The sequence below is a fragment of the Blautia massiliensis (ex Durand et al. 2017) genome, assembly GCF_001487165.1.
Lineage (GTDB): Bacteria > Bacillota > Clostridia > Lachnospirales > Lachnospiraceae > Blautia_A > Blautia_A fusiformis.
Map to the genome: position 1 here is coordinate 115,343 of NZ_LN913005.1, position 85,269 is coordinate 200,611.

75 protein-coding genes, 4 tRNA genes, 1 other RNA gene and 1 CRISPR repeat array (1 of these 81 running past the window's edge) are annotated in these 85,269 nt (G+C 43.5%); of the genes, 8 read left to right on the plus strand and 72 right to left on the minus strand.

All coding sequences use genetic code 11. From position 1 onward, the window contains the following. Nucleotides 1-354 carry the 5' portion of a Type II secretory pathway, pullulanase PulA and related glycosidase gene (locus tag BN3261_RS00560; RefSeq protein ID WP_059085211.1) on the minus strand. The gene continues 1,572 nt to the left of window position 1, outside the view, so 354 of the gene's 1,926 nt are visible here — the first part of the coding sequence; the start codon lies at nucleotides 352-354; its stop codon lies off the left edge, out of view. Between the two features lie 62 nt (nucleotides 355-416). Further along, complete coding sequence (locus BN3261_RS00565; protein ID WP_015525806.1) at nucleotides 417-1,172, minus strand: exodeoxyribonuclease III; 756 nt, start codon at nucleotides 1,170-1,172, stop codon at nucleotides 417-419. Nucleotides 1,173-1,372: 200 nt separating this feature from the next. Between BN3261_RS00565 and BN3261_RS00570 the strand changes: the two genes are divergently transcribed. Further along, complete coding sequence (locus BN3261_RS00570; protein ID WP_015525805.1) at nucleotides 1,373-1,747, plus strand: DUF1292 domain-containing protein; 375 nt, start codon at nucleotides 1,373-1,375, stop codon at nucleotides 1,745-1,747. A 94-nt stretch (nucleotides 1,748-1,841) separates the two neighbouring features. Here BN3261_RS00570 and BN3261_RS00575 read toward each other — a convergent pair whose 3' ends face one another. The 22 genes from BN3261_RS00575 to BN3261_RS00680 all read right to left on the minus strand — a co-directional run bounded on the left by BN3261_RS00575 (nucleotide 1,842) and on the right by BN3261_RS00680 (nucleotide 26,240). Further along, the gene (locus BN3261_RS00575) at nucleotides 1,842-2,354 is read right to left on the minus strand and encodes a dCTP deaminase/dUTPase family protein (RefSeq protein ID WP_015525804.1); all 513 of its coding nucleotides are present in this window, start codon (nucleotides 2,352-2,354) and stop codon (nucleotides 1,842-1,844) included. A gap of 42 nt (nucleotides 2,355-2,396) precedes the next feature. Next, a complete protein-coding gene (gene nrdG / locus BN3261_RS00580; protein ID WP_044961222.1) occupies nucleotides 2,397-2,888 on the minus strand; it encodes an anaerobic ribonucleoside-triphosphate reductase activating protein in 492 nt (163 codons plus the stop codon). A 3-nt stretch (nucleotides 2,889-2,891) separates the two neighbouring features. Then, the gene (locus BN3261_RS00585; RefSeq protein ID WP_015525802.1) at nucleotides 2,892-4,985 is read right to left on the minus strand and encodes a polyribonucleotide nucleotidyltransferase; all 2,094 of its coding nucleotides are present in this window, start codon (nucleotides 4,983-4,985) and stop codon (nucleotides 2,892-2,894) included. 197 nt (nucleotides 4,986-5,182) lie between these two features. Then, nucleotides 5,183-5,449, minus strand: a complete 267-nt coding sequence (gene rpsO, locus BN3261_RS00590; RefSeq protein ID WP_015525801.1) for a 30S ribosomal protein S15 — start codon at nucleotides 5,447-5,449, stop codon at nucleotides 5,183-5,185. A 155-nt stretch (nucleotides 5,450-5,604) separates the two neighbouring features. Next, nucleotides 5,605-6,504, minus strand: coding sequence for a bifunctional riboflavin kinase/FAD synthetase (locus BN3261_RS00595; RefSeq protein ID WP_015525800.1), 900 nt, complete (start codon nucleotides 6,502-6,504; stop codon nucleotides 5,605-5,607). A 34-nt stretch (nucleotides 6,505-6,538) separates the two neighbouring features. Next, on the minus strand, nucleotides 6,539-7,429 hold the full coding sequence (truB, locus tag BN3261_RS00600) for a tRNA pseudouridine(55) synthase TruB (RefSeq protein WP_059085251.1): 891 nt from the start codon (nucleotides 7,427-7,429) through the stop codon (nucleotides 6,539-6,541). Between the two features lie 7 nt (nucleotides 7,430-7,436). After that, nucleotides 7,437-8,393 (minus strand): DHH family phosphoesterase, encoded by a 957-nt coding sequence (locus BN3261_RS00605; RefSeq protein ID WP_022426620.1) that lies wholly within the window; start codon nucleotides 8,391-8,393, stop codon nucleotides 7,437-7,439. A 9-nt stretch (nucleotides 8,394-8,402) separates the two neighbouring features. Further along, entirely contained in the window at nucleotides 8,403-8,771 is a 369-nt protein-coding gene (gene rbfA, locus BN3261_RS00610; protein WP_015525797.1) for a 30S ribosome-binding factor RbfA, read from the minus strand. Between the two features lie 12 nt (nucleotides 8,772-8,783). After that, entirely contained in the window at nucleotides 8,784-11,477 is a 2,694-nt protein-coding gene (gene infB / locus BN3261_RS00615) for a translation initiation factor IF-2 (RefSeq protein ID WP_015525796.1), read from the minus strand. A gap of 42 nt (nucleotides 11,478-11,519) precedes the next feature. Further along, the gene (locus BN3261_RS00620) at nucleotides 11,520-11,837 is read right to left on the minus strand and encodes a L7Ae/L30e/S12e/Gadd45 family ribosomal protein (RefSeq protein ID WP_021650310.1); all 318 of its coding nucleotides are present in this window, start codon (nucleotides 11,835-11,837) and stop codon (nucleotides 11,520-11,522) included. Continuing rightward, on the minus strand, nucleotides 11,824-12,102 hold the full coding sequence (gene rnpM / locus BN3261_RS00625; protein WP_015525795.1) for an RNase P modulator RnpM: 279 nt from the start codon (nucleotides 12,100-12,102) through the stop codon (nucleotides 11,824-11,826). The genes BN3261_RS00620 and rnpM overlap by 14 nt, the downstream gene beginning before the upstream one ends. Continuing rightward, nucleotides 12,102-13,295, minus strand: coding sequence for a transcription termination factor NusA (gene nusA, locus BN3261_RS00630; protein ID WP_059085213.1), 1,194 nt, complete (start codon nucleotides 13,293-13,295; stop codon nucleotides 12,102-12,104). Before nusA ends, rnpM begins: the two co-directional genes overlap by 1 nt. A 41-nt stretch (nucleotides 13,296-13,336) precedes the next feature. After that, the gene (gene rimP, locus BN3261_RS00635) at nucleotides 13,337-13,801 is read right to left on the minus strand and encodes a ribosome maturation factor RimP (protein ID WP_021650312.1); all 465 of its coding nucleotides are present in this window, start codon (nucleotides 13,799-13,801) and stop codon (nucleotides 13,337-13,339) included. Nucleotides 13,802-14,082: 281 nt separating this feature from the next. Beyond that, nucleotides 14,083-17,405: a CRISPR direct-repeat array (repeat unit 32 nt; unit sequence ATTTCAATCCACGTTCCCTCGTGGGGAACGAC). 160 nt (nucleotides 17,406-17,565) lie between these two features. After that, a complete protein-coding gene (cas2, locus tag BN3261_RS00640; RefSeq protein ID WP_059085214.1) occupies nucleotides 17,566-17,856 on the minus strand; it encodes a CRISPR-associated endonuclease Cas2 in 291 nt (96 codons plus the stop codon). A gap of 9 nt (nucleotides 17,857-17,865) precedes the next feature. Then, entirely contained in the window at nucleotides 17,866-18,897 is a 1,032-nt protein-coding gene (gene cas1c, locus BN3261_RS00645; RefSeq protein ID WP_015525792.1) for a type I-C CRISPR-associated endonuclease Cas1c, read from the minus strand. Further along, nucleotides 18,894-19,559 (minus strand): CRISPR-associated protein Cas4, encoded by a 666-nt coding sequence (gene cas4 / locus BN3261_RS00650; RefSeq protein WP_059085215.1) that lies wholly within the window; start codon nucleotides 19,557-19,559, stop codon nucleotides 18,894-18,896. Before cas4 ends, cas1c begins: the two co-directional genes overlap by 4 nt. After that, nucleotides 19,559-20,470, minus strand: coding sequence for a type I-C CRISPR-associated protein Cas7/Csd2 (cas7c, locus tag BN3261_RS00655; RefSeq protein WP_059085216.1), 912 nt, complete (start codon nucleotides 20,468-20,470; stop codon nucleotides 19,559-19,561). The genes cas4 and cas7c overlap by 1 nt, the downstream gene beginning before the upstream one ends. Beyond that, nucleotides 20,467-22,203 carry a type I-C CRISPR-associated protein Cas8c/Csd1 gene (gene cas8c, locus BN3261_RS00660; RefSeq protein ID WP_059085217.1) on the minus strand — a complete coding sequence of 579 codons (1,737 nt, stop codon included), beginning with the start codon at nucleotides 22,201-22,203 and terminating at the stop codon, nucleotides 20,467-20,469. The genes cas7c and cas8c overlap by 4 nt, the downstream gene beginning before the upstream one ends. Next, nucleotides 22,200-22,862: a type I-C CRISPR-associated protein Cas5c gene (gene cas5c, locus BN3261_RS00665; RefSeq protein ID WP_015525785.1), complete on the minus strand. Its 663-nt coding sequence runs from the start codon at nucleotides 22,860-22,862 to the stop codon at nucleotides 22,200-22,202. Before cas5c ends, cas8c begins: the two co-directional genes overlap by 4 nt. Nucleotides 22,863-22,881: 19 nt before the next feature. After that, nucleotides 22,882-23,322 carry a hypothetical protein gene (locus tag BN3261_RS00670; protein WP_059085218.1) on the minus strand — a complete coding sequence of 147 codons (441 nt, stop codon included), beginning with the start codon at nucleotides 23,320-23,322 and terminating at the stop codon, nucleotides 22,882-22,884. Further along, entirely contained in the window at nucleotides 23,306-23,773 is a 468-nt protein-coding gene (locus BN3261_RS00675; RefSeq protein ID WP_015525783.1) for a DUF3990 domain-containing protein, read from the minus strand. The genes BN3261_RS00670 and BN3261_RS00675 overlap by 17 nt, the downstream gene beginning before the upstream one ends. Nucleotides 23,774-24,104: 331 nt before the next feature. Then, nucleotides 24,105-26,240, minus strand: coding sequence for a CRISPR-associated helicase/endonuclease Cas3 (locus tag BN3261_RS00680; protein WP_059085252.1), 2,136 nt, complete (start codon nucleotides 26,238-26,240; stop codon nucleotides 24,105-24,107). A 150-nt stretch (nucleotides 26,241-26,390) separates the two neighbouring features. Between BN3261_RS00680 and BN3261_RS17590 the strand changes: the two genes are divergently transcribed. Then, a complete protein-coding gene (locus tag BN3261_RS17590; RefSeq protein WP_173733046.1) occupies nucleotides 26,391-26,531 on the plus strand; it encodes a hypothetical protein in 141 nt (46 codons plus the stop codon). A gap of 70 nt (nucleotides 26,532-26,601) precedes the next feature. On the opposite strand, the gene BN3261_RS00685 is transcribed toward BN3261_RS17590, so the two are convergent. The 4 genes from BN3261_RS00685 to BN3261_RS00700 form a co-directional block, all read right to left on the minus strand. Next, complete coding sequence (locus tag BN3261_RS00685) at nucleotides 26,602-28,848, minus strand: DNA gyrase/topoisomerase IV subunit A (protein ID WP_059085219.1); 2,247 nt, start codon at nucleotides 28,846-28,848, stop codon at nucleotides 26,602-26,604. A 15-nt stretch (nucleotides 28,849-28,863) separates the two neighbouring features. Next, nucleotides 28,864-30,789, minus strand: coding sequence for a DNA gyrase/topoisomerase IV subunit B (locus BN3261_RS00690; RefSeq protein ID WP_059085220.1), 1,926 nt, complete (start codon nucleotides 30,787-30,789; stop codon nucleotides 28,864-28,866). Nucleotides 30,790-31,075: 286 nt separating this feature from the next. Continuing rightward, nucleotides 31,076-32,980 (minus strand): GGDEF domain-containing phosphodiesterase, encoded by a 1,905-nt coding sequence (locus BN3261_RS00695; RefSeq protein WP_235812324.1) that lies wholly within the window; start codon nucleotides 32,978-32,980, stop codon nucleotides 31,076-31,078. Further along, nucleotides 32,967-34,646: a GGDEF domain-containing protein gene (locus tag BN3261_RS00700; RefSeq protein ID WP_059085221.1), complete on the minus strand. Its 1,680-nt coding sequence runs from the start codon at nucleotides 34,644-34,646 to the stop codon at nucleotides 32,967-32,969. The genes BN3261_RS00695 and BN3261_RS00700 overlap by 14 nt, the downstream gene beginning before the upstream one ends. 213 nt (nucleotides 34,647-34,859) lie before the next feature. Here BN3261_RS00700 and BN3261_RS00705 point away from each other — a divergent pair. Together BN3261_RS00705 and BN3261_RS00710 are read left to right on the plus strand one after the other, a co-directional pair. Continuing rightward, a tRNA-Glu gene (locus tag BN3261_RS00705) sits at nucleotides 34,860-34,931 on the plus strand. A gap of 224 nt (nucleotides 34,932-35,155) precedes the next feature. Continuing rightward, nucleotides 35,156-36,319: a ComEC/Rec2 family competence protein gene (locus tag BN3261_RS00710; RefSeq protein WP_059085222.1), complete on the plus strand. Its 1,164-nt coding sequence runs from the start codon at nucleotides 35,156-35,158 to the stop codon at nucleotides 36,317-36,319. 127 nt (nucleotides 36,320-36,446) lie between these two features. Here BN3261_RS00710 and BN3261_RS00715 read toward each other — a convergent pair whose 3' ends face one another. From BN3261_RS00715 to BN3261_RS00735, 5 genes are read right to left on the minus strand one after another with little or no spacing between them, the layout of a single operon-like run. Next, entirely contained in the window at nucleotides 36,447-38,600 is a 2,154-nt protein-coding gene (locus tag BN3261_RS00715) for an RNA degradosome polyphosphate kinase (protein WP_059085223.1), read from the minus strand. 16 nt (nucleotides 38,601-38,616) lie between these two features. Beyond that, a complete protein-coding gene (locus BN3261_RS00720; protein ID WP_059085224.1) occupies nucleotides 38,617-40,152 on the minus strand; it encodes a Ppx/GppA phosphatase family protein in 1,536 nt (511 codons plus the stop codon). A 34-nt stretch (nucleotides 40,153-40,186) separates the two neighbouring features. Continuing rightward, nucleotides 40,187-41,503 carry an ATP-binding protein gene (locus BN3261_RS00725; protein ID WP_059085254.1) on the minus strand — a complete coding sequence of 439 codons (1,317 nt, stop codon included), beginning with the start codon at nucleotides 41,501-41,503 and terminating at the stop codon, nucleotides 40,187-40,189. 25 nt (nucleotides 41,504-41,528) lie between these two features. Then, nucleotides 41,529-42,659, minus strand: a complete 1,131-nt coding sequence (gene pheA / locus BN3261_RS00730; RefSeq protein ID WP_021650329.1) for a prephenate dehydratase — start codon at nucleotides 42,657-42,659, stop codon at nucleotides 41,529-41,531. Beyond that, a complete protein-coding gene (locus BN3261_RS00735) occupies nucleotides 42,656-43,954 on the minus strand; it encodes a bifunctional folylpolyglutamate synthase/dihydrofolate synthase (protein ID WP_015525769.1) in 1,299 nt (432 codons plus the stop codon). Before BN3261_RS00735 ends, pheA begins: the two co-directional genes overlap by 4 nt. A gap of 253 nt (nucleotides 43,955-44,207) precedes the next feature. Here BN3261_RS00735 and BN3261_RS00740 point away from each other — a divergent pair, with 253 nt between their 5' ends. From BN3261_RS00740 to BN3261_RS00755, 4 genes are all read left to right on the plus strand, one after another. Beyond that, nucleotides 44,208-44,609 carry a putative ABC transporter permease gene (locus BN3261_RS00740; RefSeq protein WP_044960605.1) on the plus strand — a complete coding sequence of 134 codons (402 nt, stop codon included), beginning with the start codon at nucleotides 44,208-44,210 and terminating at the stop codon, nucleotides 44,607-44,609. A gap of 69 nt (nucleotides 44,610-44,678) precedes the next feature. Then, nucleotides 44,679-45,602, plus strand: a complete 924-nt coding sequence (gene pyrB / locus BN3261_RS00745) for an aspartate carbamoyltransferase (protein ID WP_022426605.1) — start codon at nucleotides 44,679-44,681, stop codon at nucleotides 45,600-45,602. Then, on the plus strand, nucleotides 45,596-46,033 hold the full coding sequence (locus BN3261_RS00750) for an aspartate carbamoyltransferase regulatory subunit (protein WP_015525765.1): 438 nt from the start codon (nucleotides 45,596-45,598) through the stop codon (nucleotides 46,031-46,033). Before pyrB ends, BN3261_RS00750 begins: the two co-directional genes overlap by 7 nt. 555 nt (nucleotides 46,034-46,588) lie before the next feature. Continuing rightward, the gene (locus BN3261_RS00755; protein ID WP_059085225.1) at nucleotides 46,589-47,473 is read left to right on the plus strand and encodes a hypothetical protein; all 885 of its coding nucleotides are present in this window, start codon (nucleotides 46,589-46,591) and stop codon (nucleotides 47,471-47,473) included. An 89-nt stretch (nucleotides 47,474-47,562) separates the two neighbouring features. On the opposite strand, the gene rnpB is transcribed toward BN3261_RS00755, so the two are convergent. The 39 genes from rnpB to BN3261_RS00945 form a co-directional block, all read right to left on the minus strand. Beyond that, an RNA gene (gene rnpB, locus BN3261_RS00950) (RNase P RNA component class A) lies at nucleotides 47,563-47,913 on the minus strand. A 68-nt stretch (nucleotides 47,914-47,981) separates the two neighbouring features. Then, complete coding sequence (locus tag BN3261_RS00760; RefSeq protein WP_059085226.1) at nucleotides 47,982-49,355, minus strand: sodium-dependent transporter; 1,374 nt, start codon at nucleotides 49,353-49,355, stop codon at nucleotides 47,982-47,984. Nucleotides 49,356-50,032: 677 nt separating this feature from the next. Then, complete coding sequence (gene selD, locus BN3261_RS00765; RefSeq protein WP_330383223.1) at nucleotides 50,033-51,067, minus strand: selenide, water dikinase SelD; 1,035 nt, start codon at nucleotides 51,065-51,067, stop codon at nucleotides 50,033-50,035. 214 nt (nucleotides 51,068-51,281) lie between these two features. Continuing rightward, nucleotides 51,282-52,949, minus strand: coding sequence for a nucleoside kinase (locus BN3261_RS00770; RefSeq protein ID WP_199874092.1), 1,668 nt, complete (start codon nucleotides 52,947-52,949; stop codon nucleotides 51,282-51,284). A gap of 148 nt (nucleotides 52,950-53,097) precedes the next feature. Next, nucleotides 53,098-53,880 carry a Nif3-like dinuclear metal center hexameric protein gene (locus tag BN3261_RS00775; RefSeq protein WP_021651148.1) on the minus strand — a complete coding sequence of 261 codons (783 nt, stop codon included), beginning with the start codon at nucleotides 53,878-53,880 and terminating at the stop codon, nucleotides 53,098-53,100. Further along, entirely contained in the window at nucleotides 53,867-54,595 is a 729-nt protein-coding gene (locus BN3261_RS00780) for a tRNA (adenine(22)-N(1))-methyltransferase (protein ID WP_235812325.1), read from the minus strand. Before BN3261_RS00780 ends, BN3261_RS00775 begins: the two co-directional genes overlap by 14 nt. Next, the gene (gene rpoD / locus BN3261_RS00785; protein ID WP_021651146.1) at nucleotides 54,588-55,715 is read right to left on the minus strand and encodes an RNA polymerase sigma factor RpoD; all 1,128 of its coding nucleotides are present in this window, start codon (nucleotides 55,713-55,715) and stop codon (nucleotides 54,588-54,590) included. The genes BN3261_RS00780 and rpoD overlap by 8 nt, the downstream gene beginning before the upstream one ends. A gap of 39 nt (nucleotides 55,716-55,754) precedes the next feature. After that, nucleotides 55,755-57,548: a DNA primase gene (gene dnaG, locus BN3261_RS00790; RefSeq protein ID WP_022426755.1), complete on the minus strand. Its 1,794-nt coding sequence runs from the start codon at nucleotides 57,546-57,548 to the stop codon at nucleotides 55,755-55,757. Nucleotides 57,549-57,567: 19 nt separating this feature from the next. Beyond that, nucleotides 57,568-58,578, minus strand: coding sequence for a deoxyguanosinetriphosphate triphosphohydrolase (locus BN3261_RS00795; protein WP_022426754.1), 1,011 nt, complete (start codon nucleotides 58,576-58,578; stop codon nucleotides 57,568-57,570). Between the two features lie 289 nt (nucleotides 58,579-58,867). Then, a tRNA-Leu gene (locus tag BN3261_RS00800) sits at nucleotides 58,868-58,952 on the minus strand. A 27-nt stretch (nucleotides 58,953-58,979) separates the two neighbouring features. Next, nucleotides 58,980-59,064: transfer RNA gene (locus BN3261_RS00805), tRNA-Leu, on the minus strand. 119 nt (nucleotides 59,065-59,183) lie between these two features. Beyond that, nucleotides 59,184-61,439, minus strand: a complete 2,256-nt coding sequence (locus BN3261_RS00810) for a leucine-rich repeat protein (protein ID WP_059085228.1) — start codon at nucleotides 61,437-61,439, stop codon at nucleotides 59,184-59,186. A 158-nt stretch (nucleotides 61,440-61,597) separates the two neighbouring features. Then, nucleotides 61,598-62,854 (minus strand): nucleotide sugar dehydrogenase, encoded by a 1,257-nt coding sequence (locus BN3261_RS00815; protein WP_059085229.1) that lies wholly within the window; start codon nucleotides 62,852-62,854, stop codon nucleotides 61,598-61,600. Between the two features lie 139 nt (nucleotides 62,855-62,993). Beyond that, nucleotides 62,994-63,905, minus strand: a complete 912-nt coding sequence (locus BN3261_RS00820) for a radical SAM protein (RefSeq protein WP_059085230.1) — start codon at nucleotides 63,903-63,905, stop codon at nucleotides 62,994-62,996. Beyond that, nucleotides 63,902-64,984, minus strand: coding sequence for a Gfo/Idh/MocA family protein (locus tag BN3261_RS00825; protein ID WP_059085231.1), 1,083 nt, complete (start codon nucleotides 64,982-64,984; stop codon nucleotides 63,902-63,904). The genes BN3261_RS00820 and BN3261_RS00825 overlap by 4 nt, the downstream gene beginning before the upstream one ends. Nucleotides 64,985-65,008: 24 nt before the next feature. Further along, a complete protein-coding gene (locus BN3261_RS00830; protein WP_059085232.1) occupies nucleotides 65,009-65,860 on the minus strand; it encodes a protein kinase domain-containing protein in 852 nt (283 codons plus the stop codon). Between the two features lie 18 nt (nucleotides 65,861-65,878). After that, on the minus strand, nucleotides 65,879-67,150 hold the full coding sequence (locus BN3261_RS00835; protein WP_059085233.1) for a radical SAM protein: 1,272 nt from the start codon (nucleotides 67,148-67,150) through the stop codon (nucleotides 65,879-65,881). Between the two features lies 1 nt (nucleotide 67,151). Next, nucleotides 67,152-68,828 (minus strand): carbamoyltransferase family protein, encoded by a 1,677-nt coding sequence (locus tag BN3261_RS00840; protein ID WP_059085234.1) that lies wholly within the window; start codon nucleotides 68,826-68,828, stop codon nucleotides 67,152-67,154. Next, nucleotides 68,825-69,889: a hypothetical protein gene (locus BN3261_RS00845; protein ID WP_059085235.1), complete on the minus strand. Its 1,065-nt coding sequence runs from the start codon at nucleotides 69,887-69,889 to the stop codon at nucleotides 68,825-68,827. Before BN3261_RS00845 ends, BN3261_RS00840 begins: the two co-directional genes overlap by 4 nt. 9 nt (nucleotides 69,890-69,898) lie before the next feature. Continuing rightward, nucleotides 69,899-70,822, minus strand: a complete 924-nt coding sequence (locus BN3261_RS00850) for a radical SAM protein (protein ID WP_059085236.1) — start codon at nucleotides 70,820-70,822, stop codon at nucleotides 69,899-69,901. Between the two features lies 1 nt (nucleotide 70,823). Beyond that, nucleotides 70,824-71,279, minus strand: coding sequence for a nucleoside 2-deoxyribosyltransferase (locus BN3261_RS00855; protein WP_059085237.1), 456 nt, complete (start codon nucleotides 71,277-71,279; stop codon nucleotides 70,824-70,826). A gap of 4 nt (nucleotides 71,280-71,283) precedes the next feature. After that, nucleotides 71,284-71,733, minus strand: a complete 450-nt coding sequence (locus BN3261_RS00860; RefSeq protein WP_059085238.1) for a nucleoside 2-deoxyribosyltransferase — start codon at nucleotides 71,731-71,733, stop codon at nucleotides 71,284-71,286. A 2-nt stretch (nucleotides 71,734-71,735) separates the two neighbouring features. Then, a complete protein-coding gene (locus BN3261_RS00865; RefSeq protein ID WP_059085239.1) occupies nucleotides 71,736-72,716 on the minus strand; it encodes a Gfo/Idh/MocA family oxidoreductase in 981 nt (326 codons plus the stop codon). Further along, a complete protein-coding gene (locus tag BN3261_RS00870; RefSeq protein WP_059085240.1) occupies nucleotides 72,694-73,230 on the minus strand; it encodes a flavodoxin family protein in 537 nt (178 codons plus the stop codon). The genes BN3261_RS00865 and BN3261_RS00870 overlap by 23 nt, the downstream gene beginning before the upstream one ends. 5 nt (nucleotides 73,231-73,235) lie before the next feature. Further along, nucleotides 73,236-73,553 carry a VOC family protein gene (locus BN3261_RS00875; protein ID WP_059085241.1) on the minus strand — a complete coding sequence of 106 codons (318 nt, stop codon included), beginning with the start codon at nucleotides 73,551-73,553 and terminating at the stop codon, nucleotides 73,236-73,238. Nucleotides 73,554-73,637: 84 nt separating this feature from the next. Further along, nucleotides 73,638-73,970 (minus strand): helix-turn-helix transcriptional regulator, encoded by a 333-nt coding sequence (locus tag BN3261_RS00880; protein WP_059085242.1) that lies wholly within the window; start codon nucleotides 73,968-73,970, stop codon nucleotides 73,638-73,640. 267 nt (nucleotides 73,971-74,237) lie between these two features. Next, nucleotides 74,238-74,393, minus strand: a complete 156-nt coding sequence (locus tag BN3261_RS00885) for an integrase (protein ID WP_110925726.1) — start codon at nucleotides 74,391-74,393, stop codon at nucleotides 74,238-74,240. Next, nucleotides 74,390-74,644, minus strand: a complete 255-nt coding sequence (locus BN3261_RS00890) for a hypothetical protein (protein ID WP_059085243.1) — start codon at nucleotides 74,642-74,644, stop codon at nucleotides 74,390-74,392. The genes BN3261_RS00885 and BN3261_RS00890 overlap by 4 nt, the downstream gene beginning before the upstream one ends. 39 nt (nucleotides 74,645-74,683) lie before the next feature. Then, nucleotides 74,684-75,382, minus strand: a complete 699-nt coding sequence (locus BN3261_RS00895) for a hypothetical protein (RefSeq protein ID WP_059085244.1) — start codon at nucleotides 75,380-75,382, stop codon at nucleotides 74,684-74,686. Nucleotides 75,383-75,565: 183 nt separating this feature from the next. Then, nucleotides 75,566-75,650, minus strand: a tRNA-Leu gene (locus BN3261_RS00900). A gap of 271 nt (nucleotides 75,651-75,921) precedes the next feature. Then, nucleotides 75,922-76,248: a cupin domain-containing protein gene (locus tag BN3261_RS00905; protein WP_015525755.1), complete on the minus strand. Its 327-nt coding sequence runs from the start codon at nucleotides 76,246-76,248 to the stop codon at nucleotides 75,922-75,924. A gap of 286 nt (nucleotides 76,249-76,534) precedes the next feature. Continuing rightward, complete coding sequence (locus BN3261_RS00910) at nucleotides 76,535-77,758, minus strand: LL-diaminopimelate aminotransferase (protein WP_015525754.1); 1,224 nt, start codon at nucleotides 77,756-77,758, stop codon at nucleotides 76,535-76,537. Nucleotides 77,759-77,764: 6 nt separating this feature from the next. After that, nucleotides 77,765-79,204, minus strand: a complete 1,440-nt coding sequence (gene gatB / locus BN3261_RS00915) for an Asp-tRNA(Asn)/Glu-tRNA(Gln) amidotransferase subunit GatB (RefSeq protein WP_015525753.1) — start codon at nucleotides 79,202-79,204, stop codon at nucleotides 77,765-77,767. Then, nucleotides 79,201-80,673, minus strand: a complete 1,473-nt coding sequence (gatA, locus tag BN3261_RS00920) for an Asp-tRNA(Asn)/Glu-tRNA(Gln) amidotransferase subunit GatA (RefSeq protein ID WP_059085245.1) — start codon at nucleotides 80,671-80,673, stop codon at nucleotides 79,201-79,203. The genes gatB and gatA overlap by 4 nt, the downstream gene beginning before the upstream one ends. 15 nt (nucleotides 80,674-80,688) lie before the next feature. Beyond that, nucleotides 80,689-80,982 (minus strand): Asp-tRNA(Asn)/Glu-tRNA(Gln) amidotransferase subunit GatC, encoded by a 294-nt coding sequence (gene gatC, locus BN3261_RS00925; RefSeq protein ID WP_015525751.1) that lies wholly within the window; start codon nucleotides 80,980-80,982, stop codon nucleotides 80,689-80,691. Between the two features lie 14 nt (nucleotides 80,983-80,996). Then, nucleotides 80,997-82,328: an aspartate--tRNA(Asn) ligase gene (gene aspS / locus BN3261_RS00930; protein WP_059085246.1), complete on the minus strand. Its 1,332-nt coding sequence runs from the start codon at nucleotides 82,326-82,328 to the stop codon at nucleotides 80,997-80,999. A gap of 130 nt (nucleotides 82,329-82,458) precedes the next feature. Continuing rightward, nucleotides 82,459-83,013, minus strand: a complete 555-nt coding sequence (locus tag BN3261_RS00935; protein WP_015525749.1) for an ANTAR domain-containing response regulator — start codon at nucleotides 83,011-83,013, stop codon at nucleotides 82,459-82,461. Nucleotides 83,014-83,051: 38 nt separating this feature from the next. After that, the gene (locus BN3261_RS00940) at nucleotides 83,052-84,374 is read right to left on the minus strand and encodes a glutamine synthetase family protein (protein WP_059085247.1); all 1,323 of its coding nucleotides are present in this window, start codon (nucleotides 84,372-84,374) and stop codon (nucleotides 83,052-83,054) included. Nucleotides 84,375-84,574: 200 nt separating this feature from the next. Then, on the minus strand, nucleotides 84,575-85,269 hold a 695-nt coding region (locus BN3261_RS00945), incomplete at its 5' end, for an FAD-dependent oxidoreductase (protein WP_199874093.1).

The window sequence follows — 85,269 nt, forward strand, 5'->3', positions numbered from 1 at the left end:
AAGGAAGCGACAGCGGACCTCCTTTTCCGGATCGTAAGGTACTCCGAAATGCTCTCTCCCGTGAAGTCCGTATGCATACGGATCCTGCACGATCTCACCGTCTATTTTATAATTATATTCAAACTCCTTCAGAGAAGCACTGCACAGCTTCAGTGCCCACACACGTCCTGTATGGAAATCCTTTGGAAAAACGATCTCCACCGGTGCGGCAGCTCCTCTTTTTTTATATAAAAGCAGGGACACTTCGGAATCCTCCGATGCCTCCACTGCAAAATTATAACCGCCCTCCATTTTGTTGGCGCCAAGTATCAGCGGCTGACCTTTTTCCACTCGACCTAATCTGCGGCTTGCCAAGGCAACTCCTCCTTTTCTCTTTTTATTATTCAAATCCATAGAAATCCTTTTCGCCGGATCCGTCACAGATCAATATCCAGCTCAACCGGGCAATGATCGGATCCCATGATCTCTCCGTGGATCTTCGCATCCTGAAGCTTTTCTTTCAGGGAAGGGGAAACAAGGAAATAGTCGATACGCCAGCCGGCGTTCTTCTCTCGTGCACGGAAACGGTAGGACCACCAGGAGTAAACGCCCTCTTTATCCGGATAAAAATAGCGGAATGTATCAATAAAGCCACTCTCAAGGGCTCTGGTAAAGCAGGCTCTCTCTTCATCAGTAAAGCCTGCATTTTTGCGGTTGGTCTTCGGGTTCTTGAGATCGATCTCCTGATGTGCCACATTAAGGTCGCCACAGCAGATCACCGGTTTCTTCTCCTGCAGTTTCAGGAGATAAGCCAGGAAATCCTCTTCCCATTTCATACGATATTCCAGACGGCGGAGCTCACTCTGGGAGTTGGGAGTATATACAGTCACAAAATAATACTCATCGAATTCCAGCGTGATGACACGTCCTTCTTTATCATGCTCCTCTATCCCGATCCCGTAAGCCGCAGACAATGGCTCCCTCTTCGTAAAAATGGCTGTACCTGAATAGCCTCTGCGGTTTGCGTAGTTCCAGTACTGATGATATCCGGGAAGTTCCAGCTTTACCTGTCCCTGCTGGCATTTCGTCTCCTGCAGACAGAAAATATCCGCATCCAGCTCATGAAAGCGTTCCTCAAAGCCCTTGGTGATACAGGCCCGGATCCCATTTACATTCCAGGAAATAAATTTCATATTTTTATATTTTCTCCTCATTTTTTCGTCATATTTTTATTATATCTCACATTGTCGGATTAAGCAAAAAATATTTTGAAAGTTTTCTCAGGCTCTCAAATATTTTGTTGCTGTTCTACGTCATATCTGTTAAAATGTTCTCTATATCATGCAGAGCTGCCCCCTTATTTACAGGCAGCAGCAGAACGGAGGATTTTTTTATGAGTGATGAATTTAACAAAAGCGGATGTGCACCAAGCGACTGCGCTTCCTGTACAGCCAACTGCGAAAGCAAGGTAGATGAGGCACATCATACCATTACCCTGACTATGGATGACGATACTGAGGTAGAATGTGCCATCCTTACTATTTTCCCTGTAGAGAACAAAGAATATATCGCACTTCTCCCACTGGATGAGAACGGCCAGAATGAGACCGGTGAGGTTTATCTCTACAGCTTCTCCCGCACAGCAGACGGCGATCCGATGCTGGCAAACATTGAAGATGATGAAGAGTACGACGCTGCCGCAAATGCCTTTAACGCAGTCGTGGAAAAAGCACGTGCAGACGAGGAGGCAGACGCACCTCTCAGCTAAACAGTGCATTTATCGGAAAGCAGTAACTACACAAAACAAGCCCGGAAAATCGGATGTATGTGGTCTTCACACCTCCGCCTTCCGGGCTTTTGTTTTATTTTGTGGTACTTCCGAAGCCACCGTTTCTTACTGCATCTGCATCGTCATCCACAGTGATTCCGTATTCCACAAAGATCCCCTGCATAAAACCGGTTCCTGCCGGGATCTGGATCGTTTTATCTTCTCTTGTATCGTTAGTCAGCTTGGCAAAGATATGACCTTCGTTGTCGGAAAAGAAATAATCGCTGTCAATGATTCCCACTGTGTTATTCAACTGCAGCCGGAATTTAAATCCCAGTCCGCTTCTCGGATAACATTTCAGAACCCAGCCCTCTTCCATCTCTACACGGATACCAGTCGGTATCTTTACGATCTCACCTGGCTTCATGGTCACATCCACAGGTGCATAAAAATCATATCCTGCACTTCCGGTCGTAGCTCTCTTCGGAAGCTTCAGACTGTCGTAGATATTCCGGATCTCCTCTTCTGAATACTGTTCAAAGGTATCCTTCCAGTCCTTTGCAAACTGTTCAAAACTTACCTTGTGAAATTTCGCAATTCTTTTCATTTTTCGTTCCACTCCCAATAGGTAATTTCAAAAAACCTCTGATCACTCCGTGTACAGAACCACACGGTTCTCACGAAGTGACGCCTGTACATCGATCACCCTCTGATTTGAGGAGCCTTTCCATTTCAGACGAACCTCTTTCTTGTCCACCTGAAATTCCCCGTCCACGCATACATCCAGATAATGGATGATCTCGTACTGCTGGATTTCTTCCCAGAGAGAACCCGTATACAGCCAGATCGTCTTATCCGGATACTTCTCTCTGATCTCTCTTGCAAGAGCTGTTACCTCAGCGATATTGGAAGGATGCAGAGGATCGCCTCCTGAAAAGGTGATCCCGCTGATATAATCCTTGTCCAGCTCTGCAAATATCTCAGCTCGCTCGCTGTCCGTAAAGGGCAGACCTCCATTCGGATCCCAGGTAATGGGATTCTGGCACTCCCGGCAGCCGTGTGAACAGCCAGCTACCCAGAGCACTACACGAAGTCCGTCTCCGTTTAACATATCGTCCTTGGTAATATTGTGGTATCTCATCATTTATGCTTCTTCCGGTACATCCTTCATGCTGAAGCTGATTCTTCCCATCTTGTCCTTGCCAAGGCAGATAACCTTAACTTTGTCGCCAAGTGTGAGAACATCCTCAACACGGTTGATCCTCTGTTTGGAGATCTTGGAAATGTGTACCATTCCCTCCTTGCCCGGTGCAAACTCAAGGAATGCGCCAAACTCTTTGATGCTGACTACGCGTCCTGTAAAGATCTGTCCTGCCTCAAACTCGGTAGTGATGATCTCGATCATACGTTTTGCTTCATCCATACCCTTCTGGTCTGTTCCGCAAATAGAAACTGCGCCGTCGTCTGTGATGTCGATCTTCACACCTGTACGCTCGATGATCGTGTTGATAGTCTTTCCTCTCTGTCCGACTACATCACCGATCTTCTGCGGGTCGATCTGGATCTGGATGATCTTCGGAGCAAACTCCCCAACAGTTGTACGAGGCTTGTCGATACATTTCTCCATAACTTCTGTCAGGATATATTCTCTTGCCTCTTTTGTTCTGCGGATCGCTTCCTCAACGATCGGTCTTGTAAGACCATGGATCTTAATATCCATCTGGATCGCTGTGATTCCGTCATGTGTTCCGGCTACCTTGAAGTCCATATCTCCGAAGAAGTCCTCAAGGCCCTGGATATCTGTAAGAACGATGTAATCATCGTCTGTTTCACCTGTAACAAGTCCGCAGGAAATACCTGCAACCGGTTTTCTGATCGGTACACCGGCAGCCATCAGTGACATGGTAGATGCACAGATACTTGCCTGGGATGTGGAGCCGTTGGACTCAAATGTCTCAGATACGGTACGGATTGCATATGGGAATTCTTCCTCTGTAGGAAGTACCGGTACCAGTGCTCTCTCAGCAAGTGCTCCGTGACCGATCTCACGACGTCCCGGTCCTCTGGAAGGCTTGGTCTCACCTACAGAGTAGGACGGGAAGTTGTAGTGGTGCATATATCTCTTGGATGTCTCAAACTCATCCAGTCCGTCAAGACGCTGTGCCTCTGTAAGAGGAGCAAGTGTAGTAACGGTACAGATCTGAGTCTGTCCTCTTGTGAACATGGCAGAACCATGAACTCTCGGGATGATATCTGTCTCTGCAGCCAGCGGACGGATCTGTCTGATCTCACGTCCATCCGGACGTTTATGATCTTTGAGGATCATCTTGCGGACAGTCTTCTTCTGGTACTGATATACAGCCTCACCGAGAACGGCAAGCCATTCCTCATTGTCTGCAAAAGCTTCTTTCAGCTTATCAGTGATCTCGCTGATGTTATTCTCACGTGTCTGCTTGTCATCAGAGAATACGGCAACCTCCATCTCTTCCGGAGGAACGATCTTCTTGATCTCATCAAAAAGCTCCTGAGGTACTGCACAGGACTCGTAGGAATGTTTCTCTTTTCCGCACTCTGCTACGATCTGGTCGATGAATTTGATGATCTCCTGGTTCACTTCATGAGCCTTGTAGATAGCCTCGATCATCTTATCTTCCGGGATCTCATTAGCTCCGGCCTCAATCATGATAACCTTCTCTCTTGTAGAAGCAACCGTAAGCTGAAGATCAGAAACTGCCTTCTGTGCAAGTGTCGGGTTGATGATAAACTCGCCGTCGATCATACCAACCTGTGTGGTTGCGCATGGACCGTCAAATGGGATATCAGAAATACAGGTTGCAATGGAAGAACCAAGCATAGCCGGGATCTCCGGATTGCATTCCGGATCAACAGACATAACCATATCTACCAGAGTTACGTCATTTCTGTAATCCTTTGGAAACAGCGGACGCATCGGACGGTCGATAACACGGGATGTAAGGATTGCATGCTCGCTTGCCTTACCCTCTCTCTTGTTGAATCCTCCCGGGATCTTTCCTACTGCATACATCTTCTCCTCATACTCAACACTTAACGGGAAGAAATCGATTCCTTCTCTTGGCTCTTTGGATGCGGTAGCAGTAGCAAGGACTGTAGTATCACCATAGTGCATAAGAGCAGCACCATTGGCCTGTTTCGCTACACGTCCGATATCTACAGTCAGTGTTCTTCCTGCAAGTTCCATGGAATAACTTTTGTACATATTCGTTCTCCTTTTCTTATTATATTAATATCTGACAGGAGCCCGAAACAACTGAAAAGACCACTTCCTTTGAAAAAGATCTCGACCGGAAATGGGCTTTTCAGTAGTCTCGGAAATCACTCCTGCGGTAATTCCGTCTGTGTTTATCACACATGTTAAAATGGGGCGGATGGAATCATCCGCCCCTCCCGTAGCAATTATTTTCTTAAACCTAATTTCTCAATCAGTGCACGGTATCTTTCGATGTCTGTTTTCTTAAGATAAGCAAGAAGGCCACGTCTCTGACCTACCATTTTCAGAAGACCTCTTCTGGAATGATGATCTTTGTGGTGTGTTTTAAGATGCTCTGTGAGCTCCTGGATTCTTGCTGTAAGAACTGCAACCTGAACCTCCGGTGAACCTGTGTCACCCTCTGTTCTTGCATACTCTTTCATGATCGCTGTTTTCTTTTCTTTAGAAATCATTATTGTTTCCTCCTTGAAATTTTAATTAAACGCCGGGTATTAAGAAGTGGTCGGAGTCTCCGGCTTCTGAATACTGGCTTTTTTCACCTCGAACAGTATAGCACACGGTTTCTGACCTGTAAACTGTTTTTTCGAAAAGTTTTTCCCGAAAGTTTTTATTTTTCGAGGCTGCGGAAATAAGCCTTTCCCTTTTCTGCATCCTTCAGGAGCTGCTGCTTCAGTGCTTCTATGGACGAAAAGCGCTTCTCCGGTCTGGAATAATGAAAGAATTCCACTCTGCAGGGCTCTCCGTACAGATCCTCTTCACAGTCAAAAAGATAGGTCTCAACACCCAGGAATTTCTCTCCTATGGTTGGTTTATATCCTACGTTTGTGATCCCGCAAAGGGTTCTGTCCTTAAAATGGGACACTGTATCATAAACGCCATTTGGCGGCATCAGCTTTTCTTTTGCAGGAACGATATTAGTAGTGGGAAGAAGGACCTTATGTCCCATTCCTCTTCCATGTTCGATCACACCGTCCACAAAAAAGGGGATTCCCAGCAGATCATTAACCTTTTCCATATTTCCCTTTTTCAGTTCCTCACGGATAAATGTACTGCTGATCTTTCTGCGGCCTTCCATTTCTTTCGGAACAACATCCACAGTAAAGCCAAGCTTCCTTCCCATAGTCTCCAGAAGCTGTGGTGTTCCCTTGCGTTCATACCCGAACCTGAAATCTTCTCCCACTGCAACATGCTCCGCCTGAAGATCTCCCACCAGGATCTCTTTAACAAAGGTTTCTGCCTTCATATGACGGATCCGGTTATCCAGCGGACATTCGATCAGCACATCCACGCCTGCTTTCTCAAGAAGCTGACATCGTTCCTCTTTTGTAAAGATCATCTGACTGCCGATGCCAAGAGAAAAAAGGACTGTCTGCAGACCTTTTTCTTTCTGTTCCAGGATCTTCTCCACCAGTTTCTGGTGTCCACGGTGTATGCCGTCAAATTTTCCAAGTGTCACCGCACTCTTTGAAAGGCGCGGAAATTCTCCGTCGATCTTCAAGTATTCCATATCTTCTGCTGCTCCTGCAAGTTTTTATAAAATGTCATACAAAAAACATGCGGATGGGTACGTATTTCTGTTTTCTTTCATCCCAGCCGTATATTCCTGTGAAATTTCCGCTGCTTTTATACATCCGGACTTTTTCTTCCCTGCTGCCTCCCTGTACCAGTTCTTCCGGAAGCGGGTTTCCGTTATTGAGAAGTCTGTCTCCCTCCGGTGTACAGGTAAGGACCGGATACATGGAAAGTACATCCTCGATGGAAACAAGCTTTTCCCCGATGGTCCCATCGGCAACCGCCTCCTCCACCTGGGAAAGTGTCATGCTCTCTTCCAGAGTGAAATTTCCGGACCTGGTCCGAAGCAGCTCTTCCATGGCTCCGCCGCAGCCTAATTTTTCTCCGATGTCATTGCAAAGTGTACGGATATAGGTGCCCTTGCTACAGGTAACGCTTATGCGTACCAGCGGAAGCTCCATATCCAGTATCCTTATCTCATAAAAAACCACAGGGCGCGGCTTACGCTCTATGGTTTTTCCTTCTCTGGCCAGTTCGTAAAGCTTCTTTCCGTTTACCTTCAGAGCCGAATACATAGGAGGGATCTGCAGCTGTTCTCCCACAAAGGATCCCACTGCCTCACGGACTTCCTCTTCCGTGACGGTCACAGGTTTCTCAGAAAGAACAGCTCCGGTCATGTCCTGGGTATCTGTGGAAACTCCCAGCCTTAAAACCGCCTCATATGTTTTTTCTTTTTCTGTAAGAAGCTCCACCAGCCGGGTCCCCTTGCCCAGTGCAACAGGAAGTACTCCCTCTGCTGCCGGATCCAGAGTCCCGGTATGGCCGATCTTTTTCATGTGGAGAATCCCACGCAGCTTTGCAACAACATCATGAGAGGTATAACCTTTTTCCTTTCGGATCACAAGTATTCCGTCCATGATCTTATCTTTACTCCTCTGCAAGCTGTTTTTCAATTTCAGCGGTAAGGTTGTTGATCACATCGTACATGGAGCCCTGCATATCACAGCCGGCTGCACGCACATGTCCGCCGCCTCCGAAAAATACGGCAATCTTGCTTACATCCACCTTACCATTGGAACGGAGAGATACTTTAAAGAGTTGCGTCTGCATCTCATAGATAAAGATCGCAACCTCCACACCAGCAGTCAGACGGAGCTGGCTCACGATTCCCTCCAGATCCTTTCCTTCCACACTGTAGAAATCCATCTCCCGTTTTTTCAGATATCCGACCACACACTTACCGCCCTGAAGGAGAATACTCTCTGCCAGGACACGTCCCATGACCTGATTCTGAAGATATGTTTTCTGGTAAAAGGACTCATCGATGATCCTGCTGAAATCAAATCCTGTTTTCATCAGTTCTCCGGCGATCCTCATGGTTTCCGGTGTTGTGGAAGAATACTGGAACACGCCGGTATCATGTGCCATTCCGGTATAAATAGGAACCGCAATGGAACGATCGATCTTGTCTGAATCCAGAAGTCCGTAAAGAACTTCGCTGGCAGAGCTGATCTCGCCTCTTACATGATTGACATCCGCAAATCCGTTATTGCTCACATGATGATCAATGCAGGCTGTCTTTTTTGCTGCATCGAAATATTTCCGAGCAACAGCGAGCCTGTCCAGTGCGCTGACATCACAGGTGATAAAAAGATCATACACCTTATCTTCTTCTGCTTCTGTCTTAACCTCATCCATTCTGTCAATGTAATCAAATACAGGTTTCCGGTCTTCCAGATAAACATCTGCTTCTATATCAGGAAAATATTTCCGGATATAGAGATACAGAGCCATACAGGAACCAATGCAGTCCCCATCCGGACGGATGTGACCGCCAATGCCAACGGTTTTTACATTTTCCAGTATTTCTGAAATGTTTTTCATTTTTTCCACCTATTCCTCTGTTTCCATCCCACTCATTACGTCATTGATCTTCTTTGACATATTTACACCATATTCAATAGACTCATCCAGAACAAAACGGATCTCCGGTGTATTGCGGAGATTCAGTCTTCTGGCCAGTTCTCTCCGAACATAGCCCTCTGCATTCTTTAAGCCCCGGAGGGTGGAATCCTTGGCCTGTTTCTCGCCCAGCACACTGATGTAAGCTTTGCAGGTCTTAAGATCCGGTGCCACCTCAACAGCTGTCACAGAAGTCATCGGATGAATTCTGGGGTCCTTGATCTCGCTGTGTATGATGGTGCTGAGTTCTTTTTGAACTGCACCATTCACACGTGTATTTTTAATGCTGTTTTTTCTCATTACGAATCACTCCTATCTTGGTACCTCTACCATGATATATGCTTCGACTTTATCTTCTTCTTTGACATCATTAAAGTCATTAAATACAAGACCGCACTCATATCCGGCACGAACTTCCTTGACATCATCCTTAAATCTCTTCAGAGATGCAAGCTCACCCTCGAAGATCTGGTCCTCACCTCGTGTGATACGAACCTTACAGTTACGCTGGAATGTACCATCCAGCACATAGCTTCCTGCGATGGTTCCGACACCGGAGGCCTTGAACAGCTGACGAACCTCTGCGTGACCGATAACCTTCTCCTCGAATACAGGATCCAGCATACCCTTCATAGCTGCCTCTACATCCTCGATCGCCTGATAAATGACTTTATAAAGTCGAAGGTCAACGCCCTCCTGCTCAGCAAGCTGTTTTGCTGTAGTATCCGGACGTACATTAAAGCCGATGATGATCGCATTGGATGTTGCAGCAAGGCTGACATCAGACTCATTGATGGCACCTACACCACCATGGATCACCTTAACGATAACTTCCTCGTTGGAAAGCTTGGTAAGACTCTGTTTTACAGCCTCAACAGATCCCTGTACATCGGCCTTGACGATGATCGGAAGCTCCTTAAGATCGCTGGCCTGGATCTGGTCAAACAGGTTATCCAGAGAAAGCTTGCCTTTGGTCTCCTCGAGAAGACGGCTCTTGTTCTCTGTAACGAATGCGCCTGCAAAGTTCTTGGCTTCTTTATCGCTCTCAAAGGACATCAAGATCTCACCTGCATTAGGAACATCACCAAGTCCGAGGATCTCAACCGGAGTAGACGGACCTGCCTCTTTTACACGACGTCCCTTATCATCCATCATTGCACGTACCTTACCATTGCATGCACCTGCGGCAATAAAGTCTCCCACATGAAGAGTACCCTTCTGAACAAGGATGGTAGCAACCGGTCCTTTACCTTTATCAAGCTGAGCCTCAATAACAAGACCTCTTGCCTCACGGTTCGGATTGGCTTTGAGCTCGGAAACCTCAGCAGTAAGAAGAATCATCTCAAGAAGATTCTCAATTCCTTCTCCTGTATGTGCGGATACCGGAACAAAGATGGTGCTTCCGCCCCAGTCCTCAGGAATCAGTTCATACTCGGAAAGCTCCTGTTTTACACGCTCTACATTTGCACTTGGTTTATCGATCTTATTGATGGCAACGATGATCTCAACACCGGCTGCCTTTGCATGGCTGATCGCCTCTACTGTCTGCGGCATTACACCATCGTCTGCGGCAACGACCAGAACTGCGATATCTGTAGCGTTGGCACCACGCATACGCATAGCTGTGAACGCCTCATGTCCCGGTGTATCCAGGAATGTGATCTTCTGACCTTTGATATTTACCACGTAAGCACCGATGTGCTGTGTGATTCCGCCGGCCTCGCCTCTGGTTACGTTTGTATTACGGATGGCATCCAGAAGAGATGTTTTACCATGGTCAACGTGACCCATAACACAGACTACCGGAGGTCTCGGAACCATATCATCCTCATCCTCTTCGTCCTCTTTGAGGAGCTCTGCGATCACATCCACCTTTTCTTCCTTCTCAGCAATGATATCAAAGCCAAGTGCGATCTCCTCTGCCTTTTCAAAGTCGATCTCCTGGTTTACGGTTACCATGACACCTTCCATGAAAAGCTTCTTAACGATCACTGACGGCTGCATCTTCATTGCGTCCGCAAGCTCACGGATAGTAAGCTTCTCCGGAATGGTGATCTCCTTGATCTCCGGTTTCTTCTCTTCCTGCTTCGGCTGTGGATTCGGTTTCTGAAGTGCTTTCGGGATTCTGGAATTCGGTCTGCGTCCGCCCTGATTTGGTCTGCGTCCGCCCTGGGTACCTTTCTCGAATTCTTTCTTCTTGTTCTTATTCTCTCTGTCACGCTCACGCTTGCTGTCCTTGGATGTCTTGGTCAGCTCCGGAGTGAATACAGCATCTGAAGAGCCACCGCTTCTTCTCTGTCCCGGACGCTGTCCGCCGCCCTGGCCACCACGGTTTGCTCCGCTGAAACGGTTGTCTCCGCCTCTTCCGCCTTCGGAACGTCCGCCCTGGCCTCCCTGGCCACGGTTTGCTCCACCGCCGAAACGGTTTCCTCCGTCTCTTCTTCCTTCAAAGCTTCCGCCCTGACCTCCCTGGCCACGGTTTGCTCCACCGCCGAAACGGCTTCCGCCTCTTCCGTCATTCTGACGTGGGCCTCTGTTTCCCTCGCCCTGTCTTGCCGGACGTCCCTCACCATTCTGGGAACGGTTTCCGCCAAAACGATTTCCGCCGTCTCTTCTTCCCTCGAAGGTTCTTCCGTCACGATTTCCGTCTCTTCTTCCTTCCGGACGGTTGCCCTGCGGTCTTCCGCCCTGAGTACGATTCTGGCCACTCTGACCGTTTCTCTGCTCACCGGACTCACCGTTTCGTGTGTTTGCTCCTGCGCTTCTCTGACCGCCGTTCTGTGGACGTGCCGGTCCCTTTCTCTCGCCTGCTGCCGGTTTTCTTCTTCCTTTACCGCCATCGCTGGCATTCTGTGCATGAAATACACGGATGATATTTTTTTTCTTTTTCGGTGCTTCAGATTTGTTACCCTCTGTATTCACCGTTGTTGTCTTTTCTTCTGTTTTTGGAGTATCCAATTGTCTATATTGCTCCTTTCCCGATCTGTTGAATTTATCTTTTATCATTTCTATCGTCAAACCTCCTTACAGACGCCTGTATCATGCAGGTTATCTGCCGGATTCTTTTTCCAGCGCCTTCATGATCGCCTTTGCAAAATTTTCGTCCTGCACGGCAAGGCTGGCACGGAATTCTTTGCCCATTGCTCTGCCCAGGCTCTCTTTGTCTGAAAGGAAATATAACGGAACTTCATAATAGGTACACATATTCCGAAATTTCTTTTTTGTGTTTTCGGAGGCATCATCTGCCACCAGTGCCAGGAAACCTTTTCCTGTTTTTACGGATTTCTCTGTGGAAAATTCTCCGCTCACTGTTTTTCCTGCTTTTGTCGCAAGTCCGATGAGTGATAAAACCTTATTGTTTTTCAATTGATCCAAACTCCTTTTTGAGGTTCTGATACACTTCATCCGGAACTGCCATTTTCAAGGAACGCTCCAGGCCATGGTTTTTGATAGCCTTTTCCAGGCATTCCTCTGAGAAACAAAGGTATGCGCCGCGTCCGTTTTTCTTACCTGTAGCGTCCAGGATGATCTCATTCTCTGATGTCCTGAGAACTCGTATCATTTCCTTTTTGCTTTTCATTTCCCTGCAGCCGGTACACTGACGCATGGGAATCTTGGTTCTCGTTTTCATTATTCTTCGGCATCTCCATCTGCTGTTTCTTCAGCTTCTGTTTCTGTCTCTTCTGTATCTTCCTCTGCTTCTTCAAGCTCTTCGGAAACAGCCTCTTCTGTCATTTCTTCCTCTGCTTCCTCGTGTTCCTCATCGTAATCATCGTAGAAGTCACCGGACTCTCTTGCCTGTGTCTCGCTCTTGATGTCGATCTTGAAGCCTGTAAGTCTTGCAGCAAGACGTGCGTTCTGTCCTTCCTTACCGATAGCAAGGGAAAGCTGGTAATCCGGAACTACGACCAGTGCGGTCTTCTCATCCGGGTCAGCCATAACTGCGATAACCTTTGCAGGGCTTAATGCATTCTCGATAAGGATCGCCGGGTTCTCATCCCAGTTGATGATATCGATCTTCTCACCGTGAAGCTCGTTAACAACTGCACCTACACGTGCACCGTTCATACCAACGCATGCTCCCACAGCATCTACATCCGGATCGTTGCTCCATACAGCGATCTTGGTACGGGAGCCTGCCTCACGGGCAATGCTCTTGATCTCAACGGTACCGTCTCTTACCTCTGCAACCTCGGACTCGAAAAGTCTCTTTACAAGACCGGGATGTGTTCTGGAAACCAGGATACGCGGTCCCTTCGGTGTATCCTTAACTTCAAGAATGTAAACTTTTACTCTCTCAGTTGGCTGGAAGGTCTCACCCTTTACCTGTTCGTTCTCTGTAAGTACTGCGTCTGCCTTACCAAGGTTGATGCTGACATTTTTGCCCATTACTCTCTGAACAATACCGGTTACCACTTCTTTTTCGATTCCATAGTACTGATCGTAAAGAACTTTACGCTCTTCCTCACGGATTTTCTGAAGAATGACATTCTTTGCATTCTGGGTTGCGATACGTCCGAATTCCTTGGACTGGATCTCAACCTTCATAACATCACCGATCTCTGCGTTCGTGTTTGTTTTCTGTGCATCCACCAGAGAAATCTCCAGCGCCGGATCCTCCACATGCTCTACAACAGTTCTGTCAGCGTAAACACTGAAGTCACAGGTCTCCGGATCGATCATAACGTGAACGTTATCTGCCTTTCCGAAATGGTTCTTACATGCCTGGATCAGTGACTGCTCAATTGCCTCCAGCAGTGTATCCTTACTGATGTTTTTCTCTTTTTCGAGAACGTCCAGCGCATCTCTTAAATCTCTGCTCATTTTTCTTTTTTCCTCCTGAATTTTACAGATTCGATTCTCTTTTAGAATTCGATTGCGAGACGAATCAGGGCAATATCTTTTTTATCAAAGGTACGTTCTGTGCCGTCTTCATCGATTGTCACACTGTTACTATCATATGCATTTAAAATACCGCAGAATTCTTTCTGTTTCTCGATGGGCCGGTAGGTACGGATCTCCACCAGCTTGCCAAGGCTTCTCTTAAAGTCTTTTTCTTTTTTAAGAGGCCGGTCAAGTCCCGGAGAACTGATCTCCATAATGTAGCTGTCCTCGATGAAATCCTGCTCATCCAGTATATCGCTGAATGCACGGCTTACGTCCTCGCAGTCATTGACTGTGATTCCGCCCGGCTTGTCGATATAGCCTCTGAGATACCAGGTTCCGGCTTCCTTGACATACTCCACGTCTACCAGCTCAAAGCCCCTGGACTCCACGATTGGTGTAAGGATCGCCTCTGTCTTCTGTTCATATTCTTCCCGTCTGCTCATGCTTCCCACCTGCCTTTCCTATTTCTGCCTATTTCTGAACAAATTCCTTCTCAGCAAATAGGAGCGGGCTCTCGCCCACTCCTATGCCAACAAGTTCTTAGTTTCGTTCATTGTAACACCAATGTCTGTTAAATGCAAGTATTAATTGCGATTTCCGGTTTTTGTCCCCGCATAGGGAATGTCCCATGTACCACACCGTTTGATTTCCTCTTTGTTATTTCAATTCACGTTCCCACGTGGGGAACGACCCTTTCAATCTCCACGAATCTCTTTGCGTTGATATTTCAATCCACGTTCCCTCGTGGGGAACGACATCATCAACCAGGCTATCACTATCTTCTACACTCATTTCAATCCACGTTCCTGTGTGGGGAACGACGGCATATTACCAGAATGCAGCTAACTACTTTGCATTTCAATCCACGTTCCCGCGTAGGGAACGACGGCTGGAGCTACAGTGATCGCATATGTGATCGGGATTTCAATCCACATTCCTGCGTAGGGAACGACACGAAATGCGAAAAAAAATTAAGGTCATATCCAGATTTCAATCCACTTTCCCTCGTGGGGAACGACGATAGCAAGCATCCCAGACATTGCTTCTTTTCCATTTCAATCCACGTTCCCTCGTGGGGAACGACTTCCGGATCCGCACGAGATCACCGCAAAGACAGAATTTCAATCCACTTTCCCTCGTGGGGAACGACGGTGTTAGCCCTATTACAAATACCATTTACTATGATCTCAATCCACGTTCCCTCGTGGGGAACGACACATGTACCACAACTTTTCTGCTGACCTGTGATAATTTCAATCCACGTTCCCTCGTGGGGAACGACGGTGGCAGTATACTGTAACTCGTGGAGTAAGCGATTTCAATCCACGTTCCCTCGTGGGGAACGACTATACACCGACATGCAGAAGTTGATTATGTTCAATTTCAATCCACGTTCCCTCGTGGGGAACGACCCGGGATCACGATGACATTCACCAGAGCATTGCCATTTCAATCCACGTTCCCTCGTGGGGAACGACGGTAAAGATAGTGGCCAGGAAAAAGGCGGATATATTTCAATCCACGTTCCCTCGTGGGGAACGACCATGGAGAAACCTCTAAGTTATCCCAATCAGCAGATTTCAATCCACGTTCCCTCGTGGGGAACGACGAGGTCCTTATTTGATCTTCCTTTCCCCTTGCCGATTTCAATCCACGTTCCCTCGTGGGGAACGACCACGGGCAGTATGGATAGATCTCTCTGTCTTTTCTATTTCAATCCACGTTCCCTCGTGGGGAACGACGGCCAGGTGGATTCCTGGCAGCAGTTCTCTGATATTTCAATCCACGTTCCCTCGTGGGGAACGACTGGAAGCACCGCAAATCCGGCATCTGTAACAGAATTTCAATCCACGTTCCCTCGTGGGGAACGACAATGGAACCGTAGGAGTTACCGTAAATATTTCCATTTCAATCCACGTTCCCTCGTGGGGAACGACTGGGATGACCTGGACGGCCCGCGGCCGACAGTTATTTCAATCCACGTTCCCTCGTGGGGAACGACGATGGCGATCTTATACTTGAGCGAATCATTCTGATTTCAATCCACGTTCCCTCGTGGGGAACGACAGCATAGCGGACAGGTTCTTCAATCGCCTTGGAATTTCAATCCACGTTCCCTCGTGGGGAACGACGGCGTTCAAAGATCAGACTACGGTTTTATTTGAATTTCAATCCACGTTCCCTCGTGGGGAACGACAATTCAACCTGAGCCACGGCGAGTACATATTCCTTATTTCAATCCACGTTCCCTCGTGGGGAACGACAGATGTTGAGCTTCCGGATTTTGAGGCCATCACAATTTCAATCCACGTTCCCTCGTGGGGAACGACGTTCCGGCCACGATTCCCATCGCGGATCCGTTGATTTCAATCCACGTTCCCTCGTGGGGAACGACCATGTCTTTTTTTGTTTATCTTCTGATAATACTCAATTTCAATCCACGTTCCCTCGTGGGGAACGACAGCGGACCTCCGGTCATCTTCATCTCATCCAGGAATTTCAATCCACGTTCCCTCGTGGGGAACGACGATCGTTCCGATTCATCCGTCCATATATGAGTTTGCATTTCAATCCACGTTCCCTCGTGGGGAACGACCGCCATTCGCGGCCTATTTTTACCAAGGGGTAAGATTTCAATCCACGTTCCCTCGTGGGGAACGACTAAATATGTCAAGGCTCTCACCGTTCGGTTTGATATTTCAATCCACGTTCCCTCGTGGGGAACGACCAAGAGTGTACTCTCCAACGTACTCAGCGCCTTTATTTCAATCCACGTTCCCTCGTGGGGAACGACGATCGTTCCGATTCATCCGTCCATATATGAGTTTGCATTTCAATCCACGTTCCCTCGTGGGGAACGACGGATGTCTTCCGCGTATACGTCATACCAGCGATTATTTCAATCCACGTTCCCTCGTGGGGAACGACGAGGATTGCCGGGAAGGATGCCTCTGGATTGTAATTTCAATCCACGTTCCCTCGTGGGGAACGACAGCGGGCCTCCGGTCATCTTCATCTCATCCAGGAATTTCAATCCACGTTCCCTCGTGGGGAACGACGATTGCCGGAGCGACACCGCTCACAGAGGTAACCATTTCAATCCACGTTCCCTCGTGGGGAACGACCCAATATCCTCAACAAAACGCCTTGTTTTATTAATTTCAATCCACGTTCCCTCGTGGGGAACGACAGCAAGCTCAATCTGATACATTAATTCAGTCAATATTTCAATCCACGTTCCCTCGTGGGGAACGACTGATCTTGCCGATCACTTCGTCGCGGTCATGGTTATTTCAATCCACGTTCCCTCGTGGGGAACGACTTCCCCATGCTATCTGTTCATAAACGGATCCTCATTTCAATCCACGTTCCCTCGTGGGGAACGACCAGGAGGATTGTGTCCTGGCTTCGATCATCGATATTTCAATCCACGTTCCCTCGTGGGGAACGACGCTCAGGTCATCCCCGGATGGGAACTTCAAATTCTATTTCAATCCACGTTCCCTCGTGGGGAACGACATTGTTGCCCCAGCCATTGTTTCCCCATCCGAAATTTCAATCCACGTTCCCTCGTGGGGAACGACGGCCAACTACAGCCGTATCCCGGACAGCTTAAAAATTTCAATCCACGTTCCCTCGTGGGGAACGACATAACGCACATAGACGTATAATAAAGACAGTTAAAATTTCAATCCACGTTCCCTCGTGGGGAACGACTTTTCAGGAAAGGCTGATACTGTGCAAATATTGTCATTTCAATCCACGTTCCCTCGTGGGGAACGACAACATGATATTCAAAAAACAAGCCGAAGAGGATTATTTCAATCCACGTTCCCTCGTGGGGAACGACATCATTCCGGTTCAAAGTCCGATCATAAGCCGGAATTTCAATCCACGTTCCCTCGTGGGGAACGACGAAGCTGGAAAAGGAATTCATCATCGGTCATCTATTTCAATCCACGTTCCCTCGTGGGGAACGACAGCAAGCAAGGGATATTTCAAATATCTCTGGTTCATTTCAATCCACGTTCCCTCGTGGGGAACGACGGCAAATTTTCACAAATATTCTTTGTTTTTTTATGCAATAAATATAATTTTTCTACTTTTTATTATCCCTTCTCTCTTTTCTTTAGTGTTATTCATGTTACTTTTCTGATTTTTGTAGTGCGAATCCTGCCGGCATTTTATGTGTACTTCTGATTCGCACCTACATAATTAAAGGTTGATCTACTGGAATTCCACGTTCTATACCTACATGTTCTATTTTAGTCTGATAATTATTTCCGAGGTAATAAAAACGTAAGCTATCTTTATTTTTGTCAATAATATCAGACAATATCCCCTTCAAAGCAACACTTTGAGCGCTATCCAAAATACACTCAAATACAGAATTTTGCACCCTTCTTCCATAATTTGTACATTGCTTCGCCACTTTACGCAAACGAGTTCTTCCTGCAGTTGTCTCTGTATTTACATCATAAGTAATCACTACCAACACTTTGTCACCTCATTTCCACAAAAACACTGGATAACTGTCCAAATCTCCTCTTAAATATCTTGCCAACAACATTGCCTGTACATAAGGAACCATTCCCCATTCCACCTTTTCTTTCAAGAACGGATGTGTGATGGTTTCCTTCTTTTTCTTCTGCCATTCTACCAACAGCTTTTTTCGCAGCTCATCATCCATCAGAACAGCTCCATTTTCTTTTTTGGTAAAATTCTTTCCATTTACAATCTTTTTGTTAACAAGCGATAATACAAAACGATCTGCCAATACAGCTCTTAATTCCTCTATCATATCCAAAGCCAGTGATACTCTACCTGGTCTTTCGGTATGAAGATATCCCACATAAGGATCCAGCCCCACACACTCCAGGGAAGAAGCAATCGTATTTGTCAACAACGTATATACAAAAGACAACATTGCATTCATATTATCTAACGGTGGTCTTTTATTTCTTCCTTGAAATGAAAAATCCTTTTTCTGTTGCAAAATCATTTCATCAAAAACTCCAAAATACACGCTGGCCGCTTCCCCTTCAAAACCTCTTAATTGTGCTTTTGATTCACATGTTTGAATTAATCCCAACGTATGTTTCAGCTTTTCTGATGCTATTTTTATTTTGTCCGCATCTACCTGCATACTATGATCTCTAACACAGCGTTCCAACACCCATCTTGCATTATACACCTTTCCAAGTATACAGTTTTTTGCAATTTCCAGGCTGATTGCTGAATCCAAACTGCTTGCATACTGCTGTTCTCGCAAAAGCACATTTCCTCTTGTCTTTCCGGTTATCCTCGCAAGAAATTTTCCCTGGGGCGTCATAAAACAAAGAGAGATATTTTTTTCTGCACAAGATCCCATCAATGCCGGACTGACGCCCCTGTATCCAAAGGAAACTATCCCTTCCAGATTATGTAATGGAAGTCTTCCTTTTTCTTTATCCTCTTCAAAAACAACTATATTTTCTCCATCTAAACCCAAATAGCTGTTTTCAGAAGTTACATACAACGTATTCAAAAGTTTTTTCATGTCTCTTCCTCCTTCAGCATCTGGTCTATATAATGTTTCACAGAAACTTGTTTGTTTAATTTGGGCAGACAAAGTTCCTTTAATGAACAGGAATTACACATTTTACCTGTTTTTACCTTCGGAGTATAACCTCTATTGTAATACTGATGCATCTCTTCAAATATATCTTTGACTGCATTTCTCAGATCCTCTGTAATTTCCACAACTTCTCTTCGTCTTGTTTCTCCATAAAAAAGAGCTGCTTCAGGTATTGTTGCAGAAAACATTTCTTCGAGACATAAAACCTGTGCCACAAGCTGCAATCTATCGGCATCTGTTGATTTTTCTTTTCCTTTTTTGTATTCTACCGGATAAACAGAATACATTCCCCGATGTCCATGAAGCCGTATTCCATCTTCACATTTATGAAATTCTACAAGATCACACTCTCCACTCACTCCCATAATTCTTGAAGAAACCGGCAAAGCTCTTACCAAAATAGTATCTTTTCTTTTTTCCGTCAAATATGGATCATGTACCTTCTGGTGCATCAGTTTTCCAACAGCTGTATGAACATTTTCTGCCCACTGCTGCTCAACATGGATCAATGCCCACTGTCTTCTGCAAAATTTAAAATGCTGTATACCTGATATCATCAAATAATCATCTTCTGTATACTCCATCAAATCATCCTTTTTACTTCAACAGATTCCGGTATTTTATCATTATGAATTTCAACTGTATAATCCTGATATCTTCTCGGATATTCTACATTTTCTTTTCGTGTTACTTCAACTGCATCAAACAATTTATATGCCGGACAATCTCCCAATTCTTTACTGTGCTTAAACACGATCAGTTCACGTACTGACATTTTTCCACGGGCTGCTGAATGGTCATTTTCAAACATATTTATGATCGCATCCCACAGAAGTTCCAGATCTTCTTCTGTAAATCCTGTTGTTTTTCGTGCAAGATTTGCAGATATAAAGCCCTCTGCGCGATACAATGCATATGGCACAATACTCTTTCTTCCCATTTCGGTACTTTTATTTTCGGCATCTTTTTCTGTTGTGATTGCCACACGGGTAATGGTAACTTCCTGACTGATCACTGGGTCGATACTTCTGGCAAATCCAAGCTGAACTGGGCCACGCACCTGTCCGCAGTTTAAAGAAGCTTTTACAAAAGTAGTCATTACTGCCCCAAAAGTTCTGATATCATAATAATTTTCACACATGTAATCCCGCAATTTTGAATCCACACCCGGATCACTTTTTTTCAGTTTTTTTAATGCTTCCGTTACTTTCTTATCATCTGTTTCTTTGATTCCAACATTTTCACATGCCGTTCGGTCACTTCGATTCAACGGAACATCTTCTTTAATATAAATTTTGTAACCCTGTGCATCCTCTTTTACTGTTTCCACATAATTTCTTATTTTTCTTTTCAGGCAGACATCCGTAACAAGCCCTAAGCCGCTTTCCGGATCTATTCTTGGCATATTTCCTGCATCCGGATCTCCATTTGGATTACCATTTTCCACATCAAATAAAACTACAAACTCATATCTGTTTTTAATAACTTCGCTCATCTATTTTCCCTCCCGTTTTCCCAAATACTTTCCTGTTTCTGGTGGTAATACCCCAAAATAAATTTTCCTTGTTCCTCCAATGGCAAACGTTTTGGATAAGCTTCTAGCTTACTCACCAATTCGCCCAAAAGATCTTCATATTTTCTTTTCAAATACCCTTTATCTCTTTCTATTTTTTTTATATGACTATTCTTTAATTTAAACAATACTGGAAATACTGATGCCGGTGTTGCACATGCTGAATTAAAATACCGATCTCGAATTGTTGATTTTATTCCAGGATTTGCCTCTGTCTGAATCGACTCCAACACAGAAAATAATCTTCCCAATACATATGCTACATCATTAGATTCTTCATTTAATCCCATACAGATCTCTCCTTCCGTATTTTTATAATTTTTTATCAGAAATGCCTTAACAATAGAAACTCTTCCCCATGTTACACATCCCTGCTCAGCCCGTATTCTTATTAATGTATCTGTATACAAACTTGCCGGATACCTGGAATTTTGTAAAATAGCTGAAAACGCCATAGCGGCCATATTGGAGATTGTTTTTTTATCCCGTGAATTCATATTCACTGTTTCTTTTAACATATCTTCAATTCCAAGATATTCCCGCTCTTCCCATTTAGGTTTTATCATCTGCATTCGTTCATAATGACATGCCAGATTTTTCGTAATATTTCCAAATGAACTCTGATAAAAAAATCTTACAGATAACCTGGCAGCATTTGGTGCCAGACATAAAATATAAAACTTCTGAGATGGATTTAATTCAATGTCATCAATTATGATCTGTTCATCTTTTCTGAGTTTTTCAAAAAATCCATGTACCTCACTTTGATTATCTTTTACCGGATTTAACAATGCTAAAAGCGCATCCTGATATTCCGTCTTTGCCTCCTCTGCCCAATATACAATAATAGAATCTCCCAGCGGAAACGTATATTTCTTTTGTGCCAGCAAATAATTCAACGCACTTGTGTAAGCAAACTCTGCATATTTTCCGACCGGTGCATTATAGCTCTGTTCTTTTCCATAAGATTCAAATGATGGTGCATTAAAAGAAACCAAAGCTGCACCACTGGACTGTGCTCCCGGCACCCCTTTTATATTCCTGTGAATTCTTGAAATTTCAGTTTTTTCTCCTGTTACCAGACAAATTCCACTTATATCTGTTTCCGACTGTTTACTTTCTACATTCCATATTTGCTCTATTTCCTTGTCATCCTGGGCATATTTTTTATCCATACAGAATATAAGATTTCCACCATCCGTGATCTCCTCCCAGTTTTCTAAAACAGCAGCATTTTCTTTTGCTTTTTCCGGATTCCATTTATAAAAAAAAGCACATATAGCCTGTGCCATTTCTCCGGAAGTATTTTTCAACAACTTCAGATGCTTCTCCTTTGCCGCTTCAAAGCATTCTGTAATTCTTTTTCCTGTACCACTCTTATCAATTCCAAGCATATATTTCGAATTATCACATAAAAAATTCGCCGCAACTCCGGATGATCGCGTGAGCATTGCCGGAACTTTCATTGTTTGTGAAATCCAAATCTGTTTCTTCCCTGCCTGTCTCTCCTCCTTCAGCCATAAGATATTCTTTATATCCCCGTCTGTAGACAAATTGATTCCATAAGAAACTTTTGCCTGACACCACCCCTGTTTGGGTAATTTTTCTTGTCTTTCCAAATCTTCATAATATTTCACCAATGCCTGCAGTATCATCGAACCACCTCGCAGTTTCGCACATCTATTACTCCCTGTTTCATGATTGCTCTAAAAAACATGGGGCTAAGATTCTCTTCATCCGAATAATCAATATCATATAGCATAAATCCAAAATCTTTTTCCTCTACATCGTCATATGCAGTATGAATTTCCTCTTCATTACACAACTCAAAATTTGCAGGAAATTCCCGACACCCAAAATAAGGCATACTGTAACATGCGCCTCTTTTCAATCTCCTCATAATAATATCCTTGAATTTCCCTGGATTATCCGTTTCATTTGCTTTCTCCGTCATTTCAAAATGAGCTTCAATAACATACTCTACATCACTTAACAACAAAGACGCTCTCTGTACAATTTCCTCTTTACTGCTTAAATATAGGGGTTTCATTCCTCCATTATAGGCTTCAAGCACTTTACTTGCAGATACCTTACTCTTCACTTCATTTCTTCTTACACTGGTAAATTTAACCGGTTTCTTCACATAAATCTTATCTATACACCATTTCATGCCCGGATGCCAGTAAATTGCTTCCAAAATTCCTCTGGCAGCCGACGGTGTTATTACATCATAAGAACACCGTTCTACTTTCATCTCTGGTCTTGAAAATAATGCATAATCCCCCCACACTCTGACCTTTACTCCCATTCCCATAGGCACTTTCCCTCTTTTCTCATATTATTTCACCAGCTTTATAACATGCTGCTATATAATCTCGTGATTGATAATAAAAATCTGTATTATAGTCCGAAATATGTGCATCAATCCAGGAATGATAAATTTCCCATATTCCCTTTTCAAGTTCTGTATCATCGTATATGTCTTCTATTAATCTCTCATATACTTCTCCAATATCCCAGTAATCCGGAATTGCATACCTGCATATTGATACATTGTCAAATTCGCCCTCCGGAATATCACATTGCTCTGTAAATTCTGCCGCAACTTTTTCTATTGGCTCACAGTGAAAGACATCCGCATAGTTATATATTCGCTTTATATTTTCCATTCCAAGATAATCCGTAACTTTCCACCGACGTTGTTTTTGAGTTCGTCCTATGTACTCGATCAAACTACAGGTAAAAAACAAAGCATTATTATTTTTTCTCGCCATAAACAACCTCACTTCCTACAAATTTCAATGTATCCAGTGCTGAAATTGTATGAAAACTGATTTGATGCGTTGGATACTTGAATTTTACCAATTCCCAGAAAGCAGCTCTTGAAATCTTTCCATCCAGATAATTTTGCAGATAATTGTAGATTGTATCATCTGCCATTGGTCCTTCCACAATATCATACTGATGTGCCTGTCCCTTTCGACAGGAAATAATAAAATCCAGCCATTCTTCCGTCATTTTATCGAATTTAAGAATATTTAATCTCTGATTTTCTGTATACTCATACTTGTTAATATATCCTTTTTTACCATATCTTATAGCCCATCGTTCTGCCTGCTTTTCAATATTTGTACAATAAAAACCAAAATAAAAATCTTTGTTAAATCTGGCTTTTCTGATTTCCGGATATTCCACTACCTCTTTGCTCCCATGATATAGAATCATATGCAGCTCCTTTTTTCTGTAAATTCTTTTTATTTTTAATAATTTTCTTTTATTTTTTCTCGTCATCTTAAATATACTACACTCATCCAAAATATACAATACTTGCCCCTAAATTATTTACATTTAAATTTATTGAATTCTTTTTATTTATATATTATATTTATAGTATGTCAGAAAACATTTTAATGCCTATGAAGGCAGGCGACTTGCTTGATTCGATTAAAATGGTTCCTGTGGATTGAAATAATAATTTTAAATGTAACCGTGTAGAATTAGAACAGGGAGATTAAGGTTTTTCCACCTTAATCTCCCTGCTCTAATCTACATATTTTCACAACCAAACTGCCATGCCACAGTCAACCTCAAGATTCAGTCCTGTCTCCTCTGAATATTGTTCTAAATCTGTCAGTTCATAGAAATCCTTTATATCTTCCGAAACCAGCTTCAGCATCCCCGCATCATTATATTTCTCAAATTCCTGTTTATACAAATTCACACAATATTGTACAGCCCGTCTCATTCCGGATTTTGTAAAACCTTTATTTTTCAGATCCTGTATCACTTCCTGAGCATCTTCTTCCTGATTTACAAAAACGGTTACCGTGTTTTCATCTATCAGTTTAAACTCTCTTTCCACTGTAGCAAAATGATGCCATCCCCCATTAAACTCTTCGCAGATTTTCTTTTTATCCAAACTTTCACCTCGCATATGATAAAGCATTTCAAAGTATCTTGTTACAGTCTGCATATCTTCAATTTTACATTCATTCGCAAGCAGCGCTTTCGAAACATCCATCTGCTGTCTCTGCCCTGGAACTTTTTCAGCATCATCAAACTGAAAAATCACCACTTTGCTTTCTTCTATCGTCCGTTTTCCCTCACGATTACACCTTCCTGCCGCCTGAATGATAGAATCTATTCCTGAAAGCTGTCTGTATACTGTATAAAAATCAAGATCTACTCCTGCCTCTACCAGACTTGTTGAAATTACAATGCACTTTTTCCCTTCTCTCAATCGTTCTTTTATCTGCTTTAACATACGCTTTCTATGTTTTGGATACATGCTCGTAGATAAATGATAAACGCCATCTTCTCTCATAGCATTATAAATTTTTTGAGCTTTCTTTTTTGTATTCACAATGCATAATGCCTGTGTTTCTCTTAACAGACATTCTTCCACGTCTTCTTCTGACAATTTTCCATCGTTTTCAAAGTGAACTCTTTTAAAAAACTCAAACTGTTCCTCTGTCCTTGGACAAAGCTCAGTAATCTGCTTTATATTGCAAAAAAAAGCATCCAATGCCGGTTGTGTAGCTGTACATAATACTGCACTCACCTTATAATTTATCACCAGTTCTTCAATTGCTGTCAGACAGGGTTTCAAATAGTCATTTGGCAACATCTGTGCTTCATCAAATATGATCACACTATTTGCCATATTATGTAATTTTCTGCATTTTGAAGATTTATTTGAAAACAAGGATTCAAAAAATTGTACATTCGTTGTAACTACTACTGGTTTATCCCAGTTTTCAGAAGCAAGCTGCATAGGTTTCAGTTCTTCTGCTTCCTCATAATCTATGTTGCAATGATTTTCCAGAACATTTTCATCTCCTAATATCCTTCGAAAAACTGCTGCATTTTGTTCGATAATACTGGTATAAGGTATCACATAAATAATACGTTTCATGTGATGCTTAACTGCATGCCTTAATGCAAATGCAAGCGATGCAACCGTTTTACCTCCACCAGTCGGAACCGTCAGCCGAAAAAGGCCTTTTTCTCTCTCTCCGTTTTCCAGGCAAGCTTTTAAAATCTCTGTTCTTCTGCCATTTACACTTTCTGTTTCTGTATTTTTCAGCCACTCTGTTATATATTTTTCCAATTTATCCAGAAGCACCTGTATCTCTTGCCCCTGCTGTCGTCCCGATCTTTCTTCTGTCATAAATTCTTCTGTATCAAGAAAATCGGCATCGACAAGACAAGAATACATCATTCTCGTAAACATACTTAAAGAAAAATTTAAATCCTTCGTTTTCTCTACATTAACTGGTGATGTTTTTAACTCTGGAATCTTCACTTCTTTTTTGTATGCATAAAAATCTTCTATTTTCTTCTTTCTTCTTCCAAGTGTAGTAGATGAATTTCCTGTATCTGTGCTGACGCCATAATCGGATAAGCCAGCATGATGTCCCGCAATACACATCTCCAAAAACGGATACATCCCACCCAATTCCATGCAAACTCTTGCTCCTGCTGTTGCATGATCCACTTTTATTTCTTCTCCACGAATCCGACGTTGAAATTTATCGCTATATTTTCCGATATCATGCAGCATTCCACAGCAATATCCCCAATCTCCTTTTTCAAAAACTTCTGCAAAATCTTTTGCTTTTTCTGCCGTTCCCTGCAAATGCTCTAATATACTTTGTTCACGTTCACCATCACAATGTGCAATATAATTCATCTTCTTCTCTTCCATTTACAACACCGTACCCTCACTACAAGTTATATATTATACTGCTTTAGTTCATCTATATCAATGTATCCAAAGCGCCATCTCTTATGATAATCTCCCATTCTCCATCTCATACACCACATTCATAGTGGAGACTCTGTGGGATACCAGGACTACAGTGCGGCGGGTGGTGTCTTCTTTCAGGGACTTGAGGATGGTGGCTTCGTAGAGCTGACCTTTGTCTACGTATTTCAGGGAGGAGAGCCTTCCCCTCATATCTGCCCGTCAAACCGGGAATGAGCGTGCATCTCACGAATGGTCAGTTCCAGCCAGATCACCGTAGGCTGTGAGATGGATGGCGGGGTGGTGATCAGATTCTCGGCTTCACACCTTTGGTGTCTCGCTTGGCGAGTTTGACTTTGTTAAGTACATATGTTTTGTCGTGGTAGGTAATGGCATACTCCTGCCTGCTTTCCAAAAGATAGGCGTGGTGAATGCGGTCTTCGCCGGTAAGCTTCATGCCGCGGACACCCATAGCGTTTTTCTTAATGACGGAGATCTCGGTTTTCATGATACGGAGAAAGTAACCCTTTTCAGACTGGAACACAACCTGATCCATCTCATCGGCTGCTCCTACGAATACAAGGCGGTCATCCTCTGCAAGCTTGGTGGAAACAATGGTACGCTTGGAAGCACGGAACTCTTCTCCTTTTACCAGCTTGCACATGCCATTCTCTGTAACAAAGAGCACTGTGGAGGCTGCTACCTGACTCAGCGGTGCCACATAAAGGATCTGCTCGGAAGTACTGTCATAATTACCCAGATTATCTGCCGGAACACCTTTATCACGGAAACGTACCAGCGGGATATCCTCTGCCTTCACTGTGTGGAGCTTGCCGGTATCTGTAAAGATACAGATCTTGTCCGTATTCATGCAGGTAAAGACATAGCGGCTCTCTGCATGAGCGGCATCCTTATTACGCTCGTAGGCATTCTTGTCAATGAGACGCATATATCCGAAACGATCCATCAGGAAGCAGACTTCGGTCTCTTCCATCTTCTTCTCCTCATAAACAGCTTCCTCTGCGTTTTCAATGGAAGTCTTACGCTTACTGCCGTATTCCTTCTTGATCTGATCCAGTTCACCCATGATCACTGCTGCCATGGAGTCATAATTATTCAGGATATCCTCATAAGCAGCAATGTTCTTCATGGTTTCCTCATGCTCCTTCATCAGAGCATCGATCTCCAGACCGATCAGCTTGTAAAGACGCATGTCCAGGATAGCTGCGGCCTGTTTTTCTGTGAATTTCAAGGATTTTGCCGCTTTTTCGGATGTCTTGGTCTTGAATTTAATCCCTTCTGTGATACCGTCGGTCAGACATTTCTTTACCTGGTCACGGCTCTTGCTGCCACGGAGGATCTCGATGATCAGATCAATGACATCGCAGGCTTTGATAAGGCCTTCCTGGATCTCCCGTTTCTCCTGTTCCTTGGCAAGAAGGGTTGTATATTTTCTGGAATTTACTTCAAATACAAAGTCCACATGGTGAGCAATGATCTGCTTCAGTCCCAGTGTTTCCGGTCTTCCGTCTGCAACTGCCAGCATGTTGACACCGAAGGTATCCTCCAGTCGGGTCTTCTTATAGAGCATGTTGGTAAGGTTCTCCACGTCTGCATCGCGCTTCAGTTCCAGAACGATACGGATCCCCTCTTTGGAGGACTGGTTGGAAATATCCACGATATCTGTGGTCTTCTTGGTCTCTACCAGGGTTGCGATATCATTAAGGAATTTTCCGATGTTTGCACCAATCATGGTGTAAGGAATCTCTGTGATCACCAGCTGCTGGCGACCGCCCTTCAGCTTCTCTATTTCCACCCGTCCACGGATACGGAGCTTACCTGTTCCAGATTCATAGATCTTTACAAGGTCGTCCTTATTTACTACGATACCACCTGTCGGAAAATCCGGGCCCTTGAGATAACGCATCAGCCCACGGGTGCTGATATCATTATTCTTCATGTATGCCTTCACAGCATCCACCACTTCGCCCAAGTTATGCGGCGGGATGCTGGTAGCCATACCAACGGCGATTCCATCTGCTCCGTTTACAAGGAGGTTTGGAATACGCACCGGAAGTACTACCGGCTCCTTCTCTGTTTCATCAAAGTTCGGCATAAAGTCCACAACGTTCTTATCCAGATCTTCCAGAAAAACCTCCTGGGTCAGCTTCTCCAGACGGGCCTCTGTGTATCGCATGGCTGCGGCTCCGTCTCCCTCGATGGAACCAAAGTTTCCATGTCCGTCCACCAGTGTACGGCCCTTCTTAAATTCCTGCGCCATGACTACAAGCGCATCATAAATGGAGCTGTCACCGTGGGGATGATATTTACCCATGGTATCTCCTACGATACGGGCACATTTACGGTACGGGCGGTCGTAGCGGATGCCAAGCTCATACATATCGTAAAGGGTACGGCGCTGTACCGGCTTCAGTCCGTCACGTACATCCGGCAGTGCTCTGGAAATGATAACGCTCATGGCGTAATCGATATATGATTTCTGCATGATCTCCGCATAATCGGTGCGGATGATATTGTCCTGTTTCGTATTCATAGTTTATTCTCCCAATCAAATATCCAGCTCTGCATCTGTTGCATGCTCATAGATAAAGGCCTTACGTGGCGGAACATCGCTTCCCATCAGGATCTCTGTCACATCGGAGGCCATGCGGGCATCTTCGATCTCCACACGCTTCATCATTCTTGTCTCAGGGTTCAGGGTAGTCTCCCAGAGCTGCTGGGCGTCCATCTCACCGAGACCTTTGTATCTCTGGAGTGTGAAGCTTCCCGGTTTATGGCTCTTACGGTATTTCTCAAGAGCCTTGTCATCGTAGAGATATTCCTCCTGCCCCTTCTTCGGCATTACCTTATAAAGAGGTGGCATGGCAATATACACATGTCCCTCATAGATAAGCTCCGGCATAAAACGGTAAAACAAAGTCAGAAGCAGAGTAGAGATATGAGCACCATCCACATCCGCATCGGCCATGATCACGATCTTGTCATAACGAAGCTTTGTGATATCAAAATCATTTCCGTAGCCTTCGGAAAAGCCGCAGCCAAAGGCATTGATCATAGTCTTGATCTCTGCGTTGGCCAGCACCTTGTCGATGGTAGCCTTCTCTACGTTGAGGATCTTACCGCGGATCGGAAGGATCGCCTGATAGTTACGGTCTCTGGCTGTCTTGGCCGAACCGCCGGCGGAATCTCCCTCTACGATAAAGATCTCACACAGTGACGGATCCTTCTTCTCACAGTTGGCCAGCTTGCCGTTGGAATCAAAAGAATATTTCTGTTTGGTAAGAAGGTTTGTCTTGGCACGCTCCTCGGTCTTACGGATCTTGGCCGCCTTTTCCGCACAGGAAAGGACGATCTTCAGTGTTTCCAGATTTCGGTCAAAAAACAGTACCAGCTGTTCTCCTGCTACCTTGCCGGTGGCTCTGGATGCGTCCTGGTTGTCCAGCTTGGTCTTGGTCTGTCCCTCAAAGCGGGGTGCCGGATGCTTGATGGAGACTACAGCAGTCATTCCGTTTCGGATATCTGCACCTGTAAAGTTGGGGTCTTTATCCTTCAGTACACCGATCTCACGTGCGTAGGTGTTCATTACCGTTGTGAAGGTAGTCTTAAATCCGGTCAGATGAGTTCCTCCCTCTGCATTGTAGATATTATTGCAGAATCCTAGAACGTTCTCACGGAACTCATTGGTAAACTGAAAAGCAACCTCCACCTGGATCCCGTCTGCCTCTCCTTTAAAATAAACCGGATCATGGAGAGGCTGTGCATTCTTGTTAAGGTCACGGATAAAGCCTACGATTCCCTCCGGCTCATGATACTCAATATCCTCGGGAGCGTCCCCTCTTCGATCCTCAAAATGGATGGTAAGCTCCGGATTCAGATAGGCAGTCTCATGGAGACGGCTCTTTACATCCGCTGCTCCGAATCTTGTTTTCTCAAAAATCTCCGAATCCGGAAGGAAATTCACACAGGTTCCGGTACCTCTGGTCTTCCCTAATTTGGGGAGCAATCCTGCTTCCAGTTCAATGGTAGGGATTCCTCTCTCATAGTGGTCATGATGTATATAGCCATCACGGCTGATCTTAATATCCAGATACGTAGATAATGCGTTCACTACGGAAGAACCTACACCATGAAGTCCGCCGCTTGTCTTATATGCGGAATTGTCAAACTTACCACCTGCATGAAGGGTTGTAAAAACAAGACGCTCCGCAGATATTCCCTTGGCATGCATATCCACCGGGATTCCTCGTCCATTATCCTCTACTGTACAGGAACCGTCCTTCTCAAGAACTACATGGATACGGCTGCAGTACCCTGCAAGGTGCTCATCCACCGCATTGTCTACGATCTCATATATCAGATGGTTCAGTCCCTTTCTGGATACGCTTCCGATGTACATACCGGGGCGCTTTCGCACGGCCTCGAGGCCCTCCAGGACAGAGATACTGCCCGCATCATAAGTGTCTTTTTTTGCCATTCCACTGATTCCTTTCTTTTTATACTCGAACGTTTGTTTGTATTATACTCAAAATATATGTACTTGTAAAGTCCACATGATCATCTTTTCTCTGCAATTTTTCCAAAAGATACGCGTGGCAGTTCAAGGAACCGATCTTCCGAAAAATCGCTTTCTTCAGCCGCCACAGCCTATCTATTCTATCAAAAGTATCTGTAAACTTCAAGCAATTTGTGTCTGCCAGAATACAATAGGCGGAAAACCCTGCTTTTTATAAAAGCATGTTTTCCGCCTGTTTCTGATCATTTCAGGAAATTTTTTCCAGAAGCTTCTCCTCGCACAGGGGCCTGGAAAAATAATATCCCTGTATCATATCCACACCCCATTTTTCCAGAAGCTTTACCTCCTTTTCGGTCTCAGCGCCTTCTGCGATCACCTTATATCCCATATGCTGCAGGATCATGACAATGCTGCGATAAAAGGTAGCCGTCTGAGGATCGCTGCTGACCCCGGACAAAAGAGAACGGTCCATTTTTACTGCTGAAAACGGAATTCGAAGAACTGCGTTCAGATTTGCATAACCGGAACCAAAATCATCTAGGCACATGTGGATTCCCACTTCTGCAAAATCATCAATGGCTGTGCAGAAGCTTTCGCTGTATTCGGTTGCCACGTTTTCCGTGATCTCAAACTGAAAATATCCCGGATCTAATCCATACCCCTGTATGATCCCGATAAGCACATGGCTGTATCCGGGTTTCATCAATTCGGAAGGAGAAAGATTGAATTTCACATTCCGGATCTTCTTCATGATATATTCATGTTCTTTTATAAAACGGCAGACCTTGTGAAGCTGAAGACATCCCACTGCCGAGATCATTCCCTGTTTTTCCGCGATCCCGATAAACACATCCGGCGGGATCATTCCCAGAGCAGGATGTTTCAGCCGGCTCAGTGCCTCCAGAGTAATAAAATCCTGGTTTTTTATAGAATATACCGGCTGATAATATACTTCAAACAGATCCTCTTTCACAGCCTTCTGAAGAAAATGCTCCACTTCCTGTTCATAGCGGAAGCCCTCCAGGATCTTGCTGTCCGACTGAATCAGGACCGTATCCTGACGGTTCTGTATCAGAGAGATCATATATTCAATATAAGAAAGAATACTATCCTCTTTTTCCAGTTTTTCCGCATTCATGATCCCGCAGATCGCAGCATGGAACGACACCTTTTCGTTTTCGATAAAAAACGGCTTTTTCAGAAATTCTTCTATGCCATCTCTGGCTTTTTCATAATCTGTCAGCGAGTCCAGCACTGCCAGAAAGCAATTGCCTGTGATACGAAAGATCTGCACTGAATCCGTGATCTCCCGAAATCCCTTCGCCGCCCGGATCAGCAGCTGATCTCCCACTCTGGTACCGTAGATCCGGTTGATCTGCTTCATATTGCGGGCATCCACAGCAAGCAGATGAAAGCTTTCTTTTCGATAGAGCTTTTCTCCGATCCATTTGTCAAAATACTGTTTGTCAAATAAACCTGTCATACTGTCCGTATATTCACCTGGATTGTTCATAGTAAGATAGATCAGCCAAAGTCCTACAGAAAGTCCGAAGCCGGTAAGCAGTATTCTTTCCGCGGCAATCTGGAGAAACAGGCAGGCTGCTTCGATAAACCAAAATCTCCATATGGTGCGCCGTATTTCTTTTTCTGCTGTTTTTCCATAAAGTAACATAAATGCAACGATCACCAGCATAAAAAAGAATACATATCCATAGAGCAGAAAATGAAAACTTCCCCGGATAAATCTACCTTCCTGGTCAAAATAAAAAAGCCATCCCGTCCGTAAGTTTGCTGTAACTGCCAGCAGCATTGCAGCCGGCAGGACCACCCAGCCGGTTTTCAGCCATTTATACTTCTCCTTCTGTCTTCCGGTGATGATCCGAATGTAGCAGAAAAGCCCATAGGTAAGTATGACATCACAGAAATAATAGAGCGTCAGGACCAGCGCTGACATTCTGCAGACTTCGCTGCTGCCGCCTCCCGCGATCACCGCACTCAGCATATCCAGCAGCACGTAAACGCCGCTGAAAGCCAGAAAACATACAAAATTCCTGTTTTCCGCATTGTTCAGTCTTTTATGAGAAAAATAATGTATCGCGATCATCGTCACCAGAACAAGGGATGTGATCTGAAAACAGTTAATATACTCCATTTTTCAAATCCTCCTTCTTTTTGTTCTCATAAAGCTTCCTGTCTGCCTCATATTTCCATTCTCCTATGGATTTCAGAGAACCATCCTTATTCCGCAGATGGCTGTATCCCAGAGATAACGAAAAACGATGTCTGCATCCTCTCCCAATATTCCGGAGCTCTTCTTTCAGGCGTTCCGGCCAGAATTCGTCCGGTACTTCCGGCTCATAGACCAGAACCGCAAATTCATCCCCGCCGATGCGGTAGCAGGTTCCTTTTTCCCGGAAAACGTTCTCCACACATCTGGCCGAGATCACCACCATCTCGTCTCCTGCAGCCCGTCCGTATTCTTCGTTGATCACGCGAAGCTGATCGATATCGATATACATAAGAAGGATATCCCGGTATCTGCCCATATCTGCGGAAATACTTTCCAGTTTTTTCTCAAAATTGGCTCTCGTCTCAAGTCCTGTCATCCCATCCTCTCTGGACAGTCGTTCGTAAGCCTGGGATTCCAGACGGTAACGGACATTGTCTGCCATCATCATGACTGCGTCTGCAATGACCAGCACAAGAAACACAAGATTTCCCAATTCAAAAATGGATCCATAGTAGGAAATCTCGAACAGCCAGTACAGGATCAGCGCTATGATACCACTTGTTCCCACGATGATATATGCAATGAGAAGCAGATGTATCTCACGCTGTTTATGCTTCCGGTACTCCCGGATCAGAAGTACCGCTGATATCAGGACCCACACAAACAGCAGGATATGTGTTACAAACAGCATATCCTTAAATTCAAAGACTCCCAGGATCACCAGAACTCCCTGTAAAACAGCATTCAGATAAAATGTAAAGATTCCAAGATCCAGGAGCCTGTATTTTTTCATGTTTCCGATATTCTGCAAAAAACGCAACATCGGAACTGCTAGCAGCATGAACATATAAAAAGAAATGAGACATAATACTTCGGGGCATCTGCTGTAGCTTTGTGCCAGTGATGAGTCCGTCACCAGCCAGATACTGCACATCATAAGGAACAGTGCCACATCCCGGAACCGTCTGTCCGGCATCTGCCTTATTCTCATATAGATGCAGATGCACAGGGCGATCATACTTAATACGATCATGATCGTTGCCGCCCCTAAAGGAATGGCTGCTTTTCTGATCTGATACCAGGCTATTGCACTTCCGGTTCCTATGCATACCGGCTCTATAACATATTTTCCTCTCTGAGGCGCAGAATAGCTGAACGTCAGGACTTTTCCCTCTGTGTCATTACCCAGAGCGGCGATGCACTGCACCTTGGAACGCATCTGCACATTTTTGGAAAACATGGCCTCCTTATATTCATACAGGATCTTTCCATTCAGGCGTATCACCAGATCGTACTGGGCTCCTGTAGAAACCACGGTCATTCCTCTGCTTTCCGCTCCCAGACTTTCATTGTACAGGATCAGCTTTTCACCTGTTTTTGCCGGAATTTCCGCAGGCAGGGTGATCTCCTGTTTTTTTCCGTCTTTTATGTAGTACCATCCTTTGTTAAGAAGCTGTACACTGTCCTGCTTCTGGATCAGCCCCCCTGTGTGGATCGCCGCAAAGATCGCGCCAAAAACCAGCAGTACCACAACAAAAAGAAAGGATTCTCCCTTCCATATCAAACTTTTCTTTTTTCTGTAATCCATACTCTTCCTCTTTATATTTTTTTATTCCATTTCGTTTTGTATCTATCATATCATCAATAGATTTTTCCGTCAAAAAAATCATCAAAAAACAGGGTGAAAAATTTTTTCAAAAAAAGAAAAAAAGTGCTTGCATTTTGTAAAAAAGTATTATATACTAACGAAGTCGGTTGCGGGAAACAACAGAAATCAAGAGCAAACGACACAAATGAATATGGCCAGTTGGTCAAGGGGTTAAGACGCCGCCCTCTCACGGCGGAAACACGGGTTCGATTCCCGTACTGGCTATCAACTGAAAGCAGTTAGGATTTTTATTCTGACTGCTTTTTTGTGATTGTTATACTTCACTTTTTCCTGTTATCGTTATCAAACGTTGCTCTGAACATTGCATATAAAAATTTCGTTCTTCCTGTTTATCTGTTTTCTGTATTTTCACATATATTATTTTGCATTTCTTTCTCTTCTGTTTTATAATTTCCCCTGAAAATACTTAAGATAAGGGGTGACTTCTCATGCATCACAAACGTTCTTTTCGCAGAAAGCTGCAGACATTTTTTCTTTCTCTGCTGCTTGTTCTGCTAACAGTCGCAGGAGTTCCCTCTGCTGCTTACACAGCCGAGGCTGCTTCTGCTGACACAACAATGGCTGTACACTTTCTGGATGTAGGGCAGGGGCTTTCGATCCTGGTCCAGTCACAGGGGCAGAATCTCCTGTATGACGGCGGTGACCGAGGACATTCCAGTTTCGTGGTTTCCTATCTACAGAAACAGAATATTTCCATCATTGACTATATGATCTCCTCCCATTATGACGAGGACCATGTGGCTGGTCTTGTAGGATGCTTGGACAGCTTTTCCGTAAAAAATGTGATCGGTGCAGATTATGTACAGAATACAAAGATCTATCAATCTTTTGAAAACAGTGTTGCCGCTCAGGGATTAACTGTGCAGCATCCGAAGCCCGGAACGGATTTTACTTTCGGAGGCGGGAAATTTACGGTTCTTTCTCCTCAATCGATCAGCAGCAACGATAACGACAATTCTGTTGCGATCCGGCTGGAAAACGGAAATAACCATTTTCTTTTTACTGGGGATGCAGAATCTGCCGGGGAGGAAGCGATCTGTGATCTGGGACTTGATCTTTCCTGCGATGTGATCGTTCCGGGACATCACGGTTCTGCCACTGCCACCACCTGGGATCTGCTCCAGAAGACTGTTCCGGAATATGCAGTGATCAGCTGCGGCGCCGGTAATTCCTACGGACATCCTCATAAGGATACCATGGATAAGCTTGCGGATATGGGAATACAGGTATTTCGTACTGATAAGCAGGGTACGGTGATCGCAGTCAGCGACGGAAGCAATATCCAGTGGAAACAGAGTCCCTGTAATGATTATTCTGCTGGAGATGAATCGGATACCGGCACACAGCCTTCCTCCACTTATAAGGATTCCGGTGCGTCCGGCTATGGATCTTCTGATTCGGCTGCTGCAGATCCTCAGACCGAAGTGCAGGCCGATCCGGAGCCAGTGGGTGATATGGTCTGGATCTCCGCTACCGGGAGCAAGTACCACCGGATCCCTAACTGCGGAAATATGAATCCGGATAATGCCACAGAGATGACACGCTCCCAGGCTGAAGCTGCAGGGTACAAAGCCTGCAAGAAGTGTTATTAGAAACGTCCGCATGTTGTCAGTTTTTCTGAATATCATGCAGTATTGACATAATATGGATAATCTTTGAGAACATTATTTAAGGACAGCTGTATCATAAATTGATATGACAGGCTGTCCTTTTCTTTTACTATTTTATAATATCCTCCGCCGGTTCAGCCGGTACGAAAACTCTCTTCTTTTCTTTTTTCTCCTTTTTTGCTGCCTTTGCCCGCTCGGTAGCCTCCCTGCAGAATTCCATCTGGGAATTTATCAGCGTTTTGCCACGTTTGTCCTGCTTCTCATACAAACCGGAGGGCTGCAGGATATGTGCTTTTACATTGTCACGGAATTCCAGATCCAGCACATGCATGATCTCTTCCTTGATACGCTCATCTTCCACAGGAAAAACAATCTCCACACGACGGTCAAGGTTACGTGGCATCCAGTCCGCACTTCCCATATAGATTTCATCGGAACCGCCATTGCGGAAATAGAAAATACGGCTGTGCTCCAGGAAATTACCAACGATCGAACGCACGTGGATATTTTCGCTAATACCTGGAATGCCCACCTTCAGGCAACAGATGCCGCGGATCAGAAGATCGATCCTGACACCACAGGAAGAAGCATAATACAGCGCTGCAATGATCTCAGGGTCACACAGAGAATTCATCTTTGCCGCAATGTGAGCCTCTTCTCCCTTTTTCGCATGCTCCGCTTCTCTTTCGATCATTTTTACAAAACGGTCCTTCATCCAAATCGGTGCAACGATCAGGCGATTCCAGCGCTTCGGCTCGGAATATCCGGAAAGCATGTTGAACACAGCAGTTGCATCCTCTCCAAACCGTTCGTCACAGGTAAATATACCACAGTCTGTATAAAGCTTGGCTGTGGAATCGTTATAGTTTCCGGTTGCCAGATGCACATATCTGCGGATCCCGTTTTCTTCTCTTCTCACAACAAGAGTGATCTTACTGTGTGTTTTCAGGCCCACCAGACCATAGATCACATGACAGCCTGCCTTTTCCAGCATTTTTGCCCAGACGATATTATTTTCCTCATCAAAACGCGCTTTCAGCTCTACAAGAACAGAAACCTGCTTGCCGTTTTCTGCGGCTTGAGCAAGTGCCGCAATGATGGGTGAATTGCCGCTGACGCGATACAGGGTCTGCTTGATTGCCAGTACATCCGGGTCCTTTGCCGCCTGACGCACAAAATTTACCACCGGATCAAAGCTCATATACGGATGATGCAGGAACACATCACCCTCCCTGATCACCTGGAAAATATCTTTATCATTCTGAAATGCAGGCACTGCTGCCGGTTTGTATTTCGGTTCCTTGAACTGATCGTATCCGTCAATACCATAAACCTTCATCAGCATGGTCAGATCCAGCGGTCCGTTGATAAAAAAGATATCATCTCCATGAACCTGAAACTCCATTTTCAGAATATCCAGAAGCCGCGGATCCATCTTATCTTCCACTTCCAGGCGGATCACCTCTCCCCACTGGCGCTTTTTCAGCTGTTTCTGGATCTCAACCAGAAGATCCTCTGCCTCATCCTCGTCAATAGGAAGATCCGCATTACGCATGATCCTGTACGGATGGGCACAGATCACATCATAGCTTAAGAACAGCTTGTCGATGTTGCGCTCAATGATCTGTTCCAGAAGTGTTACGGTTGTATGGCCTTTTTTCTCAGATGGAATGATCACTACTCTCGGAAGTACAGAAGGCACCTGTACAGTGGCAAAATCAATCTCTTCTTTTCCTTTTTTGGTATCTTTTTTGGAAAGAAGTGCTCCGATATTCAACGTTTTATTACGGATCAGAGGAAACGGTCTGGAAGAATCCATTGCCATTGGTGTCAGGACCGGATATACATTGTCTTCAAAATACTGATCCACAAATTCTTTCTGCTTCTCGGAAAATGCCTCGTGCTCAAAGATCACATGAAGTCCGGCTTTTTCAAGCGCAGGGACCAGAGACCGGTTTAATGTACTGTACTGTACGTGAACAAGATCATGTGTCTGCCGGCTGATGGCTTTCAGCTGTTCCTTGGCTGTCATTCCTGCAATATCTGTTTTTTTGTACCCTGCATGAACCTGATCCTTCAGGGATGCAACACGGACCATATAAAATTCATCCAGATTGGATGAGGTGATACTCAAAAATTTCAGTCTCTCAAACAGAGGTAGATTTTTGTCTCTGGCTTCACTGAGCACACGATCATCAAATTTGATCCAGCTCAGCTCTCTGTTTACAAAATATTCCGGTTTGTCAAATTCCTTAAATTTCATACAAAAACCTCCTCCGTTATCTTCTTCCCTTCCGTCTCATTACAAGCCGGATTCCAAACACCTCTTCAAAAAATTCTTTTTTATCTTTCAGAAGCCCCAGCTCCAGAGAAACATCCCTTGCGGAATCCACCACCAGGTAAAGAATCCTGTCTTTTAAGGTTACATTAAGCGCTTTTACCTTCTGGTAATGGCTTCTGTCCATAGCATTGGCCAGGCGGAGAATCGCGGTCAGCTTCGCAGTCAGGAGATAATTTTCCCTGCTCATGGATGTTTCACGGTTGATTTCTTCGTAGCAGCCGAATTCTCTGGTATTGTACCTTACCGCACTTGCGATCACCTGCCGCTCCTCTGTGGAAAGACCTATGATTTCCGTAGCCATGATGATCCGGTAAGAGCATTCTGCCACCTCACTCATACTGATATATTTTCCGCAGTCATGAAGAAGAACTGCAATCTGCAAAAGAAGCCGTTCACGTTTTCCCATGCCGTGGATCTTCCTTGTACTGTCAAAAATATCCAGTGCCACATCGGTAGTTCCTGCAATGTGGTTCTTTCCGCTGGAATACCTTTTGGCAATGTTCCTGGATGCCACCAGGATATCATTTTCAAAATTATGTACACTTTTCAGATATTTGTTTTTTTCCGCATGGTCATAGGCAATCCCGTCCAGAAGAGAAACACCCGGGATCCAGAGTGCTTCTGCCTGAAAGATTTCTATAAAGTTTCGGATGATAACCATGTTCGGCACGATCAGAGACGCATATTCCGGTTCCAACTCCATGGATTCGGCAAGGTCATGATCGGACATGTTTACAATGGTCTCGTATTTCTTCAGGAATTCCTCCTTTGTGATGATATTCTCTCCGGATCTGTCCTGAAAGATCGTATCTGTGAGAAAATCTCCCATCAGGATCAGATTGGAGATTTCCTTGTCCTTAAGATAAAGACGTTGAAAGCTTATCAGATCATTTCGGATAAATTCCTCTATCAGCCGGTCATAATGTGGAGTTGTTTTCTCCAGTTCTTTCAGACGTTCGCGGATACGAAGACTTCCCATACGGATACTCTGGGTCAGCACCAGAGCATCTTTATCAAAGAGAGAGATCTGCAGATTTCCTCCTCCGATATCCAGGATCGCCGTACCCTTCTGAATAGCCTTTTTGAAGCCGGATTCAATGGCAGCAATGGATTTATATCCCAGAAAATGCTGTTCCGCATTACTCAGGATCTCTACCCGGATACCAGTTCTCTGATAGATCTGCTCCAGGATGATCACCGGATTTTCCAGCTCACGGAGAGAGCTTGTTGCACACGCACGCCAGCTTTCTACCCCAAATTCAGCCATCATGCGTTTAAAATCATTAAGGGTCTCGCAGAGCTCATCCACAGTCTCCATCTCTAGCCGTCCTGCAGCATAAGTTCCACGGCCCAGCTCCAGCTGGTAACGGACATCATTGATCTCCCGGAAGCCGATCCGCTTTGACATTTCAAAGATCTTCATACTGACTTCATAGGAGCCTATATCAATTGCTGCAAAGGTTGTCACCGCCATAGTTTTTCATCCTTTCCCCCAATACACAGGTAAACTATTTCTTTTTTTCTTCCTCTGTTCCCACAATGTAATCAATAAACTGCTGCGCTGCACGTCCGGTCAGTCCGCCGTGAGAGATCTCCCACTGGTTGGCTTTCAGAAGAAGCTCCTCCTCCGGCATGGTAACTCCATAACGGACTGCCAGTGTGCGGACGATCTCCTGGAACTGTTTTTTGTCCGGTTTGCCAAAGTAGATACGGACACCAAAGCGATATACCAGGGAAAGCTTCTCCTGCACGGTATCGGAGGAATGCAGATCATTGTCATCTGCGATCTCCAGCTTGTCTGTGGCACGCTCACGGACAAGATTACGCCGGTTACTTGTGGCATAGATCAGGACATTGTCCGGTTTTTTCTCAAGACCGCCCTCGATCACTGCTTTCAGGTATTTATATTCAATCTCAAATTCTTCAAAGGAAAGATCATCCATATAAATGATAAAACGATAGTTACGGTTTTTGATCTGGGCGATGACTTCATTAAGATCCTGGAACTGATGCTTATAGGCCTCAATGATACGAAGTCCCTGATCATAATACTGGTTCAGGATTCCCTTGATACTGGAAGATTTACCGGTTCCCGCATCACCAAAGAGCAGACAGTTGTTCGCCTTTCTCCCCTGTACAAATGCCTCTGTATTATCAATGAGCTTTTTCTTGGCGATCTCATATCCTACCAGATCATCGATCTTCACATGTGCGATCCTTGTGATAGGCTGGATCTCCACCTTTCCCTCCTCATCGTGGCCGATACGGAATGCCTTATGGAGACCAAGCTTGCCAACACCGAAATCTTTATAGAAGGATACCATATCATCCATAAATTCTTCGGTTGTGGTGGCTGCTGCCAGGGTTTTGCTCATCTGACAGATACGGTCACGGATCCTGGTATTAAAGAGCTTGCTGTTCTCATCCGGTGTCTGGTAATCACAGATCACCCTACAGCATACAGTTCCGAACACTTTATCAAAGACCGTGATGTCAAAATCATACAATTCCTTGAAAATCTGGAAATCATTTTTTGCCAGGTCGTTAATACTGCCCTTGATCGCTCCTCGTATCTCGCTTGCCATACTGAAAGCGTTCTCATGATTTACCAAAAGGAAGGTAAGATATGTATGCCAGATATTTCCGGAAAAACCGTACATTCCTGCCAGCTCCACCAGCCCGTTGACACTTTTGAAAAACTGGTCTTCTCTTGCCTTGAGTGCTTCTTCATCTGCTTCATAAAGATTGATAAGTTCTGTCATATCGTCCAGTATCTCACCATTTGAAAATCCACGGTAAAGGATACATTCCTGAATTCTTGCCAACATAATAATTTAGCTCCTCTGTCTCTTAATAATTTCCAAGAACACGGAGAACATTCGCCTCCGCCTCGATTCCTCTTAACGCATTCTCCACAGCGCTTTCGCCAAGTTTCCCTGTGAAATCCACGAAAAAACGGTATTCCCAGGATTTTCCCGGAATCGGACGGGATTCAATTTTGGTCATGTTCAGTCCGTTGTAGATAATATGTGAAAGCATGTTGTAAAGAGTTCCGCTTTCATGAGGCAGCTCAAAACAGATGCTGATCTTCCCGGCCTTTTCCTCGTATTCCGGTTTCCTGCTTACAATAATAAAACGTGTAGAGTTTGCTTTTTCTCTGCAGATATTTTCTGCAAGGACCTTCAGACCAAATACCTCACCAGCCTCACGGCTTGCGATAGCTGCCACGCCTTTGTCCCCCACCTCACTGACCTTTTTGGCCGCGCCTGCGGTGTTTTCCACTTCCTTCTTTTTCCAGGAAGGGTTTTCCTCCAGAAATGCCTTGCACTGGGCAAGCCCCTGAGGATGAGAGCAGACTTCCCTGATATCCCCTATCTGTGCATCCGGCATGCCCAGAAGCACATGATCCACACGGATGATCTGCTCGCCTACGATATACAGCTTGTACTCCATAAGAAGGTCATAGATATCAGCCACGATACCTGCAGTAGAATTCTCAATAGGAAGTACCGCATAATCGGCCTTGCCATGGGTTACATCCTCCATAGCTGTCCTCCATGTTTTTACATGGTAGCTTTCGATATTTTTCCCAAAGTACTGCCGCATAGCCGCATAGCTGTAGGCTCCCTCTACACCCTGAAACACAACCGTTGCGTTTTCAAGGGGAACATGCTTCACAGTTGTGAAATTGCGCTCTCCGTAAATCCCATGCTCTGTCAACAGCTGGTACTGTCTCTTACGGCTGATGGCCATGATCTGACGGAAAAGCTCCTGCACGCCGAGGCTGTTAAAGTCCCCGTGGGCCTTGTTTTTCAGCGTATGGATCTTCTGGCTCTCACGTGCCGGATCCAGTACCTGCTTACCAGTTTTTATTTTATATTCAGCGACTTCCTCACTCACCTTCATTCGTTTTTCAAAGAGACGTACGATCTCACTGTCGATCTCATCGATCTCGTCTCTGTATCTTTCCAAATCTGTCATTGGTTTCCTCCGTTATGTTTCCTGATAATTTCTGTAAGATCCCCCAGGAACGCCAGGGAACCAAAAGCAATGATCACATCCTCTTTTCCTGCCAGCTGATAGGCCTCTGCCACTGCGGCTTCGATGTTGTCAAAGGGCCTTACATCAGAATGAAATTCCCGCACCGCATCTGCCAGCTCCTGCGGGGTCAGAGCCCTGGGGTTATCCGGTGCCGCAATCGTCAGGATGGTATCTGCGTATTTTTCTGTTTTCCGGATGACCTTGCGGTAATCCTTGTCACGGAACATTCCCATGATGTAGATGATCCTTTTTCCCTTAAAATACCGTTCAATGGATGCAGCCAGCATGTCTGCCGCTGCAGGGTTATGAGCTCCATCAACCACAAAATCCGGTTCTGTCCCGAGAAGTGCAAATCTTCCCGGCCAGGTGGTACGTTTCAATCCATCCTGTCTCTGGACCAGTGTTGTGGGATATCCCTGTTCATTCAGGATTTCCAGTGCTCGGAGCGCTGCCACCGCATTTTCCTTCTGATAGGCACCTGCCAGGGATATTGTATATTTTTCTCCTTTATAAAGAAAGGTCTGGCCAGTTATGGATGCTTCCAGTACCTCTGCGCTGTCCTGGTCTGCTGCCTCGTATGGCACATTCTGTTCTGCGCATATTCTTCGTATAACCGCCTCTGCCTCCGGCTGCTGCTTTACAGTTACCATATGACTGTTCGGTTTAATGATGCCGGCCTTTTTTTCTGCTATCTCGCCCAGGGTATTTCCAAGAAATGCCGTATGATCCATACTGATGGATACCAGAATGGAAAGAACTGTAGTACTTATAATGTTGGTGGCATCCAGATCACCGCCCATACCAACTTCCATTAATACCAGATCGCATTTCTCATCCCGAAAATAAAGAAATGCGGCTGCAGTTTCAATTTCAAATACTGACGGATGCGGTTTTCCCTCTTTTACGATCTCATCGATCACCTCCGCGATCCTTGTCACATATGCTGCAAATTTCTCTCTGCTGACAGGTTCTCCGTTAACCTCCATCCTCTCTCTGTAGGAATAGACCGCCGGGGAAATATATCTTCCGACCCGGTAACCTGCACCTGATAAAGCGGAATACAGATATGCGATCACAGAACCCTTTCCGTTAGTTCCCGCTACATGAACATACTTCAGTTCATCCTGGGGATCTCCAAGCCGCCTCATCAGTTCTCTCATATTTTCCAGTCCCAGAACAATTCCCTTTTTCAGTTCCGCAGCTCTGATGTAGGCACGACTTTCTTCATAATTCATCGTCTGTTTTCTCCTTCCGCATGTGTTGATGATCCATTACTGCTTTTTCACTTTGCAGTAATAATTTTGTTCATTATAACCCACGTGTATATTTTTTTCAAGGCAGGGAAGGCTATTAAAGACGCTTTTCCACGTTAAATATATTTAAAGTCCAGGCGGATATTCACAGCCCCGCAGGGGACTTTCTTAATTCAGTTAAACTGACATTTTTCCGGAAAGCGCAGGATTTCTGCTGATGAGAAGGAGCTTTAAAATGCAAAAGAAGGATTTTTTTCTGTGCGGTTTTACAGGCTGGTGTCTGGAGATCTTATGGACAGGACTGCACTCTCTTGTCACCGGACATTTTACTATGATGGGCAAAACCTCTCTTCTGATGTTCCCTATTTACGGACTTGCAGCACTGATCCGTCCGGCTTACTACAAGCTTGCCCGCTTTCCGGTTATGGTACGGGGGATCATTTACAGCTGCGGGATTTTTTTCGTGGAATTTTTAAGCGGATCTTTTTTTCAGAAGCTTCACATCTGTCCCTGGGATTATTCTCATGTTCCGCTTCAGTATAAAGGAGTGATCCGACTGGACTATGCTCCTCTGTGGTTTTTTACCGGTCTCTTTTTCGAATGGCTTCTTCGACAAAATCCTCGGAAAGTCTCTTGAAAATCTCACAGTTATATTATATGATAACTGGAAGGAATCTTATTTCCAGTAAATAATTGGAGGTACAACATGAGACATTTAATGAGTCCATTGGATTTCTCGGTTGAAGAGCTTGATAAGCTTCTGAATCTCGCCGACGACATCGGGAAAAATCCAAAAAAGTATGCGCATACCTGTGATGATAAAAGGCTTGCGACATTGTTTTACGAACCAAGTACACGTACACGTTTAAGTTTCGAAGCAGCCATGATGAATCTTGGAGGAAAGGTTCTCGGTTTTTCTTCTGCTGATTCCAGCTCCGCATCCAAAGGCGAAAGCGTTGCCGATACTATTCGCGTTGTTTCCTGTTATGCAGATATCTGTGCTATGCGTCATCCGAAAGAGGGTGCTCCGCTTGTAGCTTCTATGTCATCCAATATTCCGGTGATCAATGCCGGTGATGGCGGCCACCAGCATCCTACCCAGACATTAACCGATCTTTTAACTATCCGCTCCCTGAAGGGCAGACTTGACAATATTACCATCGGCCTCTGTGGTGACCTGAAATTCGGCCGTACCGTTCACTCTCTGATCGAGGCTCTGGTCCGTTATGAAAATGTGAAATTTGTTCTGATTTCTCCGGAGGAGCTTCGTATTCCAAGCTATATCCGTGAGGATGTTCTGAAACGCAACAATGTCGAGTTTGTCGAGGAGGAACGTCTGGAGGATGCACTTCCGGATCTGGATATCCTGTACATGACCCGTGTTCAGAAGGAACGTTTCTTCAACGAAGAGGATTATGTCCGCATGAAAGATTTCTATGTTCTGGACAAACAGAAAATGGAGCTTGCACCGAAGGATATGTATGTCCTCCACCCACTCCCACGTGTTAACGAGATTTCTGTTGAAGTGGATTCTGATCCACGTGCCGCTTATTTCAAACAGGTCCAGTATGGTGTGTATGTCCGTATGGCCCTGATTCTTACATTACTGGAGGTGGAACTGCCATGTTAAACGTAGGTGCTCTTCGTGAGGGTTATGTTCTGGATCATATCAAAGCCGGCAAGGCAATGACGATCTATCATGACCTGAAGCTGGATAAGCTGGACTGTACGGTTGCTATCATCAAAAATGCCCGCAGCCAGAAAATGGGAAAAAAGGATATCATCAAGGTTGAATGCCCCATCGAGGATCTGGATCTGGATATCCTTGGTTTTATCGATCATAATATTACCGTAAATATCATCAAGGACGAAAAGATCGTTGCAAAGAAAGAGCTGAAGCTGCCGAAGCAGGTTGTGAACGTGATCAAATGCAAGAATCCTCGCTGCATTACTTCCATCGAGCAGGGACTGGATCAGATTTTTGTTCTTGCAGATGAAGAGAATGAGGTTTACCGGTGTAAGTATTGCGAGGAGAAATATAGAGGTAAACGGAATAAATAGAGTTCATATGAGCATGATTAACAAACGGACGCGTCCGGTCCCCGCTTCGATATTTGGCTGTTTCGGAGCCTAGTAATACTAAGCCTGCGAAAGACTGCTAAAAACATTTTCCAAAATCATGAACTCGCTCCTGACGTCGCTCAGACAGCATGATTTTGAAAAATAACGCAGTCTCCCGCAGACCAAGTATTACTACGGCTCCTGCAAAGGCCTGAATATCGACGCGGGGACCGGGCGCTGTGTTTTCATAGATTTTGAAATGGTGGGTTTCTGCTCATTGCTCCTCTGTTTTTTTATTGTTGACTTTTTGTGTTAGATATTTTATTCTTTTAGAAACAGATTTGCATTTCCGGAAAGGATTGTCTGTATTACATTTTTTAGTTTTTCTATTTCTATTCTTATTATAATCTACCGATTCTGGTATTTTTTCATTTTATCAAGTTTACATACACATAGCTGTTGCGCAAAGGAAAATGTATTGTCTGTTTTTATTTTTTCTGTTATATTGTAATCAGACAATTTCTTTCTGATTTCCTTTTGCAGGAAGGATTTTTTATGACACAGAAAGAAATGATTACAAATGATAAAATCGGTTCTGCAACTGTATTTCAGCATGAAGATACGGTTCTAAAGACTGCCGCTCAATTCTTTGCCGAGGAGCTGATTCCTTATCTTGGCATTGATGGAAAGGTTGTATCTTCTGCTCCTACAGAGTCCATTGTTCTTAATCTTAAGAAATTCTATGAAGATATCAATCTCATCATGGAAGATGGTACGTGGAAACACTTTGAATTTCAGAGTAAGAATGAAGGGATTCCCGGTTTGAAGCGTTTTCGATCCTATGAAGCTGTGACCAGTTATCAGTATGGCGTTTCTATCACCACATACGTTCTTTATTCGGGAAATATCCGAAATCCGGTCACTTCATTTACTGAAGGAATAAATACTTATCGTATTATTCCGATCATAATGAAGAATCACAATGCAGATAGGCTGATTGAAACGCTGAAAGAGAAATTTTCCTCTGAAGACATTCTTACAAAGGCTGATCTCGTTCCGTTAACACTTATCCCTCTGATGGATGGTCAACTTTCTCAAAAGGAACGATTCATTCAGGCATTCTCTCTGACCGAAAATACAAAAGATATTCCATCGGAAGATCTGCAAAAAATTGAGGCAATGCTCTACACTATGGCAGATAAGTTTCTTGAAAATGATGATTTTGAACATGTAAAGGAGTGTATTCGTATGACACGTTTGGGTCAGATGCTGTTTAATGATGGTTTTAATGATGGTTTCAACAATGGTTCCCAGAAAAAGCAGCTTGAAATTGCCCGAAATCTGATAGGAAAACTCAGTGATACTTCTATCGCTGAAACTACCGGTTTGTCTTTGGATGTGATTTTGGAGCTGAAAAAAGAAAAAACTATGAAACTATAAAAAGCTGTCATTCTTTATCAAAAAAGCAACTGGTATTTCACAGATCAGATCTGCAAAATACAGTTGCTTTTATTATGTGCTTATTATCATACACAGTCAGACCGATAAGCCGGGTTATGTCGTTGGGTGATCATCTATCTAGGCCTTCCGTTGCCAGAAGGCTCCAGCGACCTACCTGAAAGCACGACGGGCCGCCGTATGGCTTTCTTCTCGGTCTTGCTTCGAATGGAGTTTACATGTGCCCGCTCTGTTACCACAGCGGCGGTAGTCTCTTACACTGCCTTTCCACCCTTACCCCGCAAAACGGGGCGGTTTATTTCTGTTGCACTGGTCTGGGAGTTACCTCCACCGGACGTTATCCGGCATCCTGCCCTGTGAAGCCCGGACTTTCCTCGTCTGGACCCTTTCGTCTGTCCAGCCGCGATCACCTGGCCTGGCTGCGCACCTGCTATTTTAACACAGGTGTATAGACTTGTAAAGTTGGAATTTTCTTGGTCTCCTATGTCTTTTACATGGAAATCCATCCAAATGCATTTGCCACAGAACTGAAAAGAATGATTGCCGCAAAGATTGGACAAAGATACTGGATCATAAAATTAAAGATTCTTTTTCTGCGGAAAGTACCACCTTCCTGCAGTACTTCTTCTTCAATCTTCTTTGTACCAACTACTCTGGATATCAGAAGACAGGTAGCAATCGCTGCAATCGGCATCATGACAGAGTTCGTCAGGAAATCAAAGAAATCAAGGAACTGCATTCCAATGATCTTAACACACGCCAGAGGACCATAGCCAAGAGAAGAAAGACTTCCGAGAACAACCATGATAATTCCGACAAATACTGTCGCCTTCTTGCGCCCCCATTTCAGTTCATCCTGAAAAGTAGATACTGCACTCTCAGTCAGTGCAATAGAACTGGTCAGAGCTGCACAGAGAACCAGTATAAAAAACAGGATTCCAACCAGAGTTCCAAATCCCATGCTTGCGAATACCTTCGGAATCGTAATAAACATCAATGCCGGTCCCGCCTGTAACGTATCCGGATCTCCACCGGAAAATGCAAACACTGCCGGAATGATCATCAGACCTGCCATCATTGCGATCGCTGTGTCAAAAATTTCTACATTTTGTGTAGAACCTTCAATAGATACATCTTTTTTCATATAAGAACCAAAAGTTACCAGAATACCCATCGCGATTGACAGAGAATAAAACATCTGTCCCATTGCCGCAACCACTGTCATCCAGGAGAAGTTTTTGATATTTGGTATCAGAAAATATTTCACACCTTCCAGTGCTCCTGGCCTTGTTACCGAATAAATGACAATGACCACAGACAAGAATACCAGTATCGGCATCATTAATTTGGAAACTCGTTCCACGCCATTCTGCACACCTGCATAAATGATCACCAACGTAAGCAGTGAAAAAAACAGGAAACAGGTTTCTGTAGAAAATCCATCCGCTATAAAAGCAGAAAAATATCCGTCTTCAGCAAGAGTCTGACTGCCTCCCTTTACATACTCCACCAGGTATTTAATTACCCAGCCACCGATCACGGAATAATACGGCACGATCAGAACCGGTATGATCGCATTGATCCAACCGCCCAAAGACAGCCACTTTGATTTACCAAAAGTTCCAAACGCACCTACCGGACTTTTCTTTGTCATACGTCCCAGAGCTGTCTCTGCCACGATCATAGAATATCCGAAGGTCAATGCCAGAATGATATAGATCAGTAAAAAAATTCCACCGCCGTACTTTGCCGCCAGATAAGGAAATCTCCATATATTCCCAAGCCCTACCGAAGCACCAGCTGCAGACAGTACAAATCCAATCTTCCCGGAAAATGTACTCCTCTCATGTTTATGTTTCTCCATAATTCTTCCTTTCCCGTCACATATTTGTTTTTTGTATTCTTTATGTCTTCTCAATTTCCGCTCATATGATAATACCATGCTTTTATCCCTCAGGCAAACAATATATTAAAAAAATACAGAGCCTATATTTCCCGAATTACTGTTCACTCCATTCTCAGTAACACGCTTCGCGATGCACAGAATTTATGCTAATCACATAAATTCGCGCAGTATGACTCGGGTTTTCTGTGACCTTCGCTCACAAAAAACACCTCGCGGAATATTACCAGTGAGCAGTAACTTTCCTTCTCTGCATCTCACAACCATACTCTCCGCACATTTTATGTTTTTCCTACCAGCTGGATGCACCAGCCTGGGGGAGAGGATATCGGTTTGGGCTGCTGCGGAGGAGGGGTGATAACTACTTGGGCTGCGGGAGTCGGCGTTATTGCGGCAGGGTCAGCTGTCTGAGCCAACGGCGAGTTCTGGCCCTGCCGCAATGCTTTTAGCCGACTCACGGAGTCCTAGTAGTATCCCCCGACGGAGTCCCTGCCCGGACCGATATCCTCTCCCCCAGGCGTCCGTCGTCCGCCATCCGCCATCCGTCATTCTGCTTCCACCACTTTCCCCAGCAGTATCCCCTACGCAACCATCCACTCTGACGTCATCATCCAAACATTCGTTCGTAAATTAATTTCCTACCGGAGCACCAACGTCCACTCCCGCCGATCCACAACCTCACCGATCACCCCAGCCTGCAGACCAGCCGCATCCAGCCGCTTCATGATCTCCGGCACATCCCTCTCCGGAACCGCCGCCAGCAATCCCCCAGAAGTCTGCGGATCAAACACCAGATCCTCCCGCCAGAGCTCTGCCACACTTTTCACTCCGGTTTTCTCAGCAAACTCCCGGTTCCTGTAAGCCCCACCCGGAATCAATCCCATAGAAGCAAACTCCTTCACATCCGGAAGCACCGGCAGCTTCTCCGTATCGATCACAACCGTCCGGTCACTGGCCACAGCCATCTCCGTAGCATGTCCCCCAAGACCAAACCCCGTCACATCCGTACAGGCATGAACCTCAAACTCTTTAAAAACCTCACAGGCATCCCGGTTCAGTTTCTTCATGGAAGCCAAAACCGCCTTACGTGCACCTTCCGTCACCAGCTCCGCCTTGATCGCCGTATTCACGATCCCCGCACCCAGCGCCTTCGTCAGGATCAGCTTATCTCCGGTCTGCGCTCCAAAATTCTTCCAGAACTTCCTCGGATCTACAAAACCCGTCACACTGAGCCCATACTTAGGTGTATCATCCTGGATCGTATGGCCACCGGCAAGAACCGCCCCGGCCTCCATCACCTTATCCGCACCGCCACGCAAGATCTCCCCGAGGATCTCCACATCCATATCCTTCGGAAACGCCACAATATTCAAAGCCGTCTTTGGAGTTCCACCCATAGCATATACATCACTCAATGCATTTGCCGCCGCGATCTGCCCGAAATCATAAGGATCATCTGCCACCGGAGTAAAAAAATCCAGTGTCTGGATCAGCGCCAGATCATCACTCACCCGGTAAACTGCAGCATCATCCGAAGTGTCCGTTCCAACAAGAAGATCCGGATCACAGAACTTTGGCAGCCCACCAAGAACTCCCGCCAGAGTCCCCGGTCCTACCTTAGCTGCACAGCCACAGTTTGGAGCCAGTTTTGTCAGTTGTACTTTTTCTTTCATGATCATTTTCCCTTTCCTTTAAGCCCTGTAAATCCCGTTATCCATCCGCAGCACCACAGAAGACTTTAACTTTTCCGATTCACACTCAAAAGGCTCCACACACCACAGATCCTATGCACAGAGAAATCCTAATCTTCTCATCTTTGCGCCAACCGATATCTGCACTGCATAGAGCCTTATATCTACACATAGCTTTTTTATTCATACAATTAATTTATACATTAAAACAACTACCGCCAATAAACTCCCTCAGAAGCGAATTAAACGGAACACCCTCACTGGGCACCGGCACAAAATAATCCAGGAACTTCAAAAGCCGCTTCGCCTCCTGATACTCCGGTTCACTCTTGTCAATTCCAAAAAGCAGCGGTTCCGCATAAACCTTCAGGCAGGCAAGCTCATACACAAGAGCTGAATTAAACATCACATCTGCTTCCTCCTGGAACGGAAAAATATTCTGCTCCTCGCCTCTCCGTACAGAAGGCCACCTTGCAATGGTATCCTTTGCGGAAGTTCCACGTGTACGTGCATCACGGACAATTCGGCGTATCAGCCTTCCATCCGTTGTGGGGATCCGGTTATGCTCATCAATGTTCAGCTGTGTCAGCGCACTGATATAGATCTTAAACTTACTCTCTTTTGGAAGGGCATAACTCAGCTTGTCATTAAGCCCGTGAATGCCTTCGATGACCAGGATATCATCTTTTCCAAGCTGAAGCTGGTCTCCCCGGTATTCCCTGCATCCGGTCTTGAAATTAAATGTAGGAAGATCCACGTTTTTTCCCGAAAGAAGATTCAGCATATCTTCATTAAACTGCTTCGTGTCAATGGCTTCCAGACACTCATAATTCTTTTCTCCGAATTCATCCAACGGCGTATGTTCACGATCCACAAAATAGTTATCCACAGCAATGGGATGCGGCTTCAGACCATGAGCAGAAAGCTGAATAGATAATCTATGAGAAAAACTGGTCTTTCCGGAAGAAGACGGGCCTGCGATCATTACGAACTTTACATTGCCCCTTCTCCGGATCTCCTCGGCAATCGAAGAAATCTTGGCCTCATGGAGTGCCTCCTGGATCAGCATCAGGCTCTGCACACCTTCTCTTGTGATCCGGTCATTGAGATCTCCTACAGTGGCAACATCCAGCTTATCGCCCCACTCTTCCGATTCCTTCTGCACATGGAAGATCTTATCCTGGGGTTCAAAAGGCTCCAGCACATCCGGGTTTTTCTGCCTCGGAAGGATCAGCACAAAGCCTTCATCATAAAGCTGCAGATCAAAATACTTCACATAGCCGGTATCTGGTGCCATAAATCCGTAAAAATAATCCTCAAAATTTTCCAGGCTGTAAATATTCACTCTGGAAACCCGTCGATAACGGAACAGCTTTTCTTTATCATACATATGATGCCTGTGGAACATGGAAACGGCATCATCCGTGCTGACACTGCGTTTGCAAATCGGAAGCTTCCGTTCTACCAGTTCCCGCATCCGCACTTTTACCCGGTCAAGAAGCTCCTGATCCAGGGTAGCACTGCCTTTCATGGTAAAATAAAGAGCATTTCCCATAGAATAATGGATCACAACATGATCCACATTCTCTTTTCCAGCTACATCAAAAATTGCCTTCAAAAGAATAAAGATCGCACTTCTCCGATAGGTTTTTCGACCGGCACTGTCCTTTGCGGTTATAAATCCCAGTGTACAGTCATGCTGAAGCTTCTTGTGAAGCTCACGGAGCTTTCCGTTCTCAGTCACAAGGATCACCGGATACTCTGTTTTGCCCTCATAATCCCTTATGATCTCAGAATACGGTGTCATTTTGGGGTATTCCCTTGTTTCTCCGTTTATGGTCACTTTAATCATTGTCTGTTCCATAACGATCCCCTCCACAGGCTTATATATTTATACAGCTGCCCGATTTTTCGGACAGCCATGTGTTTCACAATTCATTTTTCCGAAACGGATAATCGTATTCCGTCCCACTACATATTCATGAATACAAGCACTTTTTTGCGATCCGCTTTTACAAAACAGTATATGGATTTTTCACACTGGCGCAGGTTGTCTTAAGCGCAGAGAATGCCTCATTCAGTTCCTTCTCCATAGCTTCCGCAAAAATATACTCCGTACCGTAATGTCCGGCATCTACGATCGCCAGACCATCTGCCATAGTATCGATGGCAGTATGATAATCAATATCTCCGGTCACATATACATCCGCACCGGCGGCCATTACATCACCGATCATACTCTTTCCGCTTCCTGTACAGATTGCCACAGTCTCGATCTTCCGATCCAGATCACCATAAACCCGCACATCCGGAAGATGATTGCATTCTTTTACATATTTTCCAAACTCACCAAGAGTCATAACATGGGGAAGCTTTCCTACTCTTCCGAACCCCTCCGGCTGCTCCCCGGATTCATCGGTAACTGTAAGCACCCTTGTATCCTGAAGCTTCAGATGCTCTGCGCTTAAATCTGCCATTCCGATCACATCATAATTGGTATGCATGGCAAAATACGGGATATCCTCCTTTATCAGACGGAGGATCTTTCTTCCGGTAAAGGTATGGTTGTTGATCTTTTTGATTCCGGAAAAGATCATTGGGTGATGGGTAAGGATCATATCCGCACCAGCAGCCACCGCCTCATCCAACACCGGTTCCGTAAGATCCAGTGCAAGAAATACATGGGAAATCTCTTTCTGGTCATCTCCCACCAGCAGTCCCACATTATCCCAGTCCTCCGCAAATTTTTGCGGATGATGCTCATTCAGCCATTCGATCAGTTCATATGCTTTCATATCGTTTCAGAGCTGTATGGATCAGCTCCATTTCCTCCTTTACTTCTGCCAGACGAGTTTTTGCATAAACAGACTCTGCCCCGGAAAGACCGGCAAGTATTTTCTTACGGATCATTTCCTCCCGTAGAAGATACTCTTTAAGGACCGGGTGACATTTTTTCAGAAGGAGAGGTCCAAACCAGGCCTCTTCCTCTGTGTAAACAGTCTTTTCTCCCGCATTGTTACGTACCGCTTTCATCATAGGATAAAATTTTCCGTCTTCTTTTATCATTTCTTCCCTTACGATCTCCCAGCCGATCTCAGAAAGAAAATGCCGGAAATGAGGAAGGTCCGACTGAGGCTGCAGGATCAGTTCCTGAAACCCCTCCCGGACCTTCGCTCCATCCTTTAATATCCTTTCCATCAGAGGACCACCCATTCCCGCGATCACCAGGGTATCACCTTCTCCCGGCTCAAGCTTCGCAAGCCCGTCGCTCAAACGGGTCTCTATGTAATCTTCAAGGCCATAACGGGTAATATTCTCCCTGGCTCTTGAAAGCGGTCCCGGACGTACATCCATGGCAATGGCTGACGGAACTGTTTTTTCACTGACAAGCCAGATCGACAGATAGCCATGGTCACATCCTACGTCTGCCAGCCGGTTTCCTTTTGTTACCATACCGGCAATGGCACGAAGACGCATGGAAAGCTGTACGGATATATTTTTATCAGTCAAGATAATCCTTCAGCTTGCGGCTGCGGCTGGGATGACGCAGCTTGCGCAGAGCTTTTGCCTCGATCTGACGGATACGCTCTCTTGTGACATTGAACTCTTTACCAACTTCCTCCAGAGTTCTGGCACGTCCGTCGTCCAGTCCGAAACGGAGGCGGAGAACCTTCTGTTCACGGTCAGTAAGCGTACTTAAGACTTCTACCAGTTGCTCCTTCAGAAGTGTAAATGCAGCTGCATCTGCAGGTACCGGAACATTATCATCCTGGATGAAATCGCCAAGATGACTGTCTTCCTCCTCACCGATAGGAGTTTCCAGAGATACCGGCTCCTGGGAGATCTTAAGGATCTCACGTACACGGTCTACCGGCATGTCCATCTCCTCAGCGATTTCTTCCGGCGTAGGTTCACGTCCAAGCTCCTGGAGCAGCTGACGGGAAACACGGATCAGCTTGTTGATGGTCTCAACCATATGCACAGGGATACGGATGGTACGCGCCTGATCTGCAATGGCTCTTGTGATAGCCTGACGGATCCACCAGGTTGCATAGGTACTGAACTTGTAGCCTTTTCTGTAATCAAATTTTTCAACAGCTTTGATAAGGCCAAGATTTCCCTCCTGGATCAGGTCGAGGAACAGCATTCCACGTCCAACATAACGCTTTGCAATGCTGACAACAAGACGGAGATTGGCCTCTGCCAGACGTTTCTTGGCAGCTTCATCCCCCTTTTCCATTCTCTTGGCAAGCTCGATCTCCTCATCTGCACTTAACAGACTGACTTTACCGATCTCTTTCAGGTACATACGGACCGGATCCTCGATGCTGACACCTTCCGGTACAGAGAGGTCGATCTTATCAAGCTCTACCTCTTCTTCATCTTCCATCCCATCCATATCCATATCGTTATCAAGGAGGAGTTCGTCACCGCTGTTTTCTGTGATACGGAGAACGTCCACACCGCTGGCCTCCAGGAAGTCAAAAACCTTCTCCATCTGATCCACTTCCAGTGGAGAGTCCTTGAAAAAGTCACTGATCTCCTGATATTCCAGCACATTCTTTTTCTTTTTTGCAAGTTCAAGAAGCTCTACAAGTTTCTCGCTGAATTTTGCCATATTCATTTCCATAGGTGCTCTATACCTCCATATAGTGTTTATATTTTATCCTTAATTGAAAGAAATATGCAGCTGCTGCCTCTTTCTTCCAAGGTCTTCCAGTTCTTTTTTTGCTTTTATCAGTTCCTGAAGCCCGGCCATGTCTGACGGGTCCCAGGTACGGTTTTTTTCTTTGAGGCTTTCTTCCTTGATCCGCAGCAGCGCATCGGAAAAAGCCCTCTGCTGTTCTCCTTCGTTTTCCAGATGAATGGTGGCGTTAAAAAGAGATGCCACCTCCCGCTGCTCCTCACTGTCTGTAAAGGCGTTGAGAAGCTTTCCCGGATTGGTCTCTCCCTCCTTATGCTGTTCAAACAGCATCTGGGCTACCTCTTTATACAGCGGTACCACAAAATCGGAAGGGGAAATGTATTTTTCCACCTGTTCAAAAATACCCGGATAATTTACAAGCCAGGTCAGCATCAGCTTCTGTGCTTTGTCTGCAGCGGATTCCTTTTTCTTTGTTTCCGGAGTCCCGGACTTTGGCTGGATCCGTTTCTCTGCAGGCGTTCCCTTCAGAGCCAGCGTGTTGACCCTTTTCCGGATATCCTCCGTGCCCACTCCATAGCGGCCGTATTCCTTTACGATGGCTTCTATATAAAGATTCCTCTCCAGTTCATCGGAAAGCTCCAGAAGCATCCCGGCACACCGCTCAAAAAACTGATTCTGTCCCTGGGGTGCATCCATGGCAAATTCCTGTTCCGCAATATGTACACGAAACATAAAGCTGTCCATGGCCCGGTTCAGACGTTCCTCAAAGGCCTCCGCTCCTTCATTCTTGATGAACTCGTCCGGATCCTTCCAGGGCTTCAGGCTTACTACCCTGGACGTGACTCCCGCCTCCCGCAGGATCGGGATCGCACGAAGTGCCGCCCGGATCCCTGCACCGTCACTGTCATAAAGAAGCAGGACTTCCTTGGTGTAACGTTTCACAAGACTTGCATGTCCGGAGGTCAGTGCAGTTCCAAGCGACGCCACTGCATTGGTAAAGCCTGCCTGATGCATGGCGATCACATCCATATATCCCTCACAGAGGATCAGATAATTCTTCCTGGTGGTCCTGGCCACATTCAGCCCGTAAAGATTCCGGCTCTTATCAAAGATCTTCGTCTCCGGCGAATTCAGGTACTTGGGCTTGCCATCTCCCATGACACGACCTCCGAAACCAATGACCCGGTTGTTTACATCCATGATCGGGAAGATCACACGGTTCCAGAACTTATCATACATGCCTCGCCGCTCATCTACATTGAACAGGCCGGATTCCCTGAGAAGTTCATCACTGTAGCCCTTACCCTTAAGATATTTGTACAGATCATCACTGTACTTGTCCGAATATCCAAGACCGAATTTACGGATGGTTTCCTCGGAAAGACCTCTTCCTGTCAGATATCTGTAAGCCGCCTTTCCGCCTTCTCTCCGGAGCTGATAATAAAAGTACTGCGCTGCCAGCTTGTTGATCTCCAGAAGATTTGCTCTCTGTTCTGCTTTTTCTCTGGCTTCTCTGGAATACTCGATCTTCGGAAGCTCTACCCCTGCCCGGTCAGCCAGATGTGACAGTGCCTCACCAAACGAGTAATTCTCATATTCCATGATAAAATTGTATACGTTTCCTCCTGCTCCGCAGCCAAAGCAGTAATACATCTGCTTGGATGGTGTTACGGAAAAGGAAGGGGTTTTCTCATTATGGAAGGGACACAGCCCAAAATAGGAACTCCCCCTCCGTGTCAGTTTCACATACTGGGATATCACGTCTACAATGTCATTTTTCATTCGGACTTCTTCTATGATGTCATCTGAATAACGCATGCTTATCCCTCTTTTCCATTTAATAGACCTCCCAGGCTCTCGGTATATAGATCTCCCTGAATTTCTCCATGGAATACTGATCCGTCATTCCCGAAATATAATCACATACTGCCTGTTCCTTAGGTACTCCCCGGTATTCCACCAGTTCCCTGTATTCCCGGGACATTGCCTCCGGATGGTCAGTATAATATCCGTACAGTTCACTCAGCATCTGGATCACTTTATCCTCTTCCTTCCTGGCAACCGGATTCTCATAGACATTCCGGAACATCAGCGCTCGAAGCTCCATCATCGCCTCAAAAACATCCGGCGACATGGAGATGCTGTCTTTCCCCATACTGTTCTCTATAATATTATGTACGAAAGTATTCAGCCGTTCTCTCGTGGTATAGCCCAGAAAAGTTCTCATTGTGACAGGAATATCATCTTCTGTGATGATCCCTGCCCGCTGGGCATCGTCCATATCATGGTGGATATAGGCGATCTTGTCAGAAAAACGTACCACCTGTCCTTCCAGTGTGAAAGGATTTCCGCTGGTGCGGTGATTCATGATCCCGTTGCGGACTTCCCAGGTAAGGTTCAGTCCGTTTCCGTTCTTCTCCAGTACTTCCACAACCCGGACGCTCTGCTTATAGTGTGCAAAGCCACCCGGATGTACCTGATCCAGTGCTCTCTCTCCTGCATGTCCAAAAGGCGTATGCCCCAGATCATGTCCCAGAGCGATCGCTTCCACCAGATCTTCATTTAAGCGAAGTGCCTTGGCAATAGTCCGGGCGATCTGTGATACCTCCAGTGTATGTGTCAGCCTGGTACGGTAATGATCTCCCTGTGGTGCCAGAAACACCTGTGTCTTATCCTTCATACGGCGAAAAGCCTTACAATGAAGGATCCTGTCTCTGTCTCTCTGATACGTTGTCCGCACATCGCATTCCTCTTCCGGGTGCTCCCGGCCTCTGGTATCTGCGCTGTGAGAAGCATAAGGGCTCAAAAGCTCCCGTTCTCTCTGTTCCATGCTCTCTCTGATGTTCATAAGCATTTCCTCCACAGTCTGATAAACAGCGGCGACAAAATACCCTCTGTTAATTATATTCTACACAAAACCACAAATTCCTCTTTTCTGAAAAAATAATTCAAAAAATATTGGAGTTACGGTCTGATCAGCCCTTAAGATGTCCAAAATTATCCTATTGTATATGAAACGAATACAAATATATCACGCAGATCTTCCCATTTCAGCTTCTCACCAGTGCAGGCATGCAATAATTTACTTTCATATAGCCAAAAACAGAGCTGCAATTCACAGCTCTGTTTTAAAGTCATGCGGAAGATGGGACTTGAACCCACACAAGCGCAATGCTTACAAGATCCTTAGTCTTGCTCGTCTGCCAGTTCCGACACTTCCGCATATCGCATTTCATTGGAAATTTCCAATGCGGAAGATGGGACTTGAACCCACACGAGCGCAATGCTCACAAGATCCTTAGTCTTGCTCGTCTGCCAGTTCCGACACTTCCGCATGACCGCATTTCCTTGGGATTTTTTATTTTCTCCCTCGCGACAAGTGATAGTATAGCAAAGTGGATCTTGTATGTCAACACCTTTTTTCAAAAGTTTTCTATTTTTTCGGTTTTTCTGTTATTTTGTCACGATTATCTTTGGTCCGGCACCCTTTGCACGGAGGAGTTTTTTGTATGCACTTACCCTGGAAGCCGGTACTTTAAATCTGCAATTGGAGCGAATTCCTTTAAATGCATTGGCTCCGGTCTTCGCTGTCGTAAGCTTTGTGCCGAAGATCGTTACATTGGAGAGTTTACTGCAGCCGTAGAAGGCTTTCGCACCTACTGTCATTATATTCGCTCCGATTTTCACTGTTGTCAGCTTCTTCGCTCCGGACATTGCAGAGGTGCCAATGGCTGTTACACGAAAGCTCTTTCCACCAATCTTTACTGTCGTCGGGATCGTAAGGGCCTTTCTTGCTGCCTTGTCCGTAGCTCCGGTAAAGACTACGGTTCCCTTGCCGGATGTGTCTGCACTGGATATCTTATATTTCAGCCTGCTGACTGTATAGACCGCGTTTTTCTGAACCGTGATCCGGAATTTTTTTGTAACAGAACCGTTATATTTTCCTTTTCCTTTGATAGTAACGGATGCAGTTCCGATATTTTTATTATTCTTCCAGGTAAGGGTGTAATCCCTTCCGTTTACAAGCTTCTTACCGCCATAGGTTATGGTGAGTGCCTGGGTCAGTGGCTTTCCGGTAAAGGCCCTGGTCTTAAGTGCGGATATCTTTGTTTTGCTGATATTGGTAACCGCTGCAGTCTGTCCACCAATGGAAACAAATTTCACATCTTTAAAAAATACATGATATAAATTTTCACTTTGATGCATTCTCTTTACATATCGTTCCGCTGCCGAGCCTGTATAACCTTCTACTGTAAAACCACCGGGAATAACTTCCTCTGCACCATTTCCCATGTTATAACGTATTCCTAATGCCAGTTCGCCAATATCTGTAACTGATTTCGGAATACGGATCTTTTTCAGCTTAAGGCAATCATGAAACGCCCAATCTTCGATCTTAGTCAGTCCCTCATGTAAGGTCACACTGGTCAGCCCGGTATTGCAAAATGTGGCAGACTCGATCTGCTTCAGACCGGCAGGTATGTCAATCTTATCCAAGGATGTACAATCTCTGAATGCATCTCCTCCTAATTTATTTAACTGAGACGGAAGCTGGATCTGTGCCAGATTTTCGCAGTTAAAAAATGCACCCTCACCCAGCTCTTTTAATTGAGGCGGAAGCTGTACCTGCTTCAGATTTTTGCAGTTACAAAATGCCCCTCCTCCTATCAGCGTCAGTTTTTCCGGAAGCTGGATATTTCTGAGTCCGGTCTCGAAAAATGCATTCCTTTCTATTTCTGTTACGGAATCCGGTAACGCAATAGAACTCAGCGCACTGCAGCCTTTAAACATATCGACGCTGATCTTTTTCAGTGCTACGTTCTCAAATATTACCGATTCAAGGCTGCTGCAGCCTTTAAAAACATATTCTCCAACTGACAGGATTCCGTTTTTCAGTATTACCTTTTTCAGTCCGGTACATTCTTCAAACATATATCTCGGCACATCCACAGCACCGGATATCACGATATTCTCTATATTGTCAAGACCGTCAAAACAAAATTCCGGAAGCTTCATCCCCGGATCTCCATTGATCTCCAGCTCCTTGATACAGGTTTTCAGATTTCTCATACTGTACTTATCAAAACCGGTGATTCCCTTCCCGATCACCAGCTTGCTTACTCTGGAAAAATCAATACCTGCATTCTTCAAAGCACTTTCCGATACCTCATTTTCTGTCAGCTCCGTGTTATTTCCCGTAATGGTCAGTGTTCCATTCCCGTCCAGTACCCACGTAAATTTTCCATCAGAGTATTCTGCTGACGCCTGCACTGCATCCTTCGTTCCATCATCAAAAGCTATATTTTCTTCTTCTGCCTGTTCGCATTCCTCCAATGCTTCCGCTTCATCCATTGCCGCTTCCGGAGCCTCCGGATCTTCCTCTTCCGCAGTACCCTCTGGTGCTTCTTCACCAGGCTCCGTTACGCCGGTTTCCGCATTCTCCTGTACGTTGTTCCCGGTATCTGGCTTGTCTGTATCTGTGGTTTCCTGTTCCTCTGTAGCAGCTGATCCATCTGCAATCTCTGCTTCCACCTCTGCAGAATCTTCTTGATCTGAGGATGCAGTATCTCCATTTTCTTCTTCCGAAAATGATGCTTCCACATTCTCTGTTTCCATTTCTGCCGCCACTGTCAGCTCCGCCGGAGTCAGTGCCAGACTTGCCGCTACAAGTACGACCATGATCTTTTTTCCTGCACTTTTTCTTCTCATATGACTATGCTCCTTCCGTTTTCTTCTATCATATCATATAAACATGATATATTCTATCCGGATTCCTTTTTTACAGATTTTTTTATAGCAAAGAGTTCTTAATTCACAATAGTTTTGTTATCCATCATTCGTTTGTTCATAATGTCACCATTGTTCTTCTAGTCTCTTCCAAAAATATCTCTCGTATATACTTTCTCGAGCACATCATACAATTCATCATCATATCGATTTGCAAGAATTATGTTGCATCTTTTCTTAAAAGAAATAATGTTTTTGGTTATTGCTAATTTATATGCCAGTTGCTCATCACACATTGGCTCATACACAATTATTGAGTAATTCTCTTTTTCAAGCGCTTCTATTATTTCCCAAATTGCACTTTGCCTATAATTATCCGAATTACATTTCATCGTTAAGCGATATATTCCAATAACTATATCTTTACAATTCCGCATTCCAGCTTTACTAAAATATTTATCATTCAGCACCTGTTTTATTTGATTAATTATGTAATTTTTTCTTAACTTATTGGATTCTATTGTTGCTTGTGTAATACTTTGCGGTATCGCTCCATAGTCAGCTAGAAGTTGCTTAGTATCCTTCGGTAGACAATATCCACCATACCCAAAAGAGGGATTATTATAATATTGACCTATTCTTGGATCAAGACATACCCCTTCAATAATCGATTTTGTATTCAGGCCTTTCTGTTCTGCATAAGTATCAAGTTCATTGAAAAAACTAATTCTCATCGCTAGGTATGTATTTGAAAACAGTTTAATTGCTTCTGCTTCTGCATACGAAACAAACAGCACTTGTATATTTTCTTTTATGGCACCTTTCTTTAGAATTTCTCCTAAGATATCAGCTTTACAAACCAATGATGAATCCTGCATATCCACCCCAACAACAATTCTTGACGGATACAGATTATCATACAATGCTTTTGATTCACGTATAAATTCCGGGCAAAAAAGTATACGAGAATATTTATATTTTTTACGAAGCGCTTCTGTATAACCGATAGGAACAGTAGATTTAATCACAATACATGCCCCTGTCCTTTCTTCTAGAGCATCCTCTACCACGCTTTCTATAATGCTTGTATCAAAAGAGTTTGATAATTGGTCGTAATTTGTTGGAACGGCAATAAAAATATAGTCTGCATTCTTATAGGTGTTTTTTCCAGTCTGAACTGCCGTCAATGATAGGGGAACATTTTGAAAATAGTATTGCAATTCATCGTCTTTAACTGGCGATATTCTATTATTAATTTTTTCAACCTTTTCGAGAAGAATATCAACTGCTGTGATTTCATGTCGTTGTGCCAACATAACAGCAACGGACAATCCAACGTAACCCATTCCCACTACAGTTATTTGGTATTTGCTTTTATTACATAAACTATTACTCATAAATCGAACCTATCACACATATTCGTTTTGCATATACTGTTTGCAATCAACATAAGATATTTTAAGAAACTATGTATATATTTTTCTCACGCTCTGCCTAAATAACTTAAATAATCGCATACAAGTACCCAACAAATGATTACCTAAAATTTAAGTCATCCATGCAGTATATATGCATATTTTCACAAAGCATGGGGTCGTCATAATATTTACAATTTTTACAAGATACAATCTCCGGCTTCAACATTTCTACTGCCTTTCTGTACAAATCCGCAAAACTGCTTTCATATAAACTTCCTAATACTAATTTCTCTCTTCCTTTTTGAATAACACACTCTCCAGTATTCAGCACTTTAAAATACGCTGTTCCATTAATACAAAATGGTGTCCTAGAACAATGATTATTTTTGTAATCATTCTCCAATTTATTTTTTATAATCAATCGATCAGTTTCATCGATTCCAAGTTTCATTTGGCTTTTTCCTCTTCCTTTTAAGTACAATGGAAAAAAATGTATCATTTTAACATCAAGCTTTTTTAGAAAATTTATTAATGAATCAAGTCTGCTTAAATTAGATTTCTGTAGAACAGTCCCTACTGTAACAGGAATATCGTTTTGAGACATCATATTTATATATGAAACAGCCTTATCGAATGTCCCTTTACCACGAAATGCATCATGTTCTTGTTTTCTATCAGAATCTACGCTAACTCTGACTTCAAAAAAATTGGCAGCCTTAATATCAAGAACATTTTTTTCGGATAATGCAGTAGCGTTGGTATATAATGATTTATATTGAAACTTTTTAAAATTTTCTTCACCTAATAGTTCATAGAACCTTGGCCAGATGGTGACTTCCCCGCCAATAAAGCTAATAATTGCCTCTTTGCTTACCTCATAAATATCTTTTAATAGGTTATCAACCATTTCATAAGGCAACATTTTTGTATTTCCCAAACCTGCATTTTCAGAACAATACTTGCAGGTCTGATTACAATCATCTGTCAATACACAAATAACTAGGAGCCGTGTTGCAAATTGATCAATCATGTTTTCCACTCCTTCTCATTTGATACTTCAATCCACGTCTTTTTTTCAGATGCGTTCAAAACTGCTTCGATAATCCTATCAATCTTAGTTGCAAAACTAAAATCAATCTCAACCCCTTCTCCGTTACTAATACCAAATAAGAAGTTTTCCGCATCAATCCCCTTTAAATCTTCATATCCCACATTAAACCATCCATTATTATCAGATATGACTGTTTCATATCCGCAATTCTTGTTTCTAAAAATATGTAGCTCATTCATTCTCTCCAAAGAGTATCGAATTGCTCCCTCTGTGAATTGTACTTCAAATTTCATGTCTTGTTTACTACCTGGTGCTACTCTATTGCAAGAAATATATCCAATCCCTTTGTTTTTATATTCGAAAATAAACTGTGCAATATCATCATTTTCTACATCGCACTCGTTACCATTGTTATCCACCCTTTTTTTATGAATAACACTAGTCATCGCTGAAACACATTTTGTATCACCAAATAAATATTGAGAGACTGCTATGATATTTAATCCCAAATCACAAATCGCCCCTCCTTTAGATATCTTTTTATTCATTCTCCACTCATACGCGGAGTTCGGATTCGCGAGTCTGTCGTTGTCATATGCCCCTCGAAAACATACTAACTCTCCTAACTCTCCATTCTTAACTATTGATTTTATATATTGGATAGCAGGCGTATATACTAAATTGTAACAGCATGATGTTTTTATTCCTTTTTCTTTTGCTAACAAAGATAATGTTGTCGATTCCTTACTGTTCATTCCCAAAGGTTTTTCACAAACAACATATTTACCAGCAAGCAATGCTTCTTTTGCTATGTCGAAATGCATATGATTAGGTACGCAAATACATACTATATCTACGTTATCGTCCGAAACAGCTTTTCTCCAATCAGTTTCAACCTTTTGAAACCTAAAACGTTCTGCCATCTTAGTTGCATTAATTATATTTGAATCACACGCAATCTGCATTTTGGTATTATACAATGCAGAATATACAGCCGCATGTTTCATTCCGACAAATCCAGCTCCTACCATGCAAATTCTTAATTCTTTATTTTTCAAATTAATCCCTCTCCAATTCACATCTTAATCCCGCGAAAAAAAAGCATGTTGCATCGCTAACGGTGCTGAGATCCGTTCATTCTTATTCTCAGCCAGTAACTTTAGCAACAAATCTGAGCACTCATTAGATAACCCATCCGTGTTTTTAACATATATTTTTAAGTTCAAAAGTGCATCTGCAACATTTCTATGATAGCTATTGCTATTTCGTTCATAATCATCCCAGGACGTAGCAATAACACGCCCAAAAAAACTATACCCTCCAAAAGGACAATTGCCAAACAACAGTTCCCACATCATTACCCCTACAGCAAATATTTCTGATTTTTCATCATAAAAATCATCATATAACACTATTTCTGGCGCATGATAACCGCTATAGCGGAAACAAGCTCTAGTATCGTTTTTTATTTTCTGCGTTTCATCAAAGTCTATAATTACCGCAGCATAAGTATCTCGATGAGAATAAATCATGATATTTCCAGGATAAAAATCTCGATGAACATATCCATGTTCATGAAGCACAGCCAAACCTTTTAAAACATCAAAAATAATATGAGCAATCTCATTTTCGCCAAAACGTTTTTCTTTTACAATATAATCTTGCAGAGATACTGAATTTACATATCGTTGAACATATCCAACATACCTACTGGTAGGTGAAACGAATGTCTTTATCGGTATACAAAGATTTTCACAGTTTTTAATCGATGTCAAAAAAGCTGGGCATGTTTTTTTTTCCGTTATTTTAATACACAAATCATCTGAAATTTTATAAATACTACTTGTATAACCTTTACCTATTATTTCGCTTGAATGCAAATTACACCCATATTCATGACATATTTCATCTATGAATAAATCCAGTTCGCTCATGATACCTAAACTCCCCTTTTAATTAAGGGACCTCTCCAACTTATCTATGATATTATCTCTCTCTGCCTGTGAAAGCACCCTACATTTTTCAATATTAGAAATAGAATTAAGCACAATCTCCAATGACTTTTCTGCTATCATCCTAGTTAATCCGCATCTACATTCGTCCTTAATATCTGCCCTGCCAAATCTTGTCAGCTTATCATACACACAGCTTCCTCCACATATACGATATGCTATACAAGAACGACACTCTTTAATATAAAAGGGAGATGTTTTTTTGTACTCTTTTATACACGTCGGAAGCTTGTCTACACTATCAAAAAACTTATCATGCATAGTAATTGGTCCTTCGCAAATCCCAAAACGTGTCCCTTTACATGCGACAATACGTTTTCCACATGCCTTGCATTCGTATGGAATTGCTCTACCAGCTATAAATGCATTCATTTTTTGTTCTACTTGAACAAGATATATTCCCTGATTATGCAATATCTCATAAGCATCCATCATCCTTTGGTGAGCCAAATCAAAAGACGATAGTTTCATAGCATAATTATCTTCATTTCCGTGAGGCAAACAAAATCCAAGACTATTCGGTTTTAACTCAATAGCCCACTCAATTAATTCTTCGAAAACCTCTTCGTTGTGAGGACCAATTACAGTAGTAATACCGGTTTTACATCCAGATTCTTTCAATAACTGATATCCTCTAATCGCCTTTTCATATGTTCCTTCTCCATTTGCATTACATCTCGCAAAATTATGATATCTAGCAGGACCGTCAAGCGATACAATTACTTCAACATTGTTAGATGACAAAAAATCTGCGATTTCTTTAGTGCAAAGCGAACCGTTGATAACCATAGAAAACGAAATGTTATCATCGAAAGATCTCACATAGCTAATTGCATATTTAATTCCATCAAAATTCAATAATGGTTCACCGCCAAAAAACACTATACTCTTCGGAATCTTTGCAACTTTGTAAAAAACATCGATGGCATTTTTGATTTCAGCAATTGACATATTCTCAATCGCTGAAGTCTTTTTCTGTCTACAATATTTGCACCTAAAGTTACAACTTTCCGAAACAGCTAAATACAGCTGCTCATATTCCACCGCTTCTAAATCAATGGTTGTATCCGTCGTTGCTTTAAAAAAGTCTTTATCAATGAGTTCTATTGATTTTGAACAGGCAATTTTCCCGTTCTGATTGTTATAAAACAAAACATAGTCCCCATCTCTTATAACATAAATATATTGTTCATTATAATATATGCGTTCCATATTATTTCTCCAATAGATAATTCCCAAGAATCAAAAAATCCAATCCAGAAGAGTAGAAACTACCAATTGCATCTGTTGGGTTCTCTACAATTGGTTTCCCTCTAAAATTCAAAGATGTATTTATAATCACAGGCAGACCTGTAATTCTTTCAAATTCATCAATCAAAGAATATATAAACTTATTTGATTGCATTGTAACCGTCTGTACCCGTGATGATTTATCAACGTGTGTTACTGCAGGAATGCAACTTGCCCTATCATTTCGTACAGTACAAGTAAACAACATATATTGATTCTTTTCTCCAATGAAAAAATCCTCAAATTTATCTTCTTTGACGATTGGAGCAATAGGTCTAAACATCTCTCGACCCTTAATGTTATTAATTCTTTTTAACATATCACTCGGTGCCGGACTAGCTATTACACTTCGATTTCCAAGAGCACGTGGTCCAGCCTCCATTCTACCTCTGAAAATTCCACCAATCTGACCGTCAGCCATTCTTTTTGCGGCCTCAACAACCATCCCATCGTCATTCAAAAAGGAAGCTTTAAGTTTTGCATCAGAAATCAGTTTTCCTATCATTTCATTCTTATATTCAGTTCCCAAATACATATTGTCAAAAGAAATCTGCATATTTCCTTTGTATTTATTATACGCTAGTGCGGCTGCACCCATAGACGTTCCAGCATCGCTTGAAGCAGGCTGAACAAATATTCTATCGAATATTTTCTCATCCGAAATTTTGCCGTTTGCCACACAGTTTAGCGCAACTCCGCCAGCCATACAAAGATTTGTGATTCCTGTTTTATTTCTATAATATGTAAATAACTTGACTAATATTGTCTCTAAAATAGTTTGAAGTGATTTTGCTATATCTTTATGTCGCTGATTTATTTCTTCTCCTTTTTTTCGAGCCGGTCCTAAATATGCACTTAAATTAAACATTTTCTGTTCATTTATTTTGTATTCACCTTTTTCATTAAAGGTGATAATGTTTTTAAAAGCTTCCAAATAGGTATTATTCCCATAAGAAGCAAGTCCCATCACCTTAAACTCGTCCTGAAATGAATTAAAACCAAGATGCTTTGTGACGACAGTGTACAAAATACCTAATGAATCGGGAATATCAAATGATTTTATCTTTTTTAACCCATTTGGCGATCCAATGTATAACGATGTACAACTTTTTTCGCCACAACAATCCGCTGCGAAAACAAGGCTTTTTTCAAATCCCGAGAAACAGTATGCAGATGCAGCATGAGACATATGGTGATTATAAAACAATAATGGCACCTTTTTTATATCTTCCGGCAACATACGATCAGACATATACTGGAACATTTCATAATCGCTACTTAGAATCCTTTTGGTGTGAAATAAAGAACGAAGTGCATAAAAATCATCGTAATATGACCACCTTTTTGAAAACAATCCCTTTATATGGTCCCATTTATCATACGATAATGCTATTGCATCAACCTCCTTAATATTAATATCCAAATAATCTAAAGCTGAATACATAGCTTTATAGGGAAAGTGAACACTATACGGGCTATATCGTTTACCACCCTTAATGCCACTAAAACGTTCTTCTTCTGCTGAATAAACTAATTTTCCATCTATAATCACAGAAACTGATGAGTGTTCAAAGAAAAAATTAACTCCAAGTATAATCATAATTCCTCCACCATTTTTTTCAATATTACAGATATTTGTTGCAAACCATTTGTTCCAAATGAAGTAAAACTATTTTTCTTATAGGATTCATTCATAAAAGAACGTAACCGCAATTCTAACGAACATCGATAATCATCATTGTAAAATAAAGACTTTATTTGCTCATATATGTATTGAACTGTTTTTTCTTCGGGTTCGTCCTTAAATTGTTCGAGTGCTTTTTCACTCAGAGAATCATACTCCCAGTCAACCACTTTAACTTCTTTACAAATATTCTTAGCAACAGACACATTATAAAACTGGCTTAGATTTTGTGGAGGAAGAATAATTGTTTTAATATTCATTCCATATGTCTCATAAATCGTTGTTAAGCCAGGTGATGTAAAAAACTTTGATGCACCAGACACAAGTTTTAAAAAGTCTAAATGTGAATATGTTTTACAACAGTATTGAGGATAGTTTTTCTTAACCAACTCAACAACATTTCTCCCGCCAGTGATATATATCTTTTCGCTGCCAACCACTTTTATAAGTGCATCCATTACTAAATTAAAATATTCTGTACCATCTCCAAAAGGGGAATGAAGTCCGCCAAAATTAAGTACTATGTAATCCTCTTGCTCTTTGACAGTAAAGTTTGGAATAATCGGTTCAACCCAAATATAATTTTTCACAGAACTTAATGCTGAATTAGGTTTGTAATCCGGATATTTTTGTCCACAATAAGCATATACATTATTAGGAATATAGTCAGCTCCAGTCCACATAAATGGTAAACTATCAATATAAAGAACTTTTACCCCCATGTCTTCAAGAAAAGTTGCCAACTCTGGATCCAATACATTGACTGCATAGTGGATATCATATCTTTCTATGAATGTTTGAATTTCTTTTTTATCTCGCGACCAACATACATCAAAGAAAGGGTTGCTATCATATACTGATAGATTCAACTCATCCCCACAAGCATACCATTCATAATGTTTATTATTTTCAACCACGGAACAGAGTTTCCCACTTGGTCCTAATCCAAAACCAACCGCGCATGCTAATACTCTCATGATTCCTCCCTATATATCAAAAACATCATTCTCAACCACTTCTGGAAAATCAGAGCAATATGCATTTAGTGGTTCACAACCTTTACAGTGCATGTATCCATTCTCATAGTACCAAACTCTTTCCTCCTGTATATCAGCGAAGCCACGACTTCGGTGTGGTACACAATTGCAAGGGAAAATATGATTTGAAAACGGGTCATAGAATGACATGTATTTTACAAGATTGCATTTATTCTGCGGATGAATTGTATATTGACCATGCCAAAAGTCATCTATACTTCCTGCCCATTTTCCGGAATACCCCAATAGTTTCACTTCTGATTGTAATATTGCCATTTGAAATTGCTCGTAATACTGGCGAAACTCATTTAACCCGATTTTATCTTTCCATATATATCCATCCATCTTGATAGGTATAATAGACCACTGTTCTACTCGATTTTGTTTCAACCAATTCGCAAGTAAAGACAACTGTGAAATATTATTATGACTAACAACTGTGTTTACACGCGTATGTAAATCCGGGTAGCAACGATTGATCAGGCTTAAAGAATTTTCAATTTTCCTAAATAGACCATCCGTCCCCCTGATTCTATCGTGCACTCTAGGCAAGGGTCCATCAACGCTTATGATAATTTGATTTAAACCGTTATCGACTAAACTACTAAGCTTATCTTCCAATAATAAACCATTAGTAATAACAGAGGTTTTTATACCTAGTTCATGGCACATTCTGATATATTGAGGCAATTGATCGCACAGAAGCGGTTCACCACCTGTAAAACGAACTAATTCTACAGACTCAAATTGAGACAATACATTTCTAAACTGATCTTCTGATATCTCCATCTTTGGGTTTTTCCAGAAATCACACATAAAACATCGTGCATTGCAATTTTTATTTACTCTTATATATAAAACTTTTGAATTCATTTTAGATTTCACCTTTGCTAGCCCTTACTGTTTCCAAGAAACTATCTATTTCTGGCAATGCATTTTTCTCTTCACCGTTATACCAAATAACATGTCCCGGCGTAATTGTAGTTATATTCTTCACCAAAGCGCTATAACTTTGTTTTTCGTTTAACAATATCACAATGAATTTATTATACGCACTGGCCCACCCCAATTCTACTGCTACTCCCATAGAATCATCTGGCACGGCAATGATTATATCTGAATTTACCAATTCATCCAAATCCATTTTGCATGAATAAACATCTAACGGCTTAGCACCGTACTCCTCTCTTTTAAGTGCCAAAAAAACATTAGGTGCAAATTTCAAACATAATTCGTATAAATCTTCTGTGAATTTTTTATAACTCTCATTAGTAAAACCTGTTCCATCAACATATTTAATAAATGGACAAGCAATAAATATTTTGTTCATATTTTTACAATCCTTCACTTAATGTATCTAAGGTCAATGAAACATTGTGTAACACTTGGTCGTCCAATGACTTGTCGTACCAAATAATAAGAGTATCTGTAATATCTTCAAGCCCAGAAATCAAAGGCGTATATCTTTTGCCTTTATTTAGAATGAGAACTATTTTTTTCTTCATAGCACTAGCCCATCCTAATTCAACTGCAGTTCCTTTAGAATCTTCAGGAATTGCAACGATAATATCAGAAGTTTTCATCTCTTTATAATCCAATTCTGTGCAAGTATCCGTCATTAAGTTTTTGCCATATTGTTCTCGTTTCAGAGCCAAAAATACTTCGTCAGCGTAATGAGTACAAAGATCATACATTTTCTCCATGAAACATCTAAACATTTCATCTGTAAATGTATTGTTTTCTATATACTTTGTAATTGGACATCCTATAAATATTTTTTTCATTTTTACCTCGAATCATTTAACTGTAATATTCTATCCAAAGCGATCTGGGACTGGTAGCCATCGTTAAAAGAAGCAACTACAAAATTATTCTTGCCACGAATAGCCGCTACCCATTCTTTATCTTGTAGCATTATAGAATCATAAAAATCAAAAAAATCTTCTTTATTAATTTCGTTTGATAATGATTTCATTTGTGTCTTGCCGCCTTCTGTAACAGAATATATTTGCATAGTTCTTGAGTCATACTTAATTATTTTCCTGTCGCATTTTATTTGAACAAAGAACCGCACATCTTTAGGATTATCAATTCTTGCTGCTTCTAAGCAAAATGCGATGTTATTGTCAGTGTACCCCTTAACTATTGATTCGTAATCACATGCATTAATGTATTTCATTTGCGTTTTGCAACAATCCACATCAATTTTTCCTCCACTTAAAATGGAGAGTAGATCAATTAAATGAATGCCCAAATCTGAGAGTACACTAGTTTCATCCCTTCGCCAATCATTTCGAAATAACCTTCGAATTGAAAGATGTATTTCTTCAACAGTTGTATTCTTTATCTCATTTTGTAAGCTTTTTGTAATGTCAAAAAACCTATAATTAAATCCAACCGCACAAATCACACTTGTTATTTCGGATAAGCCACACATTTCCTTAGCTTCAGCATAACTCTGTGCCATTGGTTTTTCACAGAGAATGTGCTTGTTATGCTCTAATGCTTTTCTCACAAAATCAAAATGAGTCCAAACTGGTGTGGCAATAATCACAGCATCCACAGAATCAAATAAATCATCTAAGGTCTTTGCAGCTTTACAGTCATATTCATCTGAAAACCTCTTAGCAATTTCATCATTGACATCAAATATGTATTGCCTCATAGAACAATCTATTGATTTTAATGCTTTAGAGTGAACTCCTGCTGCAAATCCAGCCCCGATTATACCAATGTTAAGAATGTTATTGCTGTCTTCCCAATTCATATGCGTCCCTTCCATAAGAAGTTTTTTCAATTTCTTCTCTTGCATCTACTCCAGCTGCCAATACAGCTCCTTCATAATTCCACCTGAGGAACTTGCAAAAATTCTTTACAGTATTCATCAAAGGATCAAAAACAGATTCATCACAATCCCAAGCGCTACTAAGCACAATATATTTCTTAGCGCCTCTAAATCCATCTGTTTTCTCTAGTTGATACATTCTATCTATGGTCATTTTCAGTTGGGCTGTCATGCACATATAATACACAGGTGTTACAAAAACTACTTCATCCGCTGCAAGAAGATGCGGGACTAGTATTTGAAAATCATCTTTCCAACAACATATCCCTTCTTTTCTGCATTTGTTACAACCAATGCAAGGATTCACTTTCATAAAAGCAGAATCAAACCGAAATACCTCATTATCATTTTCTATACAACCACGAATAAACTCATCAGCAAGATAACTTGAAGTGCCTCTGCGTCTGCCACTTCCCGTAATCACCACTACTTTCATGTCTATCAATCCCCCATCAGTTCGATACTGATTCCGTTAGGAAGTCTAAACCAATTATCCTTTTCCTTAATCGAGCTACAATCGCTTCCTATCGCTGTTTTAATGATATCGGTACGATTGTCAGTACCTAACGCTATATGATCAATGCCATCTGTACTAATATCATTGCACGACTCTTTCAGTTGAATTCCTTCCTCAAACCAAAGCTGTCTATTAGGCGCTTCACCTGTAATTCTTTGTATATTCAATCCTAAACGCACAAATAAATCGACATATTTATCAAAATCGTTTACCGCAATTGCCACATGATGAAGTTGAATCATCTCTATCCCTCCCATTTTATTAATTAGCCTATTTTTCCACCGACACTATATGTGCATAAAACTGTCTATCGCTTGTGTATCGTATCATAATTTATCTTGTGAATTTACTTTAAATTGCCTAACAAACTCCTCTGGGTATATTCCAAATAACGAAATCAACTTTGATGTTTCTTCTAAAGACTCAAAGAAAAAAATAAGTGAAAGATAAATATTCCAAGACATATCTTTATTCCCATTTTCTATTTGACAGTACGTCTGCCTAGAGATGCTAAGTATTTTTGCCAAATCATCTTGAGAGATATTTGCTTTCGCTCTTAACACTTTTAGTTCCGAAACCAAAGCAGTGATGCATTCCTTCTTAGTATCATCCGATATAAACCATTGTCCTTTCGTTCCTGTCATAGCTATTCCTTTCATATCCACATTTGTTCCAAGTGTAAAGTACACCAATTATCCCTTATTATATATAACGTCGCCAATATTGTCAATGTGTCGTGAATATATTCATACTATCACCCTAATTTTTATAGACTATATAAATTTTGGTCCGTAAGCGCTTAAGCGATTACTTTGGTCCCATGTTTTGTGCTTTTGGAGATGGAATATATTGACTATGCATAAAAAAATCACCCGGAACTGACCAAAAAAGTCGGCTCCAGGTTTCGCTTTGTGTCCATATTTTCTTTACTCTTCCACTTCCATCTGAAGGCCGGATTTCAGTTCCACCACAATCTTCTCATCGAAAATGGTAATCCTCTCAACCAGCCTTCTAGTGAGGGCTTCGCTGTACTCCGTACTGGCTGCGGGCATTTCTTCCAGGAAGGCAACCATATCGTTCATTCGTGTCTGCGGGTCAGTTCGTTCTGCCGCCTCGGCAAGGATATCCTGACAGTCTCCCCGAAGGTCATCCATCTAAGCCCCAGTTCTTCGACCAATACGTTGTCGTCGGAGTTGTCGAGCATCTGCTGCTGAAGTTCCACGAGCTGTTCATCAATTGCCGCAATCCTTGCTTCAAGGTCATCAAAGACCGTTTCCCTGATGTTCGTTTTCAGAAGAGAAATGACGGCGTTTCTTCTTGCGTAGAAGGGCATAGATGCACTAAACCTTCCTGACCAGGAGGGCTCTTTGCTTTATTCACTTTTTTGTTCTTCATCTCTTATGAAAAGCATAGTACCATCCATTGCATATATATTCATATGCAATTTCTGCTCCTTGTACGTTTCTTTAAAAGTAGCAAGATATAAAGCATACTCAATTTGTCTGCATGCAGTTACTTCATACACTCTATAAAATTCGTTTGTATCAAGCTCATTTTTTAAAGTAGCTATACCGACAATAGCATTTTCGTCCGAGCCCTGCTTTCTAATAAAAATCCTCTCAAATCGAAAGTCAAAACTATATATTTCATTATTAGGTTTGATTATCAGCGGATATACTATTATTTCGGATGGTAAATCCGAAATATCATTTGGAGCGTCAATGAAAAAAGAAATGTACTCCACACATGTTTTTCCTTCGTGCTCTGAATAAACCTGTTTATAATGTATTTCTTGAATTCTTTGTCCATTAGAAATACAGTTAGGAAGCTGATTTAAAATTTCCTTCAACACTTCGTCGACTGTATCATTGACATAATTTCTGATTTCTTCTATTTTGGAAAGAGCATCTTCTGTAGGATAACTTACACCTCCATAGGAAAATGAGTTAATTTCAAATGTATTAGTATTTCCTAATAGAATGCTATTTTTAACCGTAATAAGAATGGTCTCCAGATCCAATCGCATATAAAGGGTAAATAAACGCCCGATTTTCTCGGGTGCCCTTGACATGCAATAGAATCCATGCTACTAAATAAACAACAGGCTGAACAGCAAAGTATGCCATTCAGCCCATCACATTATATTTTTGTATTCTATAAACCTATGATTTTATCATCAATCTGAGAGGTTTACACAGAATAATTTACAAAAAACCTGCATCCGTTTCCAGATGCAGGTTTCCTAAATAAAAAATGCGGAAGATGGGACTTGAACCCACACGAGCGCAATGCTCACAAGATCCTTAGTCTTGCTCGTCTGCCAGTTCCGACACTTCCGCATATCGCATTTCTTTGGAATTCTTTATCTTCTCCCTCGCGACAAGTGATAGTATAGCAAAGTGTTTTTTGTATGTCAACAGTTTTTTCTAAAAAAATCCAAAAATATTTTTTGTTTATACAATTAATACATTTCGTTTAATAACAATCTGAGACAGAGAATCTTTCATCCCAGAATTTATACTCCGACACAGGTTACGCCTCAGTCGTAAAAAGAGCAGCCTCTTCAAAAAGGCCGCCCTTCTGTCTCACTTCTGTTTTTTTCTATATGGATCAGTCAAAAATGATCAGTGCCATGAACACAAGATCTGTGTCGCCTGTGTTGGTAAGACCGTGTCCTTTTCCATCTGGTGTGATGGTGATGTCGCCGGCCTTTACCGGGCGTTTCACGCCGTTATCGTCGTACTCGCCTTCACCGCTTAAGATATAGTAGGTTTCTGTCTCGCCATGATGCTCATGGTATCCCAGAGAACATCCTTTTTCGATGGTAACCTGTGCGTAAAGTCCGCATTTTCCCTTCAGCTCGTCTCCCTCAAGAATGTCTTTGATGATCACATGGCCTTTACCGCCGCACATATTTTCTACTCTTCTGATACCCATGATAAAATCCCCTTTCGTGATTGCGTAAATTGTGAAATTTTATGAACACAGGCTTTCTGCGGCCTGTGCCTTACTTCCTGTACAATTATAAATGATATGATAAATTTTCGCAATCCTTATTATTATTTTCACAAATTAACTTACAGGCAAATTTTTCCCACTGCTTATTGCTTTTCGCAACCCTGCCGGGAGCTTCTATTCGCAATTGAAGCAGGATACTTCTTTGATCCGGTTAAAAAACGAAGCAGCTCTTTTCCAAAGACCTGCTCCGCAATTTATACTCATATTACAGATTTTTAATTCTCTCAATTGCCTCAAGAGTATTCTCATAGCTTCCGAATGCTGTCAGACGGAAATATCCCTCACCATGTGCACCAAAGCCTGAACCTGGTGTTCCTACGATGTGTGCTTTCTCAAGGAGATAATCAAAGAACTCCCAGGAGGTCATCTGATCCGGTGTTTTCAGCCAGATGTATGGGGCATTTTTTCCACCGGACACGGAAAATCCTGCTGCGGAAAGTCCTTCGAGGATCGTCTTTGCATTACGCATATAATAAGCGATCTGCTCCTTCAGCTGTGCTTTTCCCTCCGGAGAGTAAACAGCCTCGCCTGCTCTCTGTACAATGTACGGGGCACCGTTAAACTTGGTTCCGTGACGTCTTGCCCAGAGACTGTGAAGTTCTACGCCATCACGCACCAGTTCCTTCGGAACAACGGCAAAGCCAAGACGAACGCCTGTAAAGCCAGCATTTTTGGAAAAGCTTCGAAGCTCGATGGCACAGGTTCTCGCACCCTCGCACTCATAAATGCTGTGCGGGACATCCTCCTCGGAAATATATGCCTCATATGCTGCATCATAGATGATCACGCAGCCGTTTTTGTTGGCGTAGTCAACCCACTCCTGAAGAGCAGCCTTTGTGATCGCACCACCGGTGGGATTGTTCGGGAAGCAGAGATAGATCAGATCCGGTACCTCATCTGCCGGGATCTCCGGAAGAAATCCGTTCTCCTCTTTGCAGGGCATATAGATCACACCATCAAAGTTCTCACGCTCTTTGTTATAAAGACCTGTACGTCCTGCCATAACGTTGGTATCTACATATACAGGATAAACCGGGTCGCAGACTGCAACCTTGTTATCCAGTCCGAAGATCTCCTGGATGTTTCCGGAATCACTTTTCGCTCCATCGGAAACAAAGATCTCGTCTGCGCTGATGTCGCAGCCTCTGGACTGATAATCATTTTTTGCAATGGCACTTCTTAAGAACTCATATCCGAGATCCGGAGCATATCCGTGGAAGGTTTCTGCGTGTGCCATCTCGTCTACGGATTTATGAAGGGCATCGATGATCGCCGGTGCAAGGGGCTGTGTCACATCACCGATTCCAAGACTGATCACAGAATCCTTAGATTCCGGATTGGCCTCCTTATATGCACTTACCTTCTTTGCGATATTGGAAAACAGATAGCTTCCCGGAAGTTTTAAATAATTCTGATTTACTGTCACCATAGTATTTTATCTCCTTCTCTCAATTTCCTCTGCCAGTGCTTTTCTGACGCTGTCAGGATTTGCCTTGCCTTTCAACTCTCTCATCAGCTGTCCTACGAAAAATCCCATAACCTTGTCCTTGCCGCCCAGAAGCTCTGCCAGCGGTCCGGGGTTGGCATCTACGATCTTTTTCACAGTTTCGGTGAGAAGGCCTGTATCTTCTACGATCTTAAGACCATTCTCTTCTATATATACAACCGGATCAATATCCTCGTCAAATACTTTTTCAAACACTTTCTTGGCATTCTGTGCGCTGACCTCTTTTTTCTCCACCATGGAAAGAAGGTCTGCCAGATGCTTCGGTGTAAAGCTTACCTTTTCCGGATCAAGGCCCTTGTCCTTTGTCAGACGGAGAACCTCCACCATAAACCAGTTCGCCACCTTTTTCGGATTTCCGAGAAGAACCGCTGTCTCCTCAAAAAGTCCTGCCAGATGTCTGGATTCGGTCAGGATCCCTGCATCATAAGCCGGAAGCTCATACTCCTTCTGATACCGCTCTATCTTGGCTTCACGAAGCTCCGGAATGGAAGTACGCAGCTCTTCGATCCTTGCATCGGAAATGTGGATCGGCGGAAGATCCGGGTCCGGGAAGTAACGGTAATCCTTTGCATCCTCCTTGGAACGCATTGCATGGGAAGACTCTTTGTTATCGTCCCATCTTCTTGTCTCCTGTACAACGGCTCTGCCTTCCTCCAGAAGCTCGATCTGACGTTCTCTCTCTCCCTCGATCGCTCTCGCAATGGCCTTGAAGGAGTTCAGGTTCTTCATCTCCGTCCTTGTTCCGAAGGTCTCACTTCCCACCTCACGGACAGAAAGGTTGACATCGGCACGCATGGATCCCTCCTGGAGCTTGCAGTCAGAAACTCCAAGATACTGCATGGTGCAGCGGAGCTTTTCCAGATAAGCGATAACCTCCTCGGAGCTTCTCATATCCGGTTCGGATACGATCTCGATCAGCGGTACCCCGCTTCGGTTATAGTCAACCAGGGAGCAGTCTTCCCACTCATCATGGATCAGCTTACCGGCATCCTCCTCCATATGCATCTCATGGATACGTACGGTCTTTTTGCCTGCGGAAGTCTCGATCTCAACAGCTCCGTCATAGCAGATCGGCAGATACAGCTGAGAGATCTGATAATTCCGGGGGTTATCCGGGTAAAAAAAGTTCTTACGGTCAAACTTACAGTACTGATGGATATGACAGTTTGCCGCAAGACCTGCCTTGATGGCAAACTCTACCACTTTTTTGTTGAGGACCGGAAGAGAGCCCGGCATACCGGTGCAGACCGGGCAGGTATGTGTATTCGGTGCGCCTCCGAATTCTGTGGAGCATCCGCAGAAGATCTTTGTTTTTGTGGCAAGCTCCACATGCACCTCAAGTCCTATGACTGTCTCATACTGTTTCATGCCTTTTCTCCCCCTTCCATTGCTGTTCCGAAATCACCGCGTTTTTTCTCATATGCGTGTGCTGCGCGGAACAGGTTGTTTTCTTTGAAGCAGTCACCGATCATCTGGATACCGATTGGAAGGCCGGCTGCGTCTTTTCCGCATGGAACTGTGATTCCGGGAAGTCCGCACAGGTTTACTGCTACCGTATAAATATCGCCAAGATACATGGCAAGAGGGTCTTTCAGGCTCTCTCCCAGCTTCGGCGCGGTAAACGGAGATGCCGGTGCAAGAAGAACGTCATATTTGGAAAAGGCCTGGTCAAATTCCTTTTTGATAAGGGCTTTTGTGCGAAGTGCTTTCAGATAGTAAGCATCGTAGTAACCGGAGCTTAACACAAAGGAGCCAAGCATGATACGGCGCTTTACTTCCTCGCCGAAGCCTTCGGTCCTTGTCTTCTTGTACATATCATGAAGTCCCTCGTACTCTTTTGCACGGAAGCCATACTTCACGCCGTCAAAGCGCTCCAGGTTGGAGCTGGCCTCTGCACTGGCAATGATGTAGTAAGCAGGGATCATATATTCTGTTGTCTTCATGGAGAAAAATTCTACCACTGCGCCCATCTCAGTAAGGTCCTTCAGCGTATTCATAAAGTCCTCTTTTACCTCCGGGTTCAGTCCCTCTGAGAGATATTCCTTCGGCACGCCGAATTTCATTCCCACGATCTTATCTGTCATAGAAGCGGAGAAATCAAGATCCTCTCTCTTCATGGAGGTGCTGTCCTTGGCATCGTGTCCGGCAATGACCTCAAGAAGTGCCGCACAGTCCGCAACATCCTTTCCTACCGGTCCGATCTGGTCCAGAGAGGATGCATAGGCAACCAGTCCGTAACGAGATACCGTTCCGTAGGTCGGTTTGATTCCGGTAACGCCGCAGTAGGAGCTTGGCTGACGGATGGAACCGCCGGTATCAGAACCCAATGCCAGATAAGTCTCGCCTGCTGCCACTGCCGCACAGGAGCCGCCAGAAGATCCTCCCGGAACACGCTCCAGATCCCACGGGTTTCTGGTGACGCCGTAAGCGGATGTTTCTGTGGTACTTCCCATGGCGAACTCATCCATGTTTGTCTTTCCGATGATCACAAGACCTGCCTGTTCCAGACGGTCAATAACCTCGGCATTGTACTGCGGCACAAAATTCTCAAGGATCTTCGATGCACAGGTAGTTGTTTTTCCCTTGATGCAGATATTATCCTTAATTGCAATAGGTACACCGGCAAGAGGTCCTGTATAGGTTCCATCCTCAATGCCTTTCTGTACCTCTTTTGCTCTTGCATAGGCTTCTTTTTTGTAAGTATCAAGATAAGCGTGGACCTTGTCCTCTTTTGCTTCGATCTGATCAAATACGTATTTCACACCGTCCAGGACGCTTATCTGATGCTGCTTGATCTTTTCCGCAAGCTGTAATGCGGTTAATTTTCCCAAATCCATGTCCTGTCTCCTGTCTTATCCAATTGTTTTCGGAACCTGATACTGGTTTTCTTTCTGCTTCGGTGCATTGGCAAGCATTGCCTCATGATTATCTCCGTTTGTCACAACATCCTCACGGAATACGTTTTCGTCCTCAAAAATATGGGACATGGGCTCTACGGAAGAGGTGTCAAGCTCATCCAGCTTGTCTACATAGTCCAGCATCTTCTGCATGTCCTCTTTTGCTTTTTCCTTTTCATCCTCTGTCAGAGAAAGCTTTGCAAGGATGCAGACATTTTCCATTGTTTCATCATCGATTATCTTTGCCATCTTTTTTCTCCTTATTACGGCTCAAGTCTGTTCATATCACGTGGGAACAGACAGGTCTCACGAACGTTTTCTTCTCCGAGGATCTGCATGGTAAGACGTTCCAGTCCGATTCCAAGTCCTCCGTGAGGCGGCATTCCATGCTTGAAGGTATCCAGGTACTGCTCCATACCCTCTTCATCCATACCACGGGCTGCGATCTTATCCTTCAGCATCTGATAATCATGGATACGCTGTCCGCCTGTAGTTACCTCAAGTCCCTTGAACAGAAGGTCAAAGCTTAATGTAAATTTCTCATCTGACGGATCATCCATTGCGTAGAACGGACGCTTCTTAGACGGATAATGTGTGACAAAAACAAAATCAGCATCATATTCTTCTTTGAAATATCTTCCGATCAGCGCTTCTTCCTCCGGCTCCAGATCATATGGGTTGCGGATCTTACGATTATATTTTTCAGCTACCAGCTCTTTGGCCTTGTCAAAACGTACTGCCGGGATCTTGTCCACCTTCGGAAGCTCCACCTTCAGAATGGAAAGCTCATGAGCGTAGTCTTTCTTAAGAAGCTCTACCGCATACTGGAGAAATCCGGTTTCCATCTCCATGATATCCTCAAATCCGTTGATATAGCCCATCTCAAAATCAAGGCTTGTATATTCGTTCAGATGACGTTTTGTGTTATGCTTCTCTGCACGGAATACAGGGCCGGTCTCAAATACACGGTCAAAAACACCTACCATCATCTGTTTATAAAACTGCGGGCTCTGTGCCAGAACTGCCGGTTTATGGAAATAACTCAGCTTGAACAGGTTTGCACCACCCTCTGCACCTCTGGCTCCGATCTTCGGTGTGTGGATCTCGGTGAACCCCTTCTCATAGAGGTAATCACGAAATGCCCGCACCAGAGCCTCCTGGATCTTGAATTTTGCACGCTCCTGCACATTACGCAGGGCGATAGGACGATAATTCAGCTTTGCCTCCAGGGAAGTGTTCAGCTTCCATTTGTCGATGGCCAGCGGAAGAGGCTCTGCAGGTGAGGAAAGGATCTCCACATGGCTGATGCGGAGTTCTCTTCCGTGAGGCGCTCTTTCTTCCTCATGAAGAGTTCCTGTGAGGCGCACACACATTGCCTCCTTCAGATCATGAATGGAAACATTTGTCTTGTCGTTTTCATATACGGTCTGAAAAAGCCCTTCTTTTTTTCGAAGTATCACAAATGCCACGTCACCCATATTACGGATGCTGTGTATTGCACCTTCCACTGTTGCTTCCTGGTCTTTCATGCTCTCAGAAAGAAGCACATCCCAGGCACATTCTCTAGTCTTACAGATTCCATCCATAAATTCCATTCCCTCATCCTCCAATTCAAAGTAGTTTCACCGAATCAGGAAATCCCCTGCGGAATTTTTCCCGATCCGGTGTGATATCAGTCATTCAGAACAGATCATTCCTGTCCGCTCTGCTGTTTTTTGTTGTTTTTTACACAGAATCATATAAAAGCATCAGAACCATCTGGGCCGTCTCCACCATATTGGTCCCGGAATCCATACTGCATTTCTGGATATAGCGGTATGCGTCATCCTCGCTCAGGTGATTTCTTTCCATTAAAAGCATCTTTGCATTTGAAATATAATTCTGTTCTTTCCATGAACGCTGCTTCGGCTTTTTCTTATCTTTTTTCCAGCGCCTTTCGATCTGGGAAAGCATCATGCTTACCGTATTTACCAGATCTCCGACTTTCAGAGGCATTCCCACGCATAAAATGGATGTTGGCGCCTCACTGATCACTCCCCGGGAGGCCATAAGCAGCATTTCAAAATAATCCGGCATATAGTCCAGAAGATCACGGTAGTACATATCCTGAAGATGATAACCGCAAAGCAGAACGCCGCCATCAAGCTCCGAGATACTGGCAAGGGCATTGGCACCTGAATTGCATACTGCCGCCACCGTGAATCCATATCGGTTAAGGACTGTGCGGATCTTTTTGGCATCTTCTATTTTCGGTAATGCAATCACGATACTCGTGTTCATAAGCCGCCACTCTCTTTCGTCCCATTATGCCTCGTTCATCAGATCCGATACAGATACTCCTCGATCTCCCAGTCGGAAATCTCCTGGGAATAACGCAACCACTCTTTTCTCTTTGCCTGCGCATACTGTTTGCAGAAAGCTTCTCCAAGGATTTCCTTCATCCAGCTGCTGTCCTCAAACAGTGTGATCGCTTCCCGCAGGTTCTCCGGTAAATTCTCGATACCCTGTTCCTTCTGATCCGACTCGGAAAGAGAACGGTTAGAAGCTTTTGTAGGATAGATCTTCTTCTGGATTCCATCCAGGCCCGCTGCCAGGCATACCGCAAAAACAAGGTATGGGTTGGATGCAGCATCCGGGCTTCGAAGCTCGATCCTGGTATCAGCACCATTGACTCTCGAAATCCTTACCAGTGAATTCTGGTTATTTCTCGTCCAGGTCAGCTCTGTAGGCGCATCAAATCCAGGTACAAGACGCTTATAAGAATTTACAAGCGGATTGGTGATCAGAGTCATCTCACGGCTGTGAGCCAGAAGACCTCCGATAAAATAGTATGCCTCTTCACTTAATCTGGACGGATCCTCCGGATCCACGAAAATATTTTTTCCATTTTTAAACAGTGAAAAATGGATATGCATGGCTGAACCGTTTACTTCCCGTCTTGGCTTCGGCATAAATGTCGCATGAAGTCCATGACGTTTGGCTACAGTTCTTACCGCCATCTTAAAGGTTATAACTTCGTCTGCCATCTCACGTGCTTCCCCGTAATGAAGGGCGATCTCATGCTGTGCGGGTGCTGTCTCATGATGAGAGGATTCCACCTCAAATCCCATATCCTCAAGAGTCAGTACCATGTCACGTCTTGCATTTTCACCCAAGTCCACCGGACTTACATCCAGATATCCGGCTTTTTCGTGAGAAACCGTTGTAGGCATTCCGTTGTCATCAATATGAAACAGGAAAAACTCGCATTCCGGGTCAACATAGCAGGTGTATCCTGCCTCTTCTGCTGCCTGCGCTGTTTTTTTCAGAATGTATCTGGAGCTCATCTCATGTTCAGATCCGTCTGCACGGCGCATATCACAGATCAGTCTTGCAACCTTTCCCTGCTGAGGACGCCATGGGAGAATTGAAAAAGTATCGTAATCCGGATACAGGATCAGATCCGGCTCCTTTTCTCCCACAATGCCCGCAATATGAGAGCCATATACAACGCACTGGTTATCCAGGGCTCTTGGAAGCTCTCTTGCTGTGATCGCAATATTTTTCAGAGTTCCAAACATATCTGTAAACTGGAGGCGGATGAACTCTACGTCTTCCTCCTCTGCCATTGCAAGAATCTCTTCTCTGGTATAATTCCCCATAGTATTCTCTCCTTTATTTCCTCATCACACAAAATAATTACCCTAAAAAATAGAAAAAGGGTGCACTTCAGAGAGCTTTCGCTCCTGAAGAACACCCTTGTTCATGGACGTAATTATAGCAATCGGTCAATTCTTTGTCAACTTTTTTTTAAAGGAAATTAGGGGCAAAAAGAACTTTGCCCCTGGTATTTTTAACTTTTTTACTGTAAATATGAATAACTCATCAGAGATTCATCCACTGCCTTCGCAGCCTCACGTCCCTCGTGGATCGCCCATACGACAAGTGACTGTCCACGGTGCATATCGCCTGCTGTGAATACACGGTCTACGCTTGTTGCGTACTGCTCCGGTTTTGTCTCCACGTTGGTTCTTGGTGTCAGTGCTACATGGAAAGCATCGGTTACATATTTCTCGCTTCCGAGGAAACCTGCTGCAATCAGTACCACATCTGCAGGAATCACTTCCTCGCTGCCTTCGATAGGAACCATGTTGAATCTTCCGGTCTTTTCGTCTTTTACGCTTTTCAGTTTGACAATCTTTGCCTTGCAGACATTTCCTTTTTTATCTTTGATAAATTCGGTAACGGTTGTCTGATAGATTCGCGGGTCATGACCAAATACTGCAATAGCCTCTTCCTGGCCGTAATCGGTTTTCAAAACCTTCGGCCACTCCGGCCACGGGTTGGACGGTGTTCTTGTTACCGGAGGCTTTGGCATCATCTCAAGCTGTGTTACGGATTTTGCACCAAGACGGATGGAAGTTCCCACACAGTCATTTCCGGTATCACCACCGCCGATGACCAGAACATGTTTGCCTTTTGCAAGCTCATATGGGAATTTTGCAAAATCGGTATCCAGAAGGCTTTTTGTTACCTGTTTCAGGAAATCCACTGCAA

Bases quoted from the DNA above. Each gene is read 5' to 3' on its own strand.
- BN3261_RS00565 (WP_015525806.1), bottom strand. From the start codon at position 1,172: ATGAAATTTATTTCCTGGAATGTAAATGGGATCCGGGCCTGTATCACC.
- BN3261_RS00570 (WP_015525805.1), top strand. From the start codon at position 1,373: ATGAGTGATGAATTTAACAAAAGCGGATGTGCACCAAGCGACTGCGCT.
- BN3261_RS00575 (WP_015525804.1), bottom strand. From the start codon at position 2,354: ATGAAAAGAATTGCGAAATTTCACAAGGTAAGTTTTGAACAGTTTGCA.
- nrdG (WP_044961222.1), bottom strand. From the start codon at position 2,888: ATGAGATACCACAATATTACCAAGGACGATATGTTAAACGGAGACGGA.
- BN3261_RS00585 (WP_015525802.1), bottom strand. From the start codon at position 4,985: ATGTACAAAAGTTATTCCATGGAACTTGCAGGAAGAACACTGACTGTA.
- rpsO (WP_015525801.1), bottom strand. From the start codon at position 5,449: ATGATTTCTAAAGAAAAGAAAACAGCGATCATGAAAGAGTATGCAAGA.
- BN3261_RS00595 (WP_015525800.1), bottom strand. From the start codon at position 6,504: ATGGAATACTTGAAGATCGACGGAGAATTTCCGCGCCTTTCAAAGAGT.
- BN3261_RS00605 (WP_022426620.1), bottom strand. From the start codon at position 8,393: ATGAAAAACATTTCAGAAATACTGGAAAATGTAAAAACCGTTGGCATT.
- rbfA (WP_015525797.1), bottom strand. From the start codon at position 8,771: ATGAGAAAAAACAGCATTAAAAATACACGTGTGAATGGTGCAGTTCAA.
- infB (WP_015525796.1), bottom strand. From the start codon at position 11,477: ATGATAAAAGATAAATTCAACAGATCGGGAAAGGAGCAATATAGACAA.
- rnpM (WP_015525795.1), bottom strand. From the start codon at position 12,102: ATGAAAACGAGAACCAAGATTCCCATGCGTCAGTGTACCGGCTGCAGG.
- nusA (WP_059085213.1), bottom strand. From the start codon at position 13,295: ATGAGCAGAGATTTAAGAGATGCGCTGGACGTTCTCGAAAAAGAGAAA.
- rimP (WP_021650312.1), bottom strand. From the start codon at position 13,801: ATGAGCAGACGGGAAGAATATGAACAGAAGACAGAGGCGATCCTTACA.
- cas1c (WP_015525792.1), bottom strand. From the start codon at position 18,897: ATGAAAAAACTTTTGAATACGTTGTATGTAACTTCTGAAAACAGCTAT.
- cas4 (WP_059085215.1), bottom strand. From the start codon at position 19,559: ATGGAGTATACAGAAGATGATTATTTGATGATATCAGGTATACAGCAT.
- cas7c (WP_059085216.1), bottom strand. From the start codon at position 20,470: ATGAGCGAAGTTATTAAAAACAGATATGAGTTTGTAGTTTTATTTGAT.
- cas8c (WP_059085217.1), bottom strand. From the start codon at position 22,203: ATGATACTGCAGGCATTGGTGAAATATTATGAAGATTTGGAAAGACAA.
- cas5c (WP_015525785.1), bottom strand. From the start codon at position 22,862: ATGGGAATGGGAGTAAAGGTCAGAGTGTGGGGGGATTATGCATTATTT.
- BN3261_RS00670 (WP_059085218.1), bottom strand. From the start codon at position 23,322: ATGGCGAGAAAAAATAATAATGCTTTGTTTTTTACCTGTAGTTTGATC.
- BN3261_RS00675 (WP_015525783.1), bottom strand. From the start codon at position 23,773: ATGATTCTATATCATGGGAGCAAAGAGGTAGTGGAATATCCGGAAATC.
- BN3261_RS00680 (WP_059085252.1), bottom strand. From the start codon at position 26,240: ATGAATTATATTGCACATTGTGATGGTGAACGTGAACAAAGTATATTA.
- BN3261_RS00685 (WP_059085219.1), bottom strand. From the start codon at position 28,848: ATGAATACGAAACAGGACAATATCATCCGCACCGATTATGCGGAGATC.
- BN3261_RS00690 (WP_059085220.1), bottom strand. From the start codon at position 30,789: ATGGCAAAAAAAGACACTTATGATGCGGGCAGTATCTCTGTCCTGGAG.
- BN3261_RS00695 (WP_235812324.1), bottom strand. From the start codon at position 32,980: ATGGAGTATATTAACTGTTTTCAGATCACATCCCTTGTTCTGGTGACG.
- BN3261_RS00700 (WP_059085221.1), bottom strand. From the start codon at position 34,646: ATGGATTACAGAAAAAAGAAAAGTTTGATATGGAAGGGAGAATCCTTT.
- BN3261_RS00710 (WP_059085222.1), top strand. From the start codon at position 35,156: ATGCATCACAAACGTTCTTTTCGCAGAAAGCTGCAGACATTTTTTCTT.
- BN3261_RS00715 (WP_059085223.1), bottom strand. From the start codon at position 38,600: ATGAAATTTAAGGAATTTGACAAACCGGAATATTTTGTAAACAGAGAG.
- BN3261_RS00720 (WP_059085224.1), bottom strand. From the start codon at position 40,152: ATGGCGGTGACAACCTTTGCAGCAATTGATATAGGCTCCTATGAAGTC.
- pheA (WP_021650329.1), bottom strand. From the start codon at position 42,659: ATGACAGATTTGGAAAGATACAGAGACGAGATCGATGAGATCGACAGT.
- BN3261_RS00735 (WP_015525769.1), bottom strand. From the start codon at position 43,954: ATGAATTATGAAGAAAGTCGTGCCTACATCAGAGCTGCGGAACTGAAA.
- BN3261_RS00740 (WP_044960605.1), top strand. From the start codon at position 44,208: ATGCAAAAGAAGGATTTTTTTCTGTGCGGTTTTACAGGCTGGTGTCTG.
- pyrB (WP_022426605.1), top strand. From the start codon at position 44,679: ATGAGACATTTAATGAGTCCATTGGATTTCTCGGTTGAAGAGCTTGAT.
- BN3261_RS00750 (WP_015525765.1), top strand. From the start codon at position 45,596: ATGTTAAACGTAGGTGCTCTTCGTGAGGGTTATGTTCTGGATCATATC.
- BN3261_RS00755 (WP_059085225.1), top strand. From the start codon at position 46,589: ATGACACAGAAAGAAATGATTACAAATGATAAAATCGGTTCTGCAACT.
- BN3261_RS00760 (WP_059085226.1), bottom strand. From the start codon at position 49,355: ATGGAGAAACATAAACATGAGAGGAGTACATTTTCCGGGAAGATTGGA.
- selD (WP_330383223.1), bottom strand. From the start codon at position 51,067: ATGAAAGAAAAAGTACAACTGACAAAACTGGCTCCAAACTGTGGCTGT.
- BN3261_RS00770 (WP_199874092.1), bottom strand. From the start codon at position 52,949: ATGGAACAGACAATGATTAAAGTGACCATAAACGGAGAAACAAGGGAA.
- BN3261_RS00775 (WP_021651148.1), bottom strand. From the start codon at position 53,880: ATGAAAGCATATGAACTGATCGAATGGCTGAATGAGCATCATCCGCAA.
- rpoD (WP_021651146.1), bottom strand. From the start codon at position 55,715: ATGGAAATGAATATGGCAAAATTCAGCGAGAAACTTGTAGAGCTTCTT.
- dnaG (WP_022426755.1), bottom strand. From the start codon at position 57,548: ATGCGTTATTCAGATGACATCATAGAAGAAGTCCGAATGAAAAATGAC.
- BN3261_RS00795 (WP_022426754.1), bottom strand. From the start codon at position 58,578: ATGAACATCAGAGAGAGCATGGAACAGAGAGAACGGGAGCTTTTGAGC.
- BN3261_RS00810 (WP_059085228.1), bottom strand. From the start codon at position 61,439: ATGAGAAGAAAAAGTGCAGGAAAAAAGATCATGGTCGTACTTGTAGCG.
- BN3261_RS00815 (WP_059085229.1), bottom strand. From the start codon at position 62,854: ATGAGTAATAGTTTATGTAATAAAAGCAAATACCAAATAACTGTAGTG.
- BN3261_RS00820 (WP_059085230.1), bottom strand. From the start codon at position 63,905: ATGATTGATCAATTTGCAACACGGCTCCTAGTTATTTGTGTATTGACA.
- BN3261_RS00830 (WP_059085232.1), bottom strand. From the start codon at position 65,860: ATGAGCGAACTGGATTTATTCATAGATGAAATATGTCATGAATATGGG.
- BN3261_RS00835 (WP_059085233.1), bottom strand. From the start codon at position 67,150: ATGGAACGCATATATTATAATGAACAATATATTTATGTTATAAGAGAT.
- BN3261_RS00840 (WP_059085234.1), bottom strand. From the start codon at position 68,828: ATGATTATACTTGGAGTTAATTTTTTCTTTGAACACTCATCAGTTTCT.
- BN3261_RS00845 (WP_059085235.1), bottom strand. From the start codon at position 69,889: ATGAGAGTATTAGCATGCGCGGTTGGTTTTGGATTAGGACCAAGTGGG.
- BN3261_RS00850 (WP_059085236.1), bottom strand. From the start codon at position 70,822: ATGAATTCAAAAGTTTTATATATAAGAGTAAATAAAAATTGCAATGCA.
- BN3261_RS00855 (WP_059085237.1), bottom strand. From the start codon at position 71,279: ATGAACAAAATATTTATTGCTTGTCCATTTATTAAATATGTTGATGGA.
- BN3261_RS00860 (WP_059085238.1), bottom strand. From the start codon at position 71,733: ATGAAAAAAATATTTATAGGATGTCCAATTACAAAGTATATAGAAAAC.
- BN3261_RS00865 (WP_059085239.1), bottom strand. From the start codon at position 72,716: ATGAATTGGGAAGACAGCAATAACATTCTTAACATTGGTATAATCGGG.
- BN3261_RS00870 (WP_059085240.1), bottom strand. From the start codon at position 73,230: ATGAAAGTAGTGGTGATTACGGGAAGTGGCAGACGCAGAGGCACTTCA.
- BN3261_RS00875 (WP_059085241.1), bottom strand. From the start codon at position 73,553: ATGATTCAACTTCATCATGTGGCAATTGCGGTAAACGATTTTGATAAA.
- BN3261_RS00880 (WP_059085242.1), bottom strand. From the start codon at position 73,970: ATGAAAGGAATAGCTATGACAGGAACGAAAGGACAATGGTTTATATCG.
- BN3261_RS00885 (WP_110925726.1), bottom strand. From the start codon at position 74,393: ATGAACGATATGGTTGCCTTCCTGGAAGAAATGCCCGCAGCCAGTACG.
- BN3261_RS00890 (WP_059085243.1), bottom strand. From the start codon at position 74,644: ATGCCCTTCTACGCAAGAAGAAACGCCGTCATTTCTCTTCTGAAAACG.
- BN3261_RS00895 (WP_059085244.1), bottom strand. From the start codon at position 75,382: ATGTCAAGGGCACCCGAGAAAATCGGGCGTTTATTTACCCTTTATATG.
- BN3261_RS00905 (WP_015525755.1), bottom strand. From the start codon at position 76,248: ATGGGTATCAGAAGAGTAGAAAATATGTGCGGCGGTAAAGGCCATGTG.
- BN3261_RS00910 (WP_015525754.1), bottom strand. From the start codon at position 77,758: ATGGTGACAGTAAATCAGAATTATTTAAAACTTCCGGGAAGCTATCTG.
- gatB (WP_015525753.1), bottom strand. From the start codon at position 79,204: ATGAAACAGTATGAGACAGTCATAGGACTTGAGGTGCATGTGGAGCTT.
- gatA (WP_059085245.1), bottom strand. From the start codon at position 80,673: ATGGATTTGGGAAAATTAACCGCATTACAGCTTGCGGAAAAGATCAAG.
- gatC (WP_015525751.1), bottom strand. From the start codon at position 80,982: ATGGCAAAGATAATCGATGATGAAACAATGGAAAATGTCTGCATCCTT.
- aspS (WP_059085246.1), bottom strand. From the start codon at position 82,328: ATGGAATTTATGGATGGAATCTGTAAGACTAGAGAATGTGCCTGGGAT.
- BN3261_RS00935 (WP_015525749.1), bottom strand. From the start codon at position 83,013: ATGAACACGAGTATCGTGATTGCATTACCGAAAATAGAAGATGCCAAA.
- BN3261_RS00940 (WP_059085247.1), bottom strand. From the start codon at position 84,374: ATGGGGAATTATACCAGAGAAGAGATTCTTGCAATGGCAGAGGAGGAA.